This is a genomic window from Achromobacter sp. GD03932 (assembly GCF_029839485.1).
Classification (GTDB): Bacteria; Pseudomonadota; Gammaproteobacteria; order Burkholderiales; family Burkholderiaceae_B; genus Achromobacter; species Achromobacter bronchisepticus_A.
Genome location: NZ_JAOCAT010000028.1, coordinates 1 through 109,288, shown reverse-complemented (window position 1 = coordinate 109,288; position 109,288 = coordinate 1). Strand labels below are relative to the sequence as shown.

Annotated in this window: 99 protein-coding genes and 1 other RNA gene; 38 read left to right on the top strand and 62 right to left on the bottom strand. The window is 66.4% G+C overall.

What is annotated here, in order from left to right:
* From paaK to paaA, 9 genes are all read right to left on the bottom strand, one after another.
* Nucleotides 1–1,304 (bottom strand): phenylacetate--CoA ligase PaaK (paaK, locus tag N5C88_RS23865; protein WP_280016362.1); only part of this gene is annotated, 1,304 nt, incomplete at its 3' end.
* A 111-nt stretch (nucleotides 1,305–1,415) separates the two neighbouring features.
* Complete coding sequence (gene paaI / locus N5C88_RS23860) at nucleotides 1,416–1,886, bottom strand: hydroxyphenylacetyl-CoA thioesterase PaaI (RefSeq protein WP_059379296.1); 471 nt, start codon at nucleotides 1,884–1,886, stop codon at nucleotides 1,416–1,418.
* A gap of 2 nt (nucleotides 1,887–1,888) precedes the next feature.
* On the bottom strand, nucleotides 1,889–2,677 hold the full coding sequence (paaG, locus tag N5C88_RS23855; RefSeq protein ID WP_280016361.1) for a 2-(1,2-epoxy-1,2-dihydrophenyl)acetyl-CoA isomerase PaaG: 789 nt from the start codon (nucleotides 2,675–2,677) through the stop codon (nucleotides 1,889–1,891).
* A gap of 14 nt (nucleotides 2,678–2,691) precedes the next feature.
* A complete protein-coding gene (gene paaN, locus N5C88_RS23850) occupies nucleotides 2,692–4,356 on the bottom strand; it encodes a phenylacetic acid degradation protein PaaN (protein WP_059379298.1) in 1,665 nt (554 codons plus the stop codon).
* Nucleotides 4,357–4,404: 48 nt separating this feature from the next.
* Nucleotides 4,405–5,493 carry a 1,2-phenylacetyl-CoA epoxidase subunit PaaE gene (paaE, locus tag N5C88_RS23845; RefSeq protein WP_059379299.1) on the bottom strand — a complete coding sequence of 363 codons (1,089 nt, stop codon included), beginning with the start codon at nucleotides 5,491–5,493 and terminating at the stop codon, nucleotides 4,405–4,407.
* A 13-nt stretch (nucleotides 5,494–5,506) separates the two neighbouring features.
* On the bottom strand, nucleotides 5,507–6,013 hold the full coding sequence (gene paaD, locus N5C88_RS23840) for a 1,2-phenylacetyl-CoA epoxidase subunit PaaD (protein WP_280016360.1): 507 nt from the start codon (nucleotides 6,011–6,013) through the stop codon (nucleotides 5,507–5,509).
* Complete coding sequence (gene paaC, locus N5C88_RS23835) at nucleotides 6,010–6,774, bottom strand: 1,2-phenylacetyl-CoA epoxidase subunit PaaC (RefSeq protein WP_059379301.1); 765 nt, start codon at nucleotides 6,772–6,774, stop codon at nucleotides 6,010–6,012. The genes paaD and paaC overlap by 4 nt, the downstream gene beginning before the upstream one ends.
* A gap of 15 nt (nucleotides 6,775–6,789) precedes the next feature.
* Complete coding sequence (gene paaB, locus N5C88_RS23830; protein WP_013392438.1) at nucleotides 6,790–7,074, bottom strand: 1,2-phenylacetyl-CoA epoxidase subunit PaaB; 285 nt, start codon at nucleotides 7,072–7,074, stop codon at nucleotides 6,790–6,792.
* A 182-nt stretch (nucleotides 7,075–7,256) separates the two neighbouring features.
* Complete coding sequence (paaA, locus tag N5C88_RS23825; RefSeq protein WP_280016359.1) at nucleotides 7,257–8,246, bottom strand: 1,2-phenylacetyl-CoA epoxidase subunit PaaA; 990 nt, start codon at nucleotides 8,244–8,246, stop codon at nucleotides 7,257–7,259.
* 173 nt (nucleotides 8,247–8,419) lie between these two features.
* Between paaA and paaX the strand changes: the two genes are divergently transcribed.
* Nucleotides 8,420–9,349 (top strand): phenylacetic acid degradation operon negative regulatory protein PaaX, encoded by a 930-nt coding sequence (gene paaX / locus N5C88_RS23820; RefSeq protein ID WP_059379303.1) that lies wholly within the window; start codon nucleotides 8,420–8,422, stop codon nucleotides 9,347–9,349.
* Between the two features lie 15 nt (nucleotides 9,350–9,364).
* On the opposite strand, the gene N5C88_RS23815 is transcribed toward paaX, so the two are convergent.
* Complete coding sequence (locus tag N5C88_RS23815; protein ID WP_280016358.1) at nucleotides 9,365–9,991, bottom strand: NAD(P)H-hydrate epimerase; 627 nt, start codon at nucleotides 9,989–9,991, stop codon at nucleotides 9,365–9,367.
* A 181-nt stretch (nucleotides 9,992–10,172) separates the two neighbouring features.
* Between N5C88_RS23815 and N5C88_RS23810 the strand changes: the two genes are divergently transcribed.
* The 3 genes from N5C88_RS23810 (at nucleotide 10,173) to N5C88_RS23800 (ending at nucleotide 12,895) form a co-directional block, all read left to right on the top strand.
* Nucleotides 10,173–11,534 carry an acyclic terpene utilization AtuA family protein gene (locus N5C88_RS23810; RefSeq protein WP_280016357.1) on the top strand — a complete coding sequence of 454 codons (1,362 nt, stop codon included), beginning with the start codon at nucleotides 10,173–10,175 and terminating at the stop codon, nucleotides 11,532–11,534.
* Between the two features lie 12 nt (nucleotides 11,535–11,546).
* Nucleotides 11,547–11,873 (top strand): DUF4387 domain-containing protein, encoded by a 327-nt coding sequence (locus N5C88_RS23805; protein WP_013392433.1) that lies wholly within the window; start codon nucleotides 11,547–11,549, stop codon nucleotides 11,871–11,873.
* Nucleotides 11,874–11,944: 71 nt separating this feature from the next.
* Nucleotides 11,945–12,895 carry a tripartite tricarboxylate transporter substrate-binding protein gene (locus tag N5C88_RS23800; RefSeq protein ID WP_251877245.1) on the top strand — a complete coding sequence of 317 codons (951 nt, stop codon included), beginning with the start codon at nucleotides 11,945–11,947 and terminating at the stop codon, nucleotides 12,893–12,895.
* Nucleotides 12,896–12,898: 3 nt separating this feature from the next.
* Here the strand turns inward: N5C88_RS23800 and N5C88_RS23795 are convergent, their stop codons facing one another.
* Nucleotides 12,899–13,873: a sigma-54 dependent transcriptional regulator gene (locus N5C88_RS23795; protein ID WP_059379307.1), complete on the bottom strand. Its 975-nt coding sequence runs from the start codon at nucleotides 13,871–13,873 to the stop codon at nucleotides 12,899–12,901.
* 13 nt (nucleotides 13,874–13,886) lie between these two features.
* Nucleotides 13,887–14,432 carry an oligoribonuclease gene (gene orn / locus N5C88_RS23790; RefSeq protein WP_042792554.1) on the bottom strand — a complete coding sequence of 182 codons (546 nt, stop codon included), beginning with the start codon at nucleotides 14,430–14,432 and terminating at the stop codon, nucleotides 13,887–13,889.
* Between the two features lie 63 nt (nucleotides 14,433–14,495).
* Between orn and N5C88_RS23785 the strand changes: the two genes are divergently transcribed.
* A complete protein-coding gene (locus tag N5C88_RS23785) occupies nucleotides 14,496–15,746 on the top strand; it encodes a M48 family metallopeptidase (protein ID WP_280016356.1) in 1,251 nt (416 codons plus the stop codon).
* Nucleotides 15,743–16,648: a ribosome small subunit-dependent GTPase A gene (rsgA, locus tag N5C88_RS23780; protein ID WP_280016355.1), complete on the top strand. Its 906-nt coding sequence runs from the start codon at nucleotides 15,743–15,745 to the stop codon at nucleotides 16,646–16,648. Before N5C88_RS23785 ends, rsgA begins: the two co-directional genes overlap by 4 nt.
* 140 nt (nucleotides 16,649–16,788) lie before the next feature.
* Here the strand turns inward: rsgA and N5C88_RS23775 are convergent, their stop codons facing one another.
* Both N5C88_RS23775 and rplS read right to left on the bottom strand, forming a co-directional pair.
* A complete protein-coding gene (locus tag N5C88_RS23775; protein WP_280016354.1) occupies nucleotides 16,789–17,520 on the bottom strand; it encodes a CoA pyrophosphatase in 732 nt (243 codons plus the stop codon).
* 135 nt (nucleotides 17,521–17,655) lie between these two features.
* On the bottom strand, nucleotides 17,656–18,036 hold the full coding sequence (gene rplS, locus N5C88_RS23770; protein ID WP_006218237.1) for a 50S ribosomal protein L19: 381 nt from the start codon (nucleotides 18,034–18,036) through the stop codon (nucleotides 17,656–17,658).
* 294 nt (nucleotides 18,037–18,330) lie between these two features.
* On the opposite strand from rplS, the gene N5C88_RS23765 reads away from it, so the two are divergent.
* A complete protein-coding gene (locus tag N5C88_RS23765; protein ID WP_059379311.1) occupies nucleotides 18,331–19,203 on the top strand; it encodes a DMT family transporter in 873 nt (290 codons plus the stop codon).
* Between the two features lie 92 nt (nucleotides 19,204–19,295).
* Here N5C88_RS23765 and N5C88_RS23760 read toward each other — a convergent pair whose 3' ends face one another.
* From N5C88_RS23760 to N5C88_RS23680, 17 genes are all read right to left on the bottom strand, one after another.
* Nucleotides 19,296–19,769: a hypothetical protein gene (locus tag N5C88_RS23760; RefSeq protein ID WP_251877249.1), complete on the bottom strand. Its 474-nt coding sequence runs from the start codon at nucleotides 19,767–19,769 to the stop codon at nucleotides 19,296–19,298.
* A gap of 73 nt (nucleotides 19,770–19,842) precedes the next feature.
* On the bottom strand, nucleotides 19,843–21,189 hold the full coding sequence (locus tag N5C88_RS23755; RefSeq protein ID WP_251877251.1) for a PA0069 family radical SAM protein: 1,347 nt from the start codon (nucleotides 21,187–21,189) through the stop codon (nucleotides 19,843–19,845).
* A gap of 212 nt (nucleotides 21,190–21,401) precedes the next feature.
* A complete protein-coding gene (locus N5C88_RS23750; protein ID WP_280016353.1) occupies nucleotides 21,402–22,700 on the bottom strand; it encodes a GTP-binding protein in 1,299 nt (432 codons plus the stop codon).
* Between the two features lie 41 nt (nucleotides 22,701–22,741).
* Nucleotides 22,742–23,650 (bottom strand): sulfate adenylyltransferase subunit CysD, encoded by a 909-nt coding sequence (cysD, locus tag N5C88_RS23745; RefSeq protein ID WP_059379315.1) that lies wholly within the window; start codon nucleotides 23,648–23,650, stop codon nucleotides 22,742–22,744.
* A 41-nt stretch (nucleotides 23,651–23,691) separates the two neighbouring features.
* The gene (locus tag N5C88_RS23740; protein ID WP_118933401.1) at nucleotides 23,692–24,435 is read right to left on the bottom strand and encodes a phosphoadenylyl-sulfate reductase; all 744 of its coding nucleotides are present in this window, start codon (nucleotides 24,433–24,435) and stop codon (nucleotides 23,692–23,694) included.
* Nucleotides 24,432–25,496 (bottom strand): sulfate ABC transporter ATP-binding protein, encoded by a 1,065-nt coding sequence (locus N5C88_RS23735; protein WP_280016352.1) that lies wholly within the window; start codon nucleotides 25,494–25,496, stop codon nucleotides 24,432–24,434. The genes N5C88_RS23740 and N5C88_RS23735 overlap by 4 nt, the downstream gene beginning before the upstream one ends.
* Nucleotides 25,497–25,521: 25 nt before the next feature.
* Nucleotides 25,522–26,421 carry a sulfate ABC transporter permease subunit CysW gene (cysW, locus tag N5C88_RS23730; protein WP_059379318.1) on the bottom strand — a complete coding sequence of 300 codons (900 nt, stop codon included), beginning with the start codon at nucleotides 26,419–26,421 and terminating at the stop codon, nucleotides 25,522–25,524.
* Nucleotides 26,418–27,308, bottom strand: a complete 891-nt coding sequence (cysT, locus tag N5C88_RS23725; protein ID WP_059379319.1) for a sulfate ABC transporter permease subunit CysT — start codon at nucleotides 27,306–27,308, stop codon at nucleotides 26,418–26,420. The genes cysW and cysT overlap by 4 nt, the downstream gene beginning before the upstream one ends.
* A gap of 24 nt (nucleotides 27,309–27,332) precedes the next feature.
* A complete protein-coding gene (locus tag N5C88_RS23720) occupies nucleotides 27,333–28,313 on the bottom strand; it encodes a sulfate ABC transporter substrate-binding protein (protein WP_280016363.1) in 981 nt (326 codons plus the stop codon).
* Nucleotides 28,314–28,583: 270 nt separating this feature from the next.
* The gene (locus N5C88_RS23715) at nucleotides 28,584–29,225 is read right to left on the bottom strand and encodes a peroxiredoxin (protein ID WP_042792543.1); all 642 of its coding nucleotides are present in this window, start codon (nucleotides 29,223–29,225) and stop codon (nucleotides 28,584–28,586) included.
* Nucleotides 29,226–29,374: 149 nt separating this feature from the next.
* Nucleotides 29,375–31,198 carry an acyl-CoA dehydrogenase gene (locus N5C88_RS23710; RefSeq protein WP_280016351.1) on the bottom strand — a complete coding sequence of 608 codons (1,824 nt, stop codon included), beginning with the start codon at nucleotides 31,196–31,198 and terminating at the stop codon, nucleotides 29,375–29,377.
* Between the two features lie 79 nt (nucleotides 31,199–31,277).
* Nucleotides 31,278–32,978: an aspartate-alanine antiporter gene (gene aspT / locus N5C88_RS23705; RefSeq protein ID WP_118933405.1), complete on the bottom strand. Its 1,701-nt coding sequence runs from the start codon at nucleotides 32,976–32,978 to the stop codon at nucleotides 31,278–31,280.
* A gap of 37 nt (nucleotides 32,979–33,015) precedes the next feature.
* Nucleotides 33,016–34,836: a bifunctional aspartate transaminase/aspartate 4-decarboxylase gene (locus tag N5C88_RS23700; protein ID WP_059379323.1), complete on the bottom strand. Its 1,821-nt coding sequence runs from the start codon at nucleotides 34,834–34,836 to the stop codon at nucleotides 33,016–33,018.
* A 104-nt stretch (nucleotides 34,837–34,940) separates the two neighbouring features.
* Nucleotides 34,941–36,632: an aspartate-alanine antiporter gene (gene aspT / locus N5C88_RS23695; protein WP_280016350.1), complete on the bottom strand. Its 1,692-nt coding sequence runs from the start codon at nucleotides 36,630–36,632 to the stop codon at nucleotides 34,941–34,943.
* A gap of 197 nt (nucleotides 36,633–36,829) precedes the next feature.
* On the bottom strand, nucleotides 36,830–37,759 hold the full coding sequence (locus tag N5C88_RS23690) for an electron transfer flavoprotein subunit alpha/FixB family protein (RefSeq protein WP_054450918.1): 930 nt from the start codon (nucleotides 37,757–37,759) through the stop codon (nucleotides 36,830–36,832).
* A 2-nt stretch (nucleotides 37,760–37,761) separates the two neighbouring features.
* Nucleotides 37,762–38,511 carry an electron transfer flavoprotein subunit beta/FixA family protein gene (locus N5C88_RS23685; RefSeq protein WP_013392406.1) on the bottom strand — a complete coding sequence of 250 codons (750 nt, stop codon included), beginning with the start codon at nucleotides 38,509–38,511 and terminating at the stop codon, nucleotides 37,762–37,764.
* A 71-nt stretch (nucleotides 38,512–38,582) separates the two neighbouring features.
* Complete coding sequence (locus N5C88_RS23680; RefSeq protein ID WP_187524001.1) at nucleotides 38,583–39,506, bottom strand: histone deacetylase family protein; 924 nt, start codon at nucleotides 39,504–39,506, stop codon at nucleotides 38,583–38,585.
* 10 nt (nucleotides 39,507–39,516) lie between these two features.
* Here N5C88_RS23680 and mltB point away from each other — a divergent pair, with 10 nt between their 5' ends.
* Nucleotides 39,517–40,671: a lytic murein transglycosylase B gene (gene mltB, locus N5C88_RS23675; protein WP_059379325.1), complete on the top strand. Its 1,155-nt coding sequence runs from the start codon at nucleotides 39,517–39,519 to the stop codon at nucleotides 40,669–40,671.
* Nucleotides 40,672–40,709: 38 nt separating this feature from the next.
* Here mltB and N5C88_RS23670 read toward each other — a convergent pair whose 3' ends face one another.
* Nucleotides 40,710–41,759: a cyclase family protein gene (locus N5C88_RS23670; protein ID WP_118933406.1), complete on the bottom strand. Its 1,050-nt coding sequence runs from the start codon at nucleotides 41,757–41,759 to the stop codon at nucleotides 40,710–40,712.
* Between the two features lie 67 nt (nucleotides 41,760–41,826).
* Between N5C88_RS23670 and N5C88_RS23665 the strand changes: the two genes are divergently transcribed.
* Nucleotides 41,827–42,603: an IclR family transcriptional regulator gene (locus N5C88_RS23665; RefSeq protein WP_059379327.1), complete on the top strand. Its 777-nt coding sequence runs from the start codon at nucleotides 41,827–41,829 to the stop codon at nucleotides 42,601–42,603.
* Nucleotides 42,600–43,580, top strand: a complete 981-nt coding sequence (locus N5C88_RS23660) for a tripartite tricarboxylate transporter substrate binding protein (RefSeq protein ID WP_118933407.1) — start codon at nucleotides 42,600–42,602, stop codon at nucleotides 43,578–43,580. The genes N5C88_RS23665 and N5C88_RS23660 overlap by 4 nt, the downstream gene beginning before the upstream one ends.
* Nucleotides 43,581–43,684: 104 nt before the next feature.
* On the opposite strand, the gene cysM is transcribed toward N5C88_RS23660, so the two are convergent.
* The 15 genes from cysM to gyrA all read right to left on the bottom strand — a co-directional run bounded on the left by cysM (nucleotide 43,685) and on the right by gyrA (nucleotide 60,211).
* Nucleotides 43,685–44,593, bottom strand: a complete 909-nt coding sequence (gene cysM, locus N5C88_RS23655; RefSeq protein ID WP_059379329.1) for a cysteine synthase CysM — start codon at nucleotides 44,591–44,593, stop codon at nucleotides 43,685–43,687.
* Nucleotides 44,594–44,677: 84 nt separating this feature from the next.
* On the bottom strand, nucleotides 44,678–45,172 hold the full coding sequence (locus N5C88_RS23650; RefSeq protein ID WP_059379330.1) for a helix-hairpin-helix domain-containing protein: 495 nt from the start codon (nucleotides 45,170–45,172) through the stop codon (nucleotides 44,678–44,680).
* A gap of 173 nt (nucleotides 45,173–45,345) precedes the next feature.
* Nucleotides 45,346–46,335: an ADP-glyceromanno-heptose 6-epimerase gene (rfaD, locus tag N5C88_RS23645; protein ID WP_118933408.1), complete on the bottom strand. Its 990-nt coding sequence runs from the start codon at nucleotides 46,333–46,335 to the stop codon at nucleotides 45,346–45,348.
* On the bottom strand, nucleotides 46,332–47,273 hold the full coding sequence (gene rfaE1 / locus N5C88_RS23640; protein ID WP_118933409.1) for a D-glycero-beta-D-manno-heptose-7-phosphate kinase: 942 nt from the start codon (nucleotides 47,271–47,273) through the stop codon (nucleotides 46,332–46,334). The genes rfaD and rfaE1 overlap by 4 nt, the downstream gene beginning before the upstream one ends.
* Complete coding sequence (gene lapB, locus N5C88_RS23635) at nucleotides 47,270–48,484, bottom strand: lipopolysaccharide assembly protein LapB (RefSeq protein WP_059379332.1); 1,215 nt, start codon at nucleotides 48,482–48,484, stop codon at nucleotides 47,270–47,272. The genes rfaE1 and lapB overlap by 4 nt, the downstream gene beginning before the upstream one ends.
* 58 nt (nucleotides 48,485–48,542) lie before the next feature.
* Nucleotides 48,543–48,857, bottom strand: a complete 315-nt coding sequence (locus N5C88_RS23630) for a LapA family protein (protein ID WP_013392395.1) — start codon at nucleotides 48,855–48,857, stop codon at nucleotides 48,543–48,545.
* A gap of 139 nt (nucleotides 48,858–48,996) precedes the next feature.
* Nucleotides 48,997–49,356 carry an integration host factor subunit beta gene (locus N5C88_RS23625; RefSeq protein WP_013392394.1) on the bottom strand — a complete coding sequence of 120 codons (360 nt, stop codon included), beginning with the start codon at nucleotides 49,354–49,356 and terminating at the stop codon, nucleotides 48,997–48,999.
* 3 nt (nucleotides 49,357–49,359) lie between these two features.
* Nucleotides 49,360–51,072, bottom strand: coding sequence for a 30S ribosomal protein S1 (rpsA, locus tag N5C88_RS23620; RefSeq protein WP_026382780.1), 1,713 nt, complete (start codon nucleotides 51,070–51,072; stop codon nucleotides 49,360–49,362).
* A gap of 198 nt (nucleotides 51,073–51,270) precedes the next feature.
* On the bottom strand, nucleotides 51,271–51,960 hold the full coding sequence (gene cmk, locus N5C88_RS23615; RefSeq protein WP_054450894.1) for a (d)CMP kinase: 690 nt from the start codon (nucleotides 51,958–51,960) through the stop codon (nucleotides 51,271–51,273).
* Between the two features lie 13 nt (nucleotides 51,961–51,973).
* Complete coding sequence (gene aroA / locus N5C88_RS23610; protein ID WP_280016349.1) at nucleotides 51,974–53,296, bottom strand: 3-phosphoshikimate 1-carboxyvinyltransferase; 1,323 nt, start codon at nucleotides 53,294–53,296, stop codon at nucleotides 51,974–51,976.
* 5 nt (nucleotides 53,297–53,301) lie between these two features.
* On the bottom strand, nucleotides 53,302–54,204 hold the full coding sequence (locus tag N5C88_RS23605; RefSeq protein WP_251877268.1) for a prephenate dehydrogenase/arogenate dehydrogenase family protein: 903 nt from the start codon (nucleotides 54,202–54,204) through the stop codon (nucleotides 53,302–53,304).
* Nucleotides 54,201–55,322, bottom strand: a complete 1,122-nt coding sequence (gene hisC / locus N5C88_RS23600; protein ID WP_059375308.1) for a histidinol-phosphate transaminase — start codon at nucleotides 55,320–55,322, stop codon at nucleotides 54,201–54,203. The genes N5C88_RS23605 and hisC overlap by 4 nt, the downstream gene beginning before the upstream one ends.
* Nucleotides 55,323–55,333: 11 nt before the next feature.
* Complete coding sequence (gene pheA, locus N5C88_RS23595) at nucleotides 55,334–56,419, bottom strand: prephenate dehydratase (RefSeq protein WP_251877270.1); 1,086 nt, start codon at nucleotides 56,417–56,419, stop codon at nucleotides 55,334–55,336.
* Nucleotides 56,412–57,542, bottom strand: a complete 1,131-nt coding sequence (gene serC, locus N5C88_RS23590) for a 3-phosphoserine/phosphohydroxythreonine transaminase (RefSeq protein WP_280016348.1) — start codon at nucleotides 57,540–57,542, stop codon at nucleotides 56,412–56,414. Before serC ends, pheA begins: the two co-directional genes overlap by 8 nt.
* Entirely contained in the window at nucleotides 57,542–60,211 is a 2,670-nt protein-coding gene (gyrA, locus tag N5C88_RS23585) for a DNA gyrase subunit A (protein WP_280016347.1), read from the bottom strand. Before gyrA ends, serC begins: the two co-directional genes overlap by 1 nt.
* A 414-nt stretch (nucleotides 60,212–60,625) precedes the next feature.
* Between gyrA and ompA the strand changes: the two genes are divergently transcribed.
* From ompA to ssrA, 5 genes are all read left to right on the top strand, one after another.
* Complete coding sequence (ompA, locus tag N5C88_RS23580; protein WP_013392385.1) at nucleotides 60,626–61,207, top strand: outer membrane protein OmpA; 582 nt, start codon at nucleotides 60,626–60,628, stop codon at nucleotides 61,205–61,207.
* A 160-nt stretch (nucleotides 61,208–61,367) separates the two neighbouring features.
* Nucleotides 61,368–62,096, top strand: a complete 729-nt coding sequence (gene ubiG, locus N5C88_RS23575) for a bifunctional 2-polyprenyl-6-hydroxyphenol methylase/3-demethylubiquinol 3-O-methyltransferase UbiG (RefSeq protein WP_118933412.1) — start codon at nucleotides 61,368–61,370, stop codon at nucleotides 62,094–62,096.
* Nucleotides 62,093–62,767 carry an HAD-IA family hydrolase gene (locus tag N5C88_RS23570; RefSeq protein WP_059374526.1) on the top strand — a complete coding sequence of 225 codons (675 nt, stop codon included), beginning with the start codon at nucleotides 62,093–62,095 and terminating at the stop codon, nucleotides 62,765–62,767. The genes ubiG and N5C88_RS23570 overlap by 4 nt, the downstream gene beginning before the upstream one ends.
* Nucleotides 62,768–63,112: 345 nt before the next feature.
* Nucleotides 63,113–64,291, top strand: a complete 1,179-nt coding sequence (locus N5C88_RS23565) for an MFS transporter (RefSeq protein WP_118933413.1) — start codon at nucleotides 63,113–63,115, stop codon at nucleotides 64,289–64,291.
* A 91-nt stretch (nucleotides 64,292–64,382) separates the two neighbouring features.
* Nucleotides 64,383–64,771: a transfer-messenger RNA gene (ssrA, locus tag N5C88_RS23560) on the top strand.
* A gap of 45 nt (nucleotides 64,772–64,816) precedes the next feature.
* Here the strand turns inward: ssrA and N5C88_RS23555 are convergent.
* Nucleotides 64,817–65,800, bottom strand: a complete 984-nt coding sequence (locus N5C88_RS23555; protein WP_280016345.1) for a LysR family transcriptional regulator — start codon at nucleotides 65,798–65,800, stop codon at nucleotides 64,817–64,819.
* A gap of 120 nt (nucleotides 65,801–65,920) precedes the next feature.
* Here N5C88_RS23555 and N5C88_RS23550 point away from each other — a divergent pair, with 120 nt between their 5' ends.
* Nucleotides 65,921–66,856: an alpha/beta hydrolase gene (locus tag N5C88_RS23550; RefSeq protein ID WP_059374531.1), complete on the top strand. Its 936-nt coding sequence runs from the start codon at nucleotides 65,921–65,923 to the stop codon at nucleotides 66,854–66,856.
* A gap of 36 nt (nucleotides 66,857–66,892) precedes the next feature.
* Here N5C88_RS23550 and N5C88_RS23545 read toward each other — a convergent pair whose 3' ends face one another.
* The 7 genes from N5C88_RS23545 to N5C88_RS23515 form a co-directional block, all read right to left on the bottom strand.
* Nucleotides 66,893–67,303 carry a Zn-ribbon domain-containing OB-fold protein gene (locus tag N5C88_RS23545; RefSeq protein ID WP_280016344.1) on the bottom strand — a complete coding sequence of 137 codons (411 nt, stop codon included), beginning with the start codon at nucleotides 67,301–67,303 and terminating at the stop codon, nucleotides 66,893–66,895.
* A gap of 2 nt (nucleotides 67,304–67,305) precedes the next feature.
* A complete protein-coding gene (locus N5C88_RS23540) occupies nucleotides 67,306–68,463 on the bottom strand; it encodes an acetyl-CoA acetyltransferase (protein ID WP_054450871.1) in 1,158 nt (385 codons plus the stop codon).
* A 37-nt stretch (nucleotides 68,464–68,500) separates the two neighbouring features.
* A complete protein-coding gene (locus N5C88_RS23535) occupies nucleotides 68,501–69,640 on the bottom strand; it encodes an acyl-CoA dehydrogenase family protein (protein ID WP_118933415.1) in 1,140 nt (379 codons plus the stop codon).
* 30 nt (nucleotides 69,641–69,670) lie between these two features.
* Complete coding sequence (locus N5C88_RS23530; protein ID WP_280016343.1) at nucleotides 69,671–71,200, bottom strand: AMP-binding protein; 1,530 nt, start codon at nucleotides 71,198–71,200, stop codon at nucleotides 69,671–69,673.
* Between the two features lie 19 nt (nucleotides 71,201–71,219).
* Nucleotides 71,220–72,080, bottom strand: a complete 861-nt coding sequence (locus tag N5C88_RS23525; protein WP_118933417.1) for a MaoC/PaaZ C-terminal domain-containing protein — start codon at nucleotides 72,078–72,080, stop codon at nucleotides 71,220–71,222.
* 51 nt (nucleotides 72,081–72,131) lie between these two features.
* Nucleotides 72,132–73,115, bottom strand: a complete 984-nt coding sequence (locus tag N5C88_RS23520; RefSeq protein ID WP_118933418.1) for a tripartite tricarboxylate transporter substrate binding protein — start codon at nucleotides 73,113–73,115, stop codon at nucleotides 72,132–72,134.
* A gap of 82 nt (nucleotides 73,116–73,197) precedes the next feature.
* Entirely contained in the window at nucleotides 73,198–74,163 is a 966-nt protein-coding gene (locus N5C88_RS23515; protein WP_280016342.1) for a tripartite tricarboxylate transporter substrate binding protein, read from the bottom strand.
* Between the two features lie 228 nt (nucleotides 74,164–74,391).
* On the opposite strand from N5C88_RS23515, the gene fabG reads away from it, so the two are divergent.
* The 7 genes from fabG to N5C88_RS23480 all read left to right on the top strand — a co-directional run bounded on the left by fabG (nucleotide 74,392) and on the right by N5C88_RS23480 (nucleotide 81,829).
* A complete protein-coding gene (gene fabG, locus N5C88_RS23510; RefSeq protein WP_280016341.1) occupies nucleotides 74,392–75,144 on the top strand; it encodes a 3-oxoacyl-ACP reductase FabG in 753 nt (250 codons plus the stop codon).
* Between the two features lie 31 nt (nucleotides 75,145–75,175).
* Nucleotides 75,176–75,664, top strand: a complete 489-nt coding sequence (locus N5C88_RS23505) for a MaoC/PaaZ C-terminal domain-containing protein (protein ID WP_280016340.1) — start codon at nucleotides 75,176–75,178, stop codon at nucleotides 75,662–75,664.
* On the top strand, nucleotides 75,661–77,790 hold the full coding sequence (locus N5C88_RS23500; RefSeq protein ID WP_280016339.1) for an acetate--CoA ligase family protein: 2,130 nt from the start codon (nucleotides 75,661–75,663) through the stop codon (nucleotides 77,788–77,790). Before N5C88_RS23505 ends, N5C88_RS23500 begins: the two co-directional genes overlap by 4 nt.
* 45 nt (nucleotides 77,791–77,835) lie before the next feature.
* Entirely contained in the window at nucleotides 77,836–78,990 is a 1,155-nt protein-coding gene (locus N5C88_RS23495) for an acyl-CoA dehydrogenase family protein (RefSeq protein WP_059374553.1), read from the top strand.
* Between the two features lie 49 nt (nucleotides 78,991–79,039).
* Nucleotides 79,040–79,777, top strand: a complete 738-nt coding sequence (locus tag N5C88_RS23490; protein WP_059374555.1) for an IclR family transcriptional regulator C-terminal domain-containing protein — start codon at nucleotides 79,040–79,042, stop codon at nucleotides 79,775–79,777.
* Nucleotides 79,778–79,808: 31 nt separating this feature from the next.
* The gene (locus N5C88_RS23485; protein ID WP_280016338.1) at nucleotides 79,809–80,939 is read left to right on the top strand and encodes a CaiB/BaiF CoA-transferase family protein; all 1,131 of its coding nucleotides are present in this window, start codon (nucleotides 79,809–79,811) and stop codon (nucleotides 80,937–80,939) included.
* 62 nt (nucleotides 80,940–81,001) lie between these two features.
* Nucleotides 81,002–81,829, top strand: a complete 828-nt coding sequence (locus tag N5C88_RS23480; RefSeq protein WP_059374559.1) for an enoyl-CoA hydratase/isomerase family protein — start codon at nucleotides 81,002–81,004, stop codon at nucleotides 81,827–81,829.
* 42 nt (nucleotides 81,830–81,871) lie between these two features.
* Here N5C88_RS23480 and N5C88_RS23475 read toward each other — a convergent pair whose 3' ends face one another.
* The gene (locus N5C88_RS23475; protein ID WP_118933423.1) at nucleotides 81,872–82,768 is read right to left on the bottom strand and encodes a LysR substrate-binding domain-containing protein; all 897 of its coding nucleotides are present in this window, start codon (nucleotides 82,766–82,768) and stop codon (nucleotides 81,872–81,874) included.
* A 118-nt stretch (nucleotides 82,769–82,886) separates the two neighbouring features.
* On the opposite strand from N5C88_RS23475, the gene N5C88_RS23470 reads away from it, so the two are divergent.
* The 9 genes from N5C88_RS23470 (at nucleotide 82,887) to N5C88_RS23430 (ending at nucleotide 94,725) form a co-directional block, all read left to right on the top strand.
* Complete coding sequence (locus tag N5C88_RS23470; RefSeq protein WP_280016337.1) at nucleotides 82,887–84,500, top strand: FAD-dependent monooxygenase; 1,614 nt, start codon at nucleotides 82,887–82,889, stop codon at nucleotides 84,498–84,500.
* A gap of 89 nt (nucleotides 84,501–84,589) precedes the next feature.
* Nucleotides 84,590–85,915 (top strand): MFS transporter, encoded by a 1,326-nt coding sequence (locus N5C88_RS23465; protein WP_059374563.1) that lies wholly within the window; start codon nucleotides 84,590–84,592, stop codon nucleotides 85,913–85,915.
* A 30-nt stretch (nucleotides 85,916–85,945) separates the two neighbouring features.
* Entirely contained in the window at nucleotides 85,946–86,650 is a 705-nt protein-coding gene (locus tag N5C88_RS23460) for an SDR family NAD(P)-dependent oxidoreductase (protein WP_280016336.1), read from the top strand.
* A gap of 146 nt (nucleotides 86,651–86,796) precedes the next feature.
* On the top strand, nucleotides 86,797–87,951 hold the full coding sequence (wecB, locus tag N5C88_RS23455; protein ID WP_280016335.1) for a UDP-N-acetylglucosamine 2-epimerase (non-hydrolyzing): 1,155 nt from the start codon (nucleotides 86,797–86,799) through the stop codon (nucleotides 87,949–87,951).
* A 31-nt stretch (nucleotides 87,952–87,982) separates the two neighbouring features.
* Nucleotides 87,983–90,196: a cellulose biosynthesis cyclic di-GMP-binding regulatory protein BcsB gene (locus tag N5C88_RS23450; protein WP_280016334.1), complete on the top strand. Its 2,214-nt coding sequence runs from the start codon at nucleotides 87,983–87,985 to the stop codon at nucleotides 90,194–90,196.
* A gap of 12 nt (nucleotides 90,197–90,208) precedes the next feature.
* Complete coding sequence (locus N5C88_RS23445; RefSeq protein WP_059374572.1) at nucleotides 90,209–91,912, top strand: glycosyl transferase family protein; 1,704 nt, start codon at nucleotides 90,209–90,211, stop codon at nucleotides 91,910–91,912.
* Nucleotides 91,909–93,783, top strand: coding sequence for a hypothetical protein (locus N5C88_RS23440; RefSeq protein WP_280016333.1), 1,875 nt, complete (start codon nucleotides 91,909–91,911; stop codon nucleotides 93,781–93,783). Before N5C88_RS23445 ends, N5C88_RS23440 begins: the two co-directional genes overlap by 4 nt.
* Before the next feature lie 33 nt (nucleotides 93,784–93,816).
* On the top strand, nucleotides 93,817–94,239 hold the full coding sequence (locus tag N5C88_RS23435) for a hypothetical protein (protein ID WP_280016332.1): 423 nt from the start codon (nucleotides 93,817–93,819) through the stop codon (nucleotides 94,237–94,239).
* Between the two features lie 135 nt (nucleotides 94,240–94,374).
* Nucleotides 94,375–94,725: a hypothetical protein gene (locus N5C88_RS23430; RefSeq protein WP_059374579.1), complete on the top strand. Its 351-nt coding sequence runs from the start codon at nucleotides 94,375–94,377 to the stop codon at nucleotides 94,723–94,725.
* A 30-nt stretch (nucleotides 94,726–94,755) separates the two neighbouring features.
* On the opposite strand, the gene N5C88_RS23425 is transcribed toward N5C88_RS23430, so the two are convergent.
* The 4 genes from N5C88_RS23425 to N5C88_RS23410 are packed head-to-tail and all read right to left on the bottom strand — an operon-like array spanning nucleotide 94,756 to nucleotide 98,360.
* Nucleotides 94,756–95,736 carry a DUF4434 domain-containing protein gene (locus N5C88_RS23425; RefSeq protein ID WP_280016331.1) on the bottom strand — a complete coding sequence of 327 codons (981 nt, stop codon included), beginning with the start codon at nucleotides 95,734–95,736 and terminating at the stop codon, nucleotides 94,756–94,758.
* A 20-nt stretch (nucleotides 95,737–95,756) separates the two neighbouring features.
* Entirely contained in the window at nucleotides 95,757–96,275 is a 519-nt protein-coding gene (locus N5C88_RS23420; protein WP_276310570.1) for a YidB family protein, read from the bottom strand.
* A gap of 9 nt (nucleotides 96,276–96,284) precedes the next feature.
* On the bottom strand, nucleotides 96,285–97,529 hold the full coding sequence (locus N5C88_RS23415) for a lytic murein transglycosylase (RefSeq protein ID WP_280016330.1): 1,245 nt from the start codon (nucleotides 97,527–97,529) through the stop codon (nucleotides 96,285–96,287).
* Between the two features lie 9 nt (nucleotides 97,530–97,538).
* Nucleotides 97,539–98,360: a ferritin-like domain-containing protein gene (locus N5C88_RS23410; protein WP_251877306.1), complete on the bottom strand. Its 822-nt coding sequence runs from the start codon at nucleotides 98,358–98,360 to the stop codon at nucleotides 97,539–97,541.
* Between the two features lie 99 nt (nucleotides 98,361–98,459).
* On the opposite strand from N5C88_RS23410, the gene N5C88_RS23405 reads away from it, so the two are divergent.
* A complete protein-coding gene (locus N5C88_RS23405; protein WP_059374583.1) occupies nucleotides 98,460–99,596 on the top strand; it encodes a GNAT family N-acetyltransferase in 1,137 nt (378 codons plus the stop codon).
* Nucleotides 99,597–99,599: 3 nt separating this feature from the next.
* Here N5C88_RS23405 and N5C88_RS23400 read toward each other — a convergent pair whose 3' ends face one another.
* The gene (locus N5C88_RS23400) at nucleotides 99,600–100,070 is read right to left on the bottom strand and encodes a DUF1854 domain-containing protein (protein ID WP_059374585.1); all 471 of its coding nucleotides are present in this window, start codon (nucleotides 100,068–100,070) and stop codon (nucleotides 99,600–99,602) included.
* Between the two features lie 21 nt (nucleotides 100,071–100,091).
* Nucleotides 100,092–102,377 (bottom strand): ABC transporter ATP-binding protein, encoded by a 2,286-nt coding sequence (locus N5C88_RS23395; RefSeq protein WP_118934235.1) that lies wholly within the window; start codon nucleotides 102,375–102,377, stop codon nucleotides 100,092–100,094.
* A 262-nt stretch (nucleotides 102,378–102,639) separates the two neighbouring features.
* On the opposite strand from N5C88_RS23395, the gene cphA (N5C88_RS23390) reads away from it, so the two are divergent.
* From cphA (N5C88_RS23390) to N5C88_RS23370, 5 genes are all read left to right on the top strand, one after another.
* A complete protein-coding gene (cphA, locus tag N5C88_RS23390) occupies nucleotides 102,640–105,255 on the top strand; it encodes a cyanophycin synthetase (RefSeq protein ID WP_059374590.1) in 2,616 nt (871 codons plus the stop codon).
* A 61-nt stretch (nucleotides 105,256–105,316) separates the two neighbouring features.
* Complete coding sequence (cphA, locus tag N5C88_RS23385) at nucleotides 105,317–107,887, top strand: cyanophycin synthetase (protein ID WP_059374592.1); 2,571 nt, start codon at nucleotides 105,317–105,319, stop codon at nucleotides 107,885–107,887.
* Between the two features lie 594 nt (nucleotides 107,888–108,481).
* Nucleotides 108,482–108,682: a CsbD family protein gene (locus N5C88_RS23380; protein ID WP_006389412.1), complete on the top strand. Its 201-nt coding sequence runs from the start codon at nucleotides 108,482–108,484 to the stop codon at nucleotides 108,680–108,682.
* A 27-nt stretch (nucleotides 108,683–108,709) separates the two neighbouring features.
* A complete protein-coding gene (locus N5C88_RS23375; RefSeq protein WP_006389411.1) occupies nucleotides 108,710–108,874 on the top strand; it encodes a DUF1328 domain-containing protein in 165 nt (54 codons plus the stop codon).
* 69 nt (nucleotides 108,875–108,943) lie between these two features.
* On the top strand, nucleotides 108,944–109,282 hold the full coding sequence (locus tag N5C88_RS23370) for a BON domain-containing protein (protein WP_013392352.1): 339 nt from the start codon (nucleotides 108,944–108,946) through the stop codon (nucleotides 109,280–109,282).
* Nucleotides 109,283–109,288 lie beyond the last annotated feature (6 nt).

Here is a 109,288-nt window from a genome sequence, read left to right as displayed (position 1 = left end):
CGCTTGTCGATCACGCGGCGCGCCTTGCCGGTCAGCGTGCGTTCCACATGGCCCGCGTCCGACACCTGGATGCGCGCGCTCACGCCGATGTGCGTCTTCACGGCATGCTGCAGCTGCTTGCCCAGATTCGTACGGTCCGCATCCGACAGCGTCGAGAATTCGGCGCGCAGTTCGGTCAGGATTTCCAGCTCGTCCATATTGCCGGTGCGCGACAGCACCAGCTGGTAATGCGGCGCCAGCTGGGCGATCTTCAGGACCAGTTCCTCGACCTGGGTCGGGAACATGTTCACGCCGCGCACGATCAGCATGTCGTCGCTGCGGCCAGTGATCTTGCCGATGCGGCGCATGCTGCGCGCGGTGGGCGGCAGCAGGCGGGTCAGGTCGCGGGTGCGGTAGCGGATGATGGGCATCGCTTCCTTGGTCAGCGAAGTGAACACCAGTTCGCCCGGCTCGCCGTCGGCCACGGGCTCGCCCGTGTCCGGATTGATGATTTCCGCGTAGAAATGGTCTTCCCAGACCACCGGACCGTCCTTGGTCTCGACGCATTCGCTGGCCACGCCCGGCCCCATCACTTCGGACAGGCCGTAGATGTCGACGGCGTCGATGCCGGCTTCGGCCTCGATGTCGGCGCGCATCTGCCCGGTCCAGGGTTCGGCGCCGAAGATGCCGATGCGCAGCGAGCTTTGACGCGGATCAATCCCCTGGCGGCGCTGTTCCTCCAGAATATTGCAGAAGTAGGAGGGCGTGACCATGATGATGTCCGGACGGAAATCGTTGATCAGCTGCACCTGTTTTTCGGTCTGTCCGCCCGACATCGGAATGACCGTGCAGCCCAGGCGTTCGGCGCCGTAATGCGCACCCAGGCCGCCCGTGAACAGGCCGTAGCCGTAGGCCACGTGCACCGTGTCGCCAGGCTTGCCGCCCGCCGCGCGGATCGAGCGCGCCACCAGGTTGGCCCAGTTGTCCAGGTCGCCCTTGGTGTAGCCCACCACGGTCGGCTTGCCGGTGGTGCCGCTGGACGCGTGGATGCGCGAAATGCGCTCGCGCGGCACGGCGAACATGCCGAAGGGATAGTTCTCGCGCAGTTCCTTCTTCGTGGTGAAGGGGAACTTCGAGATATCGGACAGCTGCTTCAGGTCGTCAGGGTGTACGCCGGCTTCATCGAAAGCCTTCTTGTAGTGCGGCACGTTGTCGTAGGCGTGCTTGAGCGACCACTTCAGGCGCTCGAGCTGCAACGCGCGCAGCTCATCCTGGCTGGCATGCTCGATGGGGTCCAGCCCCGGCTTGCTCATGGTGTTGGACATGGTTATCTCTCTCCTGAAATTCTCTCTGCGCGGGGCCTGATCGCGGCGGGCATATGCCCTGCCCGCTCGCTGCCCGGCCCGCGGCCGTATAGCTTTGGTTGGCTGGCTGCCTCAAGCGTCCGCGGGAACGCCGACGATCTGGCCCTTGATGCGGTAGGAACGGCCGCGGAACAGCGCCACGTTGCGTCCGTCCTGGTTGGTGACGGTGACGTCATAGACGCCGGTGCGGCCGGCCAGCGAGCGCTCCTGCGCCACCGCGGTCAACAGATCGCCTTCGAAGCCCGGGGCCAGATAGTCGATGGTGCAGCCCGAAGCGACGGTGCTGACGTTGCGCGAATTGCACGAAAAGGCGAACGCGCTGTCCGCCAGGGCGAAGATGAATCCGCCGTGGCAGGTCTTGTGGCCGTTCAGCATGTCGGGACGCACGCGCATGGTCAGGCGCGCGTAGCCCGGCGCCATTTCCTCGACTTTCATGTCCAGGCCCTGCGACGCCGCGTCGCCCGCGTACATGACGGTGCCGACGGCTTGCGCCAGCTCCTGGGGATCGGCCGGCACTTCGACCTCGGGAACGTGTGCGTTCATTCTTATTGCCCCTTGAATTGCGGTTCGCGCTTGCCCAGGAAGGCGGCCACGCCTTCCGCATAGTCCGCGCTGCGGCCGAGTTCGCGCATCATGTCGCGCTCCAGGTCCAGCTGCGTGGACAGGTCATTGCCCAGGCTGGCCTGCATGGCCCGCTTGGTGAACGCCAGGCCCTTGGTCGGCGCCTTGGCGAAATGCTGCGCCCGGCGTTCCAGCGTCGCATCGAATTCCTCGTCCGCCACGCATTGCCAGATCAGGCCCCACTCTTCGGCCTGCTTGGCGCTGAGCTTGTCGCCCAGCATGGCCAGGCCCATGGCGCGGGCGCGGCCCACCAGGCGCGGCAGCACGAAGGTGCCGCCGGTATCGGGAATCAGCCCGAGGCGGCAGAACGACTGGATGAACGTGGCCGAAGCCTTGGCGATGACGATATCGCCGGCAAACGCCAGGTTGGCGCCCGCGCCGGCGGCCACGCCGTTCACGCCCACCACGACGGGCATGGGCAGGGCGTTCACGCGGCGCACCAGCGGCCCGTAGAACTTGTCGACGGTCTCGCCGAGGTCGGGCGGCGTGCCGTCGGCGGCGGGCTTGCGCTCGCTCAGGTCCTGGCCGGCGCAGAAGCCGCGGCCCGCGCCGGTCAGCACCAGCACGCGCGCGCCTTCGGTCTCCACGCGCGTCAACGCGTCGGCCACTTCGCCGTGCATGTTGGCGGTGAAGCTGTTCAGCTTGTCGGGACGGTTCAGCGTCAGGCGCGCGATGCCGCCCGACAGGTCGAATTGGATATCCTGGTAGCTCATGTCAGCGGCCCCGTTCAGACATGGCGGCGGGTTTGCACCACGCGGAAACGGTTGGACACGAAGGCCGAATCCGACAGCGCGGCGTTGGCGGCCGGGTTGGCGCCGGTGCCGTGGAAGTCGCTGAAGGCGGCGGTCTGGTTGACGAACACGCCGCCCGTCAGGTTCAGCGACAGCGACACGCCCGAGACTTCCGCCGCGTCCTGCACCTGGTCGGCGACGGCGTCGCTGGTGGTGTAGGCCGACAGCGACAGCGCGCCATGCTTGATCACGCTGTCGCGCGCCAGCTGGATGCTGTGGGTGGTGGAGTCGGTGGCGACCACGAAGGCGATCGGACCGAACCATTCCTGGCTGATGGCGGCGTTGCCGGCTTCCGTGCGCAGCAGGAGCGGCGTGCGGACGCGGGCGTTCTCGAACTGCGGGTGCGTCAGCGCCTTGCTGTCGGCCACCACCGGCAGGCCCAGCGCGCGGGCCTTCTCGATGCGCTCGACGATGCCTTCGTTCTGGATCGCGCCGGTCAATTCGACGGCCTTGGCCGCATCGGCGCCGACCTTCTCGACCGCGGCGCCCAGGGCGGCGGCGACCTCGTCGAAGCTGACGCGGCCTTCCGGCGTCTGGATGCCGTCGCGCGGCACGTAGATGTTCTGCGGCGCGGTGCACATCTGGCCCGAATACAGGGCCAGCGAGAACGCCAGGTTGCGGGCCACGCCCTTCAGGTCGTCGGTGGAGTCGATGATGACCTGGTTGACGCCGGCCTTCTCGGTGTAGACCAGCGCCTGGCGGGCGTTGTTCTCCAGCCAGTCGCCATTGGCGGTGCTGCCGGTGAAGTCGACGATCTTGACGGCCGGGTCCAGCGCCAGCTTCTGCGCGGTGTCATCGCCGGCCGCATGCGCGGCCAGCAGGACGACGTCCGGATCGAAGCCCGCTTCCTGCAGCACTTCGCGCGCCACCTTCACGGTGATGGCCAGGGGCAGGATGGCGCCGGGGTGCGGCTTGACGATGACGGTGTTGCCGGTGGCCAGGCTGGCGAACAGGCCGGGGTAGCCGTTCCAGGTCGGGAAGGTGGAGCAGCCGATCACCAGCGCGACGCCGCGCGGCACCACGGTGAACTGCTTTTCCATGCGGATCGGGTCATTCTTGCCTTGCGGCTTTTCCCAGACGGCGACGCCGGGGATGCGCGACATTTCCTGCCAGGCGTAGGTCACGGCTTCGAAGCCGCGGTCCTGCGCGTGCGGGCCGCCGGCCTGGAAGGCCATCATGAAGCCCTGGCCGGTGGTGTGCTGGACCGCGTAAGCGATCTCGAAGCTGCGCTTGTTCAGGCGGGCCAGGATTTCCAGCGACACGCCCACCCAGGCGCGCGGGCCGGCGCGGCGCCAGTCTTCCAGCGCGCGCTTGGAAGCGGCGATCAGCTTGTCGGCGGGGACGTGCGGATAGGTGATGCCCAGGTCGAAGCCGAACGGCGATTTTTCGCCGCCCACGGTACCGTCGGCGTCGTGCAGGTTCAGCGGGAAAGGCTTGCCTTGCAGCGCCTCAAAGGCCGCGCGGCCCTCGTCGTTGGCGGTTTCGCCATAGTTGCGGGGGCTGGGCGACTCGGCAAAGGGGCTCCAGTAGCCGCGCAGGGAGGCGGCGGCCATGGCTTGTTCCAGCAGGGGCTGATGGCGTTCGAAGAATTGTTGGGACACTGCGTCTCTCCAAATGGATATGGTTTTATCTGCCTGGCGCGGGCCGGGTCAGGTTTCCTGATCGAAGTCGATGACCAGGCGGTCGCTGACCGGAAAGCTCTGGCAGCTCAGGATGAACCCGCGCGCCACTTCGTAGTCTTCCAGGGCGAAGTTGGCGTCCATGTCCACCTCGCCTTCGATGACCTTGCAGCGGCAGGTGGAACACACCCCGCCCTTGCACGAATACGGCAGTTCGATACCTTGCGCCAGCGCCGAATCCAGCACGCTGTCTTTATTCTTTTCAATCACGAACATACGGCTGTGGCCGTCCTGCACCACGGTCACCTCGCACTGGCCCTTGCCGGGCGCCTGGCGGGCGTCCTGGCCGGTGCGCAATGCGCGCGGCCCCTTGGGCGCGCCGAAGAGTTCGAACTTGATGTTCGACTTCGGAATGCCGCGGGCCTGCAGCCGCTCGACCACGCTTTCGGTCATGGTCTGCGGACCACAGACAAAAGCGTAATCGATATCCTCGGGACTCATCCAGGCCGACATCAGCTGGTCGACCTTGTCGCCGTCCAGGCGGCCGTTGAAGAGTTCGATGTCCTGGGTCTCGCGGCTCATGATGTAGACCAGCGAGAAGCGCTCCATGTAGAGGTTCTTCAGGTCTTCGATCTCTTCGCGGAACAGCACCGCGGACGAGGCGCGGTTGCCGAAGAACAGCGTGAACTTGCTGTTGGGCTCGGTCGACAGCGCGGTCTTGACCAGGGAGAACACCGGCGTGATGCCGCTGCCTACGGCAAACGCCACATAGTGGCGCTTGTTCTCGGGGGAAAAATCGACGGTGAAGTTGCCGGCCGGCGCCATGACTTCCAGGGTCTGGCCGGGCTGCAGCTCATGGTTGGCCCAACTGGAGAAGACGCCCTCGTCCACCTTCTTGATGGCCACGCGCAGCAGCTTGTCGTCGGGCGCGGAACAGATGGAATAGGAGCGGCGCTGTTCCTGGCCGTTGAGCTCGGTGCGCAACGTCAGGTACTGGCCCGGCTGGAAGGCGAACTCTTGCGCCAGCGTCTCGGGCAGGTCGAAGGTCACGACCACGGCGTCGCGCGTGTTGCGCGCCACCGAAGCCACCGTCAAGGAATGGAATTGGTTCTGGCTCATTGCGAAACCGCTCTCAGTGAGTCTTGAAATAATCGAAGGGTTCGCGGCAAGACACGCAGCGATACAGCGCCTTGCACGACGTGGACCCGAAGTTGCTGACCAGGCGCGTGTCTTTCGAGCCGCAGCGCGGGCAGGCGATGGCGGGGCCGGCCGCACGCCGGCTGATGCCCGAGATGTCGACGGCGCGTTCGGCGGGCGCGGCGATGCCATAGCCCTTGAGCGCCTCGCGTCCCTTCTCGCTCATCCAGTCGGTGGTCCAGGCTGGCGCCAGGCGGGTTTCCACGCGAACCTCGGCGATGCCGTGGCGGGCCAGCGTCTGCTGGATATCCTGCGTGATCTCGCGCATGGCCGGACAGCCGGAGTACGTGGGCGTGATGACCACGACACAGGCCTCGCCGTCCCAGGACACGTCCCGCACCACGCCCAGATCCACCACGGACAACACGGGGATCTCCGGATCGGGGACCTCCAGCAGCCAGGCGTAGACCTGGTCGGCGGAAACGGGCGCCAGCGCGTTCACCAGGTGGCTCCCGGATAGGCGCGCGGCAGGAACTGCATTTCGGCAAGCACGTAGCCCAGTTCCTCGGTGTGCTTGCCCTGGCGTCCGCCGCGGTGCGCCAGATGGTTGGCGGCGGCTTCGTCGGGCACGGTCAGCGTGGCTTCTTCCAGCACTTCGCGCACGTGCGCCAGCCAGGGCTCGCGCAAGGCCGACAGCTCGCAGCCGATGCCGCGGGCGGCGACGTCCAGGTCCACGGCGTCGTCGGCGAACAGTTCGCCGGTGAAACGCCACGCGTCATCGATGGCCGCCTGCATCTTGGCATGGCTTTCCGCCGTGCCGTCGCCCAGGCGCACCACCATGTCCGAGGAACGGCGCACGTGGTAGGTCACTTCCTTGATGGCCTTGGCCGCGATGCCGGCGACGCGTTCGTCGCTCGACTTTTCCAGGCGCTGCAGCAGGAAGTAGTGCCAGACGTCGAACAGGAACTGGCGCGCCATGGTGTCGGCGTAGTTGCCGTTGGGGCGTTCGGCCAGCAGCACGTTGTGGAACTGGTGCGCGTCGCGCAGGTAGGCCAGCGCGTCTTCGTCGCGTCCGGCGCCTTCGACCTCGCCCGCCAGCGTCAGCCACATGCGGGCCTGGCCCAGCAGGTCGAGCGCGGTATTGGTCAATGCCAGGTCTTCTTCCAGGATCGGGCCGTGGCCGGTCCAGGCGCCCAGACGCTGCGACAGGATGAGCGAGGAATCGCCCAGGCGCAGCAGGTATTCAAACAGAGTCTTGTCCATGTCTCCCCCGCCGTCTTACATGTGCTTGATTTCTTCGGGCATCGGGAAGAACGTGGGATGCCGGTAGACCTTGCTGTTGGCCGGTTCGAACAGCGGGTCCTTGTCGCCGGGGCTGCTGGCCGAAATATCGGAGGCGCGCACCACCCAGATGCTCAGGCCTTCGTTGCGGCGCGTGTAGACGTCGCGGGCGTGGTTGATCGCCATTTCGGCGTCGGACGCGTGCAGGCTGCCGACGTGCTTGTGCGCCAGGCCGTGCTGGCTGCGGATGAACACTTCCCACAGGGGCCAGTCTTTGCTCATGATGGATGTCCTTGAATACCGGGCGCGCGCGGCGCGCCCTGATCTGCAATGGTTAAAAGAGTGAGTCCGGAAACCCAGCCACCGGAGCCGCAGCGCGGCCGCGCGGAGCCGGCTTTGCCGGTCCGCAGTGGCGCCCCCTTAAGGGGGAAGCGCGCAGCGCTTCGGGGGTGGGTTTCATCCTCTCACGCGGCTTTGCGCTCTGCCTGCTTATCGGCGTAGGCGACCAATGCGTCGCGCACCCAGGCGCCGTCCTCGTGCGCCTTGACGCGCGCGGCCAGGCGTTCGCGGTTGCAGGGGCCGTTGCCCTTGAGCACCGCGTAGAACTCGGACCAATCGATTTCGCCGAAATCGTAGTGGCCGCGCTCGGCGTTCCACTTCAGATCGGGATCCGGCACCGTCAGGCCCAGGTATTCGGCCTGCGGCACGGTCTGGTCCACCATTTTCTGGCGCAGTTCGTCGTTGGAGAAGAGCTTGATCTTCCAGGCCATGGACTGGGCGCTGTTGGGCGAGTCGGCATCCGAAGGACCGAACATCATCAGCGCCGGCCACCACCAGCGGTTCAGCGAGTCCTGCACCATCGCCTTCTGCTCGGGCGTGCCGTTCAGGCACATCTGCATCAGCAGGTCGTAGCCCTGGCGCTGGTGGAAGGACTCTTCCTTACAGACGCGCACCATGGCCCGCGCATAGGGGCCGTAGGAACAGCGGCACAGCGGGATCTGGTTGATGATGGCCGAGCCGTCGACCAGCCAGCCGATCATGCCGATGTCGGCCCAGCTGAGCGTGGGGTAATTGAAGATGCTGGAGTACTTGGCGCGGCCGGCGTGCAGATCGTCGATCAGGTCGTCGCGCGACACGCCCAGGGTTTCCGCGGCGCTGTACAGGTAGAGGCCATGGCCGGCTTCGTCCTGGACCTTGGCCAGCAGGATGGCCTTGCGCTTGAGCGAAGGCGCGCGGGTGATCCAGTTGCCTTCGGGCAGCATGCCCACGATTTCAGAGTGCGCGTGCTGGGAAATCTGGCGCACCAGCGTCTTGCGGTAGGCGTCCGGCATCCAGTCCTTGGCCTCGATGCGGACGCCGTCGTCGATCCGGCGTTGGAACGTCTGTTCCCGGCCTTCGAGCTGGTCCGCGGTCTTGACCTGCTTGACGCCGGTTTCGACGAGTTGAGCGTACATGTCTGTCTCCTTGAAGACGGTTTGCGAAAACGCAAAGCAAACGTTCCGCAGTGCCGTCATGTCATAGGCGGATTATTTAATACAAAAAATTCATTGTCAAACTCAAATCTGTATCACATTGGATTTATGTATCATATTGCGGATCCCGATATCGGCCGCCCCGGCCCCCTCTAATGGCAAACCCTCAGTCGCCCCTGGACCGCTTTCTGTCACGCCTGATCAAGAACGATCCGCCGCGCGCAAAATCGCTCTGCGTCAGCCTGCTCGGGGACGCATTGGCGCCGCACGGCGGCGCCATCTGGCTGGGCGACCTGATCGAGCTGCTGGCCCCGCTAGGCATCAATGAACGCCTGCTGCGCACCAGCGTGTTCCGCCTGGTGGCGCAGAACTGGCTGCAATCCGAACGCCACGGACGGCGCAGCCTCTACCTGATTTCCGAGCAGGGCCTGCGCCACACCGCGCATGCCTCCCAGCGCATCTATGTCGGCCCGCCCCAGGAATGGAACGGCGAGTGGACGCTGGTCGCCCTGCCGCGCACCGGCAACGGGCTGGCCGAACGCGCCGAGTTGCGCCGGGAGCTGGTCTGGGAGGGCTTCGGCATGATCGCGCCCGGGCTGTTTGCCCACCCGCACACCGAGGCGAGCGCCGCGCACGACATCCTGGAAAAGCTGGGCATCCCCGACCGCGCCCTGGTGCTGTCGGCGCGCGACCTGGCCGGCGCCGGCGGTCTGCCGATAGCCAGCCTGGCCTCGCAATGCTGGAACCTGGACGAGCTGGCCGAGCAGTACCGCCAGTTCGCCAAGAATTTCGGTCCGCTGGAAAAGCTGCTGGAAACCCCGCCCGCGCCTGCCGAGGCGTTCATCGTGCGCGTCATGCTGCTGCACAGTTGGCGCCGGATCGTGCTGCACGATCCGCAACTGCCGGGTCCCATGCTGCCCGACGACTGGCCCGGCCATGCCGCCCGCGAGATCTGCGGCCGCATCTACTGGCAGGTGTTCGACGCGTCGGAAGCGCATCTGGATGCGCTGGCCGGCCGCGACAACGAGCGCTACGCGCCGCTGGCAGCCGACATCGCCTCGCGCTTCGGCGGCAAGCCCGCGTAAGACGAATCCTTCGGGTCAGGCCGCCGGGGCGATGGTCACGCCCAGCGTGTCCACTGCCGACACGCCGCAGGCGTCGCGTCCCGGCCCCGGCAGTTCCAGCCCCCTCGCCCGGCCGATGAAAGACAGGGTCCAGCGCGCCCGGATCGGCCGCCCCAGGGCCTCGCCGCTATCGGCGTCGATGCCGCTGGGCACGTCCAGCGCCAGCACCGGCACGTTCCAGGCGTTGACCGTGTCCACCAGCGCCTGCCAGTCCGCGCCCAGCGGGCGATTCAAGCCGATGCCGAACAGGCCGTCGATGACCAGTTCCGGCACGAAGCCCGGCTGCAGCGCTGACCAGGTTTCACCGCCCGCGGCCTGCCAGCCGGCATAAGCGCGGGCGGCATCGGGCGGCAGGCGCTGCGCCCCCGATGGCAGCAGCACGCGCACGTCATGCCCCATGGCGCGCAGGCCGGCCGCGGCTTCCAGCGCATCGCCGCCATTGTTTCCAGGCCCCGCCAGCGCCAACACCACCGTCCCCGGCCGGATCCGCGCTGCCGCGTAACGGGCCGCGGCCGCCCCCGCCAGGGGCATCAAGCTTCGGCCGGCGGCCAGGGCCTGGCGTTCGGCGTCGCGGATGCTGACGACTGAGTATGAGAACGGCATGGCCTATTTATGCGTGAAATTAACGCATTGCGTGAAAATTTACCCGCAAATCAGGAGGAATTGCGCCACTGGCCCCGCGAATTCGCGGGATTTTCGCTTCCTGCCAGTTGGCACGCATCTTGCGTTGTAGTCATTGCCGGTACGAGCGAGACCGGACGACTCAACTGAAGAGACTACACCCATGCGTTCCATGAGCATCATCTGCCCGAACGGGCACTTAGGATTCGCCCCCTTGCGCACCGAGAGCTTCCAGCTCGGCGTCGCCGCCGGGCCGGACTGCATCGCCGCCGACTCGGGCAGCGACGACGTGGGTCCCGTGCCGCTGGGCTCCGATACCTCCACCAGCCCGCAAGCCTGGCAGCGCCACGACCTGGAACAGATGCTGCTGGCCGCGCGCAAGCTGGGTGTGCCCATGGTCATCGGCTCGGCCGGCGACACCGGCTCCAACAGCCGCGTCGACCTGTATGTGCGCCTGATCAAGGAAATCGCCGCCGAGCACAAGCTGGCGCCGTTCAAGATCGGCTACTTCTATTCCGAAGTCGACAAGGAGCGCGTGCGCCGTGCGCTGCGCGCGGGCCAGCAGGTGGCGGGCCTGGACGGCTACGCCGACCTGACCGAGGCCGAGCTGGATGCCAGCGACCGCATCGTGGCCGTGGCCGGCGTGCATCCCTACATCAAGCTGCTGGAAGCCGGCGCGGACGTGGTCATCGGCGGCCGCAGCTCGGACGCCGCCGTGTTCGCCGCCCCGGCCCTGCACCAGGGCTACGATGCCGACCGCGCCTATTACCTGGGCAAGGTACTGGAGTGCGCCTCGTTCTGCGCCGAGCCCTACGGCGGCAAGGAAACCGTGATGGGCGAGATCTCGGCCGAGGACGTGCGCGTCACCGCCATGCATCCCGACCAGCGCTGCACCATCGCGTCAGTCGCGGGCCACGCGATGTACGAGCGCTCCAATCCGTACGAAGAATTCTTCGCCGGCGGCCGGCTGGACATGGCCGAATGCCGCTACGAGCAGCTGAGCGAAAAAACCACCCGCATCACCGGCTCGCGCTTCGAGCCCGCCGCCCAGGTGCGCGTGAAGCTGGAAGGCTCCGGCAAGGTCGGCGAACGCTACATGGGGCTTTGCGGCATACGCGATCCCTACACCATCGCCAATGTGGACCGCGTCATCGCCTGGGCGCGCGACAAGGTGCGCGAACGCTTCGGCGACTCGGGCTATGAGCTGCACTACAAGGTCTACGGGCGCGACGGCGTCATGGGCGACCTGGAGCCGCTGCGCGACCAGCCCGCCCATGAGCTGTGCGTCATGGTCCAGGGCGTGGCGCCGACCGCCGAAATGGCCGAGGAGCTGACGCTCACGGGCCTGCGCCAGATGTTCTACGCCCGCCTGCCCGACGTGAAAGGCACGGCCGGCTCGGTATCGTTTCCGCTGGACGAAGTGGTGCGCACCAGCGCCGCCTACCGTTGGACCCTGAACCACACGCTGCCGGTCGAAGACGCCGGCGAACTCTTCCCGACCCACCTCACCGAGGCTGGCGCCTGAGCCGGCAAGACCATGAGCACCCAGAAACTCAGCACCCTGGCCAAGACCATCCGCAGCAAGAACGCGGGCGTGAACAAGATCACCTTCGACATCATCTTCCGCGAGCCGGCGACCTACGAGGCGGTCAAGCGCTCCGGCGCGCTGACGCGCGCCAGCATGGCCGCCCTGTACCGCATCGACGACAGCCGCATATCGGACTTCGTGCATTACGATCCCGGCCTGGCCATCAAATTCACGATCTACCGGCTGGCTCCCAGCGGGTCCGCGGGCGACGGCGACATCTTCGGCGCGCAGCAGTATGCGCCGCTGCTGGACGTCGCAGTTCCCATGCCGGACTGAACGCCGCGGGCGCCGCGTCCGGCGCCCGCTCCAACCTCCGCTCTCCTAGAGAATCGATCATGAAAGCGCTAATGCAAACAACGTTGTTCCTGGCGGCATCCCTGCTGGCCGGCGCGGCAGCGGCCCAGACGGAAGTGCCCAAGCAGGTCAAGATCGTAGTGCCGTTCACCGCCGGCGCCAGCAATGACGCGATCGCCCGCGCGATCGCGCCGCAACTCGCGGCCCGCCTCGGCAACACGGTGATCGTGGAAAACCGCGGCGGCGCGGCCGGCGCGATCGGTTCCGAGTACGTGGCCCGCTCGGCCAAGGACGGCTCGGTGCTGCTCCTGACCTCATCGACCTTCCTGACCACCGCCGCCACCCAGCCGCACCTGCCCTACGACCCGCTGAAGCAGTTCGCGCCGGTGGCGATGATAGGACAGGGTCCGCTGGTCATCGCCGCCTCGGCGCAGACGCCCTACACCTCCTTGAAGCAGCTGCTGGAAGCGGCGCGCAGCAAGCCGGGCGCCCTGAACTACGGCAGCGCCGGCGTCGGCTCGCTGGCGCACCTGGCCACCGTCATGCTGGACGACGCCGCGGGTACGGACATGACCCACGTCCCCTACAAGGGCGCGGCCAACGCCGCCTCCGACCTGGCCGGCGGGCTGATCCACGTCATGCTGTCCAACTACAGCACGCTGGCCCCCGTGGTGCAGGGCAAGAAGGTCAAGCTGCTGGCCACCACGGCGCAAGCGCCCTCCGCGGCGTTCCCCGACCTGCCGCCGGCCGCGCAGGCGCTGCCGGGGTATTCGGTGCAGATCTGGGTGGGCGTGTTCGCGCCAGCGGGCACGCCGCAGCCTTATATCGACAAGCTCAACGCCGCGCTCGTCGAGATTTCGGCGTCGCCCGAAATGAAGGCCTTGCTGGATCTGGACGGCACCGTGCCGTCGCGCATGGACAGCGCCGAATTCGGCACGCGCGTGCGCGAGGAACTGGCCCTGTGGCAAGGCATTGCGCGCAAGCACAACATCAGCGCGGAATAGCTTTTAACCGTCCAGCCCCAGCTTGAGCATCTGGTGGCGCAGGGCGTGCCGCGTGAGTCCCAGGGACTCGGCGGCGCGCCCCAGGTTGCCGTCCTGGGCCTGCAAGGCCGCGCGGATCAGGCCGCGCTGGAACTGCGCGGATAGTTCGGCATAGGTGCCGGCAGCGGCTGGCGAAGCCGCCGGCGCGGGCTTGCCGGCTTCGCGCAGGATGCGCTGCGGCAGGTGCCGCGCCAGCACCGTGTCGCCGTCTTCCAGGATACAGATCCGTTCCAGCAGATTGCCGAGTTCGCGCACATTGCCCGGCCAGGCGTAGGCCTTGAAAATGCGCCGCACCTCGGGATCGATGACGGTAAAACGGCTGCCGTGGGTGGCGTTGTAGCGTTCCAGAAAACGCTGCGCCAGCACGATGACGTCATCGCCGCGCTCGCGCAGCGGCGGCAGGTTGATCGACACCACCTGCAGGCGGTAATACAGGTCGTCGCGAAAGCGGCCGGCCTGCACTTCCCCCAGCAGGATCTTGTTGGTGGCGGCGATGAAACGCGCATCGACCGAAACCTCCTGGACCGCGCCGATGCGCCGGAAGCGCCGGCTGTCCAGCAAGGTCAGGATCTTGGCCTGCATGACCGGATCCAGCTCGCGGATCTCGTCCAGGAACACGCTGCCGCCGTTGGCGGCTTCGAGCAGCCCGGTCTTGCGCGCCACCGCCCCGGTGAACGCACCGCGCTCATGGCCAAACAATTCGGATTCGAGCAGGTTGCCCGGAATGGCGGCGCAGTTGATCTCGGTATAGCCCTTGGCCGCGCGCGCCGACTGCGCATGCAGGTTGCGGGCGACCAGCCCCTTGCCCGTGCCGGTTTCGCCGTAGATGAGAACGATGCTGGCCTTGCTGCGCGCGACCCGGCCGACCAGATCGCGCAGCGCCGCCATCGACGGGTGCTCCCCGATGAGCGGCTCGCAGGCGGACGGGACGGCAGGCATGGCGAAAGACCGCTTACACCTTCAGGAAGTGTTCGCGGTAGTACTTGAGTTCGTCGATCGATTCGTAGATGTCAGCCAGCGCTTCGTGGCGGCTCTTCTTCTCGAATCCCTTGTAGACGGCCGGCGCCCAGCGGCGCGCCAGTTCCTTCAGCGTGCTCACGTCCAGGTTGCGGTAATGGAAGAACTGCTCCAGGCGCGGCATGTAAGCAAACATGAAGCGGCGGTCCTGGCTGATGGTGTTGCCGCAAAGCGGCGACTTGCCTGCCGGCACGTGCTGCGCCAGAAACGCCAGCAGCGTATCCTCGGCCTGCGCCTCGGAAATCGTCGACGCCTTGACCTTGTCGATCAGGCCGCTCTTGCCGTGGGTGGATTTGTTCCAGCTGTCCATGGCGTCGAGCAGGCTGTCGGGCTGGTGCACCACCAGCACGGGGCCTTCGGCCACGACGGTCAGGTCGGGTTCCGTCACCACCACGGCGACTTCGATGATGCGTTCTTTCTCAGGGTCCAGACCGGTCATTTCCATGTCCAGCCAAACCAGGCGGTTTTCGTTCACAGCCATATAATTTGCCTATAAAACGTGCGATTTTCGCACATACCTACACTTGAGCACGCCACATCGCCCATGTTCACACTGCTGTTCGTTGCCTTCCTGCTGACCGATATCGCCGTGCGCCTGTGGCTGGCTACGCGCCAGATCCGCCACGTCGCGCGCAACCGCGACCAGGTGCCGTCTGAATTCTCCCACCGTATCGGCTTGGCCAGCCATCAGCGCGCGGCGGATTACACGGTGGCGCGGGTCAAGCTGGGCATGCTGGAACGCACCTACGACGCCATCCTGCTGGTGTGCCTGACGCTGATGGGCGGGCTGCAGCTCATCGACCTGATGGTGGCCCAGCTTACCAGCAACGACTTCCTGCGCCAGATGCTGCTGCTGGTCGCGGTGGCGCTGCTGCTGGGCCTGCTGGGCCTGCCTTTCACGCTGTGGCGGCAGTTCAAGCTGGAAGCGCGCTTCGGCTTCAACCGCATGACGCCCGGCCTGTTCATCGCCGACGCCGTCAAGGGCCTGCTGGTCGCGGCGGTGCTGGGCCTGCCGCTGGCGGCCGCGGTGCTATGGCTGATGGGCAGCGCGGGCGCCTACTGGTGGGTGTGGGCCTGGGCGCTATGGACCGCGTTCAACCTGGCGCTTCTGATTGTCTACCCGATGTTCATCGCTCCGCTCTTCAATAAATTCACGCCGCTATCCGATCCGGAACTGGCCGGCCGCATCCAGCGCCTGGCCCAGCGCTGCGGCTTCGCGCTCAACGGCCTGTTCGTGATGGACGGCTCGCGCCGCTCGGCCCACGGCAATGCCTATTTCACGGGCTTCGGCCGCTCGCGCCGCATCGTGTTCTTCGACACCCTGCTGGCGCGCCTGAACGGCGACGAGATCGAAGCCGTGCTGGCGCATGAACTCGGTCACTTCGCCAAGCGCCACATCATCAAGCGCATCGTCTTCAGCTTCGCCGCCGCGCTGGCGTTCTTCGCCATCCTGGGCTGGATCTCGCAACAGCCCTGGTTCTACGTGGGACTGGGCGTCATGCCGCAACTGGGCGGGCGCAACGACGCCATGGCGCTGCTGCTGTTCTTCCTGGTCATCCCCGTCTTCACTTTCATGCTCACGCCCGTGGCCAGCTGGTACTCGCGCCGCGACGAGTTCGAAGCGGACCGCTACGCGGCCGAACAGAGCTCGCCGGAACGCCTGGTGTCCGCGCTGGTCAAACTTTACGACGACAACGCCGCCACCTTGACTCCCGACCCCGTGCACTCCGCCTTCTACGACAGCCATCCCCCCGCCGCCGTGCGCATCCGCCACCTGACGGCGGCCGCTGCATGACCGCGCCGCCCAACGAAGGCCGCATCATCGCCGCCCACGGGCGCCACTACACGGTGGAGCTCGCCGACGGCACGCTGCGCAAGTGCTTCCCGCGCGGCAAGAAGGCAGGCGCCGCCGTGGGCGACCGCGTGCGCATCACGCCCCAGGGCAAGGACGAAGGCGCCATCGACGCCATCCTGCCGCGGCGCAATCTGCTGTACCGCTCGGACGAAATGCGTTCCAAGCAGTTCGCCTCCAACGTCGACCAGTTGCTGATCGTCGTCGCCGTGCAGCCCACGTTTTCGGATGACCTGACCGGGCGCGCCCTGGCCGGCGCCTGGAGCGCGGACATCGCGCCCATCATCATCCTCAACAAGACCGACCTGTCCGACGAACTGCCGGCGGCGCGCGCGCGGCTGGCGCCGATTGCCGCGCTGGGTGTGGACGTGATCGAACTCAGCGCGCTGGAGCCCGAGAAAGTGCATACGCTGCTGGCGCCGCGCCTGGCCGGGCACACCAGCCTGCTGCTGGGCCAGAGCGGCATGGGCAAGTCCACGCTGCTCAACGCCCTGGTGCCGGACGCCGCCGCCCCCACCCGCGAACACTCCACGGCGCTGGACATGGGCAAGCACACCACCACCAGCACGCGGCTTTATCACCTGCCCGCTCCCGGCGGCGACCTGATCGACTCCCCGGGCTTCCAGGCCTTCGGCCTGCAGCACCTGAGCCGCGAGGACATCATCCGCGGCTTCCCGGAGTTCACCAAACCCATCGAACAGTGCCGTTTCTACAACTGCACCCACCGCCAGGAGCCTGGCTGCGGCGTGGTCGCGGCCCTGCAGGCGGGCGCGATCGACCCGGCGCGCTATGCCTTGTACCAGCGCATCCTGGAAGAGAACCTGGCGGGGCAACAACGCTACTAGCGTCTTGCCCCCTCGGCACTTGCGCCGGTGCCCGACGCTGACGTCTCCGAACGGTCCCGCAATGAATACGGCCCCTGTATGGGGCCGTATTCATTGGCGGCGCGAACCAGAAACCCGACAAGGCCGGCGCGCAACAAGGATCAACGGGGCGTGAAGCCGTGGCGCAGCAGATGGTAGAGGTTGCGCAACATGCCGGCGGTCGCGCCCCAGATGAAATGCTTGCCGTAAGGCATGCCGTAGTACTGGCGCACCCGGCCGTCGTCCAGACGGGCTTCGTACAGCCTGTGATTGGCGGGGTCCATCAGGAAGGACAGCGGCACCTCGAACACTTCCGCCACCTCGAAGGCATCGGGGGCCAGGTCAAAGCCCGGACGCACCAGCGACACCACCGGAACGATGGAGAATCCCGTCGCCGTCAGATACGGCAGCATGCTGCCCAGCACTTCGACGTGGTTGGCGGGCAACCCGGTTTCTTCCTGCGCTTCACGCAAGGCCGCGGCCTCGGGCGTGGAATCGCTGGTTTCGATGCGCCCGCCCGGAAAGCTGATCTGGCCGGCATGGTCATGCAGGTGGGCGGCGCGCTGCGTCAGCATGATGTGGACGCCGTTGTCTCGCGTCACCAGCGGAATCAGCACCGCCGCCGGCACGGGCACGCCTTCGCGGCCCGGATAGCGCAGGTCGGTGTCGCGCGACAGCTCCAGCGTCCAGGTGGACGGCTGGCTGAGCGTGCCCCGCAACGAATCCGGGGTCAACAGGCTGGCGGGCACGGCCGGCAAGGACGCGTTGGCCACCACCCAGGGTTGCGTCGCCGGATCGAAGCCGGGACGCGCCAGCGGCCGCCGGGGCCGCGGAGAAGACGAGGAATCAGACATACGGCTCTGCAAAAGGCTCTGCAAAAAGAAAAAGGCACCCTCGCAGGTGCCTTTTTAACCCGGAAACCCGTGCCGAACGAAAACGCTGGATGGCGTGAGCGTCCGACACTGGTAGGGCCGTGTGCCGATAAGCGATCAAGCCGCCGAGGCTTGCTTGCTGACCAGCTTTTCCTTGATACGCGCCGACTTGCCCGAGCGGTTGCGCAGGTAGTACAGCTTGGCGCGGCGCACGTCGCCGCGGCGCTTGACTTCGATGCCGGCGATTTGCGGCGAGTACAGCTGGAACGTACGTTCCACGGCTTCACCCGACGAAATCTTGCGCACGGTGAACGCGGAGTTCAGGCCGCGGTTGCGCTTGGCGATCACGACGCCTTCGAAAGCCTGCACGCGCTTGCGGGTGCCTTCAACGACGTTCACGCTCACGATGACGGTGTCACCAGGAGCAAATTCAGGCTTGGCTTGACCGCCGGTCAGGCGGGCAATTTCTTCCTGTTCCAGGATAGCGATAAGGTTCATGAGAACTCCTAGATCATCATGTCTTTGCGGACTAAAACTTTTGCCGTTCGATGTTGTTCACGCGATTTCTGCAGGACTGCGCAGTACGCAGCCCACATCCGTCGCGTGTTGCACGGGCCATGGCGGTAAGGCCAGCCCCCGTTGCATGTGCCGCAAGCAGAGGATGAGATTTGGCAAACCAATGATTCTACACCAAAAATCGCTCCAGGCATCAGGTAACATGGCCCCGGTTCTCGCGGTTTGGAGTACCCTTCCGTCTTCTGTAACAAACACGTCATCTGACGCTGTTCCCTCATGTCGTATTCGTCCCTGATATTGGTCGTCCTGGCGGCAATGGCCCACGCCACGTGGAATCTGCTCGCCAAGCGCGCGGCCATGGTGGGCGCTCCCTTTGTCTTCGCCTATGGCCTGTGCGCTTCCGTGCTGTATGCGCCCTGGGTCATCTGGGTGCTGATGCATGACGGCATGACCTGGACCTGGCCCGTGGTCGGCGCCATCCTGACTTCCAGCCTGTTGCATCTGGGCTACAGCCTGTGCCTGCAGCGCGGCTATCAGGTAGCCGACCTGTCGGTCGTCTACCCCATCGCCCGAGGTACCGGCCCGCTGCTGTCCACCACCGGCGCCTTTTTGCTGCTGGGCGAACCCGCCACCAGCACCGGCATCATCGGCATGCTTTGCGTGGTGGGCGGCGTGCTGCTGATCGCGACCCAGGGCCGCCTGGCCATTTTCAAGCAGGCCCAGGCCTGGGTCGGCGTGCGCTGGGGCGTGGTGATCGGCCTGTTCATCGCGGCCTATACCGTCGTCGACGCCTATGGCGTGAAAGTGTTGTTGATCAGCCCGGTGCTGTTCGACTGGTTTACCTGCGTGACCCGCACGACCATGATGGCCCCCCACATGCTGCGCCGCCGCCCCCAGGCCTGGGAGGCCATGCGCGGGCACTGGCATCTGGCGTTGGCCGTGGGCCTGCTGTCGCCGTTGGGCTACATCCTGGTGCTGTATGCGCTGCGCAACGGCGCGCCGCTGAGCCTGGTCGCCCCTGCCCGGGAAATGTCGATGATGCTCGGCACCTTGGCCGGCATGTTCCTGCTGCGCGAAAAAGTCGGACCGGGCCGGCTGGCGGGTTGTATGGCCATCCTGGCGGGTGTCATTCTGCTCGGTTCAAGCTGACGGGCACCGCTCCTGGCCACTGCGGCTGGCGGGGCTGGCGCGTACCTACCGCTTACGCCCGGCCTGCCGGCTACCGCCGGGCATAGGGCCGCTCAGAATCCGGCGGCCGCGCCCAGCCACATCAGGCCGGGGATGATCGCGCCCCAGGCCAGCACCATCACCACATCGATCACCATGGCCTTCATGGTCACCTGCGCCGTTACGGGTTCCACCGTGGCGTTGCCCAGGCTGCGCTCGCGCGCGGCGGCAGGCGCGGCGGCAGGCGTGGCGGCAACCGCGGCCTCGACCGGTACGACCGGCGCTGCGGGCGCGGACATCGGCGCGGCGACTGCCGGACCAGCCAGCGCCCCGGCTTCGGCGGGCGCGGGCGGGAACGGCCAGCGAGCCGGGGCGGAACCGGGCCGCGTGCGGCGGCGCGGTTCGACATCGGCTGCGGATGTATTCCAGGGCAGCGCCATGCCGGCGACCCTGGCGCACCAGGCGCGGGCGCGGTTCGTGCCGCGGCGCAGCGGGTTCAGGGTGACGACGAGTTCATCCGACAAGACGGAAATATCAGCGGTGTTCATGGGAACTCCTAGGAAAGACGGTCCAGCGCCAGGGCATAGCCCCCCGGCAGGCATGCGCGGCGGCAGCCGGCGGTCAATCGAACAATGACAACTGGCCTGCGGCCATGGCTTGCAACTGGCGCGCTACGCGCCCGTGCGCGCCGCCGGCTGCGGGCGATACGGCGGGAAAAGGGACCCCTGAAGACGCTTGCGCGCCAGCCGGGGATAGGAAATCGGCAGCCTTCGCCGCGGCGGCGGCGGGAGGCAGGAAACGGTCGCAGTCCAGCGCCAGGCGATGGCGGTTCAAGCCCAGCTTGCGCGTGGCGATGGTGAAGCGCTGACGCAGCAGATCGGCCCAGACGCCGGTCCCGCGCATGCGCGACCCGAAATTGGGATCGTTGCGGCGGCCGTTGCGCAGGTCTTCGATACGATGCAGGACGCGCTGGGCGCGGTCCGGGAAATGGGCATTGAGCCAGTCCTCGAACAAGGTCTTGACCTCCCAGGGCAGGCGCAGGACGGTGTAGCTGGCATAGTGCGCGCCGGCCGCCTTGGACTCCTGGAGGATGTGCTCCATGGACTCGTCGTTGATGAACGGGATGATGGGCGCCACCAGCACGCCCACCGGCACGCCGGCGTCGGTCAGGCTGCGTACCGCTTCCAGCCGGCGCCACGGTGCGGCGGCGCGCGGTTCCAGCGTGCGGGCCATGCCGGCGTCCAGTGTGGTGATGCTCATGTACACCACCACCAGCTTCTGCTCGGCCAGGGCGGCCAGCAGGTCCAGGTCGCGGGCGACCAGCGCGTTCTTGGTGACGATGGTGAGCGGATGGCGGGTTTCCAGCATCAGTTCGAGCAGGCCGCGGGTAAGCCGCCATTCGCGTTCGATGGGCTGGTAGGCGTCGGTGGCGGAACCGATGTTGATGGGAGACGGCTTGTAGCCTGGCCGCGCGAGTTCGGCGCGCAGGGCCTCTACCGCATTGGCCTTGGCCACCAGCCGGGTTTCGAAGTCCAGCCCGGGCGACAGGCCCAGGTAGGAATGGGTGGGCCGGGCATAACAATAGACGCAGCCATGCTCGCAGCCGCGGTACGGATTTACCGCCACGTCGAAGGGGATGTCGGGCGAATCGTTGCGCGACAGCATCTTGCGCGCTTCTTCGGCGGTGACCGTGGTCTTGGGAGCGGCCGGCGCAATGCGCGCATCCGGCACGATGGGAATGACGCGGGCGGCTTGCTCGCCGGCGGCAGCTTCGGGGAAATTATCGGGGACGGAGTCTACGAAGTCGGCGGGCAGACCGGAGGAAGACCAGCCGTCGTCGACCTGCACGCGGTCATCGCGCTGAAAGCGATGCCGAACATTAGTAACCGCACCCCGACCGCGCAAGGCGGCGGGGGCGGCAGCCGGGGACCCAGAACCGGCGGGAAAAGAATGATCGGTGCGTGCCATGAAAACTACTGTACAAAAACACAGTGGTTTTGACAAGCACCAAAAGCCTTTTCGTAAGACAGCCCCACTTTACCGCAAGACGCCGGCGCCGTCCGGACAAATCGTTTTCACCAGGCGAGATCGCCCGGACACCCGCACCAATACTGGATCTAGCAGAAAAACAACAGGTTCTGCGGGGGCTGGAGGCCCGTTGTTTTCCGGCCTCTTGCGGATTAGCGCAACATACCTGCCGCAGCGGTCTGATGCGTGGCTTCGTCGATCAGAATGAATGCGCCGGTCGCGGGCACATCGGCATAGCGATCGACCGCCAGCGACTCGCGCGTGGTGAGCGTGACGCGTCCGATATCGTTCATGCGCAGCGTGCACTCGGTGTTCTCCACTTCCTGCAGTTCGTGGATGTCGCGATGCGACAGCACCGCGCGTATCTTCGCCGAGGTCAGGCGCGTGCCCGACTTCAGCAGATACTTGCGTGCGGGATTCAAGGCCTGCGCATCGAGCCAGCACAGCTCGGCTTCGAATTCGCGCGCGACCTGCGCCGGCGCCGACGCATGCACGATCACATCGCCGCGCGACACGTCCACGTCGCGGTCCAGCACCAGCGTGATCGAGTCGCCCGCCACTGCTTCATCCAGCGCGCGGTCGAAGGCGCGCACTTCGCTCACGACTGCCGTCACGCCCGAGGGTTGCACCGTGATCTCGTCGCCCGGCCGCAGCACGCCGCTTGCGACGCGGCCGGCATAGCCGCGGAAGTCATCCTTGCGGCTGCCGTCATGGCGTGCCACCCATTGCACCGGAAAGCGCAACGGCAAGGCGCGGCCATCGCTTGCCAGGTCCAGCGACTCCAGCAAGGCCAGCAAGGGCTGTCCGTCGTACCAGGGCGTTTGCGGCGACAGCGTGACGACGTTGTCGCCGTTGAGCGCCGACAGCGGCAGCGCGTCGAAGTGCTCGATGCCCAGCTTGCCCGCCAGGTCGGCGTAGGCGTCGCGGATGCGCTCGAACACCGTACGGTCCCAGTCCACCAGGTCCATCTTGTTGACCGCCACCACGATGTGACGGATGCCCAAGAGGCGCGCGATGGTGCTGTGGCGCTTGGTCTGCGGCAACAGCACGCCGTCGGCCGCGCGGGTGGCGTCGATCAGGATGACGGCCACGTCGGCGGTCGACGCGCCCGTGACCATGTTGCGCGTGTACTGCTCGTGGCCCGGCGCGTCGGCGATGATGAACTTGCGCGCGGGCGTCGAGAAATAGCGGTAGGCCACGTCGATGGTGATGCCCTGCTCGCGCTCGGCCTCCAGCCCGTCGGTCAGCAGCGAAAAGTCGATGCCGTCGCCCGCCACGCGCTTGTGCTTGGCGCGCGAGATCGCGTCCAGCTGGTCGGCGAACACGCCTTTGCTGTCGTACAGCAGGCGGCCGATCAGCGTCGATTTGCCGTCGTCCACCGAGCCTGCGGTAATCAGGCGCAGCACGCCCGTGTCGGCGCCGGAAAGAAAAGAATCGTTGAGTGCGTTCATGTGCGTTCCTGGTCGCCGGCGAATGCCGGCGTGTCATGCGATCAGAAATAGCCTTCTTTCTTGCGGCGCTCCATCGAGGCCTCGGAAGTCTGGTCGTCCATGCGCGTGGCGCCGCGCTCGGTAATGTCGGTCACCGCGGTTTCGGCAATGATGGCCCGGGTGTCGGCGGCATCCGACGCCACCGGGCAGGTGCAGGAGATGTCGCCCACCGTGCGAAACCGAACCTGCAGGCGTTCGACCTGTTCGCCATCCTGCGGCGGGGTCAGCCGCGTGACCGGCACCAGCAGGCCCTTGCGGCGCACGACCTCGCGCTGGTGGCTGTAGTAGATCGACGGCAGCGCCAGCTGCTCGCGCTGGATGTACTGCCAGACGTCCAGCTCGGTCCAATTCGAGATCGGGAACACGCGCATGTTCTCGCCGCGATGCACGCGGGTATTGAACAGGTTCCAGAGTTCCGGGCGCTGCGCCTTCGGATCCCATTGGCCGAACTCGTCGCGGAACGAGAAGATGCGTTCCTTGGCGCGGGCCTTTTCCTCGTCGCGGCGCGCGCCGCCGATGCAGGCGTCAAAGCCGAATTCCTCGATCGCCTCCAGCAGCGTCACCGCCTGGGCGGCATTGCGCGAGTCGGTCTCGCGGCGCAGCACCACGCTGCCGCGCGCGATGGAGTCCTCGACGCTGCGCACGATCAGGGTCTCGCCCAGCTCGGCCGCGCGCGCATCGCGGAAGGCGATCACTTCGTCGAAGTTGTGGCCGGTATCGATGTGCATCAGCGGGAACGGAAAACGCCCCGGCCGGAAGGCCTTCTCGGCCAGGCGCAACAGCACCACGGAGTCCTTGCCGCCCGAGAACAGCAGCACGGGCTTCTCGCTTTCGGCGGCCACCTCGCGCAGGATGAATATTGCTTCCGATTCCAGCCAATCCAGGTGGCTGCGTTGGATCACTGCAGACATATGCACTTCCCCTAAAACAGATTTCGAATTCGTGGGCCGCATCAATCGGCGCGCGCCGCGATGCTGATGACCCGGTTGCCCGCATGCAGGCCGCATTCCTTGGAATCCGACGACTCCCACCACCAGCGCCCTGCCCGCAGGTCTTCGCCGGGACGGATGGCTCGGGTACAGGGTTCGCAGCCGATGGACGGGTAGCCCTGGTCGTGCAACGGGTTGTATGGAATGCCCAGCGCGCGGATGGCGGACCAGACCTCGCCTTCGCTCCATTCGGCCAGCGGATTGAACTTGTAGAGGCCGAAAGCCTGGTCCTCTTCTTCCAGCGGCAGTTCGCCCCGGGTGGTGGATTGCGCCCGCCGCTGCCCTGTGATCCAGGCGCCGCGTCCGGCCAGCGCGCGCTTGAGCGGCTCGACCTTGCGGATCTGGCAACAGGCCTTGCGCAGTTCCACGCTTTCATAGAACGCGTAGGCGCCATGTTCGGCGACGTGCTGCTCGACCGCGGCCGCCACCGGCCGGTACACAGTGACCTCGCGGCCGTAGCGTTCGCGCACGGCGTCCAGCACGCCCAGCGTTTCGGCGTGCAGCCGGCCCGTGTCCAGCGTGAAGACTTCCAGGTCGAGGCCGGCGCCGTAGATGGCGTGCGTCAACAGCATGTCCTCGGCCGCCAGCGAGGACGCCAGCGCCGCGTCCGGGTAGCGCCGCTGCACATCGGCCAGGCGCTCGCCCAGATCGCGCCAGCGCGCGGCCAGGCCCGGTTCGAGTTCAGGCAAAAGATCGGTAGTGCTCATGATTGCGTCGCGAAAATGCGCGCCCGCCGCGGACGCGCCAACAGTATTTCGCCATCGCGCAGGCCCAGTTCCCGGTACACCGACTCGGGCACCTCGGCTTCGATGATGGCGTCGGAATCCTCGCTGGCCAGCTCCAGATAGGCGCTGGGACCCGCAAGAAAGGCGTGCGCCAGGCGCACGGGGATGCCGTCCGCGCCGGCGCGATAGCGCTCGACCTCGAACTCGTGCGGCCGCACGTAGGCGGTGGCGCGTTGCGCTTCGGCCTGCGCCAGCTCCGGCGCGGGCAAGGACAGGCCGGCGCCGTTCCAGATGCCGCGCGTGGCAAAGCCCTGCAACTGGTTGACGTCGCCCAGGAAGCCGTAGACGAAGGGCGTGGCCGGCTCTTCCCAGACCTCGCGCGGCGTGCCGACCTGCTCGATGCGGCCCGAGTTCATCAGCACCACGCGATCCGACACTTCCAGCGCTTCTTCCTGGTCATGGGTGACGAAGACGCTGGCCACGTTCAGCTCGTCATGCAGGCGGCGCAGCCAGCGCCGCAATTCCTTGCGCACCTTGGCGTCCAGCGCGCCGAAGGGCTCGTCCAGCAGCAGCACCCGCGGCTCCACGGCCAGCGCGCGCGCCAGGGCGATACGCTGGCGCTGGCCGCCGGAGAGTTGCGCGGGATAGCGGTCCGCCAGCCAGTCCAGCTGCACCAGTCCCAGCAGGTCATGCACCTTGCGCTGGATCACGTCCTCCGAAGGACGTTGCGAACGGTGCTTGACGCGCAGGCCGAAGGCCACGTTCTCGAACACCGTCATGTGCTTGAACAGTGCGTAGTGCTGGAACACGAAACCGACCTGGCGCTGGCGCACGTCCACCGCGGTAGCGTCTTCGCCCGCGAACAGCACGCTGCCGGAATCGGCGGACTCCAGCCCCGCGATGATGCGCAACAGCGTGGTCTTGCCGCAGCCCGACGGACCCAGCAGCGCGACCAGCTCGCCCGTCTCGATATGCAGCGAGACGTCGTTCAGCGCGCGGAACTGGCCGAAGCGCTTGGATAGATTGCGGACTTCGATGCTCATGCTTATCTCCTGTCAGGTCGCCGCGTCAGGCCAGCGCCGGCTTGATGGCGGCCGGCTGGCCGGGATACTCGACCGGCAGGTCGGCGGCCTGTTGAAAGCGCGCGTTGCGCCACTCGACGATGTTCTTGGCCACCAGCGTCACCAGCGCCAGCAGGGCCAGCAACGACGCCACGGCGAACGCCGCGGAATACTGGTATTCGTTGTAGAGAATCTCGACGTGCAGGGTCATGGTGTTGGTCAGGCCGCGGATCTGCCCGGACACCACCGACACCGCGCCGAACTCGCCCATGGCCCGCGCGTTGCACAGGATGGCGCCGTACAGCAGGCCCCACTTGATGTTCGGCAGCGTGACGCGCCAGAAGATCTGCCAGCCGTTGGCGCCCAGGGTCAACGCGGCTTGCTCTTCTTCGCTGCCTTGCGCCTGCATCAGCGGGATCAGCTCGCGCGCCACGAACGGAAAGGTCACGAAGAGCGAGGCCAGCACAATGCCCGGCACCGCGTAGACGATCTTGATGTCGTGCGCCTGCAGCCAGCCGCCGAACCAGCCCTGCGTGCCGAACAGCAGCACGAATACCAGGCCGGCCACCACCGGCGACACCGAGAACGGCAGGTCGATCAAGGTGATCAGGAACTGCTTGCCGCGGAACTGGAACTTGGTGATCGCCCAAGCCGCGGCGACGCCAAACACCAGGTTCACCGGCAGCGCAATGGCCGCCACCAGCAGCGTCAGGCGGATGGCGGACAGCGCGTCCGGCTCGACGATGGCGTCCAGGTACAACTGCCAGCCCTTCTTGAAGGCTTCGGCAAATACCGCCGCCAGCGGCACCAGCAGGAACAGCGCCAGGAATCCCAGCGCGATGAAGAGCAGCACGCCGCGCACCCAGCGCGGCTCGGTCAGATGGGCGGGACGGTCCGCGGCGCTCATGCGAGCCTCCCGAGGTTGCGGCGGGCCTGCCAGCCCTGCAGCAGATTGATGACGAGCAACAGCGCGAAGGACAGCACCAGCATCACCGTGGCGATGGCGGCGGCGCCCGCGTAGTCGAATTCCTCGAGCTTGGCGATGATCAGCAGCGGCGTGATCTCGGACACCATGGGCATATTGCCGGCGATGAACACCACCGAACCGTACTCGCCCACCGCGCGCGCAAACGCCAGCGCGAAGCCGGTCATCAAGGCCGGCATGATGATGGGCAGCAGCACCCGGCGTATGGTCTGCCAGCGGTTGGCGCCCAGGCTGGCCGCGGCCTCCTCGATTTCGCGCTCGACGTCTTCCAGCACCGGCTGCACCGTGCGCACCACGAACGGCACGCCGATGAAGATCAACGCGATCACGATGCCCAGCGGCGTGAACGCCACCTTCCAGCCGAACCAGTCGGCCAGCGGCCCGCCCAGCCAGCCCTTCTGCGAATACAGCGAGGTCAGCGCGATGCCCGCCACCGCCGTGGGCAGCGCGAACGGCAGATCCACCAGCGCATCCAGGATCTTCTTGCCCGGAAAGCGGTAGCGCACCAGCACCCAGGCCACCACCGTGCCGAACACCAGGTTCACCAGCGCCGCGATCAGCGACGCGCCAAAGGTCAGCTTGTACGAGGCCAGCACCCGCGGCGCGGTCACCGCGTCCCAGAAGCCTTGCCAGCCCAGGCTCGCGCTCTTGATCGGCAAGGCCGCCAGCGGAATGAGCACGAGCACGCTGAGGTACAGCACCGCGTAACCCATCGAGATGCCGAATCCGGGCAGCACGCCCGGGCTGTTGCGCCGAAAGGCAAAAGGCGCTTGCGCGCCGTTTGCCGCCGGGTTCGAGGCTGTCGTCATGGCCGTCGTCCGATCATCAAGTGCTTATTTCTTTTGCGGCAGATAGATCTGGTCGAAGGTGCCGCCGTCGCTGAAGTGATCCTTCTGCGCCTTGCGCCAGCCGCCGAAGATCTTGTCGTCGATGGTCACGAGCTTGACCTTGGGAAACTTGCTTTCGTACCTGGCGGCCACGGTCTTGTCGATGGGCCGGTAGTAGTTCTTGGCAATGATTTCCTGCGCGGCGGGCGTGTAGAGGAATTCTAGATATGCCTGCGCCGCCGCACGGGTGCCCTTCTTGTCCACGACCTTGTCGACCACGGCCACCGGCGGCTCGGCCAGGATGGACAGAGACGGCACCACGATGTCGAACTTGTCCGGACCCAGCTCTTCCTGCGCCAGGAAAGCCTCGTTTTCCCAGGCCAGCAGCACGTCACCCACGCCGCGCTCCACGAAGGTGGTGGTGGCGCCGCGCGCGCCGGTGTCCAGCACCGGCACGTGCTTGAGCAGGTCGCCCACGAAGGCGCGCGCCTTTTCCTCGCTGCCGCCGTTCTTCTCCAGCGCATAGGCCCAGGCAGCCAGGTAGTTCCAGCGCGCCCCGCCCGAGGTCTTGGGGTTGGGCGTGATGACCTGCACGCCGTCCTTGACCAGGTCGTCCCAGTCCTTGATCTGCTTGGGGTTGCCCTTGCGCACCAGGAACACGATGGTGGAGGTATACGGCGAGCTGTTCTGCGGCAGGCGAGCCTGCCAATCGGCCGGCAGCAGCCCGCGGTCGGCGACCGCGTCGATGTCATAGGCCAGCGCCAGCGTCACCACGTCGGCTTCCAGCCCGTCGATGACGGAGCGCGCCTGACGGCCCGAACCGCCGTGCGATTGGCGGATGGTCAGGTCGACGTTGGCCTTTTCCTTGTATTGCTTGATGAACGCATCGTCGATGGCGCGATACAGCTCGCGGGTCGGGTCATATGAGACATTCAGGAGCGTCTGCTTCTGCTGTGCCTGCGCCGGCGCAATCGCGGCAAACGACATCGTCACTGCGGCCAAGGCGGCCAACCAACCGGCTTTCCTGAAAGACATCCCATGCTCCCTGTGTTCGGCAATGTGGGAGCAAGTGTGCTGGCTGGGCGTTCTGAACGGAACGAATCATTATTTGGTTGCTCATCGCTCGCAGGCATATAGGACCAGCGTCCCAACAATGGAAATCTCCCTTGCCCCCAGGCGCGCCCAATGAAAAACCGCCGCCTCCCCAAGGGGCAGGCGGCGGTTGCGAAGAGGGTCCAGCCCCTTCGATTGCCGAATTTACTTATTCGGCTGAGGCGTAATGCGCAGATAGGGACGCACGGCCTTGTAGCCCTTCGGGAATTTCTGCTTGATCACGGCCTCGTCCTGCAAGGACGGAACAATGATCACGTCGTCGCCATCTTCCCAGTTCACCGGCGTGGCCACGCTGTGGCTGTCGGTCAGCTGCAGGGAGTCGATGACGCGCAGGATCTCGTTGAAGTTGCGGCCGGTGCTGGCCGGATACGTGATGGTCAGGCGCACCTTCTTGTTGGGGTCGATGATGAACACCGAGCGCACGGTCAGCGTGGCGTTGGCGTTCGGATGGATCATGTCGTAGAGCTCGGACACCTTGCGGTCCTTGTCGGCCAGGATCGGGAAGTTGACCTTGGTGGACTGCGTGTCGTTGATGTCCTCGATCCACTTGGTATGCGAATCGGTGCCGTCCACGGACAGCGCCAGCACCTTCACGTTGCGCTTGGCGAATTCGTCGGCCAGCTTGGCGGTGTAGCCCAGTTCGGTGGTGCAGACGGGCGTGAAATCGGCCGGGTGCGAGAAAAGTACACCCCAGCTGTTGCCCAGATACTCATGGAAGCGGATCGGCCCTGCCGAAGATTCCTGTTCGAAATCAGGGGCGGTGTCGCCCAGGCGTAGATGACTCATGGTGTCTCCTGTGTGCGGATGCAGGTGGGGGGGCTGGCCGCCCGTCGCTGCGGGCGGCGCAGGAAAAGCGTTTCATGGCGCAGGCCAGCGCCTGTGAAACGATTCTTCCATCAAACCTGTAGCTGGGGAAATACGCAAGTCATATAACCTTATGCAATATTCAAGCTGGCGCCGCAGGCGTCCGCCACCACCCCGGCCCGCACCGCGGCCGACAAGGCCAGCGCGCGCGGCAGGATGTGGGCGCCATAGAACAATCCGGTCGCCAGCTTGGCCCGGTAGAACGGATCGGTGGATCCGGCCGCCAGGTGGCGCCGGCAGGCCAGCACGGCGCGCGCCATCTGCCAGCCGCCGTGCACCACGCCGGCCAGCATCAGATAGGGCACGCTGCTGGCGTAGACCGCCCTGATGTTGGTCGGCGATTGCTCCAGGATGAAAGCCACGCCGGCCTCGTAGGCCTGGATGGCGCTGTCCAGGTTGTCGCGCAGCAGGCGCAGTCCCTCGCGATCGTCCGCCGACGCACGAGTGGCCTCGTTCTCCACCGCGCGCAGCGTCTCCCGCATCGCCGCGATCGCGGCATGGGCGGTGGCGCCGCCGTCGCGCTGGGTCTTGCGGCTGACCAGATCATTGGCCTGGATCGCGGTCGTGCCTTCGTAGATGGGCAGGATGCGCGCATCGCGGTAGTACTGCGCGGCCCCGGTTTCCTCGATGTAGCCCATGCCGCCGTGCACCTGCAGGCCCAGGGACGCGACCTCGACCGCGGTCTCGGTCGAGAACCCTTTGACGATGGGCACCATGTATTCGTAGAAAGCCCGGTTGCGCGAGCGCTGCTCGGGATCGGGATGATGCGTGCCCTTGTCGTGCGCGGCCGCGGTCACGTAGGACACGGCGCGCGCCGCCTCGGTCAGCGCCTTCATGGTCATCAGCATGCGCTGCACGTCCGGATGGCGCACGATGGCCACGGGGCCGGGCGACCCTTCCACGGCGCGGCCCTGCACGCGCTCGCGCGCATAGGCCAGGGCATGCTGGCAGGCGCGTTCGGACACGCCTATGCCCTGTTGCCCCACCGAATAGCGGGCGGCATTCATCATGATGAACATGTACTCCAGGCCGCGGTTCTGCTCGCCGACCAGATAGCCGATGGCGCCCTCGCCCACCTCGCCCTTGCCCGAGCCGTACATGAGCACGGCGGTGGGACTGCCATGGATGCCCAGCTTGTGCTCCAGCGATGCGCACCAGACGTCGTTGCGCCTGCCCAGTGTGCCGTCGGCCTGCACCAGGAACTTGGGCACGATGAAAAGCGAAATCCCCTTCACGCCGGCCGGCGCGTCCGGCGTACGCGCCAGCACCAGGTGGATGATGTTCTCGGCCAGGTCATGGTCGCCATAAGTGATGAAGATCTTCTGGCCCGTCAGCCGGTAGCTGCCGTCTTCCTGCTTCACCGCCCGCGTCGCGACTTGGGCCAGGTCCGAACCGGCCTGCGGTTCGGTCAGGTTCATCGTGCCGGTCCACTTGCCGCCGATCAGCTGCGGCACGTATTGCTTGCGCTGCGCGTCCGACCCGACCGTCAGCAAGGCCTCGATCACGCCGTCCGTCAGCATGGGGCACAAGGAAAACGCCAGGCTGGCCGCCTGGATGTTCTCGCCCGGTGCCGCCGCGACCAGCTTGGGCAGGCCCTGCCCGCCCCACTCCACCGGATGCTGCAAGCCCTGCCAGCCGCCCGCGGCGTAATCCTTGAATCCCTGCGCGTAGCCCGGGGTAGTGGTGACGCTACCGTCGTTCCAGACCGGCGGCTGCGTATCGCCTGGCACGTTCAATGGTGCCACGGCCTGCTCGACGAAGCGGCCGTTCTCTTCCAGGATGGCGTCCACCAGATCCGGCGTGACTTCTTCGAAGCCGGGCAGTTTCAGGACGTCATCAAGTCCTGCCAGCTTCAAGGCAAAGCGGAAGTCCTGCAGCGGGGTTACGTAGGGCATGGTGTCTCCGTGGGTAGGCCGTCTTCATATTGTTTGGCCTATCTTAAACCCTATGCCCGCCAGGGTCTCTCGACGCCCCCTAGTTCAGATGATGCGCCAGCGACACGATGATCGGACCCAACACCGGCAGCAGCACGTTGGCGATGGCGTACGTCACCGTGTAGCCAAGTAGCGGCACTGAACTGCCGCTGGAGGTCAGGATGGCGCTGATGGCCGGCGTGCTGACGTGCTGACCGGCGATGGCGCCGACCAGCAAGGGACCTTCGATCTTCAGGATCTTGTGGCCCAGCCACAGCGACAGGCAGGCCGGCCCCAACGACACCAGCAGGCCGATGAGCGGCAGCACCGCGCCATGCTCGCGGATCAGCGCGATGGCTTCCGGCCCCGCCGACAAGCCCACGCAAGCCACGAACACCGCCAGCCCCAGATCCTTCAGCAACTGCACGGCATGGTCCGGCATGTGGCCTATCGAGGGCCGCTTGGCGTTGATCCAACCGCAGACCAGGCCGCTGACCAGCGCCCCGCCGCCGCTGCCCAGCGACACGGGGATGCCCCAGAGCCGCGCGCTCAGGCTGCCGATCAGCAAGCCGGCCAGAATGCCGAAAGCCAGAAACACCAGATCGGTCACGCCGCTGCGCCGCAACTCGTTGCCCAGCGCCGCGCCGGCCTGGGACAGTTCGGGCTCGGCGCCGACCAGCGTCACCAGGTCGCCATACTGCACCACGGTGGCTGGCGTGATCGGCAAGGAATGGCCGGAGCGTACGATGGACTGCAGGAACACGCCGCGCGCGCGTTGGGCGTTGGGCCGCTTCGCCAGTTCGCCTACGGTATGGCCGTTGACGGTCTTCTTGCTGACGATGACGGCCAGCTCGCTCAGCTGCAAGTCGTCGGCGTGCGCCTCCGGCAGCTGGATTTCGGGTCCGATGACGGAACCCGCGCGCAGCGCGAAGCGCCGCAGGCCCAGCACCACCACGATGTCGCCCGTGGCCAGCGTGTCGCCGGGCGTGGCGTCGACTGCCTCGCCATTGCGCAGGATGCGGCTGATGACCGTGCGTCCGCCCAGCGCGGCCTCCACTTCAGCCACGCTTTTGCCATCCGCGTCCTTGACCACGTGCGAGCGTCCCACCAGCCGCGGCAAGGTGGGCATGTTCGATTCTTCGCCTTCGCCGGCCGCCACGCCGAGCTTTTCCTCCAGCGCCTTGGAGGCTTCGCGCAGATTCATGCGCAGCAGCGCCGGGGCGATCTGGCTGGTGAAGAACACGATGCTGATCAAGCCGACCAGATAAGTCAGCGTATAGGCCGTGGCGATGTTGGCTTCCATGCGCTGGACCTCGGCGTCCGCCAGGCCCAGGTGCTTGAGCGCCTCGGCAGCCGTCCCGACCACGGCCGATTCAGTCGCCGCGCCTGCCGCAAGACCCGCCGCCGTTCCCGCATCCAGGCCGAACAGCGGCACCGCGGTCAGCACGATCGCCAGCACCAGCAAGGCTTCGATCAGCGGCAGCGCGATATAGCGCAGGCTGGAGCGGTTCAGGTTGGCGAAGAACTGCGGCCCGCCCGAGTACCCCATCGCGAATATGAACAGGGCGAAGGCGACTTCCTTCAGGTCGCCGCGCATCTGGCAACCGGTCTGGCCGATCAGCAGGGCGACGATGAGTGTTCCGCACACTCCGCCCAGCTGGATCGGCCCGACTTTGAGCTTGCCGATCAGGTATCCCAAGCCCACCGTCACGAACAGCACTGCGATGGGAACGCTATTGAAAAACCCGACCGTGCAAGTCATGTCGTCATGTCGCCCTGGAGGTTGCTGCCCGGCCCGCCTACTTGCGCGCCGCGGCCTTCTTGGCGGATTTCGCCGCCGTGCCGGCCTTCTTCACCGCTTTCTTCACCGCCTTCTTGGCCGCCGCGGTCTTGCCTGCGCTGCGCTTGGCCGCGGATGCCTTCACCGTCTGGCCCTTACCGGCCTTCGGGCCCGAACGCACCAGCTCGCCAGCCTTCCAGGCCTCGACGTACTCGGTCGCGGCTTCGACCATGTGCTTGCCGATCTTGGCGTAGTCGCCGTCGTCCAGGTTCGCCAGCGACACGCGGATCGACCACGGCGGGCCGCCAAAGCCGCCGCCGTCCATCAGCACCACGCCGGATTTTTCCGCCAGGCGGAACAGGAAGTCGACCGGCTCGTAGTTGGACATCATGTACTTGCAGAACGCGTCCCCGTACGTGATCTTGGCCCAGACCATGAAATCCAGCTCGACGTAGTACCAGGCGCGCATCGGATCTTCGGGCGGCATGGGTATGCCCAGGCCGCGCCACAAGGCATCGCGGCGCGCACGTACGATCTTCATCGTCAGGTGCTTGTAGGAGTCCTTCAGGTCCATCAGGTGCGACAGCGCGAAGAACCCCATCTGCACCTGCTGCGGCAAGGACAGGCCCGCGGTGTGGTTCAGCGCGACGTTGCGGCTGTCGGCCACCAGCCGGTCGATGAACTTGAGCTTTTCGGGCTCCATCGTCATGGCGCCGTAGCGCTTGTTCAGGCGCTGTTTCCAGGACGCGGGCAGCTCGGCGATGCGGCGGTCCATGGTGTTCTTTTCATGGGTCGCGATCACGCCCAGGCGCCATCCCGTGCAGCCGAAATTCTTCGAGAACGAGTACACGCATATGGTGTTGTGCGGCACTTCGGCCATCAGCGAGCGGAAGTTCGGCACGAAGGTGCCGTACACGTCGTCCGTCACCAGCACCAGATCCGGGTTCTTGCGGATGAGGCGCACGATCTGCTTCATCTCGACCGGGCTGAACGCCACCGACGGCGGATTGCTGGGGTTGACCGTGACCGCCAGCTTGATCTTGGGATTTTCCAGCTTGGCGATTTCAGACGCCGGATAGTGCCAATCATGGGTGCCGTCGGCCCGCAGGCTGCTGGCGTTGATCGGCACGATCTTGAACTGGAAGCGCTCCAGATGCGAGATCTCGATATAGGGCGTGAAGGTCGGCAGGAACAGCGCGATGGTGTCGCCCTGCTTGAGCAGGCCGTTCTGCATCAGCGAATCGAAGATGTAGCACATGGCCGCCGTGCCGCCTTCGACCGGGAACAGGTCGAACTTGCCCTTGGGCGGACGGCCGTCGCACATTTCCTTGATCAGGTAATCGTGCACGATCTGTTCAAGATGGACCAGCGCGCGCGGCGGCACGGGATAGTTGTCGCCGATGATGCTGTCCGTCAGCTCATGGACCCACGCGTCGGGGTCGAAACCCTTGACCTTGACGCCATACTCCAGCACGCCGACCAGGAAATCGTAGCCGTCCATGCCTTTGTGCTTGGCCAGGAACTTGCGCATCCGGTCGGCGCAGCCCTTCTTGGCCGGCATGCCTGCCAGGATGGACTCGTCGCGCACGCGGCGCGCTTCCTTCATTGCGAACTGGCCCATCAGGAAGAAGGCGTCGCGCGGTTCGGTGGCGATCCAGTTCGGGTTGCCGCGGCCCGCGTTCAACATGGTGATGGCGGCGGTGTGCTGGTTGTCCTTGGCCAGCGTGATCAGATAGTCCTTGAGTTCAAACGGAGAAAGCTGTTCGAGGTCGCGCTGGCGCGAGCGGGTGGTTTTCAAGGCCGAAGCCAGGCTGACGGTAAGAGGCGTGGTGGAAGCCATTGTTCAGTACTCCTGGTTTGCATGGTGACAGGCGCTGGACGTCGCCGGCCGGGCCGGCGCGCTTGCAAAACGCCCCGCAAGCACGGGGCTTGCGGGGCGTTTTGCTAGGACATGAGCATGACGATGACAATCCCCCAGATGATGAGCAGGGTATTGCCGATGGCGTAAGGAACCGTGTAGCCCAGGGCGGGCACCTGACTCTTCGCCGTTTCGGTGATCTGGCCGATGGCCGCGGTGGTGGTCCGGGCTCCGGCGCAGACTCCCAATGCAATGGCGGGATGGAACTTGAATACATACCGCGCAATGTATACGCCCACGATCATCGGCACGCTGGTGGCGATGATGCCCGCGATGAATAGCTTGGCGCCCAGTTGCTGGAAGCCCTGCACGAATCCCGGCCCTGACGATATGCCCACGACCGCAACGAACGTCGTCAGCCCCACCGATGTCAGAAACCAGTGCACCGGTTCCGGCACCCGGCCGAAGGTCGGATGCACCGAGCGCAGATAGCCGAAGATCAGGCCGGAAATCAGCGCGCCGCCGGAGGTCGACAAGGTGACGGGAACGCCGCCCACGGTCAGCACCAGCGAGCCGAACAGGCCGCCGAGCAGGATGCCGAAACCGACGAAGACCATGTCGGTCTGGCTGGTGGCGCGGTCGACGTAGCCCAGCTTGCCCACCACGCGCTCGACGTCGCGCTTGGCGCCCAGCACGAACAGGCGGTCGCCGCGGTCCAGCTTCAGCCCCCAGTTGATCGGCATGTCGTGGCCGCCGCGCACGACCTTGCGCAGGAACACGCCACGGCCCAGTTCGCGGCCGACTTCGCTGTCCGCGATTTCCTTGATGGTCTTGCCGGCAATGTTCTTATTGGTCAGCACGACCTCGACGACCTCGGCGGGCATGCTGATGAGGTCGCGGTCCTCGACCTCGGTGCCGATGATGCCGGCGGCCTGGGTGACCAGCGCGTCATGCCGGCCGGTAATGCCTAACACGTCGCCCTGCTGCAACACCGTCTTGCCATCGCTGTCGATGACCTGGTCGCCGCGCCGGATGCGCTCCACGAACACGCGGGCCTCGACGAAGCGGGACTCCAGCTCTCCCACCGTCTTGCCGGCGAACTCGGCGTTGTCCAGCTTGTAGGCGCGCGCGGTGAACTTGCGATAACCGGACAGCTCCATCGAGTCGGCGCCACCGGACATCTTGGCTTCGTATTCCTGGCACTCCTTGACGATGTCCACGCGCATCAGCTTCGGCCCCAGCGAGGCCAGCAGCCAGGCGCTTCCGACCGTACCGAAGATGTAGCAGACCGCGTAGGCGACAGGAATGCTGTCGATCCATTTCTTTTTGGTGGCTGCGTCTATGCCCAGGCCGTTGATGGTGTCCGTCGCCACGCCCATGACCGCGGAAATGGTTTGGGCTCCAGACAACAAGCCTGCGCCAGTGCCGGCATCGAAGCCGAAGCCTACGGCTGTCGCCCATGTCACCAGCAGGCAGATCACGCACAGAATGACGGCGAAGATGACCTGCGGAAGGCCATCGCTTTTCATACCCCGGAAGAACTGCGGTCCGACGCCGTAACCCAGACCGAAGAGAAAGAGCAGGAAGAAGACCTGCTTGAGGACGGGAGCGATCGTGATGTTTAGCTGCCCCACCAGCACGCCTACCAGCAGCGTTCCGGTCACGGCTCCCAGATTGAATCCGAAAATCTTCTTGGCGCCTATCCAGTACCCGAGACCGAGGGTAAGGAATATCGCAAGTTCCGGATATTTTCGCAGAGTGTCAAAGAACCATTCCATCCCGAATCTCCTTCGTTCTGTACAGGTCAAGCACTTGCGCGTATCTAGCTGCGCGCGGAACACATTATCAGAATCTTTCGAGAAATCAAAAGATTTGGAACACTGAAATCACAAGATGTGTAGTCCTCGCGTCGAAAAATAAAAAAGCCCGCCAGCGCAAAGCTGGCGGGCCCTTCAAATACAACAGCGCGTAAGGCTTACAGCGCGCCGGTCAGTTCGGGCACGACCTGGAACAGATCGCCCACCAGGCCATAATCGGCCACGCCGAAGATCGGCGCTTCCGGATCCTTGTTGATGGCGACGATGACCTTCGAATCCTTCATGCCGGCCAAGTGCTGGATGGCACCCGAGATACCAACCGCCACATACAGCTGCGGCGCGACGATCTTGCCGGTCTGACCGACTTGCCAGTCGTTAGGCGCATAGCCGGCGTCGACCGCGGCGCGCGAGGCGCCGAGCGCCGCGCCCAGCTTGTCGGCCAGCGGATCCAGGATCTTGAAGTTCTCGGCGCTGCCCAGGCCGCGGCCGCCGGAGACGACGACGCGCGCGCCAGCCAGTTCCGGACGGTCGCTCTTGGCGACTTCGCGGCCCACGAAGGTGGACAGGCCCGAATCGGCCACGGCGGCGACTTCTTCCACCGCACCCGAACCGCCCTGCGCGGCCACGGCGTCAAAGCCGGTGGTGCGCACGGTGATGACCTTGACGGCGTCGGCCGACTGCACGGTGGCAATGGCGTTGCCGGCGTAGATCGGGCGCTGGAAGGTGTCGGCCGATTCAACGCCGATGATGTCGGAGATCTGCGCCACGTCCAGCTTGGCGGCCACGCGCGGGGCCACGTTCTTGCCCGAGGCGGTCGCGGGGAACAGGATGTGGCTGTAGCCCGAGGCCACGGCCAGCACCTGGGCGGCGACGTTCTCGGCCAGGCCGTCGGCCAGTTGCGGCGCATCGGCCAGCAGGACCTTGGCGACGCCCGCGGCGGCGGCGGCCTGGTCGGCCACGGCACGCGCGTTGGCGCCGGCGACCAGCACGTGCACGTCGCCTCCGATCTTGGCGGCGGCGGCGACGGCGTTCAGGGTTGCGCCCTTGAGCTGGGCGTTATCGTGTTCGGCAATAACCAGCGTCGTCATGTTCAGACCACCTTCGCTTCGTTCTTGAGTTTGTCCACCAGGGCCGCGACATCGGCCACCTTGATGCCGGCCTTGCGGGCGGGCGGCTCGCTGACCTTCAGCGTCTTCAGGCGCGGCGCGGCGTCCACACCCAGTTCTTCCGGCGTGACGGTGTCCAACTGCTTCTTCTTGGCCTTCATGATGTTGGGCAGCGTGACGTAGCGCGGCTCGTTCAGGCGCAGGTCGGTGGTGACGATGGCGGGCAGCTTGAGCGTCAGCGTTTCCAGGCCGCCGTCGACTTCGCGCGTGACCGTGACCTTGCCGTCGGCCAGCTCGACCTTGCTGGCGAACGTGGCTTGCGGCCAGTCCAGCAGCGCGGCCAGCATCTGGCCGGTCTGGTTGGCATCGTCGTCGATGGCTTGCTTGCCCAGGATCACCAACTGCGGCTGTTCCTTGTCGACCAGCGCCTTCAGCAGCTTGGCCACGGCCAGCGGCTGCAGTTCGGCATCGGTCTGGACCAGCACGCCGCGGTCGGCGCCGATGGCCATGGCCGTGCGCAGCGTTTCCTGGCATTGCGCAACGCCGCAAGAAACCGCCACGACTTCAGCCACGGCGCCCTTTTCCTTCAGGCGGGTCGCTTCTTCGACGGCGATTTCGTCAAAGGGGTTCATGGACATCTTCACATTGGCGATATCCACGCCGGTTTGATCAGACTTGACGCGCACCTTGACGTTGTAGTCAACGACGCGTTTGACAGGTACCAAAACCTTCATCCCGCTGCCTCCAAATGGAAAATAATTACCCGGCATGCGCCGGGATCGCATTGCACAATTTTTTCTCGATTCTACAGCTTCGCCAGCGCTCGTATATGGGCGACCACGCTGCGGCCCAGGGCGGACAAGTTGTAACCGCCTTCCAGCGTGCTGACGATGCGCCCCTGGCAGTGGCGCTCGGCCACCTCCACGAGCTGTTCTGTTATCCAGGCGTAATCGGCCTCGACCAGGCCCATCTGGCCCATGTCGTCCTCGCGGTGCGCGTCGAAACCGGCCGATACCAGGATCAGCTCGGGCCGGTGCGCTTCCAGCGCCGGCAGCCAGGTATCGGTGACGATGGCCCTGACCGCGGCCCCGCCGGTATACGCGGCCACGGGCACGTTCAGCATGTTCGAAGCGGGATTCTCGGCGCCGCTATTGGGAAAGAACGGGTGCTGGAAGAAGCTGCACATCAGCACGCGGTCGTTGCCGGCGAAGATGTCTTCGGTGCCGTTGCCGTGGTGCACGTCGAAATCGACGATGGCGACCCGCGACAGGCCGTGGAAGTCCAGCGCATGCTGCGCCGCAATAGCGACGTTGTTCAGAAAGCAGAATCCCATGGCCTGGGAACGGCAGGCGTGATGCCCGGGGGGCCGCACCGCGCAGAAGGCCGTGCGGGCCTCTCCGCCCATCACCGCGTCCACCGCTGCCACCCCCGCCCCAGCCGCGTACAGCGCGGCTTCGTAGGTGTGGGGGTTCATCAGCGTATCCGGATCGATAGGGAAATACCCTTGCTCCGGCGTATGTTCGCGCAAACTGTTCAGATACTGGACAGTGTGCACCCGCAATATGTCATGGCGGGATGCCTGCGGCGCCTGGCGGTCGTCCAGGTAAGGCATCAAGCCGCTGGCCAGCAACTGGTCTGAAATGGCGTCCAGCCTCTGGGGGCTTTCGGGATGCCAACTGCCCATTTCATGCAGGCGGCATGCCGGGTGGGTAAGATACATGGTCTCCATAAGGAAGATTATGTTCATCTGTCGGCGATTACTGCAACTCGGAACGCTCTCCGCCCTGCTGGCGGGCTGCTCCACCACCGCCCCCTCTGCACCCAACACCGTCGCCGGCCAGCCGGCTGCCGAATCAACCCCGGCCCCCATCCGCATCGGACCCAGTGCGCCGACACCTGGATCCGAACTGGCGGACGACGCTCCCGCCGCGCTGGCCGCCAATGGCACGTTGCGGCCTGAAGTCCGCACTTTCGTGGAAAACCTGGCCACCGAGCGCCAGCTGCCGCTGGACCCCATGGTCGCCGCGCTGGCCGGGTCGCGCTACAACGCCACCGTCGCGCGCCTGATCGCGCCGTCGCCCCCGGGCAAAAAGATCTGGCGCAGCTGGCTGACCTACCGCTCGCGCTTTGTCGAACCCAAGCGCATCGGCTGGGGCGTGGAGTTCTACAACGAGAACCGCGACCTGCTCAATCAGGCGGCGCAGCGCTTCGGCGTGCCGGCGCCGGTGATCGCGTCCATCATCGGCGTGGAAACGCTGTACGGCCGCAATATGGGCAATTTCCGCGTGCTGGATGCGCTGACCACGCTGGCCTTCGACTATCCGGACCCCGCCAAACCCGAACGCGCCACCATGTTCCGCGGCCAACTCGCCGACTTCCTGACCCTGGTCATGAAAGACAAGCTGGACCTGGAAACCCGCGGCTCGTACGCGGGCGCCATCGGCATGCCCCAGTTCATGCCCACCAGCGTCATGCATTACGCGGTGGACGGCGACGACAACGGCCACATCGACCTGAGCAACAACACCCGCGACGCCATCATGTCCGTGGGCAGCTTCCTGTCGCAGCACGGCTGGCAGCGCGGCCTGCCGGTGTTCGCTCCGGTGGTGCTGCCCGCGGATCCCGCGCCCCTGGTCGACGGCGGACTGGAACCCAAGCAAAGCTGGGGCACGCTCACCGCGGCCGGCGCCCGCCTGCAGCCTGGCGCATCGGCCGCTGGCTGGGGCAGCCAGCCGCTGGGCGTGGTCGACCTGGTCGAGGAAGCCCGGGGCACGGCGCAATACCGCGTCGGCACGCCCAACTTCTTCGCGCTCACCAAGTACAACCGCAGCTACTTCTACGCGACCTCCGTGGCGGATCTGGCAAGCGAGATCGAAGCGCGCGTGGGCCGCTGACGGCCCTGGGACCGCGGCGCCAAGCGCCGCGGTCTGCTTTACACCGTCGCGACGGGCGTCACGGGCGAACCCACGGCGCCAGGCAGGTTCAGCGGCGGCGCCGTCAGCAGGAAGCGGCTGCGGCCGTTGGCCGTGAGCCAGCGCGCAAGCGCCCCCAGGTACCACATCTCGCCTATCGGCAGGCCCAGCTTGAAGATGCAGTGGTGGTGCAAGGGCAACGCCGCGCAGCAGGCATTGGGCTTCTGCGTGGGATAGATTTCCAGCGCGTGGTTGTCCGAAGCCATGGCCGCCACCTTCGAGTCGGTGATCCACTGCAGCAGCTTCTCGTCGCTGCCGTCCAGGCCGGCGCAGATCTCGTGCAACGTATGGGGATCCGGCTCGCGGTTCTTTTCCAGCAGGGCGTCGCCGAATTCCGTATGGAACAGCACGATATCGCCCTGCTCGATCTCGATCCGGTCTGCTTCCAGGATGCGCATCAGATCGTCGTAGCCGACCGACTTCTGCTCCCGGCCGTAATGGCGCGCCAGGTCAACCATCACGCCCCGAGTCTGAAGGCAGGATTCGGCCAGTTGGGTGATGTCCAGCTTCTTGGCGTTGGAGGCCGGCCCCTGACCCAGGTCGGTCTTGGCGTAGCCATTGTCCACGTCGTAGTCCACCGGCCCCACCACGTGCTCATTGGGCCGGTAGCCGTTGTAGTAGACGCGCTCGGGCAGGCCGTCGCCGTTGGCGTCGAACAGTGCGCCCACGTGAGCCAGCGAATCCCATTGCGTCGAATACTGCAAGCTCATTTCGACGATGTCATCGCTGAGCACGTCGACGCAGCCGGGGCGCAGGCGCCCCAGCGGAAAATTCAGATACTGGTCGCCGTCCCTCTCGGTAGGCCGCAGCTTGGGCGGATGACGCCGCACGTTCACGCCGTTGCCGCCCGGGTAATCCAGCGGCAGCGACAGGCAAAAGCTCAGTCCTTCGCGGACTTCCCGCATGCCGCTCAGCACGTTCGCGGGGGTGATGTAATTCAGGCAGCCTCGCTGGTCGTCAGGCCCGAAATCTCCCCAGTTCGATCCCTCAGGACGGTTCTTCCATCTCATGCGTTGCAACTCCTGGTCGATTGAATGCTGTTTGGCATAAATTTATCACGTATAGGATACTAACATCATGGATGTGAAAACCGCTGGCCGAGTGCTGGATGTGCTGAACCTCTTCGCCGAGGCGCAGAAGCCCCTGCTGTACAGCGAGATCGCTGCCCAGATGGGGATACCGCTGTCGAGCTGTCATGGGCTGCTGAAGACCATGGTGGCGCGCGGCTATCTCTATGAAATCGGCAAGAAGCACGGCTATTACCCGACCCAGAAACTGATCCACGTGGCCACCCTGATCTGCCATAGCGACCCGCTGAACGCGGTGATCGAGCCGGTGCTGGCCCGGGTGCGGGACCTGACGGGCGAGACGGCCTTGCTGGCCAAGCTGGCCGACGACAAGGTCGTGTACCTGATCGTTGCCGAGTCCAAGCAGACCATCCGCTTCTCGCACCAGCCGGGCGGCTTCAAGGCGGTGCACGCCACCAGCTCCGGCAAGGCGCTGCTATCGGTGCTGTCGCAGGAAGAACGGCAGAAATGGTTCAAGGCCTACAGCGGTTTTGCCGCCTATACGGACAGCACGCTCACCAGCCAGGAGGCTTTCGACCGCGACCTGGAAGCGGGCGTGGCGCGCGGCTGGCAGCGCTCGGTGGGCGAGAACGTGGAAGACGTGATGTCCATTTCGCTCGGATTCCGGGCATACGAACAACCCTTTGCCATCGTGGTGGCCGGCCCGCTGAGCCGGATGCTGAAGAACGAAGCCACCACGGGGAAACAGCTGGCCGAGGTCAAGGCGATGCTGCAAGCAGCGCTGCCCTCGGCCAATCTCACCTTTGTAGGAGTAGACAGTAGATGAACAAACGCACCTTCCTCGCCGCGGCCTGCTCGGCCATCGCCACGGCGGCCTTGCCGGCAGCGACCGCCTATGCTCAGGCGGACTATCCGGACAAGCCCATCCGCGTGATCATGCCTTGGGCGGCAGGAGGACCGACGGACGTGGTCGGCCGCCTGATCGCGGTCCAGATGGGCGAGATCCTGGGTCAACCGCTGGTGATCGAAACCCGCGCCGGGGCCAGCGGCACCATAGGCACGGCCCAGGTCGCCAAGGCGCCGGCCGACGGCTACACCTTGCTGATGAACCCGTCGGTGCAGGGCATCTATCCGGCTCAATTCAAGAATCTGAGCTTTGACCCGATCAAGGACTTCAAGATGGTGGGCGTGCTGGGCACGGTGCCGATGGTGGCCGTCGTCCCGCCCAACTCCAAGTTCAAGACCTTCGGCGAACTGATCAAGCAGGGCCAGGCCCAGCCCGGCTCGCTGACCTTCGCCTCCCCCGGCGTCGCCACCTTGCCGCACCTGGCGGGCGAGCTGATCAATACCTCCACCAAGGCCAAGATCACCCACGTCGGCTACCGCGGCAGCAGCCCGGCCCTGACCGACGTCGCGGGCGGCCATGTGGACCTGATGTACGCGCCGCTGGCGCCGGCCTTGCCGCTGATCCAGAGCGGCAAGATCCGCCCGATCGCCGTGACGACCAAGACCCGCCTGGCCGAACTGCCCGACGTGCCGACCATCGCGGAAAGCGTCCTGCCCGGTTTCGACATCGTCACCTGGTACGGCATGTGGGCCCCGAAAGATACGCCGCAGCCCATCATCGCCAAGCTGAACAAGGTCATGATCGAAGCCTCGCAATCGCCCAAGGTGGTTGAAGCGCTGAAGTCGCAAGGCACCCTGCCCAGCACCATGAGCTACCAGGAAGCCGAAGCCTTCAACCTCGCGGAAAGCGAGCGTTGGATCAAGGTGATGCAGGACGCCGGCATCCAGCCCGAATAAGCGCGCAAGAAACGAGGGCGCCCGGCGCGCCCGTCCAATGAAAAACCGCCATGCCCGGCAAACCCGGCATGGCGGTTTTATTCTGCCCGAAGGCGATCAGGCGTTCAGTTGAAGACGCCCGTGGACAGATAGCGGTCGCCGCGGTCGCATACGATGAACACGATGGTGGCGTCGTTGACGCGTTCGGCCACGCGCAAGGCGGCGATCAGCGCGCCCGCCGAGGAAATTCCACCGAAGATGCCCTCTTCCGCTGCCAGCCGGCGCGCCATCTGTTCGGCCTCGGCCTGTTCGATGGATTCGTAGGCGTCCACCCGGCTGCGATCGAAGATCTTGGGCAGATAGGCTTCGGGCCACTTGCGGATGCCCGGGATCGACGATCCTTCGGCGGGCTGCGCGCCCACCACCTGCACCGCGGGATTGCGCGATTTCAGGTAGGTCGACACGCCCATGATGGTGCCGGTGGTGCCCATGGCGCTCACGAAGTGGGTGACGCGGCCTTCAGTCTGGTTCCAGATTTCCGGCCCGGTGGTTTCGATGTGGGCGCGGGGATTGTCGGGGTTGGCGAACTGGTCCAGCACCAGCCCGCGGCCGTCCGCCTGCATGGCGGATGCCAGGTCGCGGGCATATTCCATGCCGCCCTTGTCCGCCGGCGTCAGGATCAGCTCGGCGCCATAGGCCGTCATGGCCGCGCGGCGCTCCACCGAAAGATTGTCCGGCATGATCAGGATCATGCGGTAGCCGCGCATGGCGGCGGCCATGGCCAGCGCAATGCCGGTATTGCCGCTGGTCGCCTCGATGAGGGTGTCGCCCGGCTTGATGTCGCCGCGCTCTTCCGCGCGAGCGATCATCGACAGGGCCGGACGGTCCTTCACGGAGCCGGCAGGGTTGTTGCCCTCCAGCTTGGCCAGGATGACATTGCCCCGGGCGGCGCCCGCGGCCCCGGGAATGCGCTGCAGGCGCACCAGCGGCGTGTTGCCGACGGTTTGCTCGATAGTGGGATAGGTAGTAGTCATGCGGACGATGATAACCCCGCCTGGCGGCGCGCGCCGCCAAAAGCCGCGCTCCCGCCAGGGCTAACGGCGCAGGCCGCTACGCGCTCAGGGCCGGGCGCGGGCGGCGGGCTGGGACGCCGCCGGTTTCGCTTCGGATTTGGCTTCGGCCTTGCCCGCAACCGGCTTGCCCTGCGCCGGCTTGGCCGCCGTCTCGCCCTGCCCGGCCTGAGGGCCCGCCCCTCCCACCTGCAGGCCTGCCTCTTGCAGGGCCTGCGCCTTCTTCGGGCCGATGCCGCGCACCCGTTCAGCCAGGTCGTTCAAGGATTCGAACTTGCCGCCCCGCTCGCGTTCCTTGATGATTATTTCCGCCATGCGCGGGCCGATGCCCCGGACACCTTCGAGCTGCTGGGCATTGGCCTGATTGAGGTCCACCGCGTGCGCCAGCGGCGCGGCCAGGCCCAGGCCCGCCGTTACCAGCAGCGCGCCCAAGGCCTGCCGCAAAGGCCGCGGCCGGGCGCCGGAAGCAAGGGCGGCGCGCGCCCTGCGCCATCTGGCAAAGGGCGCCGGGTGGGCGGCGGCGGATTGAAGGAATGGATTCATGGATGATCTCCCTGGAGTCTGGCGCAACGGCTGTCACGCACGCTCAGATCATGCGGGCGGCGCGCTCTGTCACGGAGGCCCTGTGAATGGAAACATCCGCCCCGGCAAACCGCCAGACGAAAAAAAGCCACCGCGGACGGTGGCTTTCTTCCATGCACGGCGCCTGTGCAGACTTACTTGCGGGCGCGCCAATAACGCACGTACTCGGTAACGCCGGTCCGCACATCGCGCATCGGCGCCTGGAACCCCGCCGCGCGCAGGCGCGTGACGTCGGCCTGCGTGTAGCTCTGATAACGCCCTTTCAGGTCGTCCGGGAACGGGATATAGCGGATCAGATCCAGTTCCACCAGTTGCGCCAGCGTCAGCTCGGCTTCGCCGCGCTCCGCGCGCAGCGCATTGACCACGCCGGCCGCCACATCGTTGAAGGGCTGCGCGCGGCCGGTGCCGCAGTTGAAGATTCCGGATTGCTCGGGGTGATCCAGGAAATGCAGGTTGACCGCGACCACGTCTTCGACGGAAATGAAGTCGCGGCTCTGGCCGCCATCCACGTAGCCGTCCCAGCCCGCGAACAGGCGCACATGCCCATGCTCCAGGAACTGGTTCATGTTGTGGAACGCCACCGAGGCCATGCGGCCCTTGTGCTGTTCGTGCGGACCGTAGACGTTGAAGTAGCGCAGGCCCACGACCTGTGCGGTCAGGCTGTCCATGCGCTGGCGCAGGACCTGATCGAACAGCAGCTTGGAATAGCCGTAGACGTTGAGCGGGCCTTCATTGGCAGGGTCTTCCACGTAGATCGAGGAACCGCCGTAGACCGCCGCCGACGAGGCGTACAGGAACGGAATGCGGCGCTCCTGGCAGAACTCGAACAGCTCCAGCGTGACGCGGTAGTTGTTGTCGAGCATGTAGCGGCCGTTGCGCTCGGTCGTGTCCGAGCACGCGCCCTGGTGCAGCACGGCGCGCACTTCGTGCAGGCTGCCGTCGAGGACGCGGCGGCGGAAGTCGTCCTTGTCCATGTAGTCCGCGATCTGGCAATCGACCAGGTTGACGAACTTGTCGCCTTCGGTCAGGTCATCGACCGCGATGATGTCCTTGATGCCGCGGCGGTTGAGCCCGCGCACCAGGTTGCTGCCTATGAAGCCCGCGGCTCCGGTAACGACGATCATGAGAGTTCTCCTGCCAATTCCGCAGCGGTGACGATGGACGTGCCGAGCTTGCCCACGGCGATGCCGCCGGCCTTGTTGGCCCAGCCCATCGCGTCGACCCACGGCAGATCGATGGCGCGCGACACCGCCAGCGTCGCCAGCACGGTATCGCCCGCGCCGGACACATCGAAGACTTCGTGCGCCTGCGCGTCGATGTGGTCGCGTCCCGCGTCGGTAAACAAAGTCATGCCCTGCTCGGAACGCGTCACGAGCAAGGCTTCCAGATCCAGGTCGGCGCGCAGGCGCTGCGCGCGATCGGTAAGTTCGGCCTCGGAACTCCAGCGGCCCACGGCCTCCTGCATTTCCGAGCGGTTGGGGGTGACGAGCGTCGCCCCGCGGTAACGGGTGTAATCGTGGCCCTTCGGGTCCACCAGCACCGGCACGCCGGCGTTGCGGGCCAGGGCGATCAGCGATTCAACCCGCGCCAGCACGCCCTTGGCATAGTCGGACAACACGACGATGTCGTGGTTGGCCAGGTGGCGCGCGAATGCGGCATCGACGTTATCCAGCGCGGGCTGTGCCGGATGCTGTTCGAAGTCCACGCGCAGGAGCTGCTGCTGGCGGCCCAACACGCGCATCTTCAAGGTCGTGTGCAGGGACGGATCGGCGACCAGCTCGGCCTGTATGCCGGCTTCGGCGGACAAACGCCGCACGCTGTCGCCGGCCTCGTCTTCGCCCAGCACGCCGACCAAGGTCACGTGGCCGCCCAGGGCCGCCACGTTGCGCGCGACGTTCGCCGCGCCGCCCAGACGGTCTTCGCGGCGCGCCACGCGCACCACGGGCACTGGCGCTTCCGGCGAAATGCGTTCGACTTCGCCGAACCAGTACCGGTCCAGCATCACATCGCCCACCACTAGGACGCGGCTATGCGAAATGGCTTCGGCGGGAAATGCATTCATTCAAGTTCTTCCAAGCGGCGCGGCGCGTAGGTTTCCCAGGCATTGCAGCCGGGACATTGCCAGTAAAAGCGACGCGCCTGAAATCCGCAACTGCGGCAGGCGTAGCGGTCCAGCCGCTGCGTATGCTTGTGTATCAGGCTGCGCAACAGCGTCAGGTCGGCACCCGGCACCGGCGCCTGCTCGGCGCCGCTTTCCGGATTGGCCAGCTCGGCCTCCAGCAGTCGGTCCAGCCCCAGCAGCGACGGATGGCTGCGCAGCGCGTTGCGGGCAAATGCCCATGACGTCGCCGCGCCCTGCTGGGCGCGCAGCTCGCGGAACAGCACGTTGAACAGGTCCAGCGACGCGTGGCGCGCATACTGCTTCTGCAGCACGTCGAGCCCGGCCGCTTCCTGATTGGCGGCGCGGTAGTTCGCCAGCACCTGCTCGGCGACCAGGCCGGCGTACTCGGGAGCGTCGGTCATGATCGACTCCAGGTACAGGCGTTCGCGCTTCGGGTCCTGTTCGATCAGGGCCAGACGGGCGCGCAGCATCGCGGTGCGCACCATGGCGCCCTTGCTCGACGCCGGATCGATGGTCGACAAGGCATGGTCGGCGGCGTCCAGCGCCTTGTGGGCCGCGTCGATATCGGCAGGCTTGGCCGACAGCGCGGTCTGCGCCTGTTCGCAGTAATAGTGCACGAGCTGCGGCACCGGCTCGTCGACCAGGCCCTGCAGCGTCTTCACGGCTTCGATGGCGCGCGGCCAGTCGTGTTCCGATTCGTAGATCCGGATCAAAGAACGCAGCGCAGGCAAGGCGTAGCGGGTGTCCTTGAGCTGCTCGAAGCCGTTTTCGGCGCGATCCAGCATGCCGGCCTTGAGAAAATCCTGCGCCAGCTCGTGCTGCGCATGCTCGCGTTCGGCGGCGGGCAGGTCGGAACGGTTCAGGAGGCTTTGGTGCACGCGGATGGCGCGCTCCATTTCGCCCCGGCGGCGGAACAGGCTGCCCAGCGCGAAGTGCAGCTCGGTGGTTTCCGGGTCCAGCTTGGCCACTTCGACGAAGGCGTCGATGGCGCGGTCCGGCTCTTCATTGAGCAGGAAGTTCAGCCCGCGGAAATAGGAATCGGGCAGGCTGCGGGTTTCCCGCAGCATTTGCCGGATATCGAAGCGCGCGGCCAGCCAGCCCAGCGCGAACAATACCGGCACGAAAATCAACCACCAAGGTTCAAAATCCACTATGCGGGCTCTTGCGGTAATTCAGTGCGGAAAGGGATTCAGTGCTGGCGCAACGGCATCACAGCGGCGACATCGGGGCCACGGCCTCCGGCGGCACGGCGGGCGTGGTGCCGGCCACGGCGGCCTGGACACGGTCCAGCTCGCGGCGCAGGCGCATGGCTTCGCGGCGGCGGCGCATGGCGGCGGGCACGGTCAGCAACAGGCCGAACAAGGCGCCCAAGACGAACACGACCAGCATCACGACGATGAGGGGCACGTCCTGCACCACGTAATCGGCGTAGAACTTCACGGCGACCGGATCCGTGTTTTTCAACGCAAACATCAGAACTGCAACAAACACGAGCAATCGCAGGGCCCAGACTAGGTAGCGCATGGCGCATGCTCCAAAGAATTCAAGACTATCAATTGTAAGCGACGGATCCCTCCTGGCGCCAAAAAACAAAGCCCCTTGATTGCTCAAGGGGCTAGGTTCTCGGTCCGATCCGCCCGAAGGCGGCCTTACTGCCGTGCCGTCAATGCATGGCGTGCAGACTCACCATCGACGGCATCGGTTCACTCGATCCAGAGGATTGAGCGTCCTCGTCATTGCCGCCGGCCAAGTCCACCCGCTCGCGCAATTCCTTGCCCGCCTTGAAGTGCGGCACCTGTTTGCCAGGCACCAGCACCTGTTCGCCGGATTTCGGATTGCGACCGATGCGGGGAGACCGCTGCGACAACGAGAAGCTGCCAAAACCGCGGATCTCGATGCGCTGACCCGAGGCCAGGGCCTGGGTCATTGCGTCGAGCACGGTCTTGACCGCGTAATCGGTGTCGCGGGCGGCCAGCTGAGGATAGCGGGCCGCCAAGGCGGCGATCAGCTCCGACTTGGTCACGAATTAACCGTCGTTGCGCTGTTGGTCCAGCTTGGCCTTCAGCAGCGCGCCGAGGTTGGTGGTGCCGGACGAAGCGCTGGCGTCGGACATGCGCTGGATCGTTTCGGCGGTTTCGGCGTTGTCGCGGGCCTTGATCGACAGCTGGATCGAACGCGTCTTGCGGTCGATGTTGACGATCATGGCTTCGATGTTCTCGCCGGCGGTCAGAACGGTGGTGGCGTCTTCAACGCGGCCCGAGGAGATCTCGGAAGCGCGCAGGTAGCCTTCAACGTCCACGGACAGCGTGACAACAGCGCCCTTGGCTTCGACCGACTTGATGGTGCCCGGAACAACGGCGCCCTTGTCGAAGGTGGCAACGAAGTTGTTGAAGGGGTCGCCTTCCAGCTGCTTGATGCCCAGCGAGATGCGTTCCTTGTCGGTATCGATGCCCAGAACCACGGCTTCGATCTCGTCGCCCTTCTTGAAGTTGCGCACGGCTTCTTCGCCGGTTTCCGTCCACGACAGGTCGGACAGGTGAACCAGGCCATCGATGCCGCCGGGCAGACCGACGAACACGCCGAAGTCGGTGATCGACTTGATGGCGCCGCGGACCTTGTCACCACGCTTGAAGTTGGTGGCGAACTCTTCCCACGGGTTCTGGCGGCACTGCTTCATGCCCAGCGAAATGCGACGACGGTCTTCGTCGATTTCCAGGACCATGACTTCGACTTCTTCGCCCAGGGTCACGACCTTGCGCGGATCGACGTTCTTGTTGGTCCAGTCCATTTCGGAGACGTGCACCAGGCCTTCGATGCCGGCTTCGACTTCAACGAACGCGCCGTAGTCGGTCAGGTTGGTGACCTTGCCGAACAGGCGGGTGCCTTGCGGGTAGCGGCGAGCCAGGCCCACCCACGGATCTTCGCCCAGCTGCTTGACGCCCAGGGAGACGCGGCTCTTTTCCTGGTCGAACTTGAGCACCTTGGCTTCGACTTCCTGACCCACTTGCAGGACTTCGGAGGGGTGACGCACACGGCGCCAGGCCATGTCGGTGATGTGCAGCAGGCCGTCGATGCCGCCCAGGTCCACGAACGCGCCGTAGTCGGTGATGTTCTTGACCACGCCCTTGACCACAGCACCTTCGTGCAGGGTTTCGAGCAGCTTCTGGCGCTCTTCGCCCATGCTGGCTTCCAGCACCTGGCGACGCGACAGAACGACGTTGTTGCGCTTGCGGTCGAGCTTGATGACCTTGAATTCGAGGGTCTTGCCTTCGTACGGAGTGGTGTCCTTGACCGGACGCAGGTCCACCAGCGAACCCGGCAGGAACGCGCGGATGCCGTTGGTCATGACGGTCAGGCCGCCCTTCACCTTGCCGGTGATGGTGCCGGTAACCAGTTCGCCGTTTTCCAGGGCCTTTTCCAGTTGCAGCCAGGCCGACAGGCGCTTGGCGCGGTCACGCGACAGGATGGTGTCGCCGTAGCCGTTTTCCAGGGAATCGATGGCCACCGAGACGAAATCGCCAGGTTGCACTTCGAGCTCGCCCTGGTCGTTCAGGAACTCTTCCAGGGGGATCAGCGCTTCGGACTTCAGGCCGGCGTTGACGACGACGAAGTTGTGGTCGACGCGCACGACTTCGGCGCTGATGACCTCGCCGGACTTCATGTCCTGGCTCTTGAGGCTTTGTGCGAAAAGGTCGGCGAAGCTTTCGCCGCCGGTGGCGGTAGTGGAAACGGAAGACATGGGGTTGAAATCCATTGGGCCGAAATGGCCGTTAAAAACACACCGCAGCGGATTGCCCGCCACAGTGGAGTCAAAATGCCTGCTTGCCGGTTTACCCTTGCGGGGTGTCCCGTGGGGGCTGCGCCTGGCTTGAACAGGGCCGATAAAAAAAAACAGAAAACTGCGGAGGATTCGAGGGGAAAGTCCGGGACCGGTACTTCAATCCGCGGCGGCGTTCTTCCAGAAATCCAGTATTGCCTGCACCGTTTCCGCAATCGTCAAATCAGACGAATCCAGTACGTGTGCATCCGCTGCGGGAGCCAAGGGAGCGGTAGTCCGCCCCATATCGCGGGCGTCCCGCTCGCGCATATCCCGCAGGAGGTCATCAAGATTAGCAGAAATTCCCTTTTCGATCAACTGCTTACAGCGCCTCTGCGCCCGCGCGACCACATCGGCGACCAGGAACACCTTCAGGGGCGCATCGGGAAACACCACCGTACCCATGTCGCGCCCGTCCGCAACCAGGCCCGGAGCCAGCCGGAAGGCGCGCTGGCGCTCGAGCAACGCCTGGCGCACGCCCGGGAAGGCGGCCACGCGCGAGGCGAAATTGCCGACTTCCTCGCGGCGGATGTCGTGGCCGACGTCCACGCCTTCGAGGTAGACATGAGGCCCCTCGAAACGCACGTCCAGGGTTTCAGCCACGCGCGCGACGGCGGGTTCGTCCTCGGGGGACAAGCCGCGATTGAGCGCCGCCAGCGCGGTCAGGCGATAGAGCGCGCCGCTGTCGAGCACGGCCCAGCCCAGGGCCTTGGCGACGCGGTGGGCCACCGTGCCCTTGCCGGACGCGGTGGGGCCGTCGATGGTGATGACGGGGACAGTGGAAGAAGTTGCAGGGGAAATCGAAGTCATGGGCGATTCTTCGCTAGGCCGCTACCAGGCCCGCGTAAACATCAAAGTAACCCGGGAAGGTCTTGCTGACGCAGCCCGGGTCGAGGATACGGACGGCCGCCGGCCCGAAAGCCGCCAGCGAGAAGCACATCGCCATGCGGTGGTCGTCCCAGGTTCCGATGTGCGCGTCGCGCCAGGCGTCCTGCGCCGGCGGCGTCACGCGCAGCCAATCCGGCCCCGATTCCACCCGCGCACCCAGCTTTTCCAGCTCGGTCTGCATGGCGTGGATGCGGTCGGTTTCCTTGACGCGCCAGCTGCCGATGTTGCGCAGGCGGCACGGGCCGTCGGCATACAGCGCCAGGGCCGCCGCGGTCATGGCGGCATCCGGGATCAGGTTGAAATCGGTGTCGAAGGCCTTCAGGCGTTCGCCCTGGGCGACGCGCGCGCCCGACACCTCGATCCAGTCGGGGCCATAGGTCACGGTGGCGCCCATGTCGGCCAGCGTGTCGGCAAAGGCGACATCGCCCTGGATGCTGTCCGCGCCCACGCCGGTCACGCGCAGCGGCCCGCCGCCGATCGCGCCCAGCGCCAGGAAATAGGAGGCCGTCGAGGCGTCGCCTTCGACCGCGATCCGCCCGGGGCTGCGATAGGCGGCCCCGCCGTCGATGACGAAACGGCTCCAGCCGTCGCGCCGCACCTGCACGCCGAAGCGCGCCATCAGGTTCAGCGTGATCTCGATGTAGGGCTTGGAGATGAGCTCGCCCAGCACTTCGATCGTGACCGGCTTGCCGCTGCGGCCGGCTTGCAGCGGCGCGGCCATCAGCAAGGCGGTGAGGAACTGGCTGGACACAGAACCCTGTACCCGCGTGACAGCATCCGCCGCGATGTCGCCGCTGCCGATGTGCAGCGGCGGATAGCCAGGCTGGCCCAGGTAGTCGATGCTGGCGCCCAAACCCTTGAGCGCATCGACCAGATCGCCGATGGGACGCTCATGCATGCGCGGCACGCCCGACAGACGGTAGTCGCCGCCCATCAGCGCCAGCGCCGCGGTCAGCGGCCGGATCGCGGTGCCGGCGTTGCCCATGAACAGGTCGGCACTTTCCACCGGAAAGCGGCGCACGCCCTGCACCGTGACGCTGCCCGCTTCCAGTTCCGACACCTGCACGCCCAACTGGCGCAAGGCGCCCAGCATGACGCGGGTGTCGTCGGAATCCAGCAAACCGGTGATGACCGTGCTGCCCTCGGCGATGGCGGACAGCAGCAGCACGCGATTGGAAATGCTCTTGGAACCCGGCAGGGCAATCACGCCCCGCGCTTGCCGCACGCGCGGCAGATCGAGATAAGGCAAAGCGCCCATGTCAGCTACTCCTTGCGCCAGTTGCGGCGGGCGCGGGCCGCCGTGTCCAGCAGCGTCAGCAAAGCCGCGCCATCGCCGTCGGCAATGGCGCGTTCGGCACGGTCCAGCACCGCGCGCACGTCGGCCAGTTCGGCCAGCATCGCATCGCGGTTGGACAGAAAAATATCGCGCCACATTTCGGGCGAACCCGCGGCGATACGCGTGAAGTCGCGAAAGCCGCTGCCTGCCAGCTCCAGGCGCGTGGCGGCGTCGGCGGCCTCGGCCACCTGTTCCATGTATACCGCCGACAGCAGATGCGGCAGATGGCTGACCGAGGCCAGCACCCGGTCATGGGCGTCGGCGTCCATGTCGATCACATCGGCTCCGCAAGCCTGCCACGCGCGGCGCACCAGCTCCAGGGACGACTCGCCGTTCTCGGCCAAGGGCGTCAGGATCACGGTGCGCTTACGGTACAGGCCGGCATCGGCCGCCTCGGGTCCGCTGCGTTCGGCGCCGGCGATGGGATGGCCAGGCACGAATTGCGCGACGCGATCGCCCAGCGCCACCCGCGCGGCCTCGACCACTTCGGCCTTGGTACTGCCCCCATCCGTCAGCACGGTATCGGAGCGCAGATGCGCACGCATGCGCGACAGCACGTCGCCCAACCCGCCCACTGGCGTCGCCAGCAGGATCAGGTCGGCACGCGCCGCGGCTTCCTCGGCCGAAGCAGCCTCGTCGATCAAGCCCAATTCAACGGCGCGGGCCAGCGATTGCGCGTTGCGCCCTACTCCCAGCACCCGGCCCACCTGCCCCGCCCGGCGCAAGGCCGCGGCGAAGGATCCGCCGATCAGGCCCACCCCTACGACGGCCAATACAGGAATCAGGGGGCCAGCGGCCCCCTGATCGGATTTCGGTGACGCGTCGTTCATGCGGACAGGATGGCGGTCAGGGCTTCGATGAACCGCTCGTTTTCCTGCGGCAGTCCGATGGACACCCGCAGCCACTCCGGCAAGCCGTCGCCGGCGACAGGGCGCACGATCACGCCGCGCTTGAGCAGTTCCAGGTTGATGCGCGGGGCGTCGCCCACATGCACCAGCACGAAGTTGCCGTAGCTGGGCACGTAGCGCAGCTTCAGGCGCTCGAACGCGGCGCAGAGCTGCGCCTTGCCCGCCTTGTTGGAGGCATAGGCCTCTTCCAGGTAGGCCGTGTCGCGCAGCGCGGCGATGGCCGCGGCCTGCGCCAGCGTATTGACGTTGAAGGGCTGGCGCACGCGATTCAGCAGATCCGTCAGGGCGGGCTGCGCCACCGCGAAGCCCACGCGCAGCCCCGCCAGGCCGTAGGCCTTGGAGAAGGTGCGCGACACGATCAGGTTGGGATAGCGGCGCACCAGCGCGGTGCTGTCGAAGCGGAACTCGGGATCGAGGTACTCGTTGTAGGCCTCGTCCAGCACCACCGTGACGCGATCGCCGTGGGCGGCGTGGACGCGCTCCAGGAAGGCCGCGATCTGGTCGCCCGGCACGAAGGTGCCGGTGGGGTTGTTCGGGTTGGCGATGAACAGCAGCCGCGTGTCGTCGGCGATGGCATCGAACATCGCGTCCAGGTCATGGCCATAGTCCTTGGCCGGCACCACGATGTGGCGCGCGCCGCGCGCCTGGGTGGCCAGGCGGTAGACCGCGAACGAATGCTGCGCATAGACCGCCGACACGCCCGGCTCCAGCAGCGCCAGCGCCGCGATTTCCAGGATGTCGTTGGAGCCGTTGCCCAGCGTGACCCAGCTCATCGGCACGCCATAGCGTTCAGCCAGCGCCGACTTCAGGTCGAAGCCGTTGGGATCGGGATAGCGCGCCAGCGACTCGGCCGCGGCCAGCATCGCCTCGCGCGCCGACTTGGGCATGCCCAGCGGGTTTTCATTGGACGCCAGCTTGACGATGCCGGCCGGGTCCAGCCCGAATTCGCGGGCCAGTTCTTCGATGGGCTTGCCCGCCTGGTAAGGCGCGATGGCGCTGACGTGCGCCGGAGCAACGAGGGGCTTGGATGCGGTGGTCATGTCGGAAGGGCTCACGGCGCCGGGTAGGAACCCAGCACTTTCAGGTAGGCAACCTGCGCCTGCAAGGCGGCCAGGGCGCGTTCAACGTTCGGATCATTGCGGTGACCCAGGACGTCCACATAAAAATAGTATTCCCACTGGCCGGTACGGGCCGGCCGCGACTCGAAGCGCGTCATGGACACGCCGTTGGCCGCCAGCGGCGCCAGCATTTCGTAGACGGCGCCAGCGCGGTTCGGCACGGCCAGGATCAGGCTGGTCTTGTCCTTGCCGCTGACCAGCGGTTCGATGTTGCCGATCGCCAGGAAGCGCGTGCGGTTGTGCGGGTCGTCCTGAATGCCTGCGGCCACGATCTGCAGGTTCCAGGCGGGCGCCGCCACTTCGCCGGCGATCGCCGCGATGCTCGGGTCGCCGGCTGCCGCGCGCGCGGCCTCGGAATTGCTGGACGCGGCCACGCGGGCCACGTCGGGATAGTTGCGCGTGAGCCAGCCCTGGCACTGGGCCAGCGCCTGCGGGTGCGCGGAAATCGTCTTGATGCCGTCCATGCTGCCGGACTGCGACATCAGGCAGTGGCGTATCACCAGCGAGCGCTCGCCCAGGATCTTCAGTGGTGTGTTCAGCAGCAGATCCAGGCTGCGGTTGACCGCGCCTTCGGTGGAGTTCTCGACCGGGACCATGCCGACGTCGGCCTGCCCCGCCTCGACGGCGCGGAACACTTCATCGAACGAAGCGCACGGCAGCTTCTGCACGGCGTGGCCGAAATGCTCCTGCGCGGCCTGCTCCGAGAACGAGCCCTGCGGCCCCAGGAAGGCGACCGTCATGCCGCGCTCCAGGCCGCGGCAGGCCGAGATGATTTCGGTCCAGACCGCGGCCACGCCGGTGTTCGGGAACGGGCCGGGATTGGACTGTTGCAGGCGGCGGATGACCTCGGCTTCGCGCTCGGGGCGCAGCACGGGGCCATCGGCATTCGCGGCGTGCTTGGCCTCGCCCACTTCCAGCGCGGCGCTTGCGCGCTGCGTCAGGAGGTCAAGGATCTGGGCGTCCAACGCGTCGATGCGCTGACGCAGGGGGAGCAGCTTGCGCTGCAGATCGTCATCCATAGCGACGCTCGAATTCCTTGAGGTACTCGACCAGCGCCGAGACCCCGGCCAGGGGCACCGCGTTGTAGATCGAGGCGCGCATGCCGCCCACGCTCTTGTGGCCCTTGAGCTGCGTCAGGCCGGCCGCGTCCGCGCCTTGCAGGAAGGCGTCGTTGAGCGATTCGTCGCGCAGCACGAACGGCACGTTCATGCGCGAGCGCACGGGTGCGTGGATGGGGTTGCGGTAGAAGCTGGTGCTGTCCAGATAGCCGTACAGCAGATCGGCCTTGGCCTTGTTCGCGGCTTCCATGCCGGCCACGCCGCCATTGGCCTTGACCCACTTGAACACCAGGCCGGCGACGTAGATGGCGAAGGTGGGCGGCGTGTTGTAGCGCGAGTGTTCGGCTGCCACGTTGGCGTAGTCGAACGCGGACGGGCAGATCGGCAAGGCGTGGCCGATCAGGTCGCGGCGCGCGATGACCATGGTCACGCCCGCCGGGCCGGCGTTCTTCTGCGCGCCAGCGTACATCATGCCGCAGCGCGTCACGTCCATCGGACGCGACAGGAAATGCGAGGACGCGTCGACGACCAGCGGCACGTCGGGGGCGCCCAGCGCGGCGGTGTCGGGCCAGTCCATGAACTCGACGCCGCCGATGGTTTCATTGCTGCACAGGTGCAGATAGGCCGAATCCTGGCGTACTTGCCAGGTATCGACCGGCGGCACCCAGGTCAGCGGCGCCAGCTCGCGGCCATCCAGCTGGATGGCCTGCTCGCTGCTTGCCGCCACATGGGTGCTGCCGTAGCGGCCGGCTTCCTTGTACGAACGCTTGGACCAATGGCCCGTCACGACGAAGTCGGCCGCCGGCGTACCGCGGCGTCCCATGAGATTCATGGGGACGATGGCGTTTTCCCCGGAACCGCCGCCCTGCATGAACATGACGGCGTAATCCGCCGGCAGTCCAAGCAGGTCACGCAGATCGGACTCGGCTTCATCGCAGATCTGCACGAAATGCTTGCCGCGATGGCTCATTTCCATCACGGACATGCCGCTGCCGTGCCAGTCCAGCATTTCCGCAGCGGCTTGCTGCAGCACCACCTCGGGCAAGGCCGAGGGGCCTGCCGAGAAGTTCCAGGGGCGGGCCATTATTGCTCCGTAGGTTCCGTCGAATCCGTCGAGTCCGCAGCGCCGTTGTCGTCGCCGCCATCCGCGTCCTGGCCGTCTTCGTCCAGGTCGCCGTCATCGTCCGCATCGCTTTCCACGACGCGACGCACGCCGGACAGGGAACTGCCGTCGTCGACGTTGATGAGCGTGACGCCTTGCGTGGCGCGGCCCATTTCGCGGATTTCAGAGACGCGGGTGCGCACCAGCACGCCGCCGGTCGTGATCAGCATGATCTCGTCCGAAGGCATGACCAGCACGGCGCCCACGACCTTGCCGTTGCGCGAGCTGGTCTGGATGGCGATCATGCCCTTGGTGCCGCGGCCGTGGCGCGTGTACTCGGTGATCGGCGTGCGCTTGCCGTAACCGTTTTCGGTGGCGGTCAGCACGCTTTGCGTTTCGTCGCCAGCCACGAGCAGCGCGATGACGGTCTGGGTGTCTTCCAGCATCATGCCGCGCACGCCACGGGCGTTGCGGCCCATCGGACGCACGTCGTTCTCGTCGAAGCGCACGGCCTTGCCGGCGTCCGAGAACAGCATGACGTCATGCTGGCCGTCGGTCAGGTCGGCGCCGATCAGGTAGTCGCCGTCGTCCAGGTCCACGGCGATGATGCCGGCCTTGCGCGGGTTGGAGAAGTCGGACAGCGGGGTCTTCTTGACCGTACCGCGCGAGGTCGCCATGAAGACGTAGTGGTCTTCGCTGAATTCCTTGACCGGCAACACCACGGTGATCTTCTCGCCTTCGGCCAACGGGAACATGTTGACGATGGGCTTGCCGCGCGAATTGCGCGTGCCTTGCGGCACTTCCCAGACCTTCAGCCAGTACACGCGGCCGCGGTTGGAGAAGCACAGCAGGAAGTCGTGCGTGTTGGCGATGAACAACTGGTCGATCCAGTCGTTTTCCTTCATGGCCGTGGCCTGCTTGCCGCGTCCGCCACGCTTTTGCGAGCGGTACTCGGACAGCGGCTGGCTCTTGATGTAGCCGCCGTGCGACAGGGTCACGACCATGTCGGTCGGGGTGATCAGGTCTTCGGTGTCGAGCTCGGTGGCGTTGAGTTCGATTTCCGAGCGGCGCGTATCCTTCGCGCCGGTCGAGAACTCCGCCTTGATGGCCTGCAGCTCTTCGCCAATGATCGTCGTGATGCGCTCGGGGCGCGCCAGGATATCCAGCAGGTCGGCGATGGTGGACATGATGTCCTTGTATTCGCCGACGATCTTGTCCTGCTCCAGCCCGGTCAGGCGTTGCAGGCGCATGTTCAGGATTTCCTGGGCCTGCGTGTCGCTCAGGCGGTACAGGCCGTCGCCCTGGAGGCCGAACTCGGCGCCCAGGTCGTCCGGACGGAAGGCCGCGCGGCCTCCCGGCGTATCGCCGTCGGCGCGCGACAGCATTTCGCGCACCAGCGACGAATCCCACGACTTCGCCATCAGTTCCTGGCGCGCGACCGGGGGGGTCGGCGCCGCCTTGATGATGGCGATGAAATCGTCGATGTTGGCAAGCGCGACAGCCAGGCCTTCCAGCACGTGGCCGCGTTCGCGGGCCTTGCGCAACTGGAACACCGTGCGGCGCGTGACCACTTCGCGGCGATGCTGCAGGAAGTAGTCGATCATCTGCTTCAGGTTGAGCAGGCGGGGCTGGCCGTCGACCAGCGCCACCAGGTTCATCCCGAAGGTGTCTTGCAGTTGCGTGTTCTTATAGAGGTTGTTCAGGACGACCTCGGGAACCTCGCCGCGCTTGAGCTCGATGACCAGGCGCATCCCGTCCTTGTCGGACTCGTCGCGGATGTCCGAGATGCCTTCGATCTTCTTGTCGTTGACGAGCTCGGCGATGCGTTCCTGCAGCGTCTTCTTGTTGACCTGGTAGGGGATCGCGTCGACCACGATGGCCTGGCGGTTGCCCTTCTCCATGTCTTCGAAGTGGGTCTTGGCGCGCATGATGACGCGGCCGCGACCGGTGCGATAGCCTTCGCGCACACCGGACATGCCGTAGATGATGCCGCCGGTGGGGAAATCGGGGGCCGGGATGAGCTCCATGAGCTCATCGACCGAGCAGCCCGGATTGCGCAGGCAGTACAGGCAGCCGTCGACCACTTCCTGGAGGTTGTGGGGCGGAATGTTGGTGGCCATGCCCACCGCGATGCCCGAGCTGCCGTTGACCAGCAGGTTGGGCAGGCGCGACGGCAACAGCAGCGGTTCTTGTTCGCTGCCGTCGTAATTGGGGCCAAAGTCCACCGTTTCCTGGTCGATGTCGGCCAGCAATTCGTGGGCGATCTTGGCCAGGCGGATTTCGGTGTAACGCATCGCCGCGGCGTTATCGCCGTCGATCGAGCCGAAGTTGCCCTGGCCGTCGACCAGCATGTAGCGCATGGAAAAATCCTGCGCCATGCGGACGATGGTGTCGTAGACGGACTGGTCGCCGTGGGGGTGGTATTTACCGATGACGTCCCCGACGATACGCGCCGACTTCTTATAGGCGCGGTTCCAGTCGTTGTTCAGTTCGTGCATCGCGTAGAGCACGCGCCGGTGGACAGGCTTGAGGCCGTCCCGCACATCCGGTAGCGCCCGCCCGACGATCACGCTCATCGCGTAATCGAGGTAACTGCGGCGCATCTCTTCTTCCAGCGATACCGGAAGCGTCTCCTTGGCAAAGGAATCCATATATATAACGACAGAATCGTGTAAGGAGGAACCCGGGCCGGGTAAACAGGAAATTCTATCATCCGATTCCCGTAGAGGTCAGAAGGCGCTCCCCAAGTAGCGCCTCGACCGGCCGGAGCGGAAGATATGGGGCGGCGACCGACCGCGCGTCCGCCCGCGTCCCGCGGCCCTGTTGTCAAAAACCAACATGGAAAACCGAAGGAGCGCCGAAAACGTCATATCCAGCGCCAATGCGCCTCTCCAGGGAAGCCAAAGCCCCCCAAATGCCTTAAGATTGTTTCCAGCACGCAGGAAACCCAGTAGCTATTCCTTTGAACCAGCTCTTGGCGTTGCTATACTGGCCCCGTTTTCCTGATATGCGGCGGGGGTTCGCTGCGAGTCACTTATCCAGCTTCAAGCTCAACGAGGAGAAACATGAACAAACCCTCCAAATTCGCTCTGGCGCTCGCCTTCGCCGCCGTCACGGCCTCTGGTGTAGCTTCCGCGCAAACCGTGGACAACTGGCGCAACCCGTTCGGTGACGTTTGGAAGAACGGCACGAACGAACTGTGCTGGCGCGATGCATTCTGGACCCCGGCCACCGGCATCCCCGGTTGCGACGGCGTTCCGGTTGCACAACAGAAGGCGAAGCCGGCCCCGATGGCGGCCAAGGTCGTGTTCAATGCTGACACGTTCTTCGACTTCGACAAGTCGACGCTGAAGCCCGAAGGCCGTCAGCTGCTGGACCAAGTCGCCCAGCAAGCTCGCGGTATCGACCTCGAAACCATCATTGCTGTGGGCCACACCGACTCGATCGGTACGGAAGCCTACAACCAGAAGCTGTCCGAGCGCCGCGCCGCTTCGGTCAAGACCTACCTGGTCAGCAAGGGTATCGACCCGAACCGTATCTACACGGAAGGCAAGGGTGAGCTGAACCCGATCGCTTCCAACAAGACGAAGGAAGGCCGCGCCCAAAACCGTCGCGTTGAGATCGAAATCGTGGGTAGCCGCAAGTAATTGCTGGACTAGCTACAATAAGGGGGCCTCGCATAGCGAGGCCCTTTTTTTCGCCGGCCACGCACCAAAGCGGTGCAGGGCTGCGCCGCCCCTCCCTCGCCCGGCGCGACGGACCCCTCTATATATAGAGTCATAGAGTCGCCTTACGCTGAACCTGCCCATGACTACGCAAACTCACGACACCGCCCGCCCCGCCATCAACGCCGACCAGGCCGAAATCGACAAGTTCGGCGCCCTGGCCAGCCGTTGGTGGGATCCCGAAAGCGAGTTCAAGCCTCTGCACGCCATTAACCCGCTGCGGCTGGAATGGATCCAGGAATGCGCAGGCAGCCTGGCGGGCAAGAAGGTGCTGGACGTGGGCTGCGGCGGCGGCATCCTGTCCGAAGCCATGGCGCGCAGCGGCGCCGAGGTCACCGGCATCGACCTGGCCGACAAGTCCCTGAAAGTGGCTCGCCTGCATGGCCTGGAATCCGGCGTGAAGGTGGAGTACCGCAAGGTTCCCGTAGAGGAACTCGCAGCGGAACAACCCGGTCAGTACGACGTGGTGACCTGCATGGAAATGCTGGAACACGTGCCGGACCCGGCGTCCGTCGTGCGCGCCTGCTCGACCCTGGTCAAACCGGGCGGCTGGGTGTTCTTTTCGACGCTGAACCGTAATCCCAAGTCCTTCCTGTTCGCCATCGTGGGCGCCGAATATGTCCTGCGCCTGCTGCCGCGCGGCACGCACAGCTATGACCAGTTCATCAAGCCCAGCGAGCTGTCGGCGGCCGCGCGCGGCGCCAACCTGGAACCGGTCAGCATGCGCGGCATGGAATACAACCCGATCACCCAGATCTACACCCTGTCTTCCGACACCTCGGTCAACTACCTGATGGCTACCCGCAAATGAGCGCCCTGATCCTGTTCGACTTCGACGGCACGCTGGCCGACACCGCCCCCGACCTGGCCGCCGCGGCCAACCGCCAGCGCACCCGCAAGGGCCTGGAACCGATGCCCTACGAGGCCTTGCGTCCGGTCGCATCCCAGGGCGCGCGCGGCCTGCTGCGCGTGGCGCTGGACTTGAAGCCGGGCGACGCCGACTACGAGCCCACCCGCCTTCAGTTCCTGGAAGACTACGCCGCCGGCTCCACCGTCCACAGCAAGCTGTTTCCCGGCATCGAAGCGCTGCTGGCGGACATCCGCAGCCGCGGACTGTCCTGGGGCATCGTGACCAACAAGGTCACCTACCTGACCCTGCCCATCGTCGAATACCTGGACCTGACGCGCGACAGCGCGGTCCTGGTCTGCGGCGACACCACGGCGCACGCCAAGCCGCACCCGCTGCCGCTGCAGCACGCCGCGCGCGAAGCCGGCTTCGCCGTAGACCGCTGCGTCTATGTCGGCGACGACCTGCGCGACATCCAGGCCGCGCACGCGGCAGGCATGCCCGCGGTGGCAGCCGCTTACGGCTACGTCGGCGAGGACGACAACATCACGGCCTGGGAAGCGGAAACCTGCGCCAATACCCCCGCGGAACTCTGGTCCGCCATCCATCCGCTGCTGCCCAGCGATCTGCGCTAAGTCTGCACGGCCGGGCCGCCATGCGGCCCGGTTCCGGCCTTTTGGTTGTTCGCAGGAATTAGTTGAGTTACCCGAACAATATTTCCGACACCAGGGTCTTTATCCTGAAACCATAGTCACTTAAAGTGTGACTCATGCAAGGCATGCGGGTGCTTCCCGATTGCCTTTTCCGGCTGATGCCGGCAGTTGCGGCCAGTACCATCCGCCGCCACTGATCCCCGCACCGGCGCCTTTCGGCCCCGATGCTCTGCCCGGCGCTCCGGCCGGCGCACCCCTGACCTTTTTTTAGACCGCCCACAACGCCGCCCGCGCGCCGCCATCCCGCGCCGCGCCAGAGGAATGCCTATGCTATTGCCCATCCTGTTACTTTCCGCCGCCGGCTTCACCATCCTGACGACAGAGTTCCTGATCATCGGGCTGCTGCCCGGCCTGGCCCGCGACCTGGACGTCACCGTGTCCCAGGCCGGCCTGCTGGTATCGCTGTTCGCCTTCACGGTGGCGGCGACCGGTCCGCTGCTCACGGCGCTCATGGCCAATATCGAGCGCAAGCGGCTGTTCATCGGCGTGCTGGTGCTGTTCGGCCTGTCCAACGCCCTGGCGGCCGTCGCGCCGAACATCTGGGTCATGGCCGTGGCTCGCCTCGTCCCTGCCCTGGCTCTGCCCGTATTCTGGTCGCTGGCCAGCGCCACGGCCGTGGAGTTGGTCGGCCCGGCGCGCGCCGGCCGCGCCATCTCCATGGTCGCCTTCGGCATCGTCGCGGCCACGGTGTTCGGCATCCCCATTGGCGTGCTGATTTCCGACGCCTTCGGCTGGCGCGCCGCCTTTGGCGTGCTGTCGGCGGTGGCGTTCGCCAAGGCCCTGCTCTTGCTGTTCGCCTTCCCCAGCACCCGCATCCGCGCCGATAGCGTCAAGCTCATCACGCAACTGCGCATCCTGCGCAATCCGATCGTGGTGGGACATGTGCTGCTGTCGCTGCTGGTTTTCACTGGCATGTTCACGGCCTACACCTACCTGGCGGACATGCTGGAGCGATTGGCCGGCTTCAACGGCCAGATCGTCGGCTGGACCATGATGGCGTTCGGCGCCGTCGGCTTGATCGGCAACACCCTGGGCGGCCGCATGGTGGACCGCAGCCCGCTGGGCGCGACCGCGCTCTTTTCGGCGCTGATGGCGGCCGGGCTGGCCGTGATCGCCCCCGTGATGCAATCGCATGGCCTGCTGGCCGTGGCGCTGGGCGTCTGGGGCATTGCGCAAGCCGCCCTCTTCATCGTCTGCCACGTGCGGCTGATGAAATCCGCGCCCGAAGCGCCGGCCTTTGCCGCGTCCCTGAATATTTCGGGCGCCAACACCGGCATCGGCCTGGGCGCCGTGGTCGGCGGGTACGTCATCGACAACTACGGGCTGGCCTCGCTGGGTTGGGCCGCGGCCGTCATCGTCGGCGTCTCCGTGATCCTGGCCATCGCGCTGATGGCGGCCTCGCGCCCGCGCCGGGAGCCCAAGGCGGCCTGCGCCAACGCCGCCTGACGCCCCGCCTGTATCGTCTGCGCCACGCCCGGGCATGGCGGCGCAGACGATGCAGCAGGCTATGGCGTTTCCCAGTACAATAGATGTTCTTGGGGCCGATCCGGATTCGACGTGGGTCGCGAAACAACTCAGGGCATGCCGAGCACCAGTACGCTCGTTAAACCACTGGAACACTACAAACGCCAACGACGAGCGTTTCGCTCTCGCCGCTTAAGCGGTGAGCCGCTGCACTGATCTGTCCTTGGGTCAGGCGGGGGAAGGCAACTTCCTAGGGGGGCAACCCTCGAACCGCAGCAGCGACATTCACAAGGAATCGGTTTGAACTGGGGTCACACGGTTCAAATTTAAATTACGTGAATCGCTCTGGTCCGGCCTGTCGGTTGGCTAAGTCCAGGGTTAAAACCAAATAAATCGACTACGCATGTAGAACTGGTTGCGGAGGGCTTGCGGACGGGGGTTCAATTCCCCCCGGCTCCACCAAATACCGCAGAAGGCCGGTCTGATTCAAAGTCAGACCGGCCTTTTTTATTTGCCTGCGCCAACCGCGCGCCGGCTACCCAGGATGTCGCGCTTCTCCTGCTCCAACCACCGCCGCTGTTCCACCAGAAAATCCATCAGCGCCCGTATCTTGGCCGGCATTTGCGCCCGCGACGGCACATAAAGAAAGAATCCCGGAAATGGCTTGCACCACGGCCGCAGGACGCGCACCAGCGTGCCCTCGGCCAGTTGCTGGCGCACGCACAGGTCGATGTGCTGGACCAGCCCTACCCCCTGCACCGCCGCGCGCAGCATGCTGTCATCGTCGTTGAAGACGGCGTTGCCCTGCGGTTCCAGCACGATCGTGCGGCCCTCGGCATCGGGGGAGTTGAACGTCCAGCGGTCTATCGTGCCGCTGGTGGTGTAGCGGTAGGACAGGCAGTTGTGCCGCATCAGGTCGGCGGGCGTTTCGGGGATGCCGTGGCGCTCGAAGTAGGCCGGCGCGCCGACGATGGCCATTTCCAGCATGGGGGTCACCGGCACCGCGACCATGTGTTCGTCCAGGCTTTCGCCCAGCCGGATGCCGACGTCCAGCCCTTCGGCCACGATGTTGGCGAAGCCGTCGTTCATGACCAGTTCCAGCCGCAACTTCGGGTAGGCCGCCAGGAAGCGGGTCATGCCCGGCTCCAGCAACAACCTCGCGGCCGGCCGCGAGGTGTTGATGCGGATCAGCCCGGCGGGCTCGGCGCAGGCCTCGCCCAGTTCGCCGACTGCGCGCTCGATGGACGCGAGCGCGGGCGCAAGCGCATCGAACAGCCGTTGCCCTTCTTCGGTCAGCGACATGTCGCGGGTCGTGCGATGCAGCAGCCGCACGTTCAGCTGCTGTTCCAGCGCCTTCAACTGCTGCGACAGGGCCGCGCGCGACACTTCCATTTCCGACGCGGCCTTGGTGAAGCTGCGATGGCGGGCGATGTGCGCGAACCAGGCGAGCGCGGGGAGTAGCGAAGGCGACATGGGCATATTGGTAAGCATAGCTTAACTCTCATGTCCTTCAATGCGTATTTATCTTAATCAATGGCGCTCCTAAGATGACTCCATTGCATCACTGATCACCCCATCCTCTGGCACACACCGCCCGACAAGGAAACCATCATGACCTCGACCACCATCAAGCACGTCAGCTACAGGAACCTGGGCTGGGACACGGCCGCCGACCTCTACCTGCCGCCGGGTTTCGACGAGAAGAAAAAGTATCCGGCCATCGTCAGCACCCACCCCATCGGCAGCTGCAAGGAACAGACCAGCGGCAATGTGTACGGCGCCGGGCTGGCCAAGGAGGGCTTCATCGTCCTGGCCTTCGACGCGAGCTTCCAGGGCGCCAGCGGCGGCGAGCCCCGCTATATGGAGGATCCGGCCATCCGCGTGTCCGACATCCGCTACGCCATCGACTATCTGCAGTCGCTGCCCTATGTGGACGAGAACCGCATCGGCGCGATCGGCATCTGCGGCGGCGGCGCCTATACCATCCACGCCGCCATCACCGACCACCGCATCAAGGCGCTGGCCTCGATCACCGGCGTGAATTTCGGGCGCCTGATCCGGGAGGGTTTCGCCAATTTCGATCCGGTGGCCGCGATCGAGGCCATGGCCAAGCAGCGCACGGCGGAGGCCAAGGGCGCCGCGCCCCACATCATCAATTACCTGCCGGACTCGGTGGAAGCGGGCAAGCAGGCCGGCATCACCGACATCGACCTGCTGGAAGCCACCGAGTACTACAAGACGCCGCGCGGCCGGCAGCCCAATGGCGCGACCAGCGGTTTGTACTCCTTCAATAGCGCCGCGATGGGCTGGGATGCCTTCCTGAACGCGGAAGTGCTGCTCACCCAGCCGCTGATGGTGGTGATGGGCAGCAAGCCGGGCGGCTTCGGCGCCTACCGCGACGGCTGGGAAATCTACGGCCGCGCCGGCTCCAGGGACAAGCGCATGGTGCTGGTCGAAGGCTGGTCGCACTACGACCTCTATGACAAGCCCGAACCCGTGGCGCTGGCCATGGCCGAGCTGGTTCCTTTCTTCAAGCAGCACCTGTAGCCACGCAGCAACGCCGGCCACTGGCCGGCGCTGTGCTCAAGCCTCCAGCCTGAACTGCGGCAAGGTGATCTCGTCCGATACCTGTTCGAAGCACACCCGCACCCGGCTTCCTATCCGGACCGCCTCGGGCGGGCTGTCGATGATGTTTGCCATCATGCGCACGCCTTCGTCCAGGTCGATCATGGCGACGACATAAGGCACTTTTTCGCTCAGGGCCGCGTTGCTCGGGCGCCGGTTGACGGTGTAGGTGTAGACGGTGCCCTGGCCTGCGGAGTCGATCCATTCGATGCTGTCGGACAGGCAGGCCGTGCAGAATTCGCGCGGATAGAACTGGCGCGTCTTGCAGCAGCCGCACTGCTGGATGACCAGGCGGTTTTCCTTCGCCGCATCCCAGTAGGGCTGGGTGATCCGGGTCGGTTGCGGCAGCGGGCGTTGGGCGAGATCCATGGTCAGACTCCGAGTATCAGGGTGGTATTGCAGGAAAAAACCAGGCCGGGCGCATGTACCAAGGCCAGCTCGGCGCGGGGCAGCTGACGCTCACCGCATTCCTTGCGCAATTGGTGCACGGCCTCGAGCAGCAGCAGCATGCCGAACTGGCCGGGATGGTTATAGGACAGGCCGCCGCCCGAGGTATTGATGGGGAAGTCGCCTCCGGGAGCCAGGCGCCCGTCCGCCACGAAGGCCCCGCCCTCCCCGCGCTTGCAGAAGCCCAGTTCCTCCAGCGACTGGATCACGCCGATGGTGAAGTGGTCGTAGATCTGCACCACATCGATGTCGGCTCGCGTGACGCCGGCCATGGCCAGCGCGGCGTCCGCCGTCTGCGCCACATTGGTGTCCAGCCAGTCCGCGGTGTTGAAAGGCGTGTAGTGGTGCGAGAAGGATTCCGCGATGCCCATCACGTAGACCGGCGGCCGCTTGAGTTCGCGGGCGCGTGCCGCGGACGTGATGATGACCGCGCCGCCGGCGTCGGTCACCAGGCAGCAGTCGCGCTGGCGCAGAGGGTCGGCAATCATCTTGGACGCCATGACTTCCTCGATCGAGGTGTCCTCGCGGCGGTAGGCCTTGGGATTGAGCTGCGCCCATTTGCGCGCCGCCACCGCCACTTCGGCCAGGTCCTTGTGCGTGGTGCCGTAGCGCTGCATGTGCAGCTGCGCCACCATCGCGTAGTAGCCGATGGGGCTCAGCTGCCCATACGGCGTGATGAACTGCCCGCGCGGCATGCGCATGTCTTCGGGCGTGCCGCCCACTTTGCGTGTGCCGTCCGAAAGCTGGGTGCTGCCATAGGCCACCAGCGCCACCTCGCACATGCCGGCCTCGATGGCGGCCATGGCGTGGCGGATGTGCATGACGCTGGACATGCCGCCCACGCTGGTCGAATCGACGTAGCGCGGCCGTATGCCCAGGTATTCCGCAAGGTGCAGGCCGGCGAACTTGTCGTCCACGTGCGCGAACACGCCGTCGACGTCCTTGAGCGTCAACCCGGCATCACGCAACGCGCGGGCCGCTGCCTGCGCCTGCAGGTCCAGCGAGGTCATCCCGGGCACTTTCCCCAGGTCGGATTCCGCGGCGCCGACGATGGCGACCGATTTCGAGAGATGCTTGCTCATGTAGGGATCTGTTCCTGTCGAAGTCGAAGAAGAAGGTTCAAAGCGTCCGCGCGATCAGCTCGCGCATGACCTCCGAAGCGCCGCCGTAAATCCGGTTGGGCCGCACGTCGGTGTAGGCGCGGGCGATGGGGTATTCGCGCATGTAGCCGTAGCCGCCGTGGAACTGCAGCAGGTCGTCGATGGCGCTGGTAGCTTCAGAAGCCCACAGCTTGGCCATGGCCGCGCCGCCGGCATCGAGCTCGCCATCCAGGTATTGCTGCACGCAGCCGTCGACGAAGGCGCGGGTGGCGGCGGCCAGGGTCTTGATGTCGGCCAGCTTGAAGCGGATGTGCTGGTTGTCGATCAACGCCTTGTCGAAAGCGCGCCTGTTCTTGGTGTAGTCGACGGTCCATTGCAGCGCGCTCTCCAGCGCCATGGCGCAGCGCACCGCGATCATCAGGCGCTCGCGCACCAGTTCCTTCATCAGATAGCCGAAGCCCTGCCCCGGCTCGCCCAGCATGTCCGCGTCCGGCACGAACATGTCCTGGAAAAAGAGTTCGGCCGTGTCCTGCGCCTTCTGCCCGACCTTGTCCAAAAGGCGTCCGCGGGTGAATCCGGGCGTCGCGGTATCGACCCAGAACAGGCTGATGCCGCGGGCGCCGGCGGCGGGATCGGTCTTGGCCACCACCAGCACGCGGTCGGCATGGAAGCCGTTGGTGATGAAGGTCTTCTGGCCGTTGATGACATAGCCGCCCGGCGCCTTGGCCGCCGCCGTGCGTATCGCCTTGACGTCGCTGCCCGCGCCCGGCTCGGTCATGGCGATGGACGCCACGATGTCGCCCTGGGCCATGCCGGGCAGGTCGCGCTGCTTCTGGCGTTCGCTGCCGAAGTTCAGCAGGTAGGGCGCGACGATGTCGGAATGGGTGGTGAAGCCGGTGACGCCGGTGGCCAGCGCGCGGGCGATCTCTTCCACCACGATGATGGTGTGCAGGAAGTCGCCGCCGCCCCCGCCATATTCCTCGGGCGTGCTGGGCAGCAGGATTCCGGCCGCGCCGGCCTTGCGCCACAGCTCGCGCGGCACCAGGCCTTCCTGTTCCCATTGGTAGTGATGGGGCGTGATCTCTTGCGCAATGAAGCGCGCCACCGTGTCGCGGAACAGTTCGTGCTCCGCCGAGAAAAGCTTGCGCTGCGGGTTCATGCGGTCTCCTGGTCTGTCATGGCGGGCCGCCTAGGCCTGCGGCCAGTAGCGTTGCTTGACCAGGCGCTTGAGCAGCTTGCCGGTCTCGGTGCGCGGCATGTCGCTGGAAAAGTCCACGCTCTTCGGGCACTTGATGGGCGAGATCCGGTCGCGGCAGTAGGCGATGAGCTGCTGCGCCAGGTCGGGGCTGGCGGCGGCGGGATCGCGCAGTTGCACCACCGCTTTCACCTCCTCGCCGAACTCCGTGTTCGGCACGCCGACCACCGCCACGTCGGCCACCGCGGGATGCGTGCTCAGCAGGTTCTCCGCTTCCTGGGGATAGATGTTGACGCCGCCCGACACGATCATGTTGGACAGGCGGTCTGTCAGGTACAGATAGCCGTCCTGGTCCAGATAGCCGATATCGCCGTAGGTGGCCCAGCCGCGCGCGTTGTAGGCGCCGCGCGTCTTGTCCGGATCCTTGTGATATTCGAAGGAGCCGCCGCCGGAAAAATAGATGACGCCAGGCTGGCCCGCGGGCAGTTCGTTCAGCCCGTCCTCGCTCATGATGTGGGCCTGGCCGAACTCCGGCCGGCCGACCGAGCCGCGGTGCGCCAGCCACTCGTCGGAGCCCAGCGAGGTGCGTCCCACCAGTTCGGTGCCGCTGTAGTACTCGTACAGGATCGGCCCCCACCACGCGATCATCGCCTCCTTGACGTCGGCCGGGCACGGCGCGGCCGCGTGCACCGCGTAGCGCAGCGTGGACAGGTCGTGGCGCGCGCGCTCCTCTGGCGGCAGGCGCAGCAGGCGGATGAACATGGTCGGCACCCATTGCGAATGGGTAACGCCGTAGGTGGCGATGGCCTCCAGCGCCGCGGCCGCGTCGAATTTTTCCATCATGACGCAGCTGCCGCCCGCCCGCAGCGCCGCCATGTTCCAGCGCACCGGGGCCGCGTGGTAGAACGGCGCGGTCGACAGATAGACGGTGTCGCGGTCGAAGGCCTTCCAGGCGCTGCTGGGCGCGTCGCCGACGCGGAAATAGCGGTTGGCCACGGACAGCGGGCGCTTGATGCCCTTGGGCAGTCCGGTGGTCCCCGACGAATACAGGAAGTCCGTGCCCTCCGGGGTTTCGGGCAGGGCCACGTCGTCGGCGTAACGGCCGGGCCAGTCTTCGTACTGGATCGCGCTGGCGTCCGCGCCGTCCATGCTCACGCGCAGCACGCCGCGCGCGTCCAGCGCATCCGCATCCGTTTCGGCCTGGGTGTGGCCGGAGTAGAACAACACCCGCGCGTCGCAGTTCTCGATGATGTAGCGCGCTTCCTCGCGCTTGAGGTGGCGGCTGATGGTGGTGTAGTACAGGCCGACGCGGTGCGCGGCCCACAACAGTTCGAAGAAGCGCGGATGGTTCTCCAGGAACACCGCGATCACGTCGCCGGATTGCAGGCCGGCGTCCAGCAAGGCCGCCGCGCATTTGCGGCTGCGCAGTTCCAACTCGCGCCAGGTCACCGTGGTGCCGGACGGAATCATGCGGTAGGCGATGCCATCGGGCATCTCCCGGGCATGGGCTTCAAGTACAGACATGGTTCACCTCTGGTTTCTCTCAATGCGCCAGGCTGGCGGCGCCGTGGCTCAGCACCACCGTGCCGCGCTCGTGCGCCAGCGCGCGGAATTGCAGGCGGTCGCCGTCGCGCCAGATCTCCACGCGCAGCGTCTCGCCTGGAAAGAACGGCGCGGAAAAACGCGCGGCGATGGCGCCCAGGCGTTGCGCCCCCCCGGGCGCGCAGGCCTGCAGCAGCGCGCGCGCCGCCATGCCATAGGTGCACAGGCCATGCAGGATGGGCCGGTCGAAGCCCGCCGTGCGCGCCATATGCGGCAGCGCGTGCACCGGATTGAGATCGCCGTTCAGGCGATAGAGCAATGCCTGCTGCGGCAGCGTGGCCAGCAGCACGACCTGATCGGGCTCGCGTTGCGGCGTGGCCGGCAAGGCCTCGGGCGGTTCGTCGCCCTGGCCGAAGCCGCCATCGGCGCGGCAGAACGACACATGCTCTACCGTGGCCAGCGGCGCGCCGCTGTCGGCGTCCGAAATGTCGCGCACGGTCACCACCAGCGCACCCTTGCTGGCGCCCTTGTCCACCACCCGCGTGACGCGGGTCTGGCTGCGCACCGCGCCGGCCGCGGCCAGCGGCGCGTGGAAGGTCATGCGATGCTCGCCGTGCAGGATCTTGACCCAGTCTATGCCGGTGGCCGGATCGGCGGCCCAGCCGTTGGGCGCGCCGATGGTGGCCAGGAAAGTCGGCACCACGGCCGTCCCGTCCTCGTGCACGTAGCGCAGCTCGGCTTCATCGGCAGGGTCGCTGCCGTAGCCCAGGCCCAGCGCGTAGATCATGCAGTCGCGCGCGCTGTAGCGGTCGACGCGATCCTCGAACTTCCAGTTGCGCAGGTTTTGATAATCGATTGCCATGGATCATGCCTCCCTACGCATGCCGGCAGCGCCAGGCCGCCGGCATGCTGGTCATTCCGCCTTGATGCCGGCGGCCTTGATGATTTTTTCCCAACGGTCTTTTTCCGACCGGATGAAGCTGTCGAACTCGGCCGGCGTGCCGCCCAGCGGAATGCCGCCCTGCTGCGCCAGCTGCTTCTTCACCTCTTCATCGGCCAGGACCGCGTTGAGCTCCGTGTTCAGCCGCGCGACCACCGCCGGCGGCGTGCGCGCCGCGACCAGTACGCCCAGCCAGGCGCCGACGTCCACATCGGGATAGCCTTGCTCGGCCAGCGTCGGCACATCGGGCAGGATCTGGCTGCGCTCGCGGGTGGTAACCGCCAGCGCCCGCAGCCTGCCCGCCTTGACCAGCGGCGCGACGGTGATCACGTTCTCGACCGTGAAGTCGACCTGGCCCGCGACCAGGTCGTTGGTCGCGGGCGCGGCGCCCTTGTAGGGCACGGTGACCGCGGTGAAGTCCAGGCGGTTCTTCAGCAGCTCTCCGCCCAGGTGTCCGGACGTGCCGATCATGGAAACCGCCATGGACAGGTTGCCCTGCTTCTTGCGGGCATAGTCGCGGAACTCCGCCAGCGTCTTGACCGGCGCGTTGGCGTTGACCACCAGCGCGTTCGGCATGGTGATGATGCGGATCACCGGAGCGAAGTCGGACATTGCGTACGGCAGCTTGCTGTACAGCGTGTAATTGACCGCGTTCGGGCCGCTGCTGCCCATGACCATCGTGTAGCCGTCGGGCTCGGCGCGCAGCAGGCCTTGCATGCCCAGGATGCCGGCCGCGCCTGCCATGTTCTCCACCACCACCGGCTGACCGAGCCGCTCTGACAGCTTCTTGCCTATCACCCGGCTGGTGATGTCCAGGATTCCGCCGGGCGAACTGGGCGCGATCAGGCGCAGGGGTTTGTTCGGATAGTCATCGGCCGCGTGCGACATCTGCGGCAAGGTTATTGCGGTCATCAGGCCGGCCAGCACTGCCAGCGTGTATCGCCTGCGTGTGTTCATGTATGTCTCCTGATTGGTTTTTTGTCCGCGGGCTTGTGGCGCCCGCTGTCTCGAATCCGGCGTACGGACCCGTTGCCGCGCGTCAATCCACCTTCATGCCGGTGGCGTCGACCACGCCCTGCCACTTCTTCACTTCGCCCTTCAGGAAGGCCCGGGCCTCTTCGGGGCCGCCGGTCAGGGGCCGGGCGTAGATCCGGTCCATGAACTCCTGCACATCGGGCTGCTTGTTGATGTCGGCCACGGCATCGGCCAGCTTCTTCAGGACTGGCGCCGGCACCTTGGCGGGCGCCGCCATGAAGTACACCGCTTCCACGTCGTAGCCCTTGAGGCCGGCCTCCTCGATGGTGGGCAGGTCGGGCATCGCCTTCATGCGCTCGCGCCCGGTCACGGCCAGCGCCTTCAGCTTCTTGGACTGCACCAGCGGGATGGCGGTGGAGACGCTGCCGAACATCATGTCCACCGTGCCCGACATCAGGTCCACCTCCGCCGGCGACACCCCCTTGTAGGGCACGTGTGTCATGTCGACGCCGGCCATGACCTTGAACAGCTCGCCCGCCAGGTGGATGGACGAGCCCATGCCGGCCGAGGCGAAGGTCAGCTTGTTGCCGCCGGCCTTGGCCTTGCGCACCAGGTCTTCGACGCTCTGGATGCTGGAGCCGGGCGGCACCACCAGAATGTTGGGCGTGGACGCCACCATGCCTATGGGCATCAGGTCGCGCTCCCAGTCGTAGGGGTTGCGCTTCATGGCGGCGTTGGCCGCCACATAGTTGGCCGCCATCGCGATCGTGTAGCCGTCGGCCGGCGCCTGCGTCAGCGCCTGGATCGCGATGTTGCCGCCGGCGCCCGGGCGGTTTTCCACGATGAAAGTCTGGTTGAAACGTTCGCCGAGCTTTTTGGCGTACAGGCGGGCAAGCAGGTCGGTGGCGCCGCCGGGCGCGAAGCCCACGTACACCCGCACCGGCTTGTCCGGATAAGCGTCGGCCCCGCTGGCTGCGCCCGCGGCAGCCAGGCTCAGTACCGCGGCCAACAATCCCTTCAACATTGCCATGAGTCGATCTCCTTCCGTTTTTTTAGAGATATGGGAATGCCGGGCCTACTTATTTCCGACATGCCGAACAGTATAACGACGTGCCGATATTAATTGTCAAGAATTCCGGTGATGTGTATATTTGTTCGGAACCTCGGAATAAATTCAAACCTGCCAGGCGCCTATCCCGGGATGTTGGATTTCGGGTCCAGGGCGCCGGGCGCCATCAGCTACAGAAGGGGAATGGAGATGGACCTGCAACTCACCGGTAAAGTCGCTGTCATCACGGGTTCCGGCCGCGGCATCGGCTATGCGTCGGCATTGGCCCTGGCGCAGGAAGGCGCCCGCATCGTCATTACCGACATCAACCCCGAATCGGTGGAGCATGCGGTCGGCAGCCTGAAGCAGGCCGGTCACGAGGCTATCGGCGCCGTGCTCGACGTCTGCGATGCGGAACAGGTCCAGACCATGGCCGAGCTGGCCGCGCACAAGTTCGGCGGCATCGACATCCTGGTCAACAACGCCGGCTTCACGCGCGACAAGTACCTGCTCAAGATGCCGGTGGAGGACTGGGATTCGGTGGTCGACACCATCCTGAAGGGCGCCTACTACTGCACCAAGGCCGCCCTGCCCTCGATGATGGAAAGGAAGTGGGGCCGCGTCATCAACATCGCCTCGCGCGCGCACTGGGGCAATCCCGGCCAGACCAACTACTCGGCCGCCAAGGCCGGCCTGATCGGCTTCACCCGCGCGCTGGCGCTGGAACAGGGCAAGTTCAACATCACCGCCAACGCCATCGCCCCGGGGCTGATCGAAACGCCACTGGTGCGCGGCCTGTCCACCTACGAAACCCTGCGCACCAATGCGCTGGCGCGCCAGCCGGTGCCGCGCCTGGGCGCGGTCGAGGACATCGCCAACGCGGTGGCCTTCCTGGCTTCCGAGCGGTCCTCCTTCATCACGGGCGAACTGCTGCACGTGACCGGCGGCCGCTACGCGTCGTAAAACGCCCCTCCCATCCGGAATCCGATCAGCCATGCAAAGCGCAAGCCCAGCCAGCCAGCCCCCGCTACCCATCCAGCCGCCGCTGGAGGTCGGCCACCATTTCGAATCCGCCGGCCGCACCATTACCGAAAGCGACATCGTCAACTTCGCCTGCCTGTCGGGCGATTTCAACCGCCTGCACGTCGACCACGAATACGCCAGCGCCACGCCCTTCGGCCAGCGCATCGCCCACGGCCTGCTGGTGCTGTCCGTGCTGTCCGGGCTGACCACCCAGTCCAGCGGCTACCGCCAGCTGGAGCCCTACGTGCTGGCGCTGATCGACATCAACTGCCGCTTTCCCAAACCCACCTTCATCGGCGACACCATCGTGGTGCGGGTAACGGTGACGGAAAGGACGAAGCAGTACCGGCCCGGCAAGGACAAGGTGGTGTTCCGGCGCGAAGCCATCAATCAGCGCGGCGAGGTAGCGGCCCAGGCCGACTTCGCGATGGTGCTGCGTTCCATGGAGGGTCAGGCATGAAGCCGTTCGCAGACCTCAGCCGCTTCGTCAATCCGCGCAACATCGCCGTGGTCGGCGCGTCCGCCCGTGAATCCAGCCAGGGACGCCGCCTTTACGACAACCTGGCGCTGCATTCCTCGGTGCCAGGCGAGATATACGCAGTCAATCCCGCTTACCAGGAGATAGGCGGTCGGCCTTGCTGGCCTTCCATCAGCGCCTTGCCACAGGCCGAGATCGACGTGGCCCTGATCATGATCAACGCCTCGCTGGTGCTGGATGCCTTGCGGCAATGCGCGGCGCGCGGGATTCCTTTCGCGGTGGTCATGACCTCCGGCTTTTCCGAGGCGGGCGAGGAAGGCCAGCGGCTCGAACGCGAGATCGCCGAGCTGTGCGAAGCCACCGGCCTGCATGTCTACGGGCCGAACTGTCCGGGCTTCGTCAATGTCCGCGACCGGCTGGGCATGACCTTTTCGCCCGCCTTCAAGGACGATCTGAATACCGGCTCCATCGGCCTGGCAACCCAGGGCGGCGGACTCGGCCGCAACCTGCTGCAAGGCCTGTCCTACGGCCAGGGCGTGGGCCTGTGGTTTTCCGCCGGCAACGAGGTCGACCTGGAGATTCCTGACTTCATTGCCCACATGGCGAACGATCCGAAAACCAGCGTGATCGCCTTGCTGATGGAAGGCGTGAAGGATGGCAGGCGCTTGACCGCCGCGCTGGAGCTGGCGCGCGCCCGCAACAAGCCGGTGGTGGTGCTGAAGGTCGGCCGCTCCGAAGCCGGCGTGCGCGCCGCGCAGTCGCATACGGCGTCGGTAGCCGGCACGGCCGCCGTCAACAGCGCGGTGTTCCGCCAATTCGGCGCTATCGAAGTGGACGACCTGGACCAGTTGCTGGCGGTCTCGCGCCTGCTCACGCGCATCACGCCCAAGAGCGGCAATGGCCTGTGCATCTATACGTTTTCGGGCGGGACCGCCGCGCTGGCCGCCGATATCGCCGGCGCCGCCGGCCTGCCGATGGCGTCCTTCGCGCCCGAGACCAAGGCCGCCTTGCGCAAGCTGCTGCCGGACTTCGCCAGCATCGACAACCCCGTCGACACCACCGCCGACATCCTGCGCAACCCCGAGGCCTCGGCGGCCTGCCTGCGCGCCATATGCGCCGACCCGGCGGTGGGCACGGTGCTGTTCCCCATCCCCATGGATTACGGTTCCATCACCGACGGCATGGCGCAGGCCATCGCCACGGTGGCGGCCGAAACCGAAACCCTGATCGTGCCGGTCTGGATGAGCCGGCGCCTGGGCGGCGGCTTCCAGCTGCTGGAAACCGCCGGTTTGCTGCCGTTCCTGTCGCTGTCGGATGCGATCGCGGCGCTGTCCAAGGCCATCCCTTGGAAACGGCCCGACCGCAGGGCGGTTGCGCCCCCCGCGCACGTGGACGCCGCTACCAGCCAGGCCTGCATGCTCAGCGAAGCCGCGGCCAAGGCGATGCTGCGCGCGGCCGGCCTGCCGATACCTGAAGGGGTGGTGGCCGCCAGCGCCGACCAGGCGGCCCGCGAAGCCGAGCGCCTGGGCTTTCCCGTGGTGATGAAGGTGGTCAGCGCCCAGATCGCGCACAAGACCGAAGCGGGCGGCGTCAAGCTGGGCATTGCCAGCGCCGGCGCGGCGCGCGAAGCTTATGCCGCCATCCGCGAATCCGTCGCGCGCCATCATCCCGATGCCGTCATCGACGGCATCCTGGTGGAACGCATGCTGCCGCCGGGCGGCCGCGAGGTGCTGGTCGGCGTGCACAGCGATGCGGCCTTCGGCCTGGTGCTGACCTTCGGCCTGGGCGGCATCTTCGTCGAGACCATCCGCGACGTGGCGCACCGCATGGTGCCGCTGTCGCGCGACGATGCTCGCGCCTTGCTGCGCGAGATCCGCCATGCCGACGTGCTGGACGGCGTGCGCGGCCAGGCGCCCGCCGACCTTGCCGCGCTGGAGGACCTGATCCTGAGGGTATCGGACTTTGCCTGGAGCCGCCGCGACGCCTTGCAGGAACTGGAGCTCAACCCGGTCTGGGTCGGCGCCGAAGGACAGGGCGCGATGCCGCTGGACGCGCTGATCGGCCTGCGCCCCGGCGCGGACGCCGGCCTGGAGCAACGCCCATCATGACCGCCGCCGCAACGCCCTCCTCGACCATATCCGCCTAGGACTCGCATGGACTTCTCACTGGACTCCACCCAGATCGAATTGCGCGATTCGCTGCGCCGCTACCTGGCGGCCGAAGTCGCGCCCATCGTCAACCGCTACGAGGCCGAAGCCCGCGTGGTGCCGCAGGACATGGTCCGCGCCATGCGCGACTTCGGCCTCCTGGGCGGCATGCTGCAGGAAAAGGACGGCGGCTACGGCCTGCCGATGACGACCTACGGCGTGCTGATAGCCGAGCTGGCGCGCGTCTGGCCGTCGCTGCGCAGCATCGTCAGCACCAGCAATCTCGCGGCCTCGGTGCTGAGCGACGGCGGCTCGCCCTATCTCAAGGAAAAGTACCTGCCGCGCGTCCTGTCGGGCGACGCGATCGCCAGCTTCGCGCTCAGCGAACCCAATATCGGTTCGGACGCCGCCCATGTCGAAACGCGCGCGGTGCAGACCGAGACCGGCTGGCGGGTCAACGGCCGCAAGCTATACATCAGCCTGGGCACGGTCTGCGAGCTGGGCGTGGTATTCGTGCAGACCCAGCGGGATGGCGGCGAACGAGGCGTGTCCTGCCTGCTGTTCGAGCGCGCCATGCCGGGCTTCTCGTCCAGCCCCATCGACAAGATGGGCATGCTGAGCTGCCCGCTGGGCGAGCTGCTGTTCGAAGACGTGGAAATCCCCGCCGCCAACCTGATCGGCACGGAGGGCAAGGGTTTCGCGCTGGCCAAGAAATACCTCAACATCGGCCGCTGCGTGGTGGCGTTTTCCGCGCTGGGCATCGCCGAGGCCGCCTATGAGGCGGCGGTAAAATACGCCGGCGACCGGGTCCAGTTCGGCCGGCCCATAGGCGGCTTCCAGCTGGTGCAGCATATGATCGCCGACATGATGACGCTGGTCGAAACCTCGCGCCTGCTGTGCTGGCGCGCCGCCGACGCGCTGGACCGCAACGCCGCCGACAGCCAGATGCTATGTTCGATGGCCAAGCGCCATGCCACCGACGCCGTGCTGCGCGTGGCGGAACTGTCCATGCAGGTGCATGGCGGCGCGGGCTACACCACGCTGTTCCCCGTCGAGCGTCATTACCGCGACGCCCGTCACCTGAGCATTGCCGAAGGCACCAACCAGATCCAGGCCCTACTCATGGCGCAGAGCGTACTGGGCATTTCCGCGTTGAAATGACCAACTACGCAAACGCCCAGGCCGGCTCCCCTATCCACTCCGACATCCTATGCCGCAAATCCTCCCTACCGCACAGCGCGTGCTGCAAGTCTTCGAAGTCTATGCGCGGGAACGCCGTCCCCTGACGAATTCGGAAATGGCGCGCTTTCTCGACCTGGCCGACAGCAGTTGCTCGGACCTGCTCTACACGCTGCGCCAGGCAGGCTACCTGCTGCGCACGCCCAAGTCGCGCTACTTCCACCCGACCGGCCGGCTGCTCGACGTGGCCCAGGGCATTTCGGCGGCCGACCCGCTGCAGGCCTTCGCGTCCGAAGCGCTGGAGATCCTGACGCGCCAGTCCGGCGAATCCTCGATGTGCGGCCTGCTGGACGGCAACAAGGTGAAGATCTACGCCAGCCAGGAAAGCCCGCGCGCCTTGCGCTACGTGGTGCAGCCCGGCACCACCTTCGACCTGCAGGTCGCGGCGCTGGGCAAGGCGCTGCTGGGCGAGATGGACGCGGCGGAACGCAATGCGCTGATCGACTCGCTGCCGTATGAGCACGTCACGGCCAGCAGCATCACCGACCCCGCCACCTTGCGCGCGCAGATCGAATCACAGCAGGCCAAGCACTATTTCAACAGCCGCGACGAAGGCAATGAAGGCGTGTCGGCGGTTGGCATCGCGGGGCGCGTGGGAGGCCAGCTGACGGCCCTGTCCATCGTCGGCCCGACCCACCGCATGGACGCCAACATGGAGAAGTACGTCCAGATCATCCTGGACGCGCGCGCTGAATTTTTCGAATCCTGAGAACCCGACACATCATGGAGTGACGATAGGCATGGCTGGTCCCCTGAGCGGATTTACGGTGGTGGAGATGGCCGGTATCGGACCTGGCCCCTTCTGCGCCATGATGTTGGCGGACATGGGCGCGGACGTGATCCGCATCGACCGGCTTGCGCCCGGTTTCCTGGGCGGCGGCGGCACCATCATCGACCGGGGCCGGCGCACGATCGCGCTGGATCTCAAGAAGCCCGGCGCGACCGACATCGTGCTGCGGCTGCTGGACCAGGCCGATGCCCTGCTGGAAGGCTTCCGGCCGGGCGTGATGGAAAGGCTGGGCCTGGGGCCGGACGAATGCCTGGCGCGCAATCCGCGGCTGGTGTACGGACGCATGACGGGCTGGGGCCAGGACGGCCCGCTGGCGCAGGCGGCCGGCCATGACCTGAACTACATCGCCATCACCGGCGCGCTGCACGCCATGGGACATGCCGAACTGCCGCCGACGCCGCCGCTGCATCTGGTCGGCGACATGGGCGGCGGCGCGATGATGCTGGCCTTCGGCGTGCTTTGCGGCCTGCTCGAGGCCGGCCGCACGGGCCGGGGCCAGGTGGTGGACGCAGCCATCTGCGACGGCGCGTCCCTGCTGGCCAGCGCCTACCACGGCAAGCTGCGGGACGGCGGCTGGGTCAACCAGCGCCAATCCAACATGCTGGACGGCGGCGCCCATTTCTACGGCTGCTATGCCTGCGCGGATGGCAAGTACGTCTCCATCGGCGCGATCGAACCGCAGTTCTACCGCCTGCTGCTGGAGCGCTGCGGCATCGACGACCCGGACTTCCAGCAGCAATGGGAACGCGCGCAATGGCCGCAGCTGCGCGCCAAGCTGGCCGGCATCATCGCGGGCCGGACCCGCGAACAATGGTGCGCGCTGCTCGAAGGCACGGATGCCTGCTTCGCGCCGGTGCTGGACTTCGAGGAAGCGCCGCGACACCCGCATCATCAGGCGCGCGGCAGTTTCATCGAAACCGGCGGCATCGTGCATCCCGCCCCCGCGCCGCGGCTTTCGCGCACGCCCGGGCAGGCCCGCGCAGTGCCCACACCCGGCGCGCACACGGAAGAATTGCTGGCGGAACTGGGCCTGGCGCAAGCCGAGATCCAGGCCCTGCGCGAACGCGGCGCCATCGCCTGAGCGCCCGCGGCAGCTTGCGGCCCGGTCCGCGTGGCGCGGCCCGGCCATCATGGAAGGCAGACATGGAGACCGATCCGATGCAAGTCATCTCTAGCGAGTTCAAGACCCTGCTCTATGCCGTGGAAGGCGGAGTCGCCACCATCACGCTGAACCGCCCCGCCCAGCGCAACGCGCTGGACATGGTCATGCGCGAAGAGCTGGCCCATCTGGTGGGCGAAATCAGGCGCGACCGCGGCGTGCGCGTCGTGATCCTGGCCGGCGCCGGCGGCGCCTTCTGCTCGGGCGGCGACATTTCCACCATGGGCTCCGGCGGCTCCGCCGAGGAAGCGCGCGAGCGCATGGCCAGCCTGCTGCTGACGATAGAAGGCCTGATCACGCTGGACCGGCCGGTGATCGCCGCGGTCGACGGCCCGGCCTATGGCGCCGGACTGGGCCTGGCCCTGACCGCCGACCTGATCCTGGCCTCGCCGCGGGCGCGCTTCTGCCTGTCCTTCCTGCGGCTGGGGGCCATCCCCGATTGCGCCACCATGTATACCCTGCCGCGCATGGTGGGATTGCAGCGAGCCAAGGAACTGGCCTTCTCCACCCGCGAGTTCGGAGCGCAGGAGGCCCGCGACATGGGCATCGTGTTCGAGATCCAACCGCAGGAGGCCATCCACGAACGTGCGCGGCAGATCGCGCTGTCCATGGCCGAACTGCCCATGGCGGCGCTGGCGATCACCAAGCGCGGCTTCAATGCCTCGCTCAACAGCGACCTGAACGCGATGCTGGACCTGGAAGCCGCCGGCCAGGGGGTGGCCCGTTCCACCGACTATCACCGCGAGGCGGCGGGCCGATTTCTCGACAAGGTGGCGCAACGCTTCCAGTGGCCTGCGGCCGACGCCAGATAAGGCATATCGTTTTCTTCGAGCGCGGCGCCCGCCGCTCTGCTTCTAGCCCGGGGGGCGCGCACTTGCCCGCCGCGCCAGCGTGCAGTAGTACTCGGCCGCCGGCGTCAGCGGCAGGCCGGCGCGCTGCACGATGCATACCGGCGGCGCCGGCAGCGGTTCCTTGACGCGGATTTCCTGGAACACGCCTTGCAGCAGCGGATACCGCAACCATTGCACCGGCAGCATCATCAGCAGGTCGGAATTGGTCAGGGCGGTGATGAAGGTCAGCGCGGACTGGGCCTTCAGGGCCAGGTGCGGCGGCGGCAGGCCATGCTTCTCGAATAGCGGACCCAGCTCTTCTTCGGCCTTGTGCGTGATGGAGGTGGTAATCCATTGCGCCCCGGCCAGGTCACGCAGGGAGCGGGCGCGCGCCAGCGGATGGCCCTTGCGGCCGATGATCACGCGCGTGTTGTCGAAGAGCTTTTCCACCTGTAGTTCGCCAGGCGTGCGCGTGGGCACTGGCCCGATATAGAAGTCCACGGTGCCGTCCAGCAGGGACGCTTCCACCAGCGGGTAGACCCCGTCGATGATTTCCAGATGGGTGTCCGGGTAGCGCGCCCGGAACTCGCGCAATACTTCGGCGAACAGTCCCAGATGCGGCGCCGTAGACATGCACAGCGTGACCCGTCCGCGGGATTCCCCGTTCAACTGGCCGATCTCGTCGCGCGCGCGCTGCAGCTCATGGCGTATGGCGTTGGCCCGCCTTAGGAACACGGCGCCCATGGGGGTCAGGCGCACGCCCTTGGCATGCCGTTCGAATAGCACGCACCCCAGCTCTTTCTCAAGTTCGCGGATGCTGCGCGAGATGGCCGGCTGCGGCGTGTCCAGATGCCGGGCCGCGGCCCTGACGCCGCCGCGTTCGGCCACGGCCAGGAAATCCCGCAGGGTGTTGAGCTTCATGCCAAGTGATTCAGATTTGATATCGATAAGCCAATTCTGCCATCTTTCAGCATCGGCGGCATAGGCCTAGGATGCGTCCAAAGCCTGCAAGGAAAGCAGGCAACCGAGGAGACCGAAGGTGGAGAAGCGAGCCTCGCCCCGCGTGCTGATCGTGGGCGCCGGACCGGCCGGACTGAGTCTGGCGATCGAACTGGGGCACAGGAAGATTCCGTGCCTGCTCATCGAGCGCAATGACCGCGTGGGATACGCGCCGCGCGCCAAGACGACCAATGTGCGCACACGCGAACACCTACGCCGCTGGGGCATCGCCGACCGCCTGCGCGCGGCATCGCCGCTGGGCGCCTACTACCCCTCCAACGTCGTGTTCTGCACCCGCCTGGCCGGCTTCGAGCTCGCGCGGCACGAGAACGCCATGTATTGCGCCCCCGGCCGCAATCCGCTGTACTCGGAACACGCGCAATGGATTCCCCAATACACCGTGGAAGAGGTCTTGCGTTCGCATGCGGCCTCCCTGCCCGGCGTGGAGATACGGTTCCGCTCCGAACTGCTGGACCTGACGCAGGATGCCGGCGGCGTGCGCGCCCGCTTGCGCGATCTGGCGCAAGGCCGCGACATCGAACTGGAAGTGGATTACCTGGTGGGAGCCGACGGCGCCCGCAGCCTGGTGCGGGACCTGATCGGCACGCGCATGGAAGGCAGCTACGGGCTGTCCCGCAACTACAACATCGTGTTCCGCGCCCCCGGACTGGCCCAGGCTCATCGGCACGGACCCGCCATCATGTACTGGCAGATCAACGGCGATGCGCCCAGCCTGATCGGCCCGATGGACAGCGGCGACACCTGGTTCTTCATGCCCACTCATGTGGACCCGCAGCGGCGCGCCAACGACATCGACGCGCGCGCCATGATCGCCCGCGCCACCGGCATCGACCTGCCTTACGAGGTGCTCAGCAGCGACGAATGGACCGCCAGCAAGCTGCTGGGCAACCGCTACCGCCAGGGGCGCGTCTTCCTGGTGGGCGACGCCTGCCATCTGCATCCGCCCTTCGGCGGCTATGGCATGAACATGGGGGTGGCCGACAGCGTGGACCTGGGCTGGAAGCTGGCCGCGGCGCTGCAAGGCTGGGGCGGCCCCGCCCTCATCGACAGCTATGAACGGGAACGCCGGCCCGTGCACCAATGGGTACTGGACGAAGCCGAACACAACCATTCGATTCTCGGCAATCATTTGCTGGCCGACCATCTTGAAGACGCCGGCGCCGCGGGCGAACAGGCCCGCCAGGAAGCCGGCGCGCGCATCTGCGCGGCCAAGATGCGCGAGTTCGCCACCCTAGGCGTGGTGCTGGGCTACCAATATGGGGACTCTCCCGTCATCGTGCCTGACGGCAGCCCCGAGCCGGCCCGGGACTTCATCAACTACACGCCGTCGTCCCGCCCGGGCGCCCTGGCCCCGCATGCCTGGCTGCACGACGGCAGCTCGCTGTACGACCATTTCGGTTCGGGCTTTACGCTGCTGGCCTTGCCCACGGCGGCCGCCCGCGACGTCGATGCCGCCGTATCCGCGGCGCGGGCCGCGGGCGTGCCCTTGACGCTGATCCGCCCGGACGAAGGCGGCGTCGCCAACCTCTACCCCGCCCCCCTCACCTTGATCAGACCCGATCAGCACGTCGCCTGGCGCGGCGCCGCCTGGCCGGATACCGACCTGTACGCCCAGGTGACGGGGCGCACCTGAAACCACGACCGGCGGCGCGCTGCCCCGCGCCACCGCAATCCCAGTCTAGCGAGATCCGCCACCAAGGCGGACGACACAGGAGACCAACCATGATCCGCAATGAAGATCTGGCGCATGCCGAACAGGCTGTCGCCGGCTTTCGCAACCGCGTCCTGCCCTTGCTGTTCGCAGGATATCTGCTCAACTTCCTGGACCGCACCAACATCAGCTATGCGCAGCTGCAGATGGGCGCGGACCTGGGCATCTCCCTGGCGGCCTACGGGTTCGGCGCGGGACTGTTCTTCATCGGCTACGCCAGCGTGTGCGTGCCCGCCAACTTGGCGCTGCAACGCTTTGGCGTCAGGCGCTGGCTGGCCTGCATGTTCCTGGCCTGGGGCCTGGTCTCCTGCCTGATGGCCGCGCTGCACGGCGAAAAATCGTTCTACGCGCTGCGCTTCCTGCTGGGCGTGACGGAGGGCGGTTTCATCCCCGCCGTCAATTTCTACATCGCGTCCTGGATTCCGCCGCGCTACCGCAGCCGCATCAATTCGATCTTCATCATGGCGCTACCGCTGGCCATGATCTTCGGCGGGCCGCTGGCGGGCGCGCTGTTGAAGATCGACGTCGGCATGCCGGGCTGGCGCTGGCTGTTCCTCATCGAAGGCCTGCCCACCATGCTGCTGGGCCTGCTGATCCTACGCTACCTGCCCGGCACGCCACGGGAGGCCCATTGGCTCAGCGACGACCAGCGCCAGGGTTTGCGCGCCGTCATGGAACACGAGGCTCCCGCCCGCGCCGCCTCCCCCTCCGCTTCCTGGACGCACGGATTCGCCGTCTTCCGCCAGCCCATGCTGTGGGGCTTGCTGCTGATCTTGCTGGCCGCGTATGCCGCGACCTTTGCCCTGGCGTACTTTCTTCCCACCATCCTCAAGCAGCTGTATGGCATCACGCCGCTGGAAATCGGCGCGCTGCTGATGATCCCCAACGTCGTGGCGCTGGTGTTCAGCTACGTGGTCGGGCGCAGCAGCGAACGCACCGGCGACATCCGCTGGCACCTGGCGATCGTCTGCCTGGCGGGCGCGGGCGGCTTCCTGATGCTGCACGGCGCGGCGACGGTGTCCCTGGCGGCGTTCCTCGCCGTGGTATCCATCATCACCGGCTACACCATCGCGTACTACGGTCCGCTCAATGCCGCGGTGCAGAACTACATCGGCGCAAACGCCGGCCCCCTGGCGCTGGTGACGACCATTGGCTCGCTGGGGGGCTTCTTCGGCCCGACCTTGACCGGCGCGGTCATGCAGGCCAGCGGCGGCGAATGGGAACTCGCGGCCCAGGTGTTCGCCCTGGCGACGCTGGCGAGCGCGGGCCTGGCAATCCTGTGCGTGCGCAACCGGCGCGCGGCGCCAGCCGCGCAAGCCGCGGCCTCCGGCACCTGAAATCCACACAACCTACATAGCGAGTCAGACATGAGCACGAATACTCAAGCAAGGATCGCCGTCATCACCGGCGGCGCAAGCGGGATCGGCCAGGAATGCGCGCGGCAGTTGCGCGCCGAAGGCTGGCAGGTCGTGGTGTGGGACCGGACCGCCGCGGATGACGCCGTCGCCGTCGATGTTTCGGACTACGCCAGCGTGGCCCGCGCGGCGGCACGGCTGGACGGCGTAGACCTGCTGATCAACGCCGCCGGCATCGCCGGCAGCCGTGCCCCGGTTGCGGAAAAGGACCCGGCGGAATGGGCCCAGGTCCTGGCGGTGAACCTCAACGGCACCTTTTATTGCGCGCATGCCCTGTACCCGGCGCTGCGCGCCCGCGGCGGCGTCATCGTCAACATCGCATCGGTGGCCGGCATGGTCATGATGAAGGGCCGCGCCCACTACGCCGTGTCGAAGGCCGGCGTCGCGACGCTGACGCGGTCGCTGGCCAATGAATGGGCCGAAAACGGCATCCGCGTCATCGCGGTGGCGCCCGGCTACGTCAAGACGCCCTTGATCCAGCATTCCATCGACGCGGGCGAACTGGACGAGGCGCGGCTTGCGGCCATGCATCCGCTGAACCGCCTGGCAACCACCCAGGAAATCGCGGCGTCGATCATCGCGTTGACCAGGCCGCCGTTCCTGTTCATGACCGGCTCGATCGTCACGATCGACGGCGGCATGACACTGGGTAAATAGTGCGGGGTATCGCGCGAAAGCAACAGATTGTCCCCAAATTTTCCAGCAACCCCCTTTCCATGAAATAAACCGTCACATATTACGATTACTTTCAATACATAATCTACGCAAGAAAATGCCACCGGCGTAGGGGGCCCGCTCTTGCGATGAAAGTCCTTTCCATATTCGGGACCCGTCCCGAAGCGATCAAGATGGCCCCCCTGGTGTCCGCGCTACAAAGCGAACCCCGGATCCAGAGCGTCGTCTGCGTGACGGGCCAGCATCGCGAGATGCTGGATCAGGTGATGGCCCTGTTCGACCTGCGGGCGCAGCACGACCTGGACATCATGGTGCCTAACCAGACGCTCAACGGCCTGTTTGCGCGGCTGATCAGCCGGGTGGACAGCGTGCTGGAGGCGGAGCAGCCCGATTGCGTGCTGGTCCACGGCGACACCAGCACCGCATCGGCCTGCGCGCTGGCCTCCTTCCACCGCCGCGCCCGCATCGGCCACGTCGAAGCCGGCCTGCGCACCGGCGATCTGGCCAAGCCCTTCCCCGAGGAAATGAACCGCCGCGTGGTCGACGCGGTGGGCGACTGGCTGTTCGCGCCCACTGCGCAATCGCGCGCCAACCTGCTGCGCGAGAACCTCTCGGGACGCATCACGGTCACGGGAAATACCGTCATCGACGCGCTAGCCCTGACCTGCGCCAAGCTCGCGCCCGAAGGCGCGCTCGCGCAGCAATTGGCGGCGCGCTACGGCTGGCTGGATCCGCAGCGCCGCCTGCTGCTGGTCACCGGGCACCGGCGCGAGAGCTTCGGCGAGGGCTTCCGGAACATCTGCGCCGCCCTGGCCGAACTGGCGCGGCGCGAGGACCTGCAGATCGTCTACCCCGTGCACCTGAATCCGCAGGTGCGCAACGTGGTGATGGCGCAGCTGGACGGCCTGTCGCGCGTACATCTGATCGCCCCGCTGGATTACCTGGACTTCGTCTGGTTCATGCAGCGCGCCTACCTGATCCTGACCGACTCGGGCGGAGTGCAGGAAGAAGCGCCCTACCTGGGCAAGCCGGTGCTGGTGATGCGCGACGTCACCGAACGCCCGGAAGCCGTGCAGGCCGGCACGGTGACGCTGGTCGGCACCGATACGCAGCGCATCCTGGCCGAAGTGAACCGCCTGCTCGACAACCCGGAACTGCACGCCTCGTTCTCACGCCGCATCAATCCCTATGGCGACGGCCTCGCCAGCCTACGCATCGTCGACGCGCTTTGCGGCCGCGCCGTATCCGAGTTTGCGCCTCAAGCACCGGCCGCGGCCCGTTAGCCGCCCCACGCCCCTCACCACCGGAGCCCTCATGCCCCATGCCCCGCACTCCCCCGCCGCCCGCACCCTCTGCCGCGCCCTGATCGCCGCCGGGTTGCTGCTCCCCTTGGGAGCGATGGCCAGTCCCGCGGGCGACGCCTTGCGGCGCTTGCTGGGCGACGACTGGGTCACGCGCGACACCAGCCTGGAAGACCTGGGCATCCGCGAACCGGTGGTGCTGAGCAACAGCGACGCGCGCCAGGAGTTCTACCTGCCGGTGCCGCGCGGCGTGCCGATAGCCGACGCCACGCTGGACTTCGACGCGCGCTACATCAAGGGCGAACCGGGCCGCGCCAGCATGGTGCTGTGGGTGGACGGCGTGCCGCAGACGGCGCAGCGCATCGCCGACGGCGAGGGCTCGGCCACGCGCAAGCTGAGCGTGGAGCAACGCGTGCGCGACACCGGCTTCGTGCGGCTGGCGGTGGACTGGCAATCGGAGATCGCGCAGCGCCAGTGCGAAAGCAACCGCGCCACCGCCAACGCCTTGATGGTGTCGCCGCGCACGCGCCTGAGCTACCGCTACGACGCATCGGCCATCGGCAGCCTGGACGAAGCCTGGAGCACCCTGCCCGGCAAGCCCGTGCTGATGGTGGCGGGCGCCAAGCTCGACCAGCAGGCCTTCGACAGCGCATGGCGCATGGGCGTGGCGATGGAGCGCAGCGGCAAGCGGGTTGCGGTTCGCGCCTTCCCGGCAGTCGGCGACGAGATCGACACCCGCGGCCTGCAGGCTCCAAACGGACTGGGGCAGGTGCCGGCTTTCGCAGCCCTGGCGGCCAGTGACAAGCACAAGCTGGGCAACGCCGCGGAGATCGGCGCGCTGCTGGTCATGGGCGCCCCCGCCGTGAGCGGCGACGTGGTGATCGCCGACGCCGCGCTGCGCGCCCGCTACAACGAGGCGCTGGACGCCTTGCAGGCGCAATTGGCGCAGGACGCCGACGCCGCAGAGGCCTTCAAGGCCTGGCGCCAGCGGCGCATGCCCCTGGCCGGCCAGGACCTGCCCTCCAAGGAGATCCGCCTCGCGCCGCTGGGCCGGCAGGCGGTCATCGCCGTGGCCGCCGATGCCGGCGCGCAGGGCGCGGGCGCCTTCGACACGGCTTGGCGCCGCATCCTGGTCACGCGCCAGGCTCAGGTCAAGACGGCCGAACCGCCGCAAGCCTCGGGCGAAGACGGCATGCGCCTGACCGCGCTGGGCGGATCGTCCGCCAGCTTCGACGTGGTCGCGCGCGGCGACTGGAACGCCACGTTCGCGCTGGCCGCGGTGTCGGCGGACGGAAGCATGCCGGACGAACTGGTCATGGACCTGGCCGCCGCGCCGGGCGCCTCCGCCACCCGCCCGGTCGCCTCGGTGTTCTGGAACGGCATCCTGCTGGCCGCCAAGCAGATGGACGCCGACGGCCATCCCGAACGCCTGACGGCACGCGTGCCCGGCTACGCCCTGGGCCTCACCAACGCGGTGCGCGTCACGTTCCAGCGCCAGCCGGTATCGGTCGATTGCAACGAAATCCCGCAAGGCTATCCCGTCAACGTGCTGCCCACCAGCTACGTGAAGCCGGGCCGCGCGCAGCCGGACGGCACCTTCGTGGGACTGCTGCCGCTGTTGGCGGGCAGTCCCCAACTGCTGATCCCCGACGGCTATCTGGCCGACGCGCCGGCCAGCCTGCAGCGCGTCATCGGCATCGCCACGGCCAGCGGCCTGTCCGCCACGCGCGCGGCGCTGTCGCTCACGCCTGCGGGCCAGGCGGCCAAGCCCGGCGGCCCCTTCGTGGCGATGGAAGTCGCGGTGGATGGCGCCAAACCCATGGTCAAGGTCACGGACCGCAAGCAGCTGACGGTGGACGGCAAGAACGCGCCCTGGCTCGACATTTCCGGCCTGGACAACCTGAGCACGGCCGAAGTGGTGCGCGCGGGCGGCCAGGACGGCCTGCTGTGGCACACGCTGGGCCAAAATCCGGTGATGCCGCAGGCGCCCTTCGTGCTGAACCGCGGCAACATCGCCATCATCGGCGCGGCGGGACCGCTGGCCTGGATCGACAGCGCCAATCCCGCGGCGGGCCAGCCGCCGGGGGCGGGCGCAAGCGCCTTCTTCGAATGGCGCAACTACCTGTCGTGGAGCGTCCCGGCGATGAGCGTGGGCCTGCTGGTCCTGCTCCTGATCCTGATCGCCGCATTGCGCGTCACCCGCAGGAAGAACAAGGACAGCAAGTAACCCGGAGGCGCCATGTCCTCGCTTTACTGGCCCTACCTCATCGCCGACTACTACCGCGGCCTGGAGATCGTGACGGCGGTGGTCGGCGTCATCATCCTGCTGTCCAGCCTGGACGACCTGTTCATCGACGGCTGGTTCTGGCTGCGCGAACTGCGCCGCGGGCTGACGGTCAAGCGCCAGTATGCGCCGCTGAGCGCGGAACAGTTGCGCGCCAAGCGGGAACAGCCGCTGGCGATCATGGTGCCGGCCTGGCTGGAATATGACGTGATCGCGCCCATGCTGGAGAACATGGTGTCGACGCTGGAATACAAGAACTACATGATCTTCGCGGGCACCTACCAGAACGACGAGCGCACCATCAAGGAAGTGGAACGCATGCGGCGGCGCTACCGCCAACTGATACGGGTGGAAGTGCCGCACGACGGACCGACCTGCAAGGCCGACTGCCTGAACTGGATCGTGCAGGCCATCTTCGCGCAGAACGCCCAGCAGCCCGAACCCTTCGCCGGCGTGATCCTGCACGACAGCGAAGACGTGCTGCACCCGCTGGAGCTCAAGTACTACAACTACCTGCTGCCGCGCATCGATTTCATCCAGTTGCCGGTCACGTCGCTGGAGCGGGAGTGGCACGAACTGGTCGCCGGCACCTACATGGACGAGTTCGCCGAATGGCACACCAAGGACTTGGTGGTGCGCGAAAGCCTGTCCAAGATGGTGCCGTCCGCCGGCGTCGGCACCTGCTTCTCGCGCCACGCGCTGGAGGTGCTGGCGGCAGAGACCAACAACCAGCCTTTCAATACCGACACGCTGACCGAGGATTACGACATCGGCGCGCGCCTGGCCCAGCGCGGCATGCGCCAGATCTTCGGCAAATTCGAGGTCGAGTACGTGACGCGCCGCCGTTCCTGGTTCGGCCTGGGGCGGGAGAAGATCTCCGCCATCAAGATGCCGCTGGGCGTGCGCGAGTACTTCCCCAACACCTTCCGCACCGCTTACCGGCAGAAGGCCCGCTGGACGCTGGGCATCGGCCTGCAAGGCTGGCAACAGGTGGGATGGACCGGGTCGCTGGCCACCAAGTACCTGCTGTTCCGCGACCGCAAGGGACTGTTCACATCCTTCATCGCGATACTGGCCTATCTGTTGCTGGCCAACTTCTTTCTCTTCTATCTGGCCGACCGCTTTGGCTGGTGGAAGGTCTACTACCCCTCCTATTTCCGTCCGGGCGGCTGGCTGGTGACGCTGATGTGGCTGAACGCGGGGGCCCTGCTGCTGCGCGTGGTGCAACGCGCGTACTTCGTCGGCCGCATGTACGGCTGGGAGCATGCGCTGCTGTCCATGCCGCGCATGATCGTCGGCAACTTCATCAACGCCATGGCGGCGGCGCGGGCTTGGCGCCTGTTCATCGGCCATCTGATCACGGGCAAGCGGCTGGCCTGGGACAAGACCATGCATGACTTCCCCTCCACCGACCAGTTGGCGCAGCAACGCCAGCGCCTGGGCGACCTGCTGCTGTCCTGGCAGGCCATCGATCACCAGATGCTGGAGCAGGCGCTGGAGATCCAGGCGCGCGAGAAGCGGCCGCTGGGCGAAATCCTGATGGAACGGGGCTGGCTCGACGAAAAGACGCTGCACGAAGCGCTGTCGTTCCAGCAAGGCGCCCCGACGCAGACCGAACACCCCGCGGACCCGCTATCGCACAGGCCCACACCTCCATGACCGTCATTTCCCGTACGCTGGCTTTCAGCGCCCTGCTGTGCGTGGCCGCAGTCCCTCAAGCGGCCGCGCAACCCGCCGCCGCAGCCGAACGTCCGCTGGAAGGCGACGCCTACCAACTCGCCGACCAGGCCTACAAGCAGTACGACGCCGGCCATTACGAAACCGCCCAGATCATGGCGGAGAACGCCATCCGCCTGCGGCCCGACGTGGCCCGCCTGCGGCTGCTGCTGGTGTACGCCCTGGAAAAGCAGGGCAAGCGCCAAGAGGCCGCGCGCGCGGCCGATGCGGCGATCGCCGACGGCCTGGGCACGCCCGAACTGCGCCAGGCCAAGGCCAACCTGCAACGCCCGCCCGCGGTAGCCGCCACGCCCGCGCAGCCTGCGGCGCAAACGCCTGCGCAAGCTTCCGGGCAGGCGCCTGTACAACCCCCCGCCCCTGCCCGCAAACCCGCGCCGCAAACCCCTTACCAGCGCGCCTATCCCGTGGCGGCGCGCGCCTATGCGGACTATGGCCGCCAGGACTACGCAGCGGCGGCGGCAGGCGCCGAACGCGCCTTCCGCGCCGTGCCCAGGCAAGGCGAATGGGCCTTGCTGTGGGTGGAATCGCTGGGCGCGCAACAGCGCTATGAAGCCGCCAGCCAGGCCGTGGACACGGCGCTGGCGCTGGGCGCGCCCAACAAGGTGGCGCTACAGGCCAGGCAACAGGCCTTTCAGAAGCAGATCGCCGCGAACCAGGCGCCCGCCGCGCCGGCTCCGGGCAGCGCGGCCGCCACGGGCGCCTATGCCGCCTACGACAAGGGCGCCTACCAGGAAGCCATCGCCCTGGCGCGCCAGGCCGTGGCGCAAGCGCCGGACAACGAAAGCTATGCCCAGCTGCTGACGACCGCGCTGGCCGCCGGCAACAAGGCGCAAGCCGCCGAGGCGGAAACCCGGCTGAGCGACGCCATCGCCCGCCAGCCGGACTCGGCCCAATTGTTGGCGCAGCGCGGCTACGCGCGCCAGCGCCTGGGCCAGCCCGCGGGCGCCGCGTCCGACTTCGCGGCCGCGCGCGCCACCGGCCAGGCGCCGCCGCGCCTGATCCTGGACCAGGCCTATGCGCAGTCCGCAATGGGCGACAACCGCGCCGCCACCGACTCGCTCAAGCAAGCCATCGACATGGACGATGCCGGCCAGCTGGGCCTTACGCCGCTTGAGCGCTACAACACGCGCAGCGGCGTCGCCGCCCTGTCGCGCGAATGGGGCGGCTCGTTCTCCGCGTCTTACCGCGGTGCGCGCCCCGCCAACTCCAGCATGGGCGGCGCCGCCATCAACACGCCAGGCGACGTGGTATTCAGCACTGCGGAAATCTTCTGGCGTCCGCCGCAGCTGAACAATCGCTGGGGCATGCTCGAAGCCTATGCGCGCAGCTCAAACACGCTGTACGACGGCGGCAGCACCTACGAGTCGCGCAGGAACGTGGATCCCTGCACCGGAGAAAGCACGCCGGACAACCGCTCGGCCGACGAACGCCTGCGCAACAGCAGCTCGGCCGCGGGCATCCCCAGCACCATCGGCGCGCTGGGCCTGCGCTACCTGCTGGCCGACACCGGCGTGACCTTCGGCATAGAACGGCGTTTCTTCCTGGGGTCGGCCACCCGCCAGGGCTACGCCTATCCGGAATCCAGCGCGGTGCAATGCGCGGCGCAGCAGGCCTTCCACAGCGCCTACCCCAACCTGCAGGACCAGAGCGCGGTCGCGCGCTACAAGCTCAACGGCAACGCGGGCGGATGGATGACCTACCTCACCTACGGCTACTACCATGGCCGCGAGCTGCGCGTGGACGTGCCGAGCTGGCTCACCATCGAAGGCTATGCGCAGGGCGGCTATCTCTGAGACGACAATAGCGCCAACTACACCGCCTACTCGGTGGACTCCAAGGGCCAGCGCCAGCAGGACCTGGGCAGTTCCTCGGGCCGCCTCAAGCGCGACCAGGCCTTCCTGTCCGGCGAGCTGCGCGTGGGCCGCAGCTTCCGCGCCACCAGCATCAGCGACAAGCTGGTGCTGTTTCCGTATGCGGTGGTCGGCGCGGACTGGCTGTGGCAAAAAAGCGTGGCCAAGCTGAACGACCTGCCCGGCTACGGCAACCAGTCGGTGGTCCTGTCCGACCATGGCACCTCCTGGTCGCTGGGCGTGGGACCCGGCTTCAACGTGCGCTATTGGTTCCGCGAAGACCACTACAACGCGCCGCGCTCCTATCTGGACTTCGGCGTCCAGTACCGCACCAGCCTGGGCGGCGGCGAGAGCGACCGCGCCAAGGGCTGGTTCATGAACATGACGCTGTCGTACTGAGCCGCTGATACACACGATTACATCGATTCATAAGCCTATAACAATGATTCGGGCATAGTGCTCCGCGCCACGCAGGCAGCGCGATCGCCAGGCGTGCAAACCCCATCCCTCACCGCGTTGGAGATTGAATTGCCGATGTTCAAACAAGCCCGTATCGCCCTGACGACCGTCGCCCTGACCCTGGCCAGCAGCGCCGCCCTTGCCCAGCAGACCATGCCGGGCCAGATGCCCAACCTGGCGGCCGTGAGCGGCCAGATGCATGCCGCCGCCGAATACTGCGGCGCCTACACGGCAGCGCAGCTCGAACAGATGAAGCAACAACAGAAGACCGCGACCAGCGCCCAGGGCATGTCCGCTGCGGACTTCGACGCCGCTTTTTCGAAGTCCTACAGCCAAGCCAAGGTGCAACTGGGCACGCTGAGCGCGGCCGACAAGGAAAAGACCTGCGCGCAGCTCAAGGCCATGGCCGCGGCGCAACCGCGCTGACCCTTCCCTTCCCGACCGCTAAACGGCCGCCTAGAGCGGCCATTCGCGCCGCAAGCGCTCGGCCTCGGGCGTAGGCCCGATCAGCCAGGGGTCCGCCGCAAAGGCGACCACGCTTTGCGCGCGGTAGCGCCGCGCGATGCGCAACTGCCGGCGCACGCGCGCCGCATCGGCGGAGCGGGCATTGAAGGTGGTGCCGTCCTGGCGTTCGGACGGCAGTTCCTCGAACAATTCGACGATCAGGTCGAATGGCGCGCGCCGCGCCAGCAGCATGCGATGCAGGGGCTCCAGCGCCTCATACGCCGCCATGCCGGACACGCCCACTCCGTCCTGGACCATGGGCCTCAGCTTGGCAACATCCAACAATCCGTTCCACAGGTCGGCCAGGCTCAGCGCTCCTGGCAATTTGCTGTGATAGGTGGAAATGGCGGGCGCGCGTCCCGTCTGTTGCGCAAGCGGATCGGACAGCTCGCGCAGCCATTGCGCCAACCGCGCCTGGCGGCCGGGCGCGGCCCAACTGTGCTGCTCGATCTCGTAGGGGATGTACCAGCCGCGAAACGCCGCCAGCCCGGTCGCGTTCGACGCCCGCGCATAGGCCAGCGCCTGCGTCTGCGCGGCTTGCAGGAATTCGGCCAGCGCCGCGTCATCCGGATTGCCAAGCTGTCGCCACCAGCGCTCGTCGTAGGGCAGGCCCAGTTGCAGCCCCATGCCCAGGCGCTCGGCCTCGTCGAAGATCAGCGCCAGCGTGGGCGCGGGCAGTTGCCAGGGCTGCGCCCCGCCACTGGCGCCTACCCACTGGATGATGATCTCGCGGAATCCCAGCGCATGCATGGCGCCGATGCGTTCGCGCCAGGCCTCTGGACTCAATTCCAGATGGCTGGGCCAAAGCTGCCAGAAGGTACTTTGCACCGACCAGGCCGGCGCGCAGGCGGGCAGGCTGGCGGCCAGCGCCGCCGCGCCCAGGCGCTGCAACAGACGCCGCCGGCCGGTGGAAGCAGGCGCAGAAGCCTGCATGGGCTGCCTGGCGATAGGACTTATCCTGCGCGGTTGCCGAAGATGCCGGACAAGGACGCCAGCAGGTCGGCCGGGTTGAATTGCTGTTCGCCCTGGACCTCGCCGTTGGGCGTCGCCTTGTCCACCAGCTGCGGCAGCAGCGAGGACAGCGAACCCAGCACGGAGTCCGTGTCCTGGCCGGTCTTGGCGGCCAGTTCGTTGACGACGCCAGGGTCCAGCACGGAACCAAGCTGATCGGCGCTGACCGGCATGTTCTGGCCGGTGCCCACCCACGAGGCTACGATCTCGCTCAAGCCGCCCTTCTGGAAGCTGGCGATCAGGCCGGTCAGGCCGCCCGGGTACTTGTTCAGTTGCTCGATCAGCGCGGGCAGCAGCGAAGCCGAGCCCCCTTGCTGACCGCCGCCGGCCATCGAGGCCAAGGTATCCAATAGGCTCATCATCGTGCTCCTGAAAAAACGGAGATTCAGTATAGGCCCATGCCTGCCGCCCTGCCTGTCATCCGATGGATGACACCCGGCATCTTTACAAAGCTTATCGATTCCGACCCGTCAGTTGGCGGTTTTTCCTGCCTGCAGGGCCTGCAAGGACTTCAGGCCGGCGCGGCCGTCCGGCCGCAGGCCCAGTTCGCGCTGCACCGTCTGCAGGGCTTGCCGGGTACGGGCGCCGATCATGCCATCGGGTTCGCCGATCTCATAGCCCCGGGCAATCAGCAGCCGCTGCAATTCCCGCCGCTGCGCGCGCGACAGGCCCGGATCGTCGGTCGGCCAGGGCTGCGCCAGCGGACCGCCGCCGCGCAGTCTGTCGGACAGGTGGGCGATGGCCAACGCATAGCTTTCCGCGGCGTTGTAGGAATACAGGGCGTCGAAGTTGCGCGTGACCAGGAAGGCGGGACCTTTGCTGCCAGCCAGCAGCAGCAGGCCCGCCGGCGTGTCGCCCGCGGGCAGCGGCTGACCATCGGCGCGCGTCACGCCCCGCCCCGCCCAATACGACATGGCGCGCTTGTTCTTGCGGCCCGCGCCCGCGGTATCCAGGCCCGCCGGCAGGCGGACTTCATAGCCCCATTGCAGCGCGCTGTTCCAGCCCGCCCGCTTCAGAAAGTTGGCCGTCGATGCCAGCGCGTCCGGCACGCTGTCGACCAGGTCGCGGCGGCCGTCGCCATCGAAGTCCACCGCCAGCCGCAAGTACGTCGAGGGCATGAACTGGGTCTGGCCGAAGGCGCCCGCCCAGGAGCCGGTCAAACGTTCTGGCGCGATGTGCTCGTCCTGGATGATCTTCAGCGTGGCAAAGAACTCGCCGCGGAAATAGGCCTGGCGCCGGCCGAAGCAGGACAGCGTGGACAGCGACGTCAGCAGGGGCCGGCCGCCCAGCGTGCGGCCGTAGTTGCTTTCCACGCCCCACACCGCGGCTATGGTGGCCGCGTCCACGCCGTAGCGCGACGCGGCGCGGTCCAGGTCGGACTGCCAGCGCGCCATGCCGGCTTGGCCGTCGGCCACGCGCTCATCGTCGACCAGGGCCGCCATGTAGTCCCAGATGGGCGTCTTGAATTCCGGCTGGGCGTCCAGCAGATCCAGCACCGTCATGTCGGGCGCGAGCCCCGCCGTCTGGGTGTCGAAGGTAGCGCCCGACACGCCGGCCTTAAGCGCCGGGCCGCGCAATTGCGCGAGGCAGGCCGCGAACGCGTCGGCGGCCGATGCGGCGGGCGCCAGCGAAATGAGCGCGCCTCCCGTCAAGAAGATGTTCAGTGGACGCAAGCAGCGGGTCCGCAGCGCTTTGATGAAAGTGTCGGTGCTCATGTTTTCCAATCAACCGGCCTGCAGCGCGGCAAGCTCGGCGTCGTCGAATCCGGCGGCGCGGCGCGCCTCCAGGTTGAAGGGGCCGCGCAGCCGGGGCGCGTCGTAACGCTGCGCCAGTTCGGCATAGCAGGACACGGGATCCTTGCCCGCCTGCGCGCACAGCTGCTTGTACCAATGATTGCCGATGGCCACGTGGCCGATCTCGTCGGCCAGGATGATGTCGACGATGGCGGCGCTTTCCGCGTCGCCCGCTCCCGCCAGCTTGGCGCGGATCGCGGGAGAAGCGTCCAGGCCGCGCGCCTCCAGCGTGCGCGGCACCAGGGCCAGGCGGGCCAGCAGATCCTCTTGCGTGCGCTGCGCCATGTCCCACAGGCCGTTGTGGGCGGGGAAGTCGCCATAGGCGCACCCCATGGCGGCCAGGCGCTGCCTGAGCAGATCGAAGTGATAGGCCTCTTCGCGCGCCACGCGCAGCCAGTCGAGGTAGAAGGCTTGAGGCATGCCGGCAAAGCGCCACATGATGTCCAGCGCCAGGTTGATGGCATTGAATTCGATGTGCGCCAGCGCGTGCAGCAGCGCCGCGCGCCCTTCCTCGGTGGCCATGGAACGCTGCTTGACCTGGGCGGGAGCCACCAGCTCGGGCCGGGCAGGACGGCCCGGCAGTCCAGCCGTGGGCGTGTATGTCCGCTCGCAGTCCAGCGCCGCCTCATCCGACATGGCGCGCACTGCCGCCAGCTTGTCCTGCCAGGCCGTCGCGGCCAGGGCCGCCAGCGCCTGCCCGCGCAGGCAATCCTGGCGATGCCCGGCCGCGGCGGGCGTCGTGTTGCTATCCATATGCTTCTCTGTGCCGGGCGGCCTCGCGCCCACCCGAAATCCCTTGAAAGCGCCGTGGCCGCAGGCCGCGCGCATACACGGAGACTTTATCATTCACCCATGGATTCCCTGCGCCTGACCATAGAGACCGACCTGTCCCGCATCGACGCCCAGCAATGGGACGCGCTGGCAGGCGACCAGCCCTTTCTGCGCCATGCGTTCCTGCGCGCGCTGCACGAGACCGGCTGCGCCGCGCCTCAGACCGGATGGGCTCCGCATTACCTGGCGCTGTGGCGCGACGATGCGTTGGCCGCCGCTGCACCGCTGTACCTGAAATCCCATTCGCGCGGCGAGTATGTATTCGACTACGCCTGGGCCGACGCCTTCCAGCGCCACGGGCTGCGCTACTACCCCAAGCTGCTGTCGGCCATTCCGTTCACCCCGGTCACCGGTCCCAGGCTGCTGGCCGGCAACGATGAGGATCGCGCCACGCTGGTGCGCGGGCTGGTCGCCTTCGCCGAAGAGATCAAGGTGTCGTCGCTGCACCTGCTGTTCCCTGCCGAGGCCGACATGCGTGCGCTGCGCGAGGCCGGCTTCATGATCCGCGAAAGCGTGCAGTTCCACTGGACCAATCCGGGCTACGCGGACTTCGACGCCTTTCTGGCCACGATGAGCCACGACAAGCGCAAGAAGATCCGCCAGGATCGCAAGAAGGTCGCGGCCGCCGGGCTGTCGTACCGCTGGCTGCGCGGCGCGGAAATCGGCGAGACCGAGCTGGACTTCTTCTACGAATGCTATTGCCGCACCTACTTCAGCCATGGCAATCCGCCCTACCTGAACCACGAATTCTTCCGCCGCGCGTACCGCGAACAGCCCGAGGCCTTCGTGCTGATCCTGGCAGAGCGCGACGGCCAGCCGGTGGCCGCCGCGCTCAACCTGGCGGGCGGCGACGCGCTGTATGGGCGTTACTGGGGTGCGACCGAATACGTTCCGGGGCTGCACTTCGAGACCTGCTACATGCAGTCCATCGCCTATTGCATCGTCCACGGCATCGCGCGCTTCGAGGGCGGCGCGCAAGGCGAACACAAGATGGCGCGCGGGCTGCTGCCCACGCCCACCTGGTCGGCGCACTGGGTCGCGCATCCCGGCTTCGCGGACGCGATCCAGAACTTCCTGGACGAGGAAACCGCGGCGGTGACGGATTATCTGGGAGAGCTGGAAACGCACTCCCCGTTCAAGCGGCCACGGGAAGGCTAAGGGCTAGAGGAAGCGGTCCAGCAGCTTGCGGCTGTGCTTGTCCAGCGACTGGATGTCGCGCACCAGATAGAAGATGCCGTGGCTGTCGGCGATCAACAGGGTCTGCGGACTGAGGCGGCGGATGTCCTCTTCGCCGCGCAGCGTGAACGAGGTGGGGCCGCGGTCGGTATCGACCTGCCAGGTGCTGGGGGTGGCAAAGGTGGAGACGCTGGCCAGCTTGCGGATCTCGGGCATGAACTCCCGGCTCGCCAGTTCTTCCTCGATCAACTCGCGCTGCGGAGACGGCACGTCGGACAGGTGCTCGATCCAGAGCAGTTCGCGCCCGTCCACCGTCACGAGCGACAGGCCGCGGCCAGGTTCGCTGATGGGAAAGGCGCGCACGGGCAGCACGCCCTCGTGGTTCTGGCCATCGGCGGACTGGAACTCCAGGCGCCCGAAGGCATTGCGGCGCAGCTGAAAAGACGGCAAGGTCATGACGATAATTCCGGTTCCGCGTCAGGCCACGGCGGCCATGTCTTCGCTGCCCGACGCCTGCGCGTCGGCCTCGGCCTGGCGCGCCTGCGCCTGGTACAGACGGTAGTAGGCGCCCTCGCGAGCCATCAGTTCTTCGTGCGGGCCCTGCTCCACGATCTGGCCGCGGTCCAGCACCACCAGGCGGTCAGCCTTGCGCAAGGTGCTCAGGCGGTGGGCGATGGCGATCGTGGTGCGGCCGCGCACCAGGTTGTCCAGCGCCTTCTGGATTTCCTTTTCGGTGGTGGTGTCCACCGACGAGGTGGCCTCGTCCAGGATCAGGATGCGCGGATCGATCAGCAGCGCGCGCGCGATCGAGATGCGCTGGCGCTCGCCGCCGGACAGGGCCTGGCCGCGTTCGCCGACCAGCGAGTCGTAGCCGTGCGGCAGCCGCAGAATGAATTCATGCGCATGCGCGGCGCGCGCCGCCGCCACGATTTCGTCGCGGGTGGCGTCCGGCTTGCCGTAGGCGATGTTCTCGGCGATGGTGCCGAAGAACAGGAACGGCTCCTGCAGCACCAGCCCGATGTTGCGGCGGTAGTCCGCCACGCGCACCGAACGGATATCGGCGCCGTCCACCAGCACCGCCCCTTCGGACACGTCGTAGAAGCGGCAGATCAGGTTGATCAAGGTGCTCTTGCCCGAGCCGCTGTGACCCACCAGGCCGATCATCTCGCCCGGCGCGATGTTCAGGTTCAAGCCGCGGATAACCTGGCGGTTGCCGTAGCGGAAGCCCACGTCGCGCAACTCGATGCGGCCGTTGATATGCGGCAGCTTGGCGGGATTCTGCGGTTCCGGCACGCTGGAGACATGGTCCAGGATATCGAAGATGCGCTTGGCGCCGGCAGCCGCTTTCTGCGTGACCGAGACGATACGGCTCATCGAATCCAGGCGCATGTAGAAGCGCCCGATATAGGCCAGGAAGGCGGCCAGCACGCCGACGGTGATCTGCTTCTGCGACACCTGCCAGATGCCGAAGATCCACACCACCAGCAGGCCCACTTCGGTCAGCAGCGTGACCGTGGGCGAGAACAGCGACCAGGTGGTGTTCACGCGGTCGTTGACTTCCAGGTTGCGGTTGTTGGCTTCGCGGAAACGCGCCACTTCGCGCTTTTCCTGCGCGAAAGCCTTGACCACGCGGATGCCCGGGATGGTGTCGGCCAGGACGTTGGTGATCTCCGACCAGATGCGGTCGACCTTTTCGAAGCCATGGCGCAGGCGGTCGCGCACCGCGTGGATCATCCAGATGATGAACGGCAGCGGCACCAGCGTGACCAGAGCCAGCCACGGATTGATGGACACCAGGATGACCGCGGTCATGCAGATCATCAGGATGTCGTTGGCGAAGTCCAGCAAATGCAGCGACAGGAACACGCAGATGCGGTCGGTTTCGCTGCCGATGCGGGAAATCAGGTCCCCGGTGCGCTTGCCGCCGAAATACTCCAGCGACAACTGCTGCAGGTGCTCATAAGTGGTGGTGCGCAGGTCCGCGCCGATGCGCTCGCTGACCCAGGCCAGGATGTAGGTCCGGGCCCAGCCCAGGCCCCAGGCCAGGAAAGCCGAGGCCAGCAGCCCGCCCAGATAGAGGCGGACCTTGTCGTAATCGATGGGCGCGCCGTTCTGGAACGGAATCAGCACGTCATCCATCAGCGGCATGGTCAGGTACGGCGGCACCAGGGTGGCGGCCGTGCCCAGCAGGGTCAGCACGAAACCCGCCAGCAGCGGCCCGCGGTAAGGGCGGGCGAAACGCCACAGGCGCAGCAGCGCCCAAGTGGTAGATGGCGCCGCCTGTTCCTGGTTGCAGGTCGGGCATTCTTCCTCGCCCGCCGGAATGACGTTATTACAGACGGTGCAGGTGCGCTCCGCCAGTTCCTCGTCCTGATGGCCCGACAAACGGATGGCCTGCTGGGTCTCGAACTGCGCCAGCAGCTTCAACGCGGCCGGATTGCGCGCCAGCGTAAAACGCCACGCGCCCAGGCGGGAGCCATCGTCGTGCAATTCCAGCAGCGCGGCGCCGGCGTGGTCGGTCAGGCTCAGCTTTAATTGGGGGCCGTATGCCCAGGATTCCCAGCGCGGTTCGTCGGGATGGCGGGCCAGCAGCCGGCGGTCGGTGGCGGCGATCAGCCCCGGACGGAACTTCAGGCGCTGATCCAGGTCTATTTCAACCCAGGCCAACAAGGTTTCGCCGTCCGCCAGTTCGGCGCTGATTTCATCGCGCCAGCGGGCAGGAAAGGCTTCGGCAAGGCCGGAAAGCAGGTTTGGTTTTTTCATTGGAACGCATACCGGGCCAGGACTCTGCCCTACTAGGCGGCAACCGGTTCGCAACCTGGACTGGCGGCAAACGTGTCCCTTCCTTACAACATAACGATTTCACGCCTTGAAGGCGTCGTATAGTAGCAGCCGATTTTTCTAATTAGGAATATCTGGGATCCCCCACTCGTTGGCATTATTCTAAAGGCGCAACCCCAATAAATTCGCGGTCTTGCATAGGGGCGTCCGCGCGTGCCAACCTGCTTCTCTCGTAAATTAAAACATGAAAAAGAAAGACATTGAATTTCTCGATGTCGTGGCTTTGCGCGGCCCGAACATTTGGACGTACCGTCCGGTACTCGAAGCGTGGGTGGATATCGGTGAACTGGAGGACTACCCCTCCAACACCATCCCCGGCTTTTACGAACGCCTGACGGAATGGCTGCCGACGCTGATCGAGCACCGCTGCAGCCCGGGGGTCCGGGGCGGTTTCCTGTCGCGCCTGAAGGAAGGCACCTGGCCCGGCCACATACTTGAGCATGTCACCCTGGAACTGCAGAACCTGGCCGGCTTGCGCGGCGGTTTCGGCAAGGCCCGGGAAACCTCCACCCGCGGCGTCTACAAGGTGGTGGTGCGCGCCTGGCAGGAACAGGTCACCCGCACCGCCCTGAACGAAGCCCGCGACCTGGTCATGGCCGCCATCGAAGACCGCCCCTTCGACGTGCCCGCCGCCATCGCCAAGCTGCGCAGCCTGATCGACAAGCACTGTCTCGGCCCCAGCACCGCCTGCATCGTGGATGCCGCCGACGACCGCGACATTCCCTACATCCGCCTGTTCGAGGGCAACCTCGTGCAGTTCGGCTACGGCTCGGCCCAGCGCCGCATCTGGACGGCCGAGACCGACCGCACCAGCGCCATCGCCGAAGGCATTTCGCGCGACAAGGACCTGACCAAGGAACTGCTGTCGACCTGCGGCGTGCCCGTGCCCGAAGGCCGCCTCGTGCGCAGCGAGGACGACGCCTGGGAAGCGGCCGAGGACATCGGCCTGCCGGTGGTCGTGAAGCCCTATGACGGCAACCACGGCCGCGGCGTGTTCACCAACCTGACCACGCGCGAGGAAGTGGTGTCGGCCTACCGCGTGGCCGTGGACGAAGGCAGCGGCGTGATCGTCGAACGCTTCGTGCTGGGCAACGAACACCGCCTGCTGGTCGTGGGCAACCGCATGGTGGCCGCCGCCGCCGGCGAACCGGCCTGGGTGACGGGCGACGGCAAGTCCACCATCACCGAACTCATCGACAGCCAGATCAATACCGACCCGCGCCGCGGCCGCACCGAGAACCACCCGCTGAACCCGGTGCGCCTCGATTCCGCCGCGCGGCTGGAAATCGCGCGCCAGGGCCTGTCGGAAGACAGCGTTCCGCCCGAAGGCCAGCGCGTGCTGGTGCAGCGCAGCGGCAACGTCGCCTTCGACGTCACCGACCGCGTGCACCCCAGCATCGCCGCCACCGTGACCCTGGCCGCGCGCATCGTCGGCCTCGACATCGCCGGCGTGGACCTGGTGGCCGAGGACATCTCGCGCCCGCTGGACGAACAGCGCGGCGCCATCGTCGAAGTCAATGCCGGCCCGGGCCTGCTGATGCACCTGAAGCCGGCCGACGGCACGCCGCGCCCGGTGGGCCGCGCCATCGTCGACCACCTGTTCCCTGAAGGCGATGCAGGCCGCATCCCCATCGTGGGCGTGACCGGCACCAATGGCAAGACCGTGGTGGCGCGCCTGGTTGCCCGCCTGCTGAGCCTGTCCGGCAAGCGCACCGGCCTGGCCTGCAGCGAAGGCCTGTACCTGGACCGCCGCCTGGTGCAAAAGGGCGACCGCGCCGATTTCGCTTCCGGTACGCGCCTGCTGATGAACCGCAACGTGGATGCCGCCGTCATCGAGAACGACAGCGGCGTGATCCTGGGCCAGGGCCTGGCCTATGACCGCTGCCAGGTGGGCGTGGTCACCAACATCGACGACGCCGACCATCTCGGCGACTTCGACATCAATGAAACGGAGCGCATGTTCAATGTGTTCCGCACGCAGGTGGACGTGGTGCTGCCCGGCGGCTCCACCGTGCTGAACGCGCGCGATCCGCGCGTGGTGGAAATGGCCGAGCTATCCGACGGCGCCGTGATCTTCTTCGGTATCGATCCCGCCCTGCCCGCCATCACCGCCCACCTGCAACAAGACGGCCGCGCCGTATTCGTGCGCGACGGCGGCATCGTGCTGGCGCAAGGCACCCGCGAGGAACGCCTGGCCACCGTGGCTTCGATCCCGCTGACCCATGGCGGGCGCGTCGCCTTCCAGGTCGAGAACGTGCTGGCCGCGGTGGGCGCGGCCTGGGCGCTGGACATTCCCGTGGAGCTGATCCGCGCCGGCATCGAAACCTTCGACATCGACCAGGCCGACGCTCCCTGGCAGTTCACGCTGTTCGAACGCAACGGCAGCACCGTGGTGGTCGACGACGTGCACAACGCCTCGGCGCTGCGCCCCCTGATCGCCGCCATCGACCAGTTCCCGTCGACCACGCGCGCCGCCGTCTATTCGGCCGGCGCCGACCGCCGCGACGCGGACCTGATCGAACAGGGCAAGCTGCTGGGCGACGCGTTCGACCGCGTGGTGCTCTACGACGACCTGACCGTGCGCAGCAAGCGTCCCGCAGGCGAAGCGCGCGCGCTGTTGCGCCAGGGCCTGGCGCAAGGTTCCCGCGTCAAGGACATCCAGGACGAGCCCGACCACGGCAAGGCCATCCAGAGCCAGCTCGACGCCATCGCCGCAGGCGACTTCGTCCTGCTGCAGTCCGACGAAGCCTTCTCCGGTCCCACCATCGACCTGGTCCGCCGCTGGATTCAGCAATACTGACAATATCTGCGCGCGCCCTTGCACCAGCGGGGCGCGCGTGAGCTAGACAGGAATACCTGCCATGGAAGTTTCCCGTATCCGAGCACTGCGCGGCCCCAATCTGTGGAGCAAGAACACCGCGATCGAGGCCATCGTTTCCTGCGCCGACGCCGAATGCTCCATCGACAACCTGCCTGATTTCGAAGCACGCCTGCGCGCCCGTCTGCCGCAGACCGGGCTGCTGCGCCCGGAAGGCCATCAGGGCGCGGTCTCCATCGCGCACGTGCTGCAGATCGTGGCCCTGACGATGCAGGCGCATGCCGGCTGCCCCGTCACGTTCGGCCGCACCGCCTCCACCATCGAGCCTGGCGTGTTCCAGGTGGTGGTCGAGTACAGCGAGGAAGAAGTCGGCAAGCTGGCGATGGAACTGGCGCAAGTGCTGGTGCGCGCCGCGCTGGACGACACGCCCTTCGATCTCGCCGACGCCTTGAAGCGCCTGCGCGAACTCGACGAAGACGTTCGCCTGGGACCCAGCACCGGCTCCATCGTCAACGCCGCCACTGCCCGCAACATCCCGTACCGCCGCCTGACCCAGGGCAGCATGGTGCAGTTCGGCTGGGGCAGCAAGCAGCGCCGCATCCAGGCCGCCGAAACCGACCTGACCAGCGCCATCTCCGAGTCCATCGCACAGGACAAGGACCTGACCAAGATGCTGCTGGACGCCGCCGGCGTGCCGGTGCCCATGGGCCGCTCGGTGACCACCGCCGAAGAAGCCTGGGCCGCCGCCGAGGAACTGGGCGGCCCGGTCGTGGTCAAGCCGCGCGACGGCAGCCAGGGACGCGGCGTCGCCGTCAACATCGAATCCCGCGAGCGCGTGATCCAGGCCTTTGAAGTGGCCGAGGAAATAAGCTCCGAAGTCATCGTCGAACGCTACATCCCCGGCCACGACTTCCGCCTGCTGGTGGTCGGCGGCGCACTGGTCGCGGCCTCGCGCCGCGATCCGCCGCAAGTCACGGGCGATGGGGTGCAGACCATCCGTCAACTGGTGGACCAGGTCAACGCCGATCCGCTGCGCGGCGACGGCCACGCCACCTCGCTGACCAAGATCCGCTTTGACGACATCGCCCTGGCCACGCTCAAGAAGCAGGGCTTCGAGGCCGATTCCGTGCCGCCGTCCGGCACCCTGATCTTCCTGCGCAACAACGCCAACCTCAGCACCGGCGGCTCGGCCACCGACGTGACCGACGAAGTGCACCCGGAAATGGCCGCGCGCGCGGTGTCGGCGGCCCGCATGATCGGGCTGGACATCTGCGGCGTGGACGTGGTCGCCGAAAGCGTGCTCTACCCGCTTGAAGACCAGAACGGCGGCGTGGTGGAAGTGAACGCCGCCCCCGGCCTGCGCATGCATTTGAATCCGTCCTTCGGCAAGGGCCGCGCCGTGGGCGAGGCCATCATCGCCAACATGTACGCGGACGGCGACGACGGCCGCATCCCGGTCGTGGCCGTGGCCGGCACCAACGGCAAGACCACCACGGTGCGCCTGACCGCCCACATCCTGGGCGTCGCCGGCAACCGTGTCGGCATGACCAACTCCGACGGCGTCTATGTCGACAACCTGCGCATCGACACCGGCGATTGCAGCGGTCCGCGCAGCGCCCGCAGCGTGCTCATGCACCCGGACGTCGACGCAGCCGTGTTCGAAACCGCGCGCGGCGGCATCCTGCGCGAAGGCCTGGCCTTCGATCGCTGCAACGTGGCCATCGTCACCAACATCGGCATGGGCGACCACCTGGGCCTGGGCTACATCAGCACGGTCGAAGACCTGGCCGTGGTCAAGCGCGTAATCGTGCAGCACGTGCACCCCACCGGCACCGCGGTGCTGAACGCGGCCGACCCCATCGTGGCTGAAATGGCGGCGAGCTGCCCGGGCTCCATTACCTACTTCGCCGAAGACCGCAATCATCCCGTGCTGGCCACGCATCGCGCCCAAGGCCTGCGCTGCGTCTACCGCGACGGCGACTCTATCGTCACCGCGCAGGGCGGCGAGGAAACCCGCTACCCGCTGGCCGCCATTCCGCTCACGCGTAACGGCACGATCACCTTCCAGGTGGAAAACGCCATGGCGTCGATCGCCGCTGCCTGGGCGCTGGGCCTGGACACGGACATCATCCGCCGCGGCCTGGCCAGCTTCGTCAATGACGCCCAGACCGCGCCCGGACGCTTCAACGTGTTCGATTACCGCGGCGCCACGGTCATCGCCGACTACGGCCACAATCCCGATGCCATCCTGGCCCTGGTGCGCGCGGTGGACGCCATGCCGGCCAAGCGCCGCTCCGTGGTCATCAGCGGCGCGGGCGACCGGCGCGACGAAGACATCCGGATGCAGACCGAGATCCTCGGCGAAGCCTTCGACGACGTGCTGCTCTACCAGGACCAGTGCCAGCGCGGCCGCGCCGATGGCGAAGTGCTGGCCCTGTTGCAGCAAGGCCTGGCCAACGCCACGCGCAGCAAGCACGTCGAAGAGATCCACGGCGAGTTTCTCGCCATCGACACGGCGCTGGCGCGCCTGGGCGCAGGCGACCTGTGCCTGATCCTGGTCGACCAGGTCGAAGAAGCGCTGGATCACATCGCGCGCCGCATCGCGCAGGCCTGAGCCGCACGCGGTTCCTGAAGTACAAACGGGGCGCCCAAGGGCGCCCCGTTTGCGTCAGCGCGCGCCGGTCAACTGCTGGACGACACCACGGGCGCGGCGGCCTGATAGCGGTCCGTCACGTGCGTGCATCCGAGCGCGGCCATCGCGGCCAGCGTCAGCAAGATTGCGCGGCAAAGTCGTTGCGTCATGCGAGTTCCTCTTTCCATATTCCGTGGCCGAACCTGCTTGCGGGTTCCGCGGACACTATACCGGCGCGCCCGCCGGCAAGCCAAGCGCGCATGCCCGCGTCCAGCCTTGCAGATCCAGTTACCAGCCTCCCTCAAAAGGGGACAAGACATTGCCGGAATGTAACTACGGGATCTAGTGCGCCTGCAATCCCTACCCGCCGGAAACCGGGCCATTTCGCCGGCGCCGGGCCGTTACATTTGCCCACAGCCAGGTTTGACGGCCATGCCGCGGACCCGTACGGTAAGTGCATGGCCTGGACGGAATCACTTGAACCGACAGGCCCTAGCTGATCAGTGTCCCACTCAACCGCGACAGCCCGGTTTACAGGCCGCAAACCGGATGCCGCTAGCAAATGGAGAGGTCACCATGAACAACGACATCATCGCTGGCAAATGGAAGCAACTGACGGGCAAGGCCAAGGCCGCCTGGGGTGAGCTCACCGATGACGAGCTGACCCGCACCGAAGGCAACGCCGAACGTCTGGCGGGCCTGATTCAGGAGCGTTACGGCAAGACCAAGGAGCAGGCCGAAAAAGAAGTCCGTGACTTCTTCGACCGCAATCCTTGATCCGATAAACCACCAGGAGAAGCTGACATGTTGCATTACGCCGTAGTTTTCTTCGTCATCGCCATCATCGCGGCTGTCCTGGGCTTCGGCGGCATCGCCGCCGGCGCTGCCGGTATCGCCAAGATCCTGTTCTTCGTCTTTCTGGTACTGGCGCTGCTGTCCATCCTCGGCGGCGCATTCCGCAAGAAATAGAACTCGCACCCAAGACACTACCCCATCCTCGCGTCCCGACGCGCTGAACCACTAACAAGGAGCATGACTATGGAATTCCGCAAGCTGATCGCCGCCGCTGCACTGGGCACGGGCGCCGTCTTCACTTCCATGGCTTTTGCCGCCGACGACGGCAAGCCGAAACAGTCCGTGGGTGAGTACGCGTCCGACGCCACCGTGACCACCAAGGTCAAGGCCGCCATCGTGGCCGACAAGCAGCTGAGCGCGCTGGACATCGCCGTGGAGACCAATGCGGGCGTCACCAAGCTGACGGGTACCGTCGGCACCGCAGCCGAAGCCGATCATGCCGCCACCGTGGCGCGCGGCGTCGAAGGCGTCAAGCAGGTCATGAACAACATCAAGGTCGACCCGGCCAAGAACAAGAAGTAACCCCAA

Coding starts and splice junctions, on each gene's coding strand:
- paaI (WP_059379296.1), bottom strand. CDS start 1,886: ATGAACGCACACGTTCCCGAGGTCGAAGTGCCGGCCGATCCCCAGGAG.
- paaG (WP_280016361.1), bottom strand. CDS start 2,677: ATGAGCTACCAGGATATCCAATTCGACCTGTCGGGCGGCATCGCGCGC.
- paaE (WP_059379299.1), bottom strand. CDS start 5,493: ATGAGCCAGAACCAATTCCATTCCTTGACGGTGGCTTCGGTGGCGCGC.
- paaC (WP_059379301.1), bottom strand. CDS start 6,774: ATGGACAAGACTCTGTTTGAATACCTGCTGCGCCTGGGCGATTCCTCG.
- paaB (WP_013392438.1), bottom strand. CDS start 7,074: ATGAGCAAAGACTGGCCCCTGTGGGAAGTGTTCATCCGCAGCCAGCAC.
- paaA (WP_280016359.1), bottom strand. CDS start 8,246: ATGTACGCTCAACTCGTCGAAACCGGCGTCAAGCAGGTCAAGACCGCG.
- paaX (WP_059379303.1), top strand. CDS start 8,420: ATGGCAAACCCTCAGTCGCCCCTGGACCGCTTTCTGTCACGCCTGATC.
- N5C88_RS23815 (WP_280016358.1), bottom strand. CDS start 9,991: ATGCCGTTCTCATACTCAGTCGTCAGCATCCGCGACGCCGAACGCCAG.
- N5C88_RS23810 (WP_280016357.1), top strand. CDS start 10,173: ATGCGTTCCATGAGCATCATCTGCCCGAACGGGCACTTAGGATTCGCC.
- N5C88_RS23805 (WP_013392433.1), top strand. CDS start 11,547: ATGAGCACCCAGAAACTCAGCACCCTGGCCAAGACCATCCGCAGCAAG.
- N5C88_RS23800 (WP_251877245.1), top strand. CDS start 11,945: ATGCAAACAACGTTGTTCCTGGCGGCATCCCTGCTGGCCGGCGCGGCA.
- N5C88_RS23795 (WP_059379307.1), bottom strand. CDS start 13,873: ATGCCTGCCGTCCCGTCCGCCTGCGAGCCGCTCATCGGGGAGCACCCG.
- orn (WP_042792554.1), bottom strand. CDS start 14,432: ATGGCTGTGAACGAAAACCGCCTGGTTTGGCTGGACATGGAAATGACC.
- N5C88_RS23785 (WP_280016356.1), top strand. CDS start 14,496: ATGTTCACACTGCTGTTCGTTGCCTTCCTGCTGACCGATATCGCCGTG.
- rsgA (WP_280016355.1), top strand. CDS start 15,743: ATGACCGCGCCGCCCAACGAAGGCCGCATCATCGCCGCCCACGGGCGC.
- N5C88_RS23775 (WP_280016354.1), bottom strand. CDS start 17,520: ATGTCTGATTCCTCGTCTTCTCCGCGGCCCCGGCGGCCGCTGGCGCGT.
- rplS (WP_006218237.1), bottom strand. CDS start 18,036: ATGAACCTTATCGCTATCCTGGAACAGGAAGAAATTGCCCGCCTGACC.
- N5C88_RS23765 (WP_059379311.1), top strand. CDS start 18,331: ATGTCGTATTCGTCCCTGATATTGGTCGTCCTGGCGGCAATGGCCCAC.
- N5C88_RS23760 (WP_251877249.1), bottom strand. CDS start 19,769: ATGAACACCGCTGATATTTCCGTCTTGTCGGATGAACTCGTCGTCACC.
- N5C88_RS23755 (WP_251877251.1), bottom strand. CDS start 21,189: ATGGCACGCACCGATCATTCTTTTCCCGCCGGTTCTGGGTCCCCGGCT.
- N5C88_RS23750 (WP_280016353.1), bottom strand. CDS start 22,700: ATGAACGCACTCAACGATTCTTTTCTTTCCGGCGCCGACACGGGCGTG.
- cysD (WP_059379315.1), bottom strand. CDS start 23,650: ATGTCTGCAGTGATCCAACGCAGCCACCTGGATTGGCTGGAATCGGAA.
- N5C88_RS23740 (WP_118933401.1), bottom strand. CDS start 24,435: ATGAGCACTACCGATCTTTTGCCTGAACTCGAACCGGGCCTGGCCGCG.
- N5C88_RS23735 (WP_280016352.1), bottom strand. CDS start 25,496: ATGAGCATCGAAGTCCGCAATCTATCCAAGCGCTTCGGCCAGTTCCGC.
- cysW (WP_059379318.1), bottom strand. CDS start 26,421: ATGAGCGCCGCGGACCGTCCCGCCCATCTGACCGAGCCGCGCTGGGTG.
- cysT (WP_059379319.1), bottom strand. CDS start 27,308: ATGACGACAGCCTCGAACCCGGCGGCAAACGGCGCGCAAGCGCCTTTT.
- N5C88_RS23720 (WP_280016363.1), bottom strand. CDS start 28,313: ATGTCGTTTGCCGCGATTGCGCCGGCGCAGGCACAGCAGAAGCAGACG.
- N5C88_RS23715 (WP_042792543.1), bottom strand. CDS start 29,225: ATGAGTCATCTACGCCTGGGCGACACCGCCCCTGATTTCGAACAGGAA.
- N5C88_RS23710 (WP_280016351.1), bottom strand. CDS start 31,198: ATGCCCTACGTAACCCCGCTGCAGGACTTCCGCTTTGCCTTGAAGCTG.
- aspT (WP_118933405.1), bottom strand. CDS start 32,978: ATGACTTGCACGGTCGGGTTTTTCAATAGCGTTCCCATCGCAGTGCTG.
- N5C88_RS23700 (WP_059379323.1), bottom strand. CDS start 34,836: ATGGCTTCCACCACGCCTCTTACCGTCAGCCTGGCTTCGGCCTTGAAA.
- aspT (WP_280016350.1), bottom strand. CDS start 36,632: ATGGAATGGTTCTTTGACACTCTGCGAAAATATCCGGAACTTGCGATA.
- N5C88_RS23690 (WP_054450918.1), bottom strand. CDS start 37,759: ATGACGACGCTGGTTATTGCCGAACACGATAACGCCCAGCTCAAGGGC.
- N5C88_RS23685 (WP_013392406.1), bottom strand. CDS start 38,511: ATGAAGGTTTTGGTACCTGTCAAACGCGTCGTTGACTACAACGTCAAG.
- N5C88_RS23680 (WP_187524001.1), bottom strand. CDS start 39,506: ATGGAGACCATGTATCTTACCCACCCGGCATGCCGCCTGCATGAAATG.
- mltB (WP_059379325.1), top strand. CDS start 39,517: ATGTTCATCTGTCGGCGATTACTGCAACTCGGAACGCTCTCCGCCCTG.
- N5C88_RS23670 (WP_118933406.1), bottom strand. CDS start 41,759: ATGAGATGGAAGAACCGTCCTGAGGGATCGAACTGGGGAGATTTCGGG.
- N5C88_RS23665 (WP_059379327.1), top strand. CDS start 41,827: ATGGATGTGAAAACCGCTGGCCGAGTGCTGGATGTGCTGAACCTCTTC.
- N5C88_RS23660 (WP_118933407.1), top strand. CDS start 42,600: ATGAACAAACGCACCTTCCTCGCCGCGGCCTGCTCGGCCATCGCCACG.
- cysM (WP_059379329.1), bottom strand. CDS start 44,593: ATGACTACTACCTATCCCACTATCGAGCAAACCGTCGGCAACACGCCG.
- N5C88_RS23650 (WP_059379330.1), bottom strand. CDS start 45,172: ATGAATCCATTCCTTCAATCCGCCGCCGCCCACCCGGCGCCCTTTGCC.
- rfaD (WP_118933408.1), bottom strand. CDS start 46,335: ATGATCGTCGTTACCGGAGCCGCGGGCTTCATAGGCAGCAACCTGGTG.
- rfaE1 (WP_118933409.1), bottom strand. CDS start 47,273: ATGAATGCATTTCCCGCCGAAGCCATTTCGCATAGCCGCGTCCTAGTG.
- N5C88_RS23630 (WP_013392395.1), bottom strand. CDS start 48,857: ATGCGCTACCTAGTCTGGGCCCTGCGATTGCTCGTGTTTGTTGCAGTT.
- rpsA (WP_026382780.1), bottom strand. CDS start 51,072: ATGTCTTCCGTTTCCACTACCGCCACCGGCGGCGAAAGCTTCGCCGAC.
- cmk (WP_054450894.1), bottom strand. CDS start 51,960: ATGACTTCGATTTCCCCTGCAACTTCTTCCACTGTCCCCGTCATCACC.
- aroA (WP_280016349.1), bottom strand. CDS start 53,296: ATGGGCGCTTTGCCTTATCTCGATCTGCCGCGCGTGCGGCAAGCGCGG.
- N5C88_RS23605 (WP_251877268.1), bottom strand. CDS start 54,204: ATGAACGACGCGTCACCGAAATCCGATCAGGGGGCCGCTGGCCCCCTG.
- hisC (WP_059375308.1), bottom strand. CDS start 55,322: ATGACCACCGCATCCAAGCCCCTCGTTGCTCCGGCGCACGTCAGCGCC.
- pheA (WP_251877270.1), bottom strand. CDS start 56,419: ATGGATGACGATCTGCAGCGCAAGCTGCTCCCCCTGCGTCAGCGCATC.
- serC (WP_280016348.1), bottom strand. CDS start 57,542: ATGGCCCGCCCCTGGAACTTCTCGGCAGGCCCCTCGGCCTTGCCCGAG.
- gyrA (WP_280016347.1), bottom strand. CDS start 60,211: ATGGATTCCTTTGCCAAGGAGACGCTTCCGGTATCGCTGGAAGAAGAG.
- ompA (WP_013392385.1), top strand. CDS start 60,626: ATGAACAAACCCTCCAAATTCGCTCTGGCGCTCGCCTTCGCCGCCGTC.
- ubiG (WP_118933412.1), top strand. CDS start 61,368: ATGACTACGCAAACTCACGACACCGCCCGCCCCGCCATCAACGCCGAC.
- N5C88_RS23570 (WP_059374526.1), top strand. CDS start 62,093: ATGAGCGCCCTGATCCTGTTCGACTTCGACGGCACGCTGGCCGACACC.
- N5C88_RS23565 (WP_118933413.1), top strand. CDS start 63,113: ATGCTATTGCCCATCCTGTTACTTTCCGCCGCCGGCTTCACCATCCTG.
- N5C88_RS23555 (WP_280016345.1), bottom strand. CDS start 65,800: ATGCTTACCAATATGCCCATGTCGCCTTCGCTACTCCCCGCGCTCGCC.
- N5C88_RS23550 (WP_059374531.1), top strand. CDS start 65,921: ATGACCTCGACCACCATCAAGCACGTCAGCTACAGGAACCTGGGCTGG.
- N5C88_RS23545 (WP_280016344.1), bottom strand. CDS start 67,303: ATGGATCTCGCCCAACGCCCGCTGCCGCAACCGACCCGGATCACCCAG.
- N5C88_RS23540 (WP_054450871.1), bottom strand. CDS start 68,463: ATGAGCAAGCATCTCTCGAAATCGGTCGCCATCGTCGGCGCCGCGGAA.
- N5C88_RS23535 (WP_118933415.1), bottom strand. CDS start 69,640: ATGAACCCGCAGCGCAAGCTTTTCTCGGCGGAGCACGAACTGTTCCGC.
- N5C88_RS23530 (WP_280016343.1), bottom strand. CDS start 71,200: ATGTCTGTACTTGAAGCCCATGCCCGGGAGATGCCCGATGGCATCGCC.
- N5C88_RS23525 (WP_118933417.1), bottom strand. CDS start 72,080: ATGGCAATCGATTATCAAAACCTGCGCAACTGGAAGTTCGAGGATCGC.
- N5C88_RS23520 (WP_118933418.1), bottom strand. CDS start 73,115: ATGAACACACGCAGGCGATACACGCTGGCAGTGCTGGCCGGCCTGATG.
- N5C88_RS23515 (WP_280016342.1), bottom strand. CDS start 74,163: ATGGCAATGTTGAAGGGATTGTTGGCCGCGGTACTGAGCCTGGCTGCC.
- fabG (WP_280016341.1), top strand. CDS start 74,392: ATGGACCTGCAACTCACCGGTAAAGTCGCTGTCATCACGGGTTCCGGC.
- N5C88_RS23505 (WP_280016340.1), top strand. CDS start 75,176: ATGCAAAGCGCAAGCCCAGCCAGCCAGCCCCCGCTACCCATCCAGCCG.
- N5C88_RS23500 (WP_280016339.1), top strand. CDS start 75,661: ATGAAGCCGTTCGCAGACCTCAGCCGCTTCGTCAATCCGCGCAACATC.
- N5C88_RS23495 (WP_059374553.1), top strand. CDS start 77,836: ATGGACTTCTCACTGGACTCCACCCAGATCGAATTGCGCGATTCGCTG.
- N5C88_RS23490 (WP_059374555.1), top strand. CDS start 79,040: ATGCCGCAAATCCTCCCTACCGCACAGCGCGTGCTGCAAGTCTTCGAA.
- N5C88_RS23485 (WP_280016338.1), top strand. CDS start 79,809: ATGGCTGGTCCCCTGAGCGGATTTACGGTGGTGGAGATGGCCGGTATC.
- N5C88_RS23480 (WP_059374559.1), top strand. CDS start 81,002: ATGGAGACCGATCCGATGCAAGTCATCTCTAGCGAGTTCAAGACCCTG.
- N5C88_RS23475 (WP_118933423.1), bottom strand. CDS start 82,768: ATGAAGCTCAACACCCTGCGGGATTTCCTGGCCGTGGCCGAACGCGGC.
- N5C88_RS23465 (WP_059374563.1), top strand. CDS start 84,590: ATGATCCGCAATGAAGATCTGGCGCATGCCGAACAGGCTGTCGCCGGC.
- N5C88_RS23460 (WP_280016336.1), top strand. CDS start 85,946: ATGAGCACGAATACTCAAGCAAGGATCGCCGTCATCACCGGCGGCGCA.
- wecB (WP_280016335.1), top strand. CDS start 86,797: ATGAAAGTCCTTTCCATATTCGGGACCCGTCCCGAAGCGATCAAGATG.
- N5C88_RS23450 (WP_280016334.1), top strand. CDS start 87,983: ATGCCCCATGCCCCGCACTCCCCCGCCGCCCGCACCCTCTGCCGCGCC.
- N5C88_RS23445 (WP_059374572.1), top strand. CDS start 90,209: ATGTCCTCGCTTTACTGGCCCTACCTCATCGCCGACTACTACCGCGGC.
- N5C88_RS23440 (WP_280016333.1), top strand. CDS start 91,909: ATGACCGTCATTTCCCGTACGCTGGCTTTCAGCGCCCTGCTGTGCGTG.
- N5C88_RS23430 (WP_059374579.1), top strand. CDS start 94,375: ATGTTCAAACAAGCCCGTATCGCCCTGACGACCGTCGCCCTGACCCTG.
- N5C88_RS23425 (WP_280016331.1), bottom strand. CDS start 95,736: ATGCAGGCTTCTGCGCCTGCTTCCACCGGCCGGCGGCGTCTGTTGCAG.
- N5C88_RS23415 (WP_280016330.1), bottom strand. CDS start 97,529: ATGAGCACCGACACTTTCATCAAAGCGCTGCGGACCCGCTGCTTGCGT.
- N5C88_RS23410 (WP_251877306.1), bottom strand. CDS start 98,360: ATGGATAGCAACACGACGCCCGCCGCGGCCGGGCATCGCCAGGATTGC.
- N5C88_RS23405 (WP_059374583.1), top strand. CDS start 98,460: ATGGATTCCCTGCGCCTGACCATAGAGACCGACCTGTCCCGCATCGAC.
- N5C88_RS23400 (WP_059374585.1), bottom strand. CDS start 100,070: ATGACCTTGCCGTCTTTTCAGCTGCGCCGCAATGCCTTCGGGCGCCTG.
- N5C88_RS23395 (WP_118934235.1), bottom strand. CDS start 102,377: ATGAAAAAACCAAACCTGCTTTCCGGCCTTGCCGAAGCCTTTCCTGCC.
- cphA (WP_059374590.1), top strand. CDS start 102,640: ATGAAAAAGAAAGACATTGAATTTCTCGATGTCGTGGCTTTGCGCGGC.
- cphA (WP_059374592.1), top strand. CDS start 105,317: ATGGAAGTTTCCCGTATCCGAGCACTGCGCGGCCCCAATCTGTGGAGC.
- N5C88_RS23380 (WP_006389412.1), top strand. CDS start 108,482: ATGAACAACGACATCATCGCTGGCAAATGGAAGCAACTGACGGGCAAG.
- N5C88_RS23375 (WP_006389411.1), top strand. CDS start 108,710: ATGTTGCATTACGCCGTAGTTTTCTTCGTCATCGCCATCATCGCGGCT.
- N5C88_RS23370 (WP_013392352.1), top strand. CDS start 108,944: ATGGAATTCCGCAAGCTGATCGCCGCCGCTGCACTGGGCACGGGCGCC.